Origin of the sequence: Shimia sp. R9_2, assembly GCF_017743735.1 — a bacterium.
GTDB lineage: Bacteria > Pseudomonadota > Alphaproteobacteria > Rhodobacterales > Rhodobacteraceae > Shimia.
The window spans coordinates 112,509-227,424 of the sequence record NZ_JAGHRO010000003.1; the positions used below are offsets into that span (position 1 = coordinate 112,509).

The 114,916-nt window shown below is 59.7% G+C and carries 103 protein-coding genes (2 of these 103 only partly in view); 53 read left to right on the forward strand and 50 right to left on the reverse strand.

Annotated features, from left to right (window positions below; all coding sequences use genetic code 11):
* Window positions 1-168 carry the 3' portion of a helix-turn-helix transcriptional regulator gene (locus J7400_RS09185; protein WP_209062311.1) on the forward strand. It extends 615 nt beyond the left edge of the window, so only the last 168 of its 783 coding nucleotides appear in the window; its start codon lies off the left edge, out of view; its stop codon occupies window positions 166-168.
* Between the two features lie 17 nt (window positions 169-185).
* Here the strand turns inward: J7400_RS09185 and J7400_RS09190 are convergent, their stop codons facing one another.
* The 7 genes from J7400_RS09190 to J7400_RS09220 form a co-directional block, all read right to left on the reverse strand.
* The gene (locus tag J7400_RS09190; RefSeq protein ID WP_209062313.1) at window positions 186-1,763 is read right to left on the reverse strand and encodes a Hint domain-containing protein; all 1,578 of its coding nucleotides are present in this window, start codon (window positions 1,761-1,763) and stop codon (window positions 186-188) included.
* A gap of 234 nt (window positions 1,764-1,997) precedes the next feature.
* Window positions 1,998-2,870, reverse strand: coding sequence for a 3-hydroxyisobutyrate dehydrogenase (gene mmsB / locus J7400_RS09195; RefSeq protein ID WP_209062315.1), 873 nt, complete (start codon window positions 2,868-2,870; stop codon window positions 1,998-2,000).
* Window positions 2,871-2,884: 14 nt separating this feature from the next.
* On the reverse strand, window positions 2,885-3,916 hold the full coding sequence (locus J7400_RS09200; RefSeq protein WP_209062317.1) for an enoyl-CoA hydratase/isomerase family protein: 1,032 nt from the start codon (window positions 3,914-3,916) through the stop codon (window positions 2,885-2,887).
* Between the two features lie 20 nt (window positions 3,917-3,936).
* Window positions 3,937-5,076: an acyl-CoA dehydrogenase family protein gene (locus tag J7400_RS09205; protein ID WP_209062318.1), complete on the reverse strand. Its 1,140-nt coding sequence runs from the start codon at window positions 5,074-5,076 to the stop codon at window positions 3,937-3,939.
* A gap of 226 nt (window positions 5,077-5,302) precedes the next feature.
* Entirely contained in the window at window positions 5,303-7,249 is a 1,947-nt protein-coding gene (locus tag J7400_RS09210) for a diguanylate cyclase (RefSeq protein ID WP_209062328.1), read from the reverse strand.
* A 130-nt stretch (window positions 7,250-7,379) separates the two neighbouring features.
* The gene (locus tag J7400_RS09215) at window positions 7,380-7,799 is read right to left on the reverse strand and encodes a hypothetical protein (protein ID WP_209062330.1); all 420 of its coding nucleotides are present in this window, start codon (window positions 7,797-7,799) and stop codon (window positions 7,380-7,382) included.
* Between the two features lie 77 nt (window positions 7,800-7,876).
* Window positions 7,877-9,376, reverse strand: a complete 1,500-nt coding sequence (locus J7400_RS09220; protein WP_209062332.1) for a CoA-acylating methylmalonate-semialdehyde dehydrogenase — start codon at window positions 9,374-9,376, stop codon at window positions 7,877-7,879.
* Window positions 9,377-9,477: 101 nt separating this feature from the next.
* Between J7400_RS09220 and J7400_RS09225 the strand changes: the two genes are divergently transcribed.
* The 5 genes from J7400_RS09225 to J7400_RS09245 all read left to right on the forward strand — a co-directional run bounded on the left by J7400_RS09225 (window position 9,478) and on the right by J7400_RS09245 (window position 13,738).
* Window positions 9,478-10,374 carry a LysR family transcriptional regulator gene (locus J7400_RS09225; RefSeq protein WP_209062334.1) on the forward strand — a complete coding sequence of 299 codons (897 nt, stop codon included), beginning with the start codon at window positions 9,478-9,480 and terminating at the stop codon, window positions 10,372-10,374.
* A 57-nt stretch (window positions 10,375-10,431) separates the two neighbouring features.
* Window positions 10,432-10,866, forward strand: coding sequence for a CBS domain-containing protein (locus J7400_RS09230; protein ID WP_209062336.1), 435 nt, complete (start codon window positions 10,432-10,434; stop codon window positions 10,864-10,866).
* A gap of 104 nt (window positions 10,867-10,970) precedes the next feature.
* The gene (coaD, locus tag J7400_RS09235; protein WP_209062338.1) at window positions 10,971-11,468 is read left to right on the forward strand and encodes a pantetheine-phosphate adenylyltransferase; all 498 of its coding nucleotides are present in this window, start codon (window positions 10,971-10,973) and stop codon (window positions 11,466-11,468) included.
* Window positions 11,469-11,752: 284 nt separating this feature from the next.
* Window positions 11,753-12,733, forward strand: coding sequence for a DUF808 domain-containing protein (locus tag J7400_RS09240; protein ID WP_209062341.1), 981 nt, complete (start codon window positions 11,753-11,755; stop codon window positions 12,731-12,733).
* 123 nt (window positions 12,734-12,856) lie between these two features.
* Window positions 12,857-13,738 carry a lysophospholipid acyltransferase family protein gene (locus tag J7400_RS09245; protein ID WP_209062343.1) on the forward strand — a complete coding sequence of 294 codons (882 nt, stop codon included), beginning with the start codon at window positions 12,857-12,859 and terminating at the stop codon, window positions 13,736-13,738.
* 24 nt (window positions 13,739-13,762) lie between these two features.
* Here J7400_RS09245 and J7400_RS09250 read toward each other — a convergent pair whose 3' ends face one another.
* On the reverse strand, window positions 13,763-14,509 hold the full coding sequence (locus J7400_RS09250) for a lysophospholipid acyltransferase family protein (protein WP_209062345.1): 747 nt from the start codon (window positions 14,507-14,509) through the stop codon (window positions 13,763-13,765).
* 308 nt (window positions 14,510-14,817) lie between these two features.
* On the opposite strand from J7400_RS09250, the gene J7400_RS09255 reads away from it, so the two are divergent.
* Window positions 14,818-16,353, forward strand: coding sequence for a right-handed parallel beta-helix repeat-containing protein (locus J7400_RS09255; RefSeq protein WP_209062347.1), 1,536 nt, complete (start codon window positions 14,818-14,820; stop codon window positions 16,351-16,353).
* 73 nt (window positions 16,354-16,426) lie between these two features.
* Here the strand turns inward: J7400_RS09255 and tkt are convergent, their stop codons facing one another.
* Window positions 16,427-18,448 (reverse strand): transketolase, encoded by a 2,022-nt coding sequence (gene tkt / locus J7400_RS09260; RefSeq protein WP_209062349.1) that lies wholly within the window; start codon window positions 18,446-18,448, stop codon window positions 16,427-16,429.
* Window positions 18,449-18,729: 281 nt separating this feature from the next.
* On the opposite strand from tkt, the gene J7400_RS09265 reads away from it, so the two are divergent.
* The 3 genes from J7400_RS09265 to J7400_RS09275 are packed head-to-tail and all read left to right on the forward strand — an operon-like array spanning window position 18,730 to window position 20,506.
* Window positions 18,730-19,494 carry a hypothetical protein gene (locus J7400_RS09265; RefSeq protein ID WP_209062351.1) on the forward strand — a complete coding sequence of 255 codons (765 nt, stop codon included), beginning with the start codon at window positions 18,730-18,732 and terminating at the stop codon, window positions 19,492-19,494.
* The gene (locus J7400_RS09270; protein ID WP_209062353.1) at window positions 19,494-19,889 is read left to right on the forward strand and encodes a cell division protein ZapA; all 396 of its coding nucleotides are present in this window, start codon (window positions 19,494-19,496) and stop codon (window positions 19,887-19,889) included. Before J7400_RS09265 ends, J7400_RS09270 begins: the two co-directional genes overlap by 1 nt.
* On the forward strand, window positions 19,886-20,506 hold the full coding sequence (locus J7400_RS09275) for a YiiX/YebB-like N1pC/P60 family cysteine hydrolase (RefSeq protein ID WP_209062355.1): 621 nt from the start codon (window positions 19,886-19,888) through the stop codon (window positions 20,504-20,506). Before J7400_RS09270 ends, J7400_RS09275 begins: the two co-directional genes overlap by 4 nt.
* Before the next feature lie 73 nt (window positions 20,507-20,579).
* Here J7400_RS09275 and grxD read toward each other — a convergent pair whose 3' ends face one another.
* From grxD to J7400_RS09310, 7 genes are all read right to left on the reverse strand, one after another.
* On the reverse strand, window positions 20,580-20,942 hold the full coding sequence (grxD, locus tag J7400_RS09280) for a Grx4 family monothiol glutaredoxin (RefSeq protein WP_209062357.1): 363 nt from the start codon (window positions 20,940-20,942) through the stop codon (window positions 20,580-20,582).
* Between the two features lie 106 nt (window positions 20,943-21,048).
* Window positions 21,049-21,303, reverse strand: coding sequence for a hypothetical protein (locus J7400_RS09285; RefSeq protein ID WP_348540152.1), 255 nt, complete (start codon window positions 21,301-21,303; stop codon window positions 21,049-21,051).
* The gene (locus J7400_RS09290; RefSeq protein WP_209062359.1) at window positions 21,303-21,539 is read right to left on the reverse strand and encodes a BolA/IbaG family iron-sulfur metabolism protein; all 237 of its coding nucleotides are present in this window, start codon (window positions 21,537-21,539) and stop codon (window positions 21,303-21,305) included. The genes J7400_RS09285 and J7400_RS09290 overlap by 1 nt, the downstream gene beginning before the upstream one ends.
* Window positions 21,540-21,617: 78 nt before the next feature.
* On the reverse strand, window positions 21,618-22,073 hold the full coding sequence (locus tag J7400_RS09295; protein WP_209062361.1) for a hypothetical protein: 456 nt from the start codon (window positions 22,071-22,073) through the stop codon (window positions 21,618-21,620).
* A 73-nt stretch (window positions 22,074-22,146) separates the two neighbouring features.
* A complete protein-coding gene (purL, locus tag J7400_RS09300) occupies window positions 22,147-24,306 on the reverse strand; it encodes a phosphoribosylformylglycinamidine synthase subunit PurL (protein ID WP_209062363.1) in 2,160 nt (719 codons plus the stop codon).
* A 221-nt stretch (window positions 24,307-24,527) separates the two neighbouring features.
* A complete protein-coding gene (locus J7400_RS09305) occupies window positions 24,528-26,795 on the reverse strand; it encodes a mechanosensitive ion channel family protein (RefSeq protein ID WP_247738724.1) in 2,268 nt (755 codons plus the stop codon).
* Between the two features lie 362 nt (window positions 26,796-27,157).
* Window positions 27,158-28,063, reverse strand: coding sequence for a LysR family transcriptional regulator (locus J7400_RS09310; RefSeq protein ID WP_209062367.1), 906 nt, complete (start codon window positions 28,061-28,063; stop codon window positions 27,158-27,160).
* Window positions 28,064-28,433: 370 nt separating this feature from the next.
* Here J7400_RS09310 and J7400_RS09315 point away from each other — a divergent pair, with 370 nt between their 5' ends.
* The 11 genes from J7400_RS09315 (at window position 28,434) to J7400_RS09365 (ending at window position 41,901) form a co-directional block, all read left to right on the forward strand.
* Window positions 28,434-30,038, forward strand: a complete 1,605-nt coding sequence (locus tag J7400_RS09315) for an EAL domain-containing protein (protein ID WP_209062369.1) — start codon at window positions 28,434-28,436, stop codon at window positions 30,036-30,038.
* Between the two features lie 225 nt (window positions 30,039-30,263).
* Window positions 30,264-33,680: an indolepyruvate ferredoxin oxidoreductase family protein gene (locus J7400_RS09320; protein WP_209062372.1), complete on the forward strand. Its 3,417-nt coding sequence runs from the start codon at window positions 30,264-30,266 to the stop codon at window positions 33,678-33,680.
* Between the two features lie 156 nt (window positions 33,681-33,836).
* The gene (locus J7400_RS09325; protein ID WP_209062373.1) at window positions 33,837-34,715 is read left to right on the forward strand and encodes a lysophospholipid acyltransferase family protein; all 879 of its coding nucleotides are present in this window, start codon (window positions 33,837-33,839) and stop codon (window positions 34,713-34,715) included.
* 19 nt (window positions 34,716-34,734) lie between these two features.
* Complete coding sequence (gene murI, locus J7400_RS09330) at window positions 34,735-35,547, forward strand: glutamate racemase (RefSeq protein WP_209062375.1); 813 nt, start codon at window positions 34,735-34,737, stop codon at window positions 35,545-35,547.
* Between the two features lie 139 nt (window positions 35,548-35,686).
* Complete coding sequence (gene argC, locus J7400_RS09335) at window positions 35,687-36,715, forward strand: N-acetyl-gamma-glutamyl-phosphate reductase (RefSeq protein WP_209062377.1); 1,029 nt, start codon at window positions 35,687-35,689, stop codon at window positions 36,713-36,715.
* 27 nt (window positions 36,716-36,742) lie between these two features.
* Entirely contained in the window at window positions 36,743-37,192 is a 450-nt protein-coding gene (ccmE, locus tag J7400_RS09340; RefSeq protein ID WP_209062379.1) for a cytochrome c maturation protein CcmE, read from the forward strand.
* 147 nt (window positions 37,193-37,339) lie between these two features.
* Window positions 37,340-37,951 (forward strand): holin-associated N-acetylmuramidase, encoded by a 612-nt coding sequence (locus tag J7400_RS09345; protein WP_209062380.1) that lies wholly within the window; start codon window positions 37,340-37,342, stop codon window positions 37,949-37,951.
* Window positions 37,942-38,529 carry a holin family protein gene (locus J7400_RS09350; RefSeq protein WP_209062382.1) on the forward strand — a complete coding sequence of 196 codons (588 nt, stop codon included), beginning with the start codon at window positions 37,942-37,944 and terminating at the stop codon, window positions 38,527-38,529. Before J7400_RS09345 ends, J7400_RS09350 begins: the two co-directional genes overlap by 10 nt.
* Before the next feature lie 74 nt (window positions 38,530-38,603).
* Window positions 38,604-40,577, forward strand: coding sequence for a heme lyase CcmF/NrfE family subunit (locus J7400_RS09355; protein WP_209062384.1), 1,974 nt, complete (start codon window positions 38,604-38,606; stop codon window positions 40,575-40,577).
* 8 nt (window positions 40,578-40,585) lie between these two features.
* Window positions 40,586-41,059, forward strand: a complete 474-nt coding sequence (locus tag J7400_RS09360; protein WP_209062385.1) for a cytochrome c-type biogenesis protein — start codon at window positions 40,586-40,588, stop codon at window positions 41,057-41,059.
* A gap of 65 nt (window positions 41,060-41,124) precedes the next feature.
* Entirely contained in the window at window positions 41,125-41,901 is a 777-nt protein-coding gene (locus J7400_RS09365; protein ID WP_209062387.1) for an enoyl-CoA hydratase-related protein, read from the forward strand.
* A gap of 53 nt (window positions 41,902-41,954) precedes the next feature.
* Here the strand turns inward: J7400_RS09365 and J7400_RS09370 are convergent, their stop codons facing one another.
* The 4 genes from J7400_RS09370 to gltX form a co-directional block, all read right to left on the reverse strand.
* Window positions 41,955-42,464: a DUF2087 domain-containing protein gene (locus J7400_RS09370; RefSeq protein ID WP_209062388.1), complete on the reverse strand. Its 510-nt coding sequence runs from the start codon at window positions 42,462-42,464 to the stop codon at window positions 41,955-41,957.
* 261 nt (window positions 42,465-42,725) lie between these two features.
* On the reverse strand, window positions 42,726-43,547 hold the full coding sequence (locus J7400_RS09375; protein ID WP_209062390.1) for a calcium-binding protein: 822 nt from the start codon (window positions 43,545-43,547) through the stop codon (window positions 42,726-42,728).
* Between the two features lie 336 nt (window positions 43,548-43,883).
* Window positions 43,884-45,179 carry a citrate synthase gene (gltA, locus tag J7400_RS09380; RefSeq protein WP_209062392.1) on the reverse strand — a complete coding sequence of 432 codons (1,296 nt, stop codon included), beginning with the start codon at window positions 45,177-45,179 and terminating at the stop codon, window positions 43,884-43,886.
* A 100-nt stretch (window positions 45,180-45,279) separates the two neighbouring features.
* Window positions 45,280-46,680, reverse strand: coding sequence for a glutamate--tRNA ligase (gene gltX, locus J7400_RS09385; protein WP_209062395.1), 1,401 nt, complete (start codon window positions 46,678-46,680; stop codon window positions 45,280-45,282).
* Window positions 46,681-46,767: 87 nt separating this feature from the next.
* On the opposite strand from gltX, the gene J7400_RS09390 reads away from it, so the two are divergent.
* The gene (locus tag J7400_RS09390) at window positions 46,768-48,804 is read left to right on the forward strand and encodes a ComEC/Rec2 family competence protein (protein WP_209062396.1); all 2,037 of its coding nucleotides are present in this window, start codon (window positions 46,768-46,770) and stop codon (window positions 48,802-48,804) included.
* Here the strand turns inward: J7400_RS09390 and lexA are convergent.
* The 7 genes from lexA to J7400_RS09425 all read right to left on the reverse strand — a co-directional run bounded on the left by lexA (window position 48,798) and on the right by J7400_RS09425 (window position 54,434).
* Window positions 48,798-49,511 (reverse strand): transcriptional repressor LexA, encoded by a 714-nt coding sequence (gene lexA / locus J7400_RS09395; RefSeq protein ID WP_209062398.1) that lies wholly within the window; start codon window positions 49,509-49,511, stop codon window positions 48,798-48,800. The genes J7400_RS09390 and lexA overlap by 7 nt on opposite strands.
* A gap of 126 nt (window positions 49,512-49,637) precedes the next feature.
* Window positions 49,638-50,813, reverse strand: a complete 1,176-nt coding sequence (glp, locus tag J7400_RS09400) for a gephyrin-like molybdotransferase Glp (protein ID WP_209062401.1) — start codon at window positions 50,811-50,813, stop codon at window positions 49,638-49,640.
* Window positions 50,810-51,298 carry a cyclic pyranopterin monophosphate synthase MoaC gene (gene moaC / locus J7400_RS09405; RefSeq protein WP_209062403.1) on the reverse strand — a complete coding sequence of 163 codons (489 nt, stop codon included), beginning with the start codon at window positions 51,296-51,298 and terminating at the stop codon, window positions 50,810-50,812. Before moaC ends, glp begins: the two co-directional genes overlap by 4 nt.
* Complete coding sequence (gene trpC, locus J7400_RS09410) at window positions 51,298-52,113, reverse strand: indole-3-glycerol phosphate synthase TrpC (protein WP_209062405.1); 816 nt, start codon at window positions 52,111-52,113, stop codon at window positions 51,298-51,300. Before trpC ends, moaC begins: the two co-directional genes overlap by 1 nt.
* Complete coding sequence (locus J7400_RS09415; protein WP_209062407.1) at window positions 52,110-52,775, reverse strand: uracil-DNA glycosylase; 666 nt, start codon at window positions 52,773-52,775, stop codon at window positions 52,110-52,112. The genes trpC and J7400_RS09415 overlap by 4 nt, the downstream gene beginning before the upstream one ends.
* Window positions 52,776-52,824: 49 nt before the next feature.
* Window positions 52,825-53,844, reverse strand: a complete 1,020-nt coding sequence (gene trpD / locus J7400_RS09420; protein ID WP_209062409.1) for an anthranilate phosphoribosyltransferase — start codon at window positions 53,842-53,844, stop codon at window positions 52,825-52,827.
* Window positions 53,841-54,434 (reverse strand): aminodeoxychorismate/anthranilate synthase component II, encoded by a 594-nt coding sequence (locus J7400_RS09425; protein ID WP_209062412.1) that lies wholly within the window; start codon window positions 54,432-54,434, stop codon window positions 53,841-53,843. Before J7400_RS09425 ends, trpD begins: the two co-directional genes overlap by 4 nt.
* Before the next feature lie 145 nt (window positions 54,435-54,579).
* Here J7400_RS09425 and J7400_RS09430 point away from each other — a divergent pair, with 145 nt between their 5' ends.
* Complete coding sequence (locus J7400_RS09430) at window positions 54,580-56,268, forward strand: divergent polysaccharide deacetylase family protein (protein ID WP_209062443.1); 1,689 nt, start codon at window positions 54,580-54,582, stop codon at window positions 56,266-56,268.
* A 161-nt stretch (window positions 56,269-56,429) separates the two neighbouring features.
* Here J7400_RS09430 and J7400_RS09435 read toward each other — a convergent pair whose 3' ends face one another.
* On the reverse strand, window positions 56,430-56,891 hold the full coding sequence (locus tag J7400_RS09435) for an Lrp/AsnC family transcriptional regulator (protein ID WP_209062445.1): 462 nt from the start codon (window positions 56,889-56,891) through the stop codon (window positions 56,430-56,432).
* A 123-nt stretch (window positions 56,892-57,014) separates the two neighbouring features.
* Here J7400_RS09435 and J7400_RS09440 point away from each other — a divergent pair, with 123 nt between their 5' ends.
* Entirely contained in the window at window positions 57,015-57,812 is a 798-nt protein-coding gene (locus J7400_RS09440; protein WP_209062448.1) for a phenylalanine 4-monooxygenase, read from the forward strand.
* Between the two features lie 2 nt (window positions 57,813-57,814).
* On the forward strand, window positions 57,815-58,150 hold the full coding sequence (locus J7400_RS09445) for a 4a-hydroxytetrahydrobiopterin dehydratase (RefSeq protein ID WP_209062451.1): 336 nt from the start codon (window positions 57,815-57,817) through the stop codon (window positions 58,148-58,150).
* A 12-nt stretch (window positions 58,151-58,162) separates the two neighbouring features.
* On the opposite strand, the gene J7400_RS09450 is transcribed toward J7400_RS09445, so the two are convergent.
* Window positions 58,163-58,345 (reverse strand): hypothetical protein, encoded by a 183-nt coding sequence (locus tag J7400_RS09450; RefSeq protein ID WP_209062454.1) that lies wholly within the window; start codon window positions 58,343-58,345, stop codon window positions 58,163-58,165.
* A 170-nt stretch (window positions 58,346-58,515) separates the two neighbouring features.
* Window positions 58,516-59,061 (reverse strand): hypoxanthine phosphoribosyltransferase, encoded by a 546-nt coding sequence (gene hpt, locus J7400_RS09455; RefSeq protein WP_209062457.1) that lies wholly within the window; start codon window positions 59,059-59,061, stop codon window positions 58,516-58,518.
* A gap of 123 nt (window positions 59,062-59,184) precedes the next feature.
* Between hpt and J7400_RS09460 the strand changes: the two genes are divergently transcribed.
* Window positions 59,185-59,640: a type II toxin-antitoxin system RatA family toxin gene (locus tag J7400_RS09460; protein WP_209062459.1), complete on the forward strand. Its 456-nt coding sequence runs from the start codon at window positions 59,185-59,187 to the stop codon at window positions 59,638-59,640.
* Window positions 59,641-59,727: 87 nt separating this feature from the next.
* Here the strand turns inward: J7400_RS09460 and J7400_RS09465 are convergent, their stop codons facing one another.
* The 4 genes from J7400_RS09465 to J7400_RS09480 form a co-directional block, all read right to left on the reverse strand.
* Entirely contained in the window at window positions 59,728-60,915 is a 1,188-nt protein-coding gene (locus J7400_RS09465; RefSeq protein ID WP_209062461.1) for an ammonium transporter, read from the reverse strand.
* A 160-nt stretch (window positions 60,916-61,075) separates the two neighbouring features.
* The gene (locus J7400_RS09470; RefSeq protein WP_209062464.1) at window positions 61,076-61,549 is read right to left on the reverse strand and encodes a CinA family protein; all 474 of its coding nucleotides are present in this window, start codon (window positions 61,547-61,549) and stop codon (window positions 61,076-61,078) included.
* Entirely contained in the window at window positions 61,549-62,031 is a 483-nt protein-coding gene (locus J7400_RS09475) for a phosphatidylglycerophosphatase A (protein WP_209062467.1), read from the reverse strand. Before J7400_RS09475 ends, J7400_RS09470 begins: the two co-directional genes overlap by 1 nt.
* Window positions 62,028-63,209, reverse strand: a complete 1,182-nt coding sequence (locus J7400_RS09480) for a bifunctional 2-C-methyl-D-erythritol 4-phosphate cytidylyltransferase/2-C-methyl-D-erythritol 2,4-cyclodiphosphate synthase (RefSeq protein WP_209062469.1) — start codon at window positions 63,207-63,209, stop codon at window positions 62,028-62,030. The genes J7400_RS09475 and J7400_RS09480 overlap by 4 nt, the downstream gene beginning before the upstream one ends.
* A gap of 159 nt (window positions 63,210-63,368) precedes the next feature.
* Here J7400_RS09480 and dusB point away from each other — a divergent pair, with 159 nt between their 5' ends.
* The 5 genes from dusB (at window position 63,369) to J7400_RS09505 (ending at window position 70,629) form a co-directional block, all read left to right on the forward strand.
* On the forward strand, window positions 63,369-64,382 hold the full coding sequence (gene dusB, locus J7400_RS09485; RefSeq protein WP_348540155.1) for a tRNA dihydrouridine synthase DusB: 1,014 nt from the start codon (window positions 63,369-63,371) through the stop codon (window positions 64,380-64,382).
* The gene (locus J7400_RS09490; RefSeq protein WP_209062475.1) at window positions 64,379-65,464 is read left to right on the forward strand and encodes an ATP-binding protein; all 1,086 of its coding nucleotides are present in this window, start codon (window positions 64,379-64,381) and stop codon (window positions 65,462-65,464) included. The genes dusB and J7400_RS09490 overlap by 4 nt, the downstream gene beginning before the upstream one ends.
* Window positions 65,464-66,828: a response regulator gene (locus J7400_RS09495; RefSeq protein ID WP_209062478.1), complete on the forward strand. Its 1,365-nt coding sequence runs from the start codon at window positions 65,464-65,466 to the stop codon at window positions 66,826-66,828. The genes J7400_RS09490 and J7400_RS09495 overlap by 1 nt, the downstream gene beginning before the upstream one ends.
* Window positions 66,829-66,964: 136 nt before the next feature.
* On the forward strand, window positions 66,965-69,217 hold the full coding sequence (locus J7400_RS09500) for a PAS domain-containing sensor histidine kinase (RefSeq protein ID WP_209062482.1): 2,253 nt from the start codon (window positions 66,965-66,967) through the stop codon (window positions 69,215-69,217).
* A complete protein-coding gene (locus J7400_RS09505) occupies window positions 69,214-70,629 on the forward strand; it encodes a sigma-54 dependent transcriptional regulator (RefSeq protein ID WP_209062485.1) in 1,416 nt (471 codons plus the stop codon). Before J7400_RS09500 ends, J7400_RS09505 begins: the two co-directional genes overlap by 4 nt.
* Window positions 70,630-70,936: 307 nt before the next feature.
* Here the strand turns inward: J7400_RS09505 and J7400_RS09510 are convergent, their stop codons facing one another.
* Window positions 70,937-71,398, reverse strand: a complete 462-nt coding sequence (locus J7400_RS09510) for a hypothetical protein (protein ID WP_209062489.1) — start codon at window positions 71,396-71,398, stop codon at window positions 70,937-70,939.
* A 38-nt stretch (window positions 71,399-71,436) separates the two neighbouring features.
* Window positions 71,437-71,922, reverse strand: a complete 486-nt coding sequence (locus J7400_RS09515) for a hypothetical protein (protein WP_209062492.1) — start codon at window positions 71,920-71,922, stop codon at window positions 71,437-71,439.
* A gap of 130 nt (window positions 71,923-72,052) precedes the next feature.
* On the opposite strand from J7400_RS09515, the gene trkA reads away from it, so the two are divergent.
* The 4 genes from trkA to hflX all read left to right on the forward strand — a co-directional run bounded on the left by trkA (window position 72,053) and on the right by hflX (window position 76,592).
* The gene (trkA, locus tag J7400_RS09520) at window positions 72,053-73,429 is read left to right on the forward strand and encodes a Trk system potassium transporter TrkA (protein WP_209062495.1); all 1,377 of its coding nucleotides are present in this window, start codon (window positions 72,053-72,055) and stop codon (window positions 73,427-73,429) included.
* A 4-nt stretch (window positions 73,430-73,433) separates the two neighbouring features.
* Window positions 73,434-74,954, forward strand: a complete 1,521-nt coding sequence (locus J7400_RS09525) for a TrkH family potassium uptake protein (protein ID WP_209062498.1) — start codon at window positions 73,434-73,436, stop codon at window positions 74,952-74,954.
* 124 nt (window positions 74,955-75,078) lie between these two features.
* Window positions 75,079-75,318 carry an RNA chaperone Hfq gene (hfq, locus tag J7400_RS09530; protein WP_008204623.1) on the forward strand — a complete coding sequence of 80 codons (240 nt, stop codon included), beginning with the start codon at window positions 75,079-75,081 and terminating at the stop codon, window positions 75,316-75,318.
* On the forward strand, window positions 75,318-76,592 hold the full coding sequence (gene hflX, locus J7400_RS09535; protein ID WP_209062502.1) for a GTPase HflX: 1,275 nt from the start codon (window positions 75,318-75,320) through the stop codon (window positions 76,590-76,592). Before hfq ends, hflX begins: the two co-directional genes overlap by 1 nt.
* A gap of 43 nt (window positions 76,593-76,635) precedes the next feature.
* Here hflX and J7400_RS09540 read toward each other — a convergent pair whose 3' ends face one another.
* Entirely contained in the window at window positions 76,636-79,104 is a 2,469-nt protein-coding gene (locus J7400_RS09540) for a penicillin acylase family protein (protein ID WP_209062505.1), read from the reverse strand.
* Between the two features lie 81 nt (window positions 79,105-79,185).
* On the opposite strand from J7400_RS09540, the gene J7400_RS09545 reads away from it, so the two are divergent.
* Entirely contained in the window at window positions 79,186-80,058 is an 873-nt protein-coding gene (locus J7400_RS09545) for an NAD(P)-dependent oxidoreductase (protein WP_209062508.1), read from the forward strand.
* Window positions 80,059-80,271: 213 nt separating this feature from the next.
* Here the strand turns inward: J7400_RS09545 and J7400_RS09550 are convergent, their stop codons facing one another.
* Both J7400_RS09550 and hemB read right to left on the reverse strand, forming a co-directional pair.
* Complete coding sequence (locus tag J7400_RS09550; RefSeq protein ID WP_209062509.1) at window positions 80,272-80,832, reverse strand: YSC84-related protein; 561 nt, start codon at window positions 80,830-80,832, stop codon at window positions 80,272-80,274.
* A gap of 105 nt (window positions 80,833-80,937) precedes the next feature.
* Window positions 80,938-81,933, reverse strand: a complete 996-nt coding sequence (gene hemB, locus J7400_RS09555; protein ID WP_209062512.1) for a porphobilinogen synthase — start codon at window positions 81,931-81,933, stop codon at window positions 80,938-80,940.
* Window positions 81,934-82,040: 107 nt separating this feature from the next.
* Here hemB and J7400_RS09560 point away from each other — a divergent pair, with 107 nt between their 5' ends.
* On the forward strand, window positions 82,041-82,574 hold the full coding sequence (locus J7400_RS09560) for a component of SufBCD complex (RefSeq protein ID WP_348539461.1): 534 nt from the start codon (window positions 82,041-82,043) through the stop codon (window positions 82,572-82,574).
* 38 nt (window positions 82,575-82,612) lie between these two features.
* Window positions 82,613-86,080: a transcription-repair coupling factor gene (gene mfd / locus J7400_RS09565; RefSeq protein WP_209062515.1), complete on the forward strand. Its 3,468-nt coding sequence runs from the start codon at window positions 82,613-82,615 to the stop codon at window positions 86,078-86,080.
* Between the two features lie 163 nt (window positions 86,081-86,243).
* Here the strand turns inward: mfd and J7400_RS09570 are convergent, their stop codons facing one another.
* The 3 genes from J7400_RS09570 to J7400_RS09580 form a co-directional block, all read right to left on the reverse strand.
* Window positions 86,244-87,452 carry a multidrug effflux MFS transporter gene (locus J7400_RS09570; RefSeq protein ID WP_247738725.1) on the reverse strand — a complete coding sequence of 403 codons (1,209 nt, stop codon included), beginning with the start codon at window positions 87,450-87,452 and terminating at the stop codon, window positions 86,244-86,246.
* A gap of 178 nt (window positions 87,453-87,630) precedes the next feature.
* Window positions 87,631-88,272, reverse strand: coding sequence for a DsbA family oxidoreductase (locus tag J7400_RS09575; protein ID WP_209062518.1), 642 nt, complete (start codon window positions 88,270-88,272; stop codon window positions 87,631-87,633).
* Window positions 88,269-89,816 (reverse strand): class I adenylate-forming enzyme family protein, encoded by a 1,548-nt coding sequence (locus J7400_RS09580; RefSeq protein WP_209062520.1) that lies wholly within the window; start codon window positions 89,814-89,816, stop codon window positions 88,269-88,271. The genes J7400_RS09575 and J7400_RS09580 overlap by 4 nt, the downstream gene beginning before the upstream one ends.
* A gap of 86 nt (window positions 89,817-89,902) precedes the next feature.
* Between J7400_RS09580 and J7400_RS09585 the strand changes: the two genes are divergently transcribed.
* Entirely contained in the window at window positions 89,903-90,526 is a 624-nt protein-coding gene (locus J7400_RS09585) for an XRE family transcriptional regulator (protein ID WP_209062522.1), read from the forward strand.
* A gap of 284 nt (window positions 90,527-90,810) precedes the next feature.
* Here the strand turns inward: J7400_RS09585 and J7400_RS09590 are convergent, their stop codons facing one another.
* The 4 genes from J7400_RS09590 to J7400_RS09605 form a co-directional block, all read right to left on the reverse strand.
* Window positions 90,811-91,314 (reverse strand): hypothetical protein, encoded by a 504-nt coding sequence (locus J7400_RS09590; RefSeq protein ID WP_209062524.1) that lies wholly within the window; start codon window positions 91,312-91,314, stop codon window positions 90,811-90,813.
* Window positions 91,315-91,444: 130 nt separating this feature from the next.
* Entirely contained in the window at window positions 91,445-92,122 is a 678-nt protein-coding gene (locus J7400_RS09595; RefSeq protein WP_209062526.1) for a DUF1638 domain-containing protein, read from the reverse strand.
* A gap of 20 nt (window positions 92,123-92,142) precedes the next feature.
* Window positions 92,143-92,835, reverse strand: coding sequence for a class I SAM-dependent methyltransferase (locus J7400_RS09600; protein WP_209062529.1), 693 nt, complete (start codon window positions 92,833-92,835; stop codon window positions 92,143-92,145).
* Between the two features lie 204 nt (window positions 92,836-93,039).
* On the reverse strand, window positions 93,040-93,741 hold the full coding sequence (locus tag J7400_RS09605; protein ID WP_209062531.1) for a B12-binding domain-containing protein: 702 nt from the start codon (window positions 93,739-93,741) through the stop codon (window positions 93,040-93,042).
* A 217-nt stretch (window positions 93,742-93,958) separates the two neighbouring features.
* On the opposite strand from J7400_RS09605, the gene J7400_RS09610 reads away from it, so the two are divergent.
* Both J7400_RS09610 and J7400_RS09615 read left to right on the forward strand, forming a co-directional pair.
* A complete protein-coding gene (locus J7400_RS09610; RefSeq protein ID WP_209062533.1) occupies window positions 93,959-95,044 on the forward strand; it encodes a PA0069 family radical SAM protein in 1,086 nt (361 codons plus the stop codon).
* A gap of 178 nt (window positions 95,045-95,222) precedes the next feature.
* Window positions 95,223-95,930 (forward strand): TIGR02594 family protein, encoded by a 708-nt coding sequence (locus J7400_RS09615; RefSeq protein WP_209062535.1) that lies wholly within the window; start codon window positions 95,223-95,225, stop codon window positions 95,928-95,930.
* Between the two features lie 83 nt (window positions 95,931-96,013).
* Here the strand turns inward: J7400_RS09615 and bmt are convergent, their stop codons facing one another.
* The 3 genes from bmt to J7400_RS09630 all read right to left on the reverse strand — a co-directional run bounded on the left by bmt (window position 96,014) and on the right by J7400_RS09630 (window position 99,502).
* Complete coding sequence (gene bmt / locus J7400_RS09620) at window positions 96,014-97,036, reverse strand: betaine--homocysteine S-methyltransferase (protein WP_209062537.1); 1,023 nt, start codon at window positions 97,034-97,036, stop codon at window positions 96,014-96,016.
* 98 nt (window positions 97,037-97,134) lie between these two features.
* Window positions 97,135-98,916: a phosphatidylglycerol lysyltransferase domain-containing protein gene (locus J7400_RS09625; RefSeq protein ID WP_209062539.1), complete on the reverse strand. Its 1,782-nt coding sequence runs from the start codon at window positions 98,914-98,916 to the stop codon at window positions 97,135-97,137.
* 271 nt (window positions 98,917-99,187) lie between these two features.
* Window positions 99,188-99,502, reverse strand: a complete 315-nt coding sequence (locus J7400_RS09630) for a DUF1476 domain-containing protein (RefSeq protein ID WP_209062542.1) — start codon at window positions 99,500-99,502, stop codon at window positions 99,188-99,190.
* A 156-nt stretch (window positions 99,503-99,658) separates the two neighbouring features.
* Between J7400_RS09630 and purC the strand changes: the two genes are divergently transcribed.
* The 12 genes from purC (at window position 99,659) to J7400_RS09690 (ending at window position 114,158) form a co-directional block, all read left to right on the forward strand.
* Window positions 99,659-100,417 carry a phosphoribosylaminoimidazolesuccinocarboxamide synthase gene (gene purC / locus J7400_RS09635; RefSeq protein WP_209062544.1) on the forward strand — a complete coding sequence of 253 codons (759 nt, stop codon included), beginning with the start codon at window positions 99,659-99,661 and terminating at the stop codon, window positions 100,415-100,417.
* 110 nt (window positions 100,418-100,527) lie between these two features.
* Window positions 100,528-100,758: a phosphoribosylformylglycinamidine synthase subunit PurS gene (gene purS / locus J7400_RS09640; RefSeq protein ID WP_209062546.1), complete on the forward strand. Its 231-nt coding sequence runs from the start codon at window positions 100,528-100,530 to the stop codon at window positions 100,756-100,758.
* Window positions 100,758-101,426, forward strand: coding sequence for a phosphoribosylformylglycinamidine synthase subunit PurQ (gene purQ / locus J7400_RS09645; protein ID WP_209062548.1), 669 nt, complete (start codon window positions 100,758-100,760; stop codon window positions 101,424-101,426). Before purS ends, purQ begins: the two co-directional genes overlap by 1 nt.
* Before the next feature lie 66 nt (window positions 101,427-101,492).
* Window positions 101,493-103,226, forward strand: coding sequence for an ATP-binding protein (locus J7400_RS09650; protein ID WP_209062550.1), 1,734 nt, complete (start codon window positions 101,493-101,495; stop codon window positions 103,224-103,226).
* A 4-nt stretch (window positions 103,227-103,230) separates the two neighbouring features.
* Complete coding sequence (locus tag J7400_RS09655; RefSeq protein ID WP_209062552.1) at window positions 103,231-104,565, forward strand: sigma-54 dependent transcriptional regulator; 1,335 nt, start codon at window positions 103,231-103,233, stop codon at window positions 104,563-104,565.
* 127 nt (window positions 104,566-104,692) lie between these two features.
* Entirely contained in the window at window positions 104,693-105,379 is a 687-nt protein-coding gene (locus J7400_RS09660) for an HAD family phosphatase (RefSeq protein WP_209062554.1), read from the forward strand.
* A 578-nt stretch (window positions 105,380-105,957) separates the two neighbouring features.
* A complete protein-coding gene (locus tag J7400_RS09665; RefSeq protein WP_247738727.1) occupies window positions 105,958-109,326 on the forward strand; it encodes a ribonuclease E/G in 3,369 nt (1,122 codons plus the stop codon).
* 219 nt (window positions 109,327-109,545) lie between these two features.
* Complete coding sequence (locus tag J7400_RS09670) at window positions 109,546-110,679, forward strand: ABC transporter substrate-binding protein (protein WP_209062556.1); 1,134 nt, start codon at window positions 109,546-109,548, stop codon at window positions 110,677-110,679.
* A 142-nt stretch (window positions 110,680-110,821) separates the two neighbouring features.
* Entirely contained in the window at window positions 110,822-111,739 is a 918-nt protein-coding gene (locus J7400_RS09675; protein ID WP_209062558.1) for a branched-chain amino acid ABC transporter permease, read from the forward strand.
* A 1-nt stretch (window position 111,740) separates the two neighbouring features.
* Window positions 111,741-112,724 (forward strand): branched-chain amino acid ABC transporter permease, encoded by a 984-nt coding sequence (locus tag J7400_RS09680; protein ID WP_209062560.1) that lies wholly within the window; start codon window positions 111,741-111,743, stop codon window positions 112,722-112,724.
* The gene (locus tag J7400_RS09685; RefSeq protein WP_209062562.1) at window positions 112,717-113,472 is read left to right on the forward strand and encodes an ABC transporter ATP-binding protein; all 756 of its coding nucleotides are present in this window, start codon (window positions 112,717-112,719) and stop codon (window positions 113,470-113,472) included. Before J7400_RS09680 ends, J7400_RS09685 begins: the two co-directional genes overlap by 8 nt.
* Window positions 113,469-114,158 carry an ABC transporter ATP-binding protein gene (locus J7400_RS09690; protein WP_209062564.1) on the forward strand — a complete coding sequence of 230 codons (690 nt, stop codon included), beginning with the start codon at window positions 113,469-113,471 and terminating at the stop codon, window positions 114,156-114,158. The genes J7400_RS09685 and J7400_RS09690 overlap by 4 nt, the downstream gene beginning before the upstream one ends.
* 189 nt (window positions 114,159-114,347) lie before the next feature.
* On the opposite strand, the gene J7400_RS09695 is transcribed toward J7400_RS09690, so the two are convergent.
* On the reverse strand, window positions 114,348-114,916 hold the 3' portion of the coding sequence (locus tag J7400_RS09695) for a CaiB/BaiF CoA-transferase family protein (protein ID WP_209062566.1). Its footprint extends 544 nt past the window's final position; 569 of the gene's 1,113 nt are visible here — the last part of the coding sequence; its start codon lies off the right edge, out of view; the stop codon is at window positions 114,348-114,350.

Sequence of the window (114,916 nt, forward strand, 5' to 3'; positions counted from 1 at the left end):
ATTTATGAGTTGGGCGGGATGAGGATGTCTTTTTTCTCGACCATCACGCAGTTTGGCTCGACCGAGGACATCGCGTTGTCGGAACTACGCATTGAGATGTTATTTCCGGCGGATGAAGAGACCCGGATGGCGCTGGAGGCGATGGCCACGGGGACTGATGGGCGCTGATTGGTGTTGGGAGGCCGTCAGGCTGCCATCAGCGCGCGGGCCTCGTAGCTGCGCAGGCTCAGGCGGGCAGAAATGTCGCTGAGGGCAATGCCGCGGCGGTTCATCACTGCGCGCAAGGAGCGGTTGGCGATCGGGTCAAAGCTGCGCAGGGTTTGCATGCCGGGTTGAAAGCTCTCGCTCCACTGGCCTTCGGACAGGAGCAGCTCATGCTGGGACATGAGGATGTGGAAATAGGTGACCGGAGATGCGCTCTCGCAGATGGTGACATCACGCCCGTCCACGAGGTCTTTGGCTTTGACCAGAACCTCATCACAGCCAAACAGCAGTTCGGCGCGTGCGCCATAGATCAGCACGCGGTGTTGAGGGGAGACCACCAGATCGCGGTCATTGTCCAGCACACCAGCCCTGATGCGGATCGGCAGGGATTCCGGACGCGGTGGCATTTCGGATTTGCCAATCCAGACAATGGGTTGCAGGCCGGAGTCTAATGTTTCCACCAGCATGCCTGCGCGCAGGTCTTTGACCAGAACATCGCCCGCTGCGGTGCGGATAAGGGTGCCGGGGGTGAAACAGGGCGGGCGCTGTTCGATCTCCACAAGCGCGGTGTCGGTTTCGCCTGCGGAATCCTCAATGGTGTAGTTGAAATAGACGGTTTCATTGTCGGTGTCGGCATCCACGGTGAGGGTGCCATCGGGGTTGAGGGTCACTTCCTGGCCGGTGTCGAGGATCACGCTGTTGGGCAGGCCGGTGCTGGGATCCGCGCTGACCGGAATGCCGTTGATATGGGTGATGGTCAGGGTGGGGCCAGCGGTGGAGTTGTCGTTGTCGAGCACGTCGAGGGTTTTGCTGCCGCCGAATTTGATGGAGACGTCGTCATCCTGCGCCACAATGGCGGTTTGTACCGAGCCGCCTGCGATCAGAAGGTTTGAATCGTAGTTGCTGTCGGTTGCGTCCGCGATGCCGATGACCAGTTCGTTTACCCCGTCCTGAAGAGGGGCCACGAAGGTCAGGGTGACGGTGAAACCGTCCATTTCGGTGTTGAACTGATCGTTGCTGTTGTCGACGTAAATGTTTTCATTGGCGTCGTTGATGTTGCCGATGGAGGCTGAGCCGTCGCCGACGGAGATCTGGGCTTCCACCCCGTTCACCCAGACCCCGATGGCGTCGTTGTAGCTCAGAAATTCAGGGTATTCTTCGGAAGAGAGTACGAAGTCGATGGTGAGCAGTTCTCCGGCGGAGCCGTTGAAATCAATCACCATGTAAGAGGCGTCAAAGGTGTTGGTGCCAGCGGCGGCGTTGAACAGCGCGTTGTTGTTTTCGCCGGTGGTGTTGGTGGAGGTGTTGCCGCGCACATTGGTGTTGGTGGTGCCGCTGTTGTTGGTGAAATCGCGGGCATAACCAGTGGAGAGGATGACCCCGCTATCAGCCGGGGCGACGCCGGGGCTGGTGCTGTCGGCGCCGGTGTAAATGCCGGAGCTGAGCGTGTCTCCGACATACTGTGACGAGACGATGCGGGAGGGATCGCCGAAGATTTCGGCGGCCATGGCATCGGCGGTGGCCGATGTGTTGATGTTCAGCTCCGTTGCGATCGCCATCTGATGCCCCTCTCAGCGGTCTGCTCTTGCGCCGTGCGGTTTTTGTTTCCGTTTTGGCAACAACAGCTATGCGGTCAAAAAAGGCGCAAAAGGGGCAATGGTTGGGAAAGATTAACCAATTTTGGGGGCAGGCACGGGATTTGGTAACCAAGAAACGGCCTGTAAAAATAAGAAAAAGCTGCGCCTTTGGGGGCGCGGCTGTGAACTTTGACTGATCGCTGTGCTGGCGCTTTGTTAACCGCGTCCGCGTTTCTCAAAGCGTGGCAGCATGGCGGAGAAATCGGTGCCAAGGCCGCCTTCCTTCTCCACAAACTGCTCATAAAGCGCGGCGGCGGCCTGACCCATTGGCGTGTCTGCATCCGCGCTTTCAGCGGCCTGTTGGGACAGGCGTAGGTCTTTGAGCATGAGTTCGGAGGCAAAGCCCGGCTGATAGTCGTTGTCGGCCGGGGATTGCGGGCCAACGCCGGGGGCAGGGCAGTAGGCGTTCATGGTCCAGCTGTAACCCGAGGATGTGGAGACCACGTCAAACATGGATTGGCGGTCAAGCCCGAGCTTGTCGGCCAGCGCAAAGGCTTCGCAGGTGGCAATCATGGTCACGCCCAGGATCATGTTGTTGCAGATCTTGGCGGCCTGACCAGCGCCCGCGTCGCCGCAATGCACAGCCTTTTGTCCCATGATGGCAAACAGAGGATCGGCCTTGGCGAAGGCCTCTTTGGAGCCGCCCGCCATAAAGGTCAGGGTGCCGCCTGCGGCGCCGCCAACACCGCCGGACACCGGCGCGTCCACGGGCAGGAGGCAGGCGGCAACGGCGTGGCCCGCGACTGCACGGGCGCTGTCCACATCCACGGTGGAGCAGTCCACAAAGCCTGCACCGGGGGACATCACCGGAATGATCTCCGCCGCCACAGCGCGCAGGATCGCACCGTTGGGCAGCATGGTGATGACCATATCGGCCCCCGCAGCGGCCTCGGCACCGGAAGGGGCCATGGTGACGCCTTCGATGGCGACATCTGCCATGTCAAAGCCTGTGACCTCGTGGCCCGCCTTGGCCAGATTGGCCGCCATGGGGCCGCCCATGTTGCCAAGTCCAATAAATCCGATCTTCATGGCGATTGCCTCCCTTATTCAAACGTCAGCTTATCCGCGCCAAGCGGCAGCACCATATTGGTGACAGCCATGGGCGGGAGCGCTTGCAATGTGTATTTCCATTGCGGATTGCGGTCTTTGTCGATGATTTGTGCGCGGATGCCTTCCAGAAAATCGCCGTGTTCCATGGCGCGGAAGGTGAAGCGGTACTCCTGATCCAGCGCGAAGCGGATTTCAGGCAGGCCGCGCACGCGGTGAATGATCTCAAGCGCCGCGCCCATGGCGATGGGAGAGTTGCGCGAGAGTTTCTTGAGCGCGTCTTTGGCAAAGTCGCTGTCACTGTCTTGCAGTGAGGTGAGAATGTCGCTCAGGCGCTCGCCGCCGAAATGGGCGTTGATCTGATCGCACTGTTGTTTCAGCGGACCGGATGCAATGGGCTGTGCGGCGGCGTCGATCAGCTCCCAATCGCCGGTGTCTTCCAGCCGGGCGATGAGATCTGGCCAGCGGTCTTCTGGGATGTAGTAATCGGCAAAACCTGTGTAGATCGCGTCTGCCGCGCCCAGTCGGGCCGCGGTGAGGCCGAGGTATTCGCCCAGACGCCCCGGAGCCTGCGCCAGAATGAGCGAGCCGCCCACATCAGGGACAAGGCCGATGCCAACCTCAGGCATGGCGATCTGGCTGCTGTCGCCCACAATGCGATGAGAGCCGTGGCAGCCGACGCCGACGCCGCCGCCCATGGTGAAGCCCTGCATGAAGCTGGCCACAGGTTTGGGGAACTCAAACAGTTTGGCGTTCATGCGGTATTCATCGGCCCAGAACGTCTGGCCAAAGCTGAAATCGCCTTTGGTGCCGGTGTCGTAAAGTTCGGCAATGTCGCCGCCCGCGCAGAAGGCTTTGTCGCCTTCCGCATCAATCACGATCATCTTGACCGCATCATCCGCGCGCCATGTGTCCAGCGCGGCCTCAATCGCGCGGCACATGTCATAAGACATCGCATTGAGCGCCTTGGTGCGGGTAAAGGTGATGCGGCCGGTTTGGCCCGCCTTGCGGATGTGGATGTCAGACACGTCTGCGCTCCGTCTTTGGGTTACGCCGCAATCATCTGGCGGGAAATGATCAGACGCATGATTTCATTGGTGCCTTCCAGAATCTGGTGCACGCGCAGGTCGCGCACGATTTTCTCGATGCCATAATCCGCGAGATAGCCGTAGCCGCCGTGCAGTTGCAAACAGCCGTTGGCCACTTCAAAGGCGGCGTCGGTCACCATGAGCTTGGCCATGGCGCAGAATTTGGTGGCCTCGTGGTCGCCGTTGTCGAGCTTCCATGCGGCCTGACGCAGGAAGGTGCGGGCAGCCTGTAGCTTGGTTTCATACTCAGCCAGGCGGAACTGGAGTGCCTGAAACTGGTTGATGGATTTGCCGAAGGCTTTGCGCTCTGACATGTATTGCACGGTCATATCGAGTGCTTTCTGTGCGCCGCCAAGGGCTGAGGCGGAGATATTGAGGCGGCCGCCGTCCAGACCGTTCATCGCGTAGCTGAAGCCTTTGCCTTCCTCGCCGATCAGATTGTCGGCGGGCACTTTGCAATCGTCAAACTGCACCTGAGAGGTTGGCTGGGCAAGCCAGCCCATTTTCTTCTCCAATGCGCCAAAGGACAGGCCTTCGGTGCCGTCTTCAACCACCACGGTGGAGATGCCTTTGGGGCCGTCATCGCCGGTGCGCACCATGCAGACGTAAGCATCGGAATAGGATCCGCCGGAGATGAAGGCTTTGGTGCCATTGAGCACATAGCCTTCGTTGCTGCGCTCCGCGCGGGTTTTGAGGGCGGAGGCGTCAGAGCCTGAGCCGGGTTCTGTGAGGCAATAGGAGAAGACTTTGTTCATGGCGCAGAGTTCGGGCAGCCATTTCTGTTTGGTCTCTTCAGAGCCGAATTTGTCGATCATGCCGCCACACATGTTGTGGATCGACAGGAAGGAGCCAACGGAGGGGCAGGACATGGCGAGGGCTTCAAAAACCAATGTGGCGTCAAGGCGGGAGAGGCCAGAGCCGCCGTAGGCCTCTGACACATAGATGCCGCCCAGACCCAGCTCTGCGATCTGAGGCCAGAGGGCTTTGGGGATGGTGCCTGCGGCTTCCCAGTCTTGGGCAAAAGGCGCGATGTGCTCTTCGCCAAATCCTTTGGCCATATCAAAGATCAGGGTCTGTTCTTCGGTCAGTGCAAAATCCATGTCTCTTCCTCTGGTCACATTCCAGGCGCAGATTGCGCCGGATGCGGTGCTGATGCTGGAAGAGACCGAAGCCGCCAAAAGCTGCGCGCTTCGCGGCCTCCCCTCCGCGAATTGAACAGTTGTTAAATTAACACCGATCCCGATGCATTGCAAAGGAAGAAAGCGGCAAAATACCAAGGATTGCGCGGCGAAAACGCAGAGTGGTTTTGCAGAAATGCAGAGGGTGTCAGCTGGCTTTGGTCCAGCTTTGGCTGTGCAGTTTGACGTGCGCTGCCTCGATGTCACTGTTGGCTTCAGGCGAGGTCAGCCAGTAGTGCAGCCGCGCTTTCTGTGCGGTGGTCAGCGCATCAAAGCCCGCGATCATGCCGGTGCCGCAGGTCTGGGCGTGATCCAGCGCCAGCTGGGCCTGTTGGACCAACTGATGGCAATGGCCTTCGGCATTGGGCTCGGCGGTGGCGTGGCCAAAGCTGGCCTGCAGGCGCAGGTGAACACCCGCGTCGAGGGTGACTTCGTGCAGTTTGATGCGGTGGCGCACGCGCTCGGCAACCTCACGGGCTTTGCTGCCGTTGGCGCAGGGCAGCAGGAACATGAAGGAGGCCTCTTGGTAGCGGCAGATCCGATCGGTTTTGCGCAGCAGTGAATGGCTGAGCAGCTCGGCAACGCTGCGCAGGGTCATGTCGGCGACTTCTTGGCCGTGGGTGGCTGCGATTGCCTGGAACGAGTCGATTTCCAGAACCACAAGAGAGAGGCCATCGTCGCAGCTGTCTTTCTCCTGCCAGGCCAGAAGCAGCTCATCGTCAAAGGCGTGGCGGTCCAAGAGGCCGGTGAGCTGGTCATGGCGCGCGGAGGCCATAGCGTTTTGGTGCAGCTCTGTGAGGTTCTTGCGGGCCTGACGCAGGAATTCTGCGCGGTTGAGTTCGGTGATCACGCGGTGGCCGACCTTCCAGCTGTAGACCGAGATGAAGATCAGAAACGCCGGATTGGCGAGGTAGATGCCGCCAAAGTGGTTGCTGGTGTAGATGTCATGAAGACCAGCGGTCATCGGTAAAAGCCAACCAACGGAGTAGAACCATGCGTCCGGCTGTTTGACTCTGATGGCGCGGGCGCTGGTGGCCAGGATCAACACAAAGGTTGCGAAACAATAGAGGTGCACCAGAGAGATGGCTTCGGTGACCTGCGGCAGGGGGGCCGTGAAGATGAAGGCCGCGCCGAGCATGCCCACCATGCCGATCAGGATCGGGCCTTTCAGATTGCTGAAGCGACGCCACAGCAGGGCCTGATGCATGGCGTAGGTGGTCCAGGCAATGAGCAGGATGTCGGCGATTTCCAGCCGTGTCAGGAAGCTGCGCAGGTTCATGCCAAGGATGATTTCCAGCGTGCCGGTCATGGTGAGCGCGCGCAAAAACAGCGCGAAGCCACCCAACGCCAGGATCAGTGTGGCCGGATCTTTGCGGTAGAGCAGGAACAGGAACAGGTTGAAGATGGAGACAAAGAGCGTGATGCCCATGACCATGCCGTCGCTGAGGCGCAGCATCTGCAGGTAGTTCTGATACGCGCCGGATTGCGCGATATAGGGCGCGCGGAGAATGCCGCCGTAGCTTTGCAGCTCTTTGCGCACATGCACCATGAGGTAGCCGTCGCTAAAGTCTTCGAGGCTGTAGGCGCGCATGGTGTGGGCGGGCACGATGGGGCCGCTGAGGGTGCCATCTTCGCCAAGTTCATGCCAGTTCGCGGGATCATTCGCCGGGATCCAGTAAACCACATAGGCATCGGCCACGCGAGGCAACACGAGGATCAGGTGGTTGTGGGGATCATCCGGCAGGGAGATGCGGCTGAGATAGGTGGCGATGCCGTGGGAGAACGGGTTGGTGTTGGCCTCTGTGAGCGTGTCGCGCCAGTCAGATGGCACGGCGATGGCGTCCAGATTATCTGCTATGAAAGCATCATGGGCCTCTTCCGGTGTCAGGTGTGCGCCAAATTCAAACCACCAATCGCCGTTGAGCATCGCATAAGGCGTTTCGTGAAAGTCACGCTCTGTCAGATCAAAATGCACGCCGGAAACGGCGTTTTGAGCCTGCGCGGGCTGAGGCAGGCTGAACATGAGGACAGAGAGCAGAAACGCCTGAAAGAGGGCTGTGACTGTGGAGAGGTTTGGGAGTGTTGCGCGCGCCATAGGGACTCTTCGTGTGGTGACGAACTGGCGATCACTACTGAGGTGACGGGTTTAACGCCACCTTAAAACGCAGGGGTATGGGCGCTCCAATACGGACAAAATGTCTAAAAATATAAGAGCTGACGGGCGCTTAAACAGCGCGGCTCAACAGCTGGTTGATCGTGTCATATGGCAGGCCAAGGATCGATAGGGCGGGCTGCTCTTTTTCCTGCACCATGGGCACCACGGCTGGGAAAGGCTCCCAGCTGCGCAGCGCGATGCGGGCGAGCTTTTGGCCTGCGGGTGTGGGGGCGAGGTAGACGATCAGGGTCTGGGCGTTGTTGCCGGTGAAGGCGTCGGCCTTTTGGGCCTGAATTTTCATGAGTTCGAGGAAGTCTTCGTCCCATCCGGTGAGATGGGTGAGATCCACCAGCTGCTTCTGGCCGGGGCGGAACTCTGGATGTTGGGCATATTCGGCAAAGGCGGTCAGCGTATCGGACATATTCGCAAAGCCCTCATAGCGCACATAGACCACGCCCAGAGAGGACAGTATTTTGAAAGAGACCGACATTTTTGCCCCGTGTTACGCCAAAAAAAGGGGCAGCAATGCCGCCCCTTTCGGTACATCAACACAGTTTGGATTGTGGATCAATCCATCGCTTTGAAGTTCAGCGCAGCACCGTCCTTGATGCCGGAGAACCAGCGCGAGGTGACCTTTTTGGTCTGGGTGTAGAACTTGAACGCGTCGGGGCCGTATTGGTCCAGATCGCCAAAGCCAGATTTCTTCCAGCCGCCAAAGGAGAAGTAAGACAGCGGAACTGGGATTGGGAAGTTTACGCCAACCATGCCGACGTTCACACGGTTCACGAAGTCGCGGGCCACGTCGCCGTCGCCGGTGTAGATCGCGGTGCCGTTGCCGTATTCATTGTCCATGACCAGCTGCAGCGCGTCCTCATAGTTGTCCTGACGCACCATGGACAGAACCGGGCCAAAGATCTCTTCTTTGTAGATCTCCATGTCCGAGGTCACGTTGTCAAACAGGGTCGGGCCAACAAAGTAACCTTCTTCATAGCCCTGAATGTTCAGGCCACGGCCGTCTGTCAGCAGTGTCGCGCCCTGATCAACACCCGAGGTGATCAGGCCTTCGATGCGGTCTTTGGCCTGAGCGGTGATAACCGGGCCGTAGTCAACATCGTCGCCACCGGTGTATGGGGCCACTTTCAGGCTCTCGATTTTTGGAACCAGACGCTCGACCAGCGCGTCAGCAGTGCCTTTGCCAACTGGAACCGCAACAGAGATCGCCATGCAGCGTTCGCCAGCGGCGCCAAAGCCTGAGCCAACCAGCGCGTCTGCTGCTTTGTCCATGTCCGCGTCGGGCATGATGACCATGTGGTTTTTCGCGCCGCCAAAGCACTGAGCGCGCTTGCCGTTTGCGGCCGCACGACCATAGATGTACTGAGCGATTGGGGTCGAACCCACAAAGCCAACGGCCTGAATGGTTTCGTTGTCGAGGATCGCGTCAACGCACTCTTTGTCGCCGTGAACAACCTGAACCACACCATCGGGCACGCCTGCTTCTTTGAACAGTTCAACCAGACGCATTGCGGTGTTTGGTGTGCGCTCGGAAGGTTTCAGGATGATTGCGTTACCGCAGGAAACAGCGGGTGCCATTTTCCACAGCGGGATCATCGCAGGGAAGTTGAACGGGGTAATGCCCGCAACAACGCCAAGAGGCTGACGGATGGAATACAGGTCGATGCCTGGGCCTGCGTCGCCGACGAACTCGCCTTTGTTCATGGCAGGTGCGCCCATGCAGACTTCGACAACTTCCAGACCACGCTGGATATCGCCTTTGGCGTCGGGCAGGGTCTTACCGTGCTCTTTGGACAGGATTTCTGCCAGCTCGTCCATGTGCTCGTTGATCAGGGCACCGAACTTCATGAACACGCGTGCGCGACGCTGCGGGTTCACCTTGGCCCATTCCTTTTGCGCGACGGCCGCTTTTGCAACAGCTGCGTCCAGTTCAGCTGGGCTTGCCAGTGGCACCTGGCTGATGATTTCGCCAGTGGCCGGGTTACGGGCTTCGGCAAAACGGCCAGACGTGCCTTTCACGTGTTCGCCGTTAATGTAGTGAGTCAACTCTTTCATGGCATCCTCCATTGAACTTTGGCGACACAATAGGCTTGCAAAAATGTGTGGAAAAGAGACAACTGTTCAAAACTGTTTTGCAAAAATACAGAGGGGGCAGGGTGATGGTTCAGTGGGATGACATGCGGGTGTTTCTGGCGGTGGCGCGCGAAGAGAGCCTTTCGGCGGCCGGGCGGCGGCTGCAGGTGGATCCGGCAACGGTGGGGCGGCGTGTGGCGCGGCTTGAGACCGCGTTTGAGGCGCCATTGTTTGTGAAATCGCCAACAGGCTATGCGTTGACCGATGCAGGGCAGCGCCTGATGAGCCACGCGCTTCGGGTGGAGCAGAGCCTTCAGGAAGCCACTGAGGAAATGGTGGGGCAAAGCACGGGGCTGTCTGGGCAGATCCGTATCGGGGCCCCTGACGGGGTGGCCAATTTTCTGTTGCCGCAGGTCTGTGCGCGGATTGCGGAGGATAACCCGGATCTGGATATTCAGATTGTGGCGCTGCCCCGTGTGGTGAGCCTGTCACGCCGTGAGGCCGATCTGGTGGTCGCCGTAAGTGCGCCCACGGCCGGGCGACTGACGGTTCAGAAGATCACCGACTACAAGCTGCATCTGGGGGCGGCGCGCTGGTATCTGCGCAATCATCCCAAGATCAATGAGGTGGCCGATCTCAAGGACCATCTGGTGACCGGCTATATTCCGGACATGATTTTTGACAAGGAGCTCGACTACCTCAGTGAGGTGGGTGTAGAGCGGGTGCGCCTTGCGTCAAACTCGGCCTCGGTGCAGTTCAACTGGGTGCGCACGGGATCGGGCATCGGGGTGGTGCATGACTTTGCCATTCCGTCAGCTCGGGGTGTGGTGAAGATATTGCCGGATCAGATTTCCCTGACCCGGAGCTTTTATCTCATACGGCATGCGGATGATCGGCGGCTGGAGCGGCTCAACCGCTTCTCTGAGGCGCTCTGTGAAGGCATGCGGCAAGAGGTGGCCCATCTGGAAGCGCAAGCTTGACATGCGATTAAGGAGCGGCAACGCTTGACTTACTTATAGTTTATATCGGAGGTCACTATGCTCGTTCATCAGATACTCAAGTCCAAAGGGTCCGAAGGTGTGCTGACGGTAAAGCCTGGAACCTTGGTGTCTGATGCGGCAAAAATCCTTTCCGATAAAGGCATTGGCACGGTGATCGTGTCTGAGGACGGCGTTGTGCCGCTGGGCATTCTGTCTGAGCGCGACATCGTGCGCCAGCTTGCCAAACGCGGGGTGGGCTGTCTGTCTGACAAGATCGACGACTATATGACAACCGAGCTTGTCACCTGTGCCCGCAATGATGATGCGGTGAGCGTGCTTGAGAAGATGACCCAGGGGCGGTTCCGCCACATGCCGGTGATGGAAGACGGCGCGCTGGTGGGGCTTATTTCGCTGGGTGATACGGTCAAGGCGCGCCTCTCAGAACTGGCGATGGAAAAGGACGCATTGGAAGGCATGATCATGGGGCACTGAGGTGCCGCAACGTCTTAGTCCCGCAGAAATACCTATCCTGAAAACAGGTCTTGCAAATGGCCGCGCAATAATGTTGCGTGCGCGCAGGACCACGGGAGGATGCCATGCGCACAGCGCTTTACCCAGGCACGTTTGACCCTATCACTTTGGGTCACATCGATATTATTCGCCGCGCCACACAATTGGTGGACCGGCTGGTGATTGGCGTTGCGATCAACCGCGACAAAGGCCCGCTGTTTTCGCTGGAAGAGCGTGTGGCCATGATCGAGGGGCAATGCGCCAAGCTGGCGGAAGAAACCGGCGTCGAAATTCTGGTGCATCCCTTTGAAAACCTGCTCATTGATTGTGCCAAAGAGGTGGGCGCTCAGATAATCGTGCGCGGCCTGCGGGCGGTCACGGATTTTGAGTATGAATACCAGATGGTTGGCATGAACCGTGCCTTGGATGCGAGCATCGAGACCGTCTTTCTGATGGCCGATTTGAAGCATCAGGCGATTGCCTCAAAGCTGGTGAAAGAGATCGCGCGGCTGGATGGGGATGTGTCCAAATTTGTGCCGCCTGCGGTCAATGAGGCGCTGCTGGACCGGCTCGGCAAGCGGTGAGTTTGTCGGCGGTTTAACCTTTAAATTGATGCGGTTTTGGCTTGCGGTATCGCGGCTGTATCCCGTCGGTATTGCGTCGGTGTCGTTTCGGCTCCGCGAATAAAACGTCTGTGTTAAGCGCAGGGGCGTCGCAACGGGGGCAGGCGCAACACGCGGGGCGCCTCCTGTCTGTGCTGCGCAGGGTTGGCATCTTCGGGTCAGACTTCCCCCTAGGCAAATCTGCACAGATCAGGCATCTAGGATCAAACACCCGATAAGGGAACAGGGCGACAGGAGAGGTGCAGATGGCTGGCGGATTGCTTGCGTTGTTGGATGATGTGGCAGGCATTGCCAAAGTGGCGGCGGCCTCGATTGACGATGTGGCGGCAGGCGCGGCGAAGGCCAGTGCCAAGGCGGCGGGCGCGGTGATCGATGATGCGGCGGTTACACCGAAATACCTGCATGGGTTTGAAGCCAAGCGCGAGCTGCCGATTATCTGGAAAATCGCCAAAGGCTCGATCCGCAACAAGCTGTTGATCCTGCTGCCGGCGGCATTGCTGCTGGCCAATTTTGCCCCCTGGCTGATTTCGCCGCTGTTGATGCTGGGCGGGGCCTACCTTTGTTTTGAAGGCGCTGAAAAAGTGCTGCACGCCTTTGTGCCACATGACACCCATCATGGCGCAGAAGACGAGGCCGAGGGCGATCCGGCGCATCTGGAAGAGAAGAAAGCCGCAGGCGCCATCAAGACGGATTTCATCCTGTCTGCGGAAATCATGACCATCATCCTTTCGGGCATTCCGGAGAGCAATTTCTGGATGGAAGCCTCCACATTGGCGCTGGCCGGGGTGGGCATCACCGTGGCGGTTTATGGTTCTGTGGCGCTGATCGTGAAGATGGATGATGTGGGGCTGGCGATGTATGCGGGCGGTGACTGGTCGCTGACCCGTGCGATTGGCCGCGGGCTGGTGCGTGGCATGCCCTATTTTATGAAACTGCTGACCCTTGTTGGCACGGCAGCGATGCTGTGGGTTGGGGGCTCCATTGTGATCCATGGTCTGGAAGAGCTGGGCTTTGGCTGGCTTGGCCATCATATTCATGATTGGGCCTATGCGGCGGGCCATGCGGTTCCGGCGGCCTATGAGGGTTTTGTGGAATGGACCAGCAAGGCGGCCATGGACGGGGTCTTTGGCCTCGTGCTTGGTGCGGCTTTGATCCCGGTGGCGACCAAAGTGATTGGCCCGATCTGGGGCGCGATCTTTGGCAAAGGCGAAGAGGCCGCGCATTAAGCATGATGCGCGCATTGGCGTAAGATCGCCGATCACGGCGTTTTTTAAACGCGCATTTCAGATTTTTGCGGGTGTGACACTTATTGGATTGGACATACCCGCAAACTAGCCCATACAGAGCAAATGCTTGCACGTCCTGTAAAATACATCTGGCAACATCTGCGCTATATTCCTTTGTGGACCGCGCTGACCTCGTCGAAATGGCGCAGGTATGACAAGCGGGCGCGCAGCCTTGGCAATATGATTGGCTGGGTCATGCGCTGGATCCCGATTGCGCGGCGGCGGTTTGACCGGGAGGTTCTGCGCATCTATCCGGATATGCCGCGGGCAGAGCGGTTGGCCCTGAGCCGGAAGATGGGGCAGAACATGGGGCGGACCCTGTTTGAGGTGTTCCACAACACCGAGTTTCAGGCAGGGCAGGAGCATTTCCACATCTCAGGCCCCGGTCTTGAGATTTTGGAGAAGGCCCGCGCCGAGGGCAAAGGGGCGATCCTTGTGTCTGGCCATTTCGGGCAATGGGAAGCTGTGCGTGCGGTGCTGAAGCATCGCGGTATGGAGACCGCCGGGGTCTATCGGCGTCAGAGCAATCGGCATTATCAGCGGCTCTTGTCACGCGGCATTGAGCAGGGCGGGCGGCCCGCGCTGACCACGGGGCCAAATGGCACCAAGGCGATGGTGCGCCATCTGCGCGCCGGTGGATTTGTGGCGATCCTGCTGGATGAGAAAACCGTGGACGGTGAGATGATGCCGTTTCTGGGGTTTGATGCGCTGACCTCGCTGGCGGCGGCACGGCTGGCGCTCAAATACGATGTGCCGTTTATGCCGGTGTTTGGCACGCGGCGGGACAACAGCTCTGACATTGATGTGGAATTTGAAGCGCCGATTGAGCCCAGCGATCCGCGCACCATGACACAGGCGTTTAACGACAATCTGTCGGCCCGTATTCTGGAAAAGCCGGATCAGTGGTACTGGCTGCTGCGCCGCTGGAAAGACATGCGCCGCTAAGCTGCGGCTGGGGGCGGCGCTTGCTCAGACCTCAGGGGTGGTTTCACCGGTTTGCGCGTCATAGGCACGCGCCATTGCGCCGCGCAGTCGGGCGACCGCAGCGTCGGTGTTCTCATCATTGGCAAAGCTCATCTGATCGAGCACATCGATGTGGACGGTGCCTTTGAACGGGAAGACCTTGCCACGTGGCAGGAGCTTGTCGGAGTGGCTGATCACAAAAGGACGGATGGCGCGGCCGGTTTGCTGGGCGATCAGAACGGCGCCTGCTTTAAACGGTGCAAGCCCCGGCTTGGTGGAACGGGTGCCCTCGACAAAGAGGATCGGGGAGCGGCGCGCGGGCATCTCTGTGATCGCCCCGGTGAGCGAGGAAAGCGCATCACGGCCCTTTTGGCGGTCAATCGTCAAAAGGCCTGCGCCCTCAAAACCACGCTTCAGAAGCGCGGCTTCGCAGAGCTCTTTCTTGGCCCCGAAAGTCACCCATTTTTCGTCGGGGATCACATGCAGCATGGTGAACCCATCCAGATGGCTGCGGTGATTGACCGCGATGATGGAGTTTTCATCAGTGCGCAGCGCCTCGCGGGCGGCGTCTGAGATTTCGACCTTCACATCCAGAAACCACAGCAGCAAGGAGCAGGCACGCGACACCCGGCGCCAGTACCAGCCACGAAAACCTTTTCTGGTGCTGCAGACCGTGGGGGCAAAAGCCAGAAACAGAAAGATGGCTGGGCCGACGGGCAGCAGGAGGATCCGCTTGGCAAGGGTGAGCAGCATGTTGGGGTCCTGAGCTGGGGCCTTGGCCCATTGGCGTTCCGCTGCTGATAGAGGGTTACGATGCGGAAGGATAGGGGGAATGTGGAAACATGTGCACCCGGCGCTTGGACAGATGGCGCGATTCACGTGAGGTTCACAGCTTAAACTTCGAGTAAATGTTGCTTCTCTCTTCTTTGGATTGCCTCTTCTGTCTGGAGCGTCGTTTTAGATACCGGAACCAAGTGGTGTTCGAAATTGCTTCATAGTTGATTTTTATTGATGTCAGACCTCAATATCAGAGTGTTCTTTTGTGAAGTGGGGTATGTGAGATGGCTAGATTGTTGGCTGCCGCCAAGCCAGGGTACTATGAGATAAACAAAAAAACCGTGTGGGTCGACGAGCTGCAAACAGCTTTGAATCGGGCGCAGCCGGGAGATCAGGTCTTGCTTTGGCCCGGTAATTATACTGATCCAGTTGTTTTGCGATCATCAGGCAAGCCTGGCTTGCCAATCACCGTTACGGCCTATGATCCTGGTCAACCGCCGTTGCTTGACGGACAGCGGAAGCCCGAAGATGGGCGTCTCGCGGGAATAGATCCACGGGATGGCGATTTTGCGTTCATCAAGTTGTTTCACGCTGAGCATATTGTTTTGGAACATCTCAAATTTGACCGTTGCTGGCCGTCAGCCATTTATTTTAGGGCGGCTCAGAACATAACCGTTCGGAAATGCGAGGCTGAACGGGGGCGGTTTTTTGTTTATGCGCGACAACTGGCGTATAGAGCCTGTCGTGATATTCTGATTGAACAATGTGTCTGGATACAGGATCCGGAATACGACATGTGGGACGGACGTGTTGATTGGGGACAGGTGAAAGCGTCACCCGGTTATCGCGACTTCAGTCACTTCAATGGAGCATTTTTTGGCAGCTATAACATCGAAGGTGGGCTGACCATTCGCGATTGTGACATTCGACATGCGTTTAATGCCATTCGAATGGATATGGATGATAAGGATGCATCGCTGTTGACATCGGATGATGCCGGCCGCCCTCTGGTGGCGCGCAATCGAGATGTCGCGATCTATCGCAATCAATTTTCCTTCATTCGCGACAACGCTATCGAGCCTGAGACCGGTGCGCAAAACTGGTACATTGTAAACAATGCGTTCTACAATGTTCACGCAGTCTATTCGACCGACCAGGTAAGCATCAGAGACATGCTTATTATCGGCAATCGGGTGCTCAATAATCGTCGCCCGGGCAAACCGGGGCAGCAGAACAATCAAGGTGGCAAGATATTTAAGTTCTTCAAACCTGAACAGAAAACCGAAAAGTCTGCGAAAGAGCGTCACAATCTCTGGTCGTTGTTTAACTCGGTGCAGACGCGGACAGCATATGTAAAAAGGGTAACTACTCGGTATTGGAGAGACCACTACACACTTCTGGGACTCTTCGAAAAAGACTATCCGGAAGATTTGAGCTCTGAGCGAAAAGCGTTTGATAAAGTGGTTTGGGACGACAACATGCTTGTTCATGGCATGGCCTGTACGCAAGAAGGATTTCCAGTTGACTCTCAATTGCCAGAGAAAAACCGCGAGAATTGTGTGGGGGGCTTCGAAAAGGCTTTTGAAATCAAGCCGTTCAAACCTGTTCCCTACGCCCCTCTAGGGGGGTGGAATGGCGATCTACCAAGAGCGGAATGCGTGCCGAAATTGCTGTCTGACCGTATCGAAATTGAACGGCTGGATGGAGACTTGCTGGTTTTTTCGGAGGGTTTTGAAGTGGGCGCACATGATTGTGCTGACTTTGAGCTTAGCGGGTGGCCCTTTGATGAAATGGCTGCATCTGCCAAAGCAAAAGAGTAGCAACACTTAGACCGAAGACCCGTTAAAAAGGCGCCCTTGATGGGGCGCCTTTTCAATAGGTTATGATCCGTTCTTACAGCAGGGCTTTGGCTTTTTCCGCCACATTGGCTGCGGTGATGCCGAACTTTTCAAACAGCTCGCCCGCCGGGGCGGAGGCGCCGAAGCTTGACATGCCGACGAAGTCGGATTTGCCTGCGCGGGCGCGTTCGCCCAGCAGCCACTGATCCCAGCCACCTGCGCGCACAGCCGCCTCTACGCCAACGCGTACAGCTGCGCCGGCTGGAAGCACCTTGCGGCGGTAGGCTTCGTCCTGCTGTGCGAAGAGCTCCATGCAGGGCATGGAGACCACGCGGGTGCCGATGCCTTCCGCTTCCAGAAGCGCCTTGGCTTCCATCGCGGTGGAGACTTCAGAGCCGGTGGCGATCAGGATCACCTGACGTTTGCCCTCGGCCTCGGCCAGCACATAAGCCCCTTTCTCGGTCAGGTTTGCCAGTTTGTGCTCGGTGCGCACGGTTGGCAGGTTCTGACGGGTCAGGGCCATCACGGAAGGGGTCTCTTTGCTGGTCAGCGCGATTTCCCAGGCCTCTGCGGTTTCCACGGAGTCCGCTGGACGGAACACATAGGTGTTCGGGGTCGCACGGCAGATTGCGAGGTGTTCAACCGGCTGGTGGGTTGGGCCATCTTCGCCCACACCGATGGAGTCGTGGGTCATCACGAAGACGGTGGGGATTTTGCTCAGAGCGGCCAGACGCATGGAGGGGCGTGCATAGTCGGTGAAGCAGAAGAAGGTGCCGCCGTAGGGGCGGATGCCGCCGTGCAGCGCCATGCCGTTCATCGCAGCGGCCATGCCGTGCTCACGGATGCCCCAATACACATAACGACCTTTGCGGTTGTCGGTGTCAAACACGCCGAGGTCGCCGGTCTTGGTGTTGTTGGACCCGGTCAGGTCAGCAGAGCCACCCACGGTTTCCGGCATGATCGGGTTGATCGCTGCCAGCGCCATTTCGGAAGATTTCCGGGTGGCGACGGAAGGCTGATCCTCAGAGATCTGCTTTTTCAGCGCTTTCACGGTTGCGGAGAGCTTTTTCGGGGCTTCCAACGCGTAGGCGCGGTTGAAACGGTCCTGCTTCTGCTTGGAGGCCTCAGCAAAGCGGCCTTCCCATGCGGCGCGCTCTTCTGCACCGCGGGCGCCGATGGCTTCCCACTGGGCTTTGATGTCGGCAGGCACTTCGAAAGCCGCACCGGGCCAGCCGTAGACCTCTTTGGCGGCAGCGAGCTGCTCTGCGTCGGTCAGGGCGCCGTGGCCTTTGGAAGTGTCCTGAGCCGCGTGGCCGATTGCGATGTGTGTCTTGCACGCAATCATGGACGGTTTCTTGGTTTTCTTGGCAGTCTCAATGGCGGCGTCGATCGCTTCCGGATCGTGGCCGTCGATTTCCAGCACATGCCAGCCGGAAGCTTTGAAACGCTTGACCTGATCGGTGCGGTCAGAGAGCTCAACAGTGCCATCGATGGTGATGTTGTTGTTGTCCCAGAGCACGATCAGATGGCCGAGGCTGTGGCGGCCCGCAAGGCCGATGGCCTCCTGGGAGATACCTTCCATCAGGCAGCCGTCGCCTGCGATCACATAGGTGTAGTGATCCACCAGCTTGCGGCCGTATTGCGCGCGCTGGATCTCTTCGGCCATGGCAAAGCCCACAGCGTTGGAGATGCCCTGACCAAGCGGGCCGGTGGTGGTTTCCACGGCGTCGATCAGGAAGTTTTCCGGGTGGCCCGCGGTGAGCGCGCCCATCTGGCGGAAGTTCTTCACCTGCTCCAGCGTGACCTGCTTGTCACCCATGAGATAGAGCAGCGAATAGATCAGCATGGAGCCGTGGCCAGCAGACAGGATGAAACGGTCGCGGTCCGGCCAGTTTGGCGCGGCAACGTCAAACTTCATGTGCTTTTCAAACAGCACAGTCGCCACATCCGCCATGCCCATCGGCATGCCAGAGTGACCGGAGTTTGCAGCGGCCACAGCGTCCAGTGTCAGAGCACGAATGGCGGTGGCTTTCATCCAATGTTCAGGGTTCTTTTCACGCAGGGCGGCGATGTCCACGTCTTGCGCTCCTCTGGGTTGGGGTTTTGGTTGCTGGGTCAATAGCAGGATTATGGCCAATAGCAACACGCCACGCCGCCGGAATACCGTTTTTTAAAGGCTTTGCCGGGCTCAGAGCCGCTTTCGGAACCTGACGGGATTTCAGGCCTTGGGGGGGCGCATTTTGCCTGTCCATTGGATAAGATCGCGACATTATGCGCTTGGCGGCGATTCGCGACTGCGATAGCTGTATCGGCGCGATACACGGGTCAATAAGAACCGGACCAGAAAGGACGAGGCAAATGAGTGACATCAGCGAACTTGAAGGCAGGTTGAGCGCTGCGCTGGAGCGGATTGGACGCGGCGTGGATGCGATGCAGGCTGTGGTTGCTGAGCCTGATGAGGGTGAAGATGTTCAAGCCTTGCGGCGGGCGCTGGAAAATGAGGCGCTGGTCACCGCACAAATGGAAGAGCGCGTTCGGGCATTGACCGCGCGCCAATCGGATCTGGAAGCAGAGCTGGCCGCAGAGAAAGAAGCCCGCGCCGCCGCTGAGGATACCGTAAAGATTGCTGAAGCCGCACAGGAAGAGGCTTCTCAGTCGCTGATCGCCGCTGAGGCCCGCGCCGAAGCTGCAGAAACAGCGGCGGCCGCGGCAGCGGATGCAGCCGAAGAGGCGGCAGAGGCTGCGAGCGCGGCACCGAGTGCTGCGGATGCGGGGGGCGTGAGCCCTGAGGTTGAAGCCAACCGGGCCTTGCTTGACGAGCTTGCCAAACGTCTGCGCCGCTTGCGCCAGATGGCGCGGCGTGAGCGCACCACCAATCAGGTGCTGCGTGATCAGGTCGAGAAAGGCGAGATGGTCGATCCATCCGCTGTGAACGAGGCGCTGAAAGCCGATCTGGCGACGCTGACCGCTTTGCGCGAAGCTGAGGTGACCGAAACGGCGCTGATCCTCGCAGAGCTGCGCCCGCTGGTGCAGGGCACCGCGGCGGAAGACGCAGCTGAGGCAGACGAGCCACAGGTGGAAGAGGCGGCTCCGGCCATGGCAGATGAGACAGGAGAAGCTTGATGCCTGAGGTACAGATTGAGATTGGCGGACGGGTTTTTGAGGTCGCCTGCCAGGATGGAGAACAGCATTTCCTGCGCGCAGCGGCGCAGATGCTGGATGAGCAGGCCAAGGTTCTGATTGAACAGGCGGGCCGCATTCCCGAAGCGCGAATGCTCTTGATGGCCGGTCTGATGCTGGCGGATAAGACCGCGGGTCTGGAAGATCAGCTGCGTGAGGCAGAAGCCAAACTGGCGGCACGTGACGAAGAGATCAAAGCGCTGAAAGACGCGCCAGCTCCGGAGCCTGAGCAGGTGGAAGTGCCTGTGATCCCTGAAGCTGTGACCCAAGCCATGGCCGAAATGGCCGCACGCGCAGAAGCGCTGGCTGATCTGGTGGAAGAGAAAGCGGCTGGGTGAGCCGCCCATCCGTGCCGCAACTGGCCCCGGGTGATTTGATTTTCGCCGCTTTGGGCGCGGAGGACAATCTGATCTCTGCGGTGGTGGAAGGCCACCGTGGAGCACGGGTCAACCACGTTGGTATTGTTGTCGCTCAAGACGGGGCGTTGTCGGTTCTGGAGGCAATTGATCCGGCCGTCCGTGTGACCTCGCTGGCGGAGTATTCAGACCGGAGCCTCTGTAGTGAGGCGCGGCCACGGTTGATGTTTGCCAGGCTGCGCGCGCCTTATCGTCCGTTGATCCCGGCGGCGCTGACTTTTGGGCTGTCGCGACTGGGTGTGCCTTATGATCCCTACTACACTAGCAGCCCCGAGGCGCTTTATTGCAGTGAGCTGATCCTTGAGATGTTTCGCCATGCCAACAATGGGGTGGCGGTGTTTCCCAACACGCCATTGAGTTTTCGCGATGTGCAGAGCGGTGCTTTGCTGGAAGACTGGGTGGCGCATTATGCCGAGATCGGCCGCGAGGTGCCGGAAGGGGCTGCGGGCTCCCATCCTGCCGGACTGAGCCGTGATGCGCGGCTGGAGATCTATCACGTGGAAGGCCGCGTGCCGGGCTATGCAAGTGATGAGCGTTGAGGCGGCAGACCTTTCGACAACAAAAAAGCCCCGCCGATTTGGTGGGGCTTTTCAATAAGATATGTCCGGAAGCTTATGCGTTGGCTTCGCGGATTTTGTCGGCGGCGTCTTTGTCGTAGGTCACGCCATTGTCGTCAAACATGGTGTCGAGCTCGCCGGACAGGGTCATCTCGGTGATGATGTCGCAGCCGCCCACGAACTCGCCTTTGACGTAGAGCTGCGGGATGGTTGGCCAGTCGGAGTAATCCTTGATGCCCTGACGCACGTCTTCGTCGGCCAGCACGTTCACGTCGGTGTAGTCCACACCCATGTAGTTCAGCACGCCAGCCACGCGGGAGGAGAAGCCGCACTGGGGCATGTCTTTGGTGCCTTTCATGAAGAGCACCACATCGCTGGCTTTGACGGTTTCGTCGATACGGTCTTTAACGTCGGTCATTTTGATTTCCTTTTGGCGTTGGCCGCGTTCCTGTTGCCTTACATATAGGTCAGGCATTTGCGAGATGCCAATGGGTAGCTTTTGTTTCGCAGGCTTTGACGCGGGGCTATTTCGGGCTGTTGCCGTCTGAGGTGTCCTTTGGGACAAACAGGCGGGCGTATTCCTGCGGGTCTTTGGGGACTTTCCATGTGCGGGTGTCGCCACCGCCAACCCCGGATTGATATTCAGAGCGCAGGTGATGGTAGTCGGGATCTTCCTCGTCCTGCACAAGCGGGCCGCGGTTGCGGCTGAACCATGCGACCAATGCGCCAAGGGCGCAGACCGCAAAGATCAGCCCACCGGCCAGCCCGCTGAGGGGCACTATTCCGGAGCCTTTGTGGTCAGGGCCAGGGCGTGCAACTCTCCCGACGGCCCGTCCATCTTGCCCTTGAGGGCGGCATAGACGGCGCGCTGTTGTTGCACGCGGTTCTTACCGCGGAAGCTTTCGTCAACCACCATGGCGGACATGTGCACACCGTCCGAGCCGCCGACTTGGATTTCGGCATCTGGAAAGGTCTCGCGCAGCAGTTCCTCAATTTGGTGAGCTGTCATTGGCATGGAGGCGTTCCTTTGTCTTGTTCAGAAAAAATGTAGGGCTTGGCCGAATGCTCCGCAAGTCGGTTTCGGCGGAAGCTTTTAAACAAACGGTGCGAGCGATTGCAGAAAGGCGGGCACATCAGCGAGGGCGTCCTGCACCTCCGGCTCCTCAAAGTCGTATATGGACTTTGGATCCTCGGGGCAGAGCGCGGCCACAAGGGCTTCGCGCTGAGCAGCAACGCTGGCGGGCACCGGGATCTGCGCGGCCTGTTGCAGAAGCAGGAGCGCTTCGTGGATCGGGCGCACGACGCGCAGCGCATAGGTCATATGGCCCAGAAGGTCGGGATCTTCGCGCCAGTGCTCTCCGTCAAACAGCTCTTGGGTGACACGCTGGCCAGCCCCGGCACAGGAATAGGCGACGCAGCCGCCAAAGCCGCGCGGGATCAGATCGGCGTGGATCGTGCAGTTGAAACAGCTGTCGGAGAGATTGGGGCAGGGATCGTCTGCGCGTTTGATGAGGGCAAAATCCTCATCCGCATCAAATGGATAAGCCACGCAGCAAAGCGCTGCGCAGCTTGCACAGTCATCCGTGAGGGGCGGAAGCGTGGGGCGCCCGCCCTCCATGAGATCAGGCAACGGCGGCAGCGAAGCTGCTGCGGAAGGTGTCTGACAGTTCGGCCAGCGTGGCTTCAGAGCCGCCGAATTTCACGGTGTCACCGCCAAATTTGCCAACGGTTGTGATGGTGATACCGGCCTTGGAGGCGTTGATCATCAGCGCTTCGGCCTGATCGAAGTTACAGGCCACCAGATAGCGCGCCTGATCCTCGCCAAAGAGGGTTGGGGTGTCGTCCACATCCAGTTGAACACCGACGCCTGCGCCTTCGGCGAGCTCAAAGGCGGCCAGCGCAAGGCCGCCGTCTGCGAGGTCGGTGCAGGCTTTGATCCAGTCGCGGTTTTCGCGGATGAACTCGCCGTGTTTGCGCTCGGCTGCCAGATCCACATGTGGGGCGTCGCCGTCTTCGCGGTTGAAGACTTCGGCAAGCAAGGCCGATTGGCCGAGGTGACCGGTGGTGTCCCCGATCAGCAGGGCCACGTGACCGTCGCGCACTTCGCCGAGGATCGGCTCTTCGTTTGCCGCGATGAGACCAACCGCACCGATGGTGGGGGTTGGCAGGATCGCGGAGCCATCAGTCTCGTTATAGAGGCTGACGTTGCCGGACACGATGGGCATATCCAGCGCGGCCACAGCCTCGCCGATGCCTTTGATTGCGCCCACAAACTGGCCCATGATTTCCGGCTTTTCGGGGTTGCCGAAGTTCAGATTGTCTGTTGTTGCCAAAGGCTTGGCGCCCACAGCTGAGAGGTTGCGGAAGGCTTCGGCCACCGCCTGTTTGCCACCCTCAACCGGGTTGGCTTTCACGTAGCGTGGGGTCACGTCAGAGGTGAAGGCCAGCTTCTTGTCGGTGCCATGCACGCGGATCACGCCGGAACCCATGCCGGGACGCTGTGCGGTGTCACCCATGACGGTGGTGTCATATTGCTCATAGACCCACTGTTTGCCAGCGTAGTTTGGCGAGGAGATCAGCGCCTTAAGACCGTCAATGCCGTCGATCTGCGGCACTTCGGCCAGCTCTTCTGCGGCTGGGGTTTCCACCCATGGGCGGTCATATTCCGGCGCGCGGCCAGACAGCGGAGACAGCGGCAGGTCGGCTTTGACTTCGCCGTTGTGCAGGATCAGGAAGCGGTCTTCTGCGATGGTTTCACCAACGATGGCGAAGTCGAGATCCCATTTCTCAAACACGGCGCGCGCCTCAGCTTCAAGCTCTGGCTTGAGCACCATGAGCATGCGTTCCTGAGACTCAGACAGCATCATTTCATAGGCCGTCATGTTGTCTTCGCGCTGTGGCACGTCTTCGAGGTTGAGCTTCACGCCAAGCTGGCCTTTGTCGCCCATTTCCACGGCGGAGCAGGTGAGGCCTGCGGCGCCCATGTCCTGAATGGAGATCACGGCGCCGGTTTGCATCAGCTCCAGCGTGGCTTCCATCAGGCGTTTTTCGGTGAAGGGGTCGCCAACCTGAACGGTGGGACGCTTTTCTTCGATGGTGTCGTCAAATTCAGCAGAGGCCATGGTTGCGCCGCCGACGCCGTCACGGCCGGTTTTCGCGCCTAGGTACACAACCGGCATGCCGACGCCGGAGGCTGCGGAATAAAAAATGCCGTCGGTCTTGGCGAGACCGGCGGCGAACGCATTCACAAGACAGTTGCCGTTATAGGCCGGGTGGAAGCGCACTTCGCCGCCCACGGTTGGCACGCCGAAACAGTTGCCGTAGCCGCCGACACCTTCGACCACGCCGTTCACAAGCTGTTTGGTCTTGTGGTGGCCGGTTTCACCGAAGGACAGGGAGTTCATCGCCGCGATGGGACGGGCACCCATGGTGAAGACATCGCGCAGAATGCCACCCACGCCGGTTGCCGCGCCCTGATAGGGCTCGATGTAGGACGGGTGGTTATGGCTTTCCATTTTGAAAACAACCGCGTCGCCGTCGCCGATGTCGACGATGCCCGCGTTTTCGCCGGGGCCGCAGATGACCTGAGGGCCATCGGTGGGCAGGGTGCGCAGCCATTTCTTGGAGGATTTGTAAGAGCAGTGCTCGTTCCACATCGCCGAGAAGATGCCCAGCTCGGTGAATGTGGGTTCGCGGCCAATGATCTCTAGGATCAGCTCGTATTCGTCAGGTTTCAGTCCATGGGCTTCGATGAGATCGGTGGTGATGGCCGGTTCCTGCATGGTGCGTGCTTCCCCCAAAAAGTAGCGTTTGAAGGGCTTTTAGGGCAGGCGCGCGCAAAGGGGAAGAGGGTTTGACGTTATCGGTATCATGGCGTGTTTCTGGCGCGACCTGTGCCGCCGCTTTGAGCAGGTGAAATGCGGGTTTGGGCGTACGTCAAAGAAAAGAGCCGCCCCGAAAAGAGGGCGGCTCTTTGTCTGTTTGGTGTGCCTTGGGCAAAGCCTTAGCCGTCTGGGCCTTTGGGCGCGGCGGCGGGGGCTTGTTGCTCCTGCTGCTGGGCGGCGGCGGCCCCTGCGGCGGTGAGCGCGGCTTGCTCTGCTGCGGGCAGCTCTTTGGCGGCCTCGGGCAGGGCAACACGCACCTCGCGGCGGGCAAAATCGATGCCGTTTTCAGCAAAGGCGGATTTGACACGGTTGTAGATCTCTTTGCGGATCATGAACTGCTTGCCCGGCTTGGCCATGAATTTGCCGCGGATGATCATGCCGACATCGTCGATGTCCAGCACGCCCTGAGATTTGAACGGCTGCAGGAAATCATCCTTGTAGAGCTCTTCGGTGAGCATCTCCTGACCGATCTTTTTGAAGATCTTTTTGACCTTATTGGGATCGGTATCAAACGGCACGGTGAATTTGAGCTTCATGATCACCCAGTCACGCGAGTAGTTGGTGAGCTTGGGGATTTCGCCATAAGGGATGGTGTGGACCGGGCCGAGGTGGTGGCGCAGCTGCATGGAGCGGATCGAGATTTTCTCAACCGCGCCCATGGTGCCGTCGATCTCGACATATTCCCCAACGCGGAAGGCGTCATCCACAAGGAAGAATACGCCGGAGACCACGTCTGTCACCAGTTTCTGGGCACCAAAGCCGATGGCCAGACCGGCGATACCGGCACCAGCCAGCAGCGGTGTGATGTCGATGCCGAGGTTGCCGATTGAGAGCAGGCCAAAGATCACGATGATCACGCCCTGTGCGGTCACCAGAAGCAGTGGCAGCACCGTGGAGAGGCGTGTGGCACCGCCGCCGCCCATTTCGTTGTCAGCATCTTCCTGGCTCATGCCAAGCGCGGTCATCTCTGCCGCAAGGCGGCGGTTGATATAAAGGCTGACACCTTCATAGACGACATAGCCGACGATCACGGTCATGGCGAAGCTGAAGAGGTTGTCTGCGATGCCGGCGCGGTCCTGCAGCAGGCTGAGCAGCGACACATTCCATGCGCTGGTGATCAGCGCGAGCACGGCGCCCACGGCAACCACGCGGCCAATGCGCACGTAGCTGCGTTTGGTGGCCATATAGGCCTCCTCGGCGGTGACGCCTTCGCCCTGCATCGGTGGCACAAGGTGACGGACAAGGCCGCGGATGCCGGTGTCGATGACCGGCACCATCAGGAGCCAGAACATGGTGGTGTAATGCGCGCCACCCAGCAGCAGCTTCACCTGCTGCAGGCCGATCAGCGTGGAGACCAGCACCCATGTGAGGCCCGCCACGGCCAGTGCATAATAGGGGTAGATGCGGGCCAGAGCTTCGTCAAATTCGGTGCGGTCGGGGTCATCGCCGCGCATCATCTCGCTCAGGCCTTCGCGTGCGGTCCACGCGATGAAGGCGATGTAGAGATAGACCATGGAGTCGATCCAGAAGCCGATGCGGGTTGTCACAGGCGGAACGCCGTTGGTGGCGTTGAAATCCACCACAAAGATGGTTGCGCCGCCCAGGATCACAACGCCGATGATGTGGCGGTGGATGAAGCGGGCCCAGCGGTCGCTGATGTGCACAAGGCGCAGGTCAGGACGGTTGGGCGCCATCAGGAAGCGGGAGAAGGCTGCTGCGATGCGGGGCATCCAGATCATGTAGCCAATAAACGGCGCCACAAAGGTCACCTGCTGTGGATCCAGCAGGGTGCGGCCCATAATGCGCACAGTGATATAGAAGATCACCAGTCCGAAGATCTCGCGCAGGAAGCGCTTGAACAGGAAGGTCAGGGACTCACGCAGTGTGGCCTCACCCTGTGTGGCTTCGGGGTTGCGGATCTTGATGAGCCAGGTGCGCACGCTGTATTCCACGGCCAGTGCGACGGCCAGGATCAGCGCGACAAGGCCAAAGAGGCCCATGACGCCGCCAACTCCGCCATATGAGGCGGTGAAGTTGGAGAAGGCCTGAAACTGCGACGGCACAAGCACAGGCAGTTTGCGCAGCGCATCAAGCAGCGGCGTGGAGAAGGCGGCCCAAAGCGCGGCACCGCGGTCGATCAGCGATTGCGGTGCTTCGCCAGAAGTGCTGCCGGTGGCGACCGCGTCCAGACGGTCCAGCAGGACAGCGCGCACCTGATCGTCGGACATGCGGGCCACCATCGAGGTGATGGCCTCCGGCGACATCTCGGACGGATCGATTTCCGGAGCTTCGGCGCTGGTTGATGATATTGTGGTGGTTGGCAGCGACTGTGCCTGCGCCACCGCGCTTAATCCAATGCTTAAAAACAGCACGGATGCTATGGACAAAATGAGTTGTCTCATGAGGAACCCTGAAGTGATCAAAAAGTTGTGAACAGCAGATGCGCTTTGTCTGCAGAGGTCAAGGACCGACCTGTAAATGAAAGGTTAATTTCAGAAGGTGAAATCTGAAAGGCACATTACCCGCAAAAAGCGTGTAGAAAATGTGTTGGTAGAAATGATCCCGAAATTGGGTTTGGCCAAAAAAAGGGCCGAGCATGAAAGCTCGGCCTTAGTCCAACAGGGAGGTGAAGATGATGCGCATCTAAGCAATCATCGTCTTCGAGTGTTCAATTAGTAGTCAGTTTATAAACCTTCAAGGTTTTTTATGTCGCAGGTTAATCATTGCTGCTATGCGCAATCTGCATAGCTTAGCGATTTTCCTTATCCCGCAATTGCTTGCGGTGTGAAATGATCTCTTCCTGAACGAAATCACGGAAGGCTGCGATGCGCTTGGATTGGCGCAATTCCTCTGGATAGGCCAAGTATACTGGCACTTCGCTGGATTCCACGTCGTCCAGAATCCGCACCAGATCAGGGAAATCCTGCATCAGATAGTTGGGCAGAACGCCGATCCCGAGATCGTTGCGCACGGCCTGCAGCACGCCATAGTAGTTGTTGACGTAGAGCATCTTGGTCACGTCATTGGCCAGCAGGCTGGTGACAAAGCTTGCCCCGGCGCCGACCTGCTCGGAGTTGACGTTTTGGCAAATCAGGCGGTGCGCGGACAGTTCGCTGAGCGATGTGGGCTCGCCATGTGCCTCAATATATTTGCGCGATGCATAAAGGCGCATGCGCACGCTCATCAGGCGTTTGCGGATCAGATCGGCCTGACTTGGCTCTTTCATGCGGATGGCAACGTCAGCTTCGCGCATGGGCAGGTCGAGCACGCGCTCTTCCAGCATCAGGTCGATGTTAAGATCGGGATATTGTTCGTAGAGCTTGGCCAGACGCGGGGCGAGCCAGAGCGTGCCAAAGCCGATGGCCGTGGTCACGCGCAGTTCGCCAAAGACCTCTTCTTCGCTGTCGCGGATGCGGGCGGCGGCGGCATCAAGGCGTTTGTTCATCGCAGCGGTTGCATCAAACAGCAGCTCGCCCTGCTCGGTCAGGATCAGACCGCGGGCGTGGCGGTGAAACAGGGTGGTGTTCAGAGATTCTTCCAGCGCGCGGATCTGGCGGGACACAGCGGACTGCGACAGGTGCAGCACATCACCGGCGTGCGTCAGGCTGCCGGCATCGGCAACTGCGTGAAAAATCCTGAGTTTGTCCCAATCCATGACGGCTCCATTTTGTTGTTTTGTGTCATGTGGTTAGTTGTCAGTCAAAACATTTCGACCTGTTCGGACCCAACGGAAGCTGCCAGATACGCCGTCAGGCCACTTATGAAAAGCACAGTTTTCCCTTGTTTCATAGCTTTACAGGTGTTTGGTGCGGTTCTTGGGTGCGCAAGTTGGACCACCTGAAAGCTTCGCTGTTGCGAAAACTGCCTAAAATCTCACCTTTTCTTTCGCTATGCGTCTTTTAATTGAAATAAATGTAAGAGGTTACAATTTTAAATACGCCTGTTACGGTGTGCGCATAGCATTTAGTGAATAGATCGACATAAATATCCGATCCTTTTGGTGAGAGGCGTTGAGCCAACTTAACATGCGGTACTTTTCTACGTTACGAGCGCAGTTTGCGCCTCATTTCTGGATCTACATCGGATTTTTTCTGTCGGCGCTGATTACCTGGCCGATACTGGCCCGGCTTGAGGCATTTGAATGGTTTTATGACTACAGCCGCGCGCATGAAGACTGGGATCTTGATGAGCTTGTGATGCTGATCATCAACCTGACGCTTGCTCTGTTGTTCTCGGCTGTTTACCAAGCACGGCGATTGAAGCGGCTGTGGCGCGAGCGGGAAGCCTTGCGCGCGCAGGCGGAGATTTCCGCGCGGTACGACCCGCTCACCGGGGTCTTTAACCGGCGCGCCTTCAAAGAGGTTTTGGAAGAGGCCATTCAGGAGCAAGCAGCAGAGGGCGAGGCAGAAGACGGCGTGCGCTTTCTGGCGCTGTTGGATCTGGACCGGTTCAAGCCTGTCAACGAGCTGCATGGCCATTCGGTTGGGGATGCGACGCTTGTGGCGGTCAAGGAGCGGCTGGTGCGCGAGATCGGCAACGCCGGTGTGGTGGCCCGTTTGGGTAGCGATGAATTTGTGATGCTGTTTGACGCAAGCAATGATGCGCGCAAGGTGGAGCGGGCGACGCAGCGGTTGGTTTATGATTTGGCGCAGCCGATCCAGATTGGTGAGGTGATGGTTCATGTCGGGGTCAGCGCGGGCTTGGTGCAAATCCAATCGAATGACGATGTGACAGAGGTGCTGAGACGGGCGGATAAGGCACTTTTTCAGGCGCGCTCACAGGGGCGTGGACTTTACGCCTGGTATGATGAGACGCAGGATCAGCAATCGCGCAACCGCACGCAGATCACCGCTGATCTGCGCGAGGCGATTGCCAATGGCGACATTAAGACCTGGTATCAACCAATTGTTTGCGCGAATAAAAATAAGGTCAGAGGGCTGGAGATTTTGGCGCGCTGGCAGCATCCCGTGCGCGGGTTTGTGCCGCCCGATGTGTTTGTTGAACTGGCTGAGGATTGCGGGCTGATTGGCGCCATGGGGCAGAGCATTCTGCGCCGCGCCTGTCTGGATGCGCGGGGTTGGGATGAAAGCCTGACCCTGTCGTTCAATGTGTCGGGCCTGCAGTTCAATGACCCCAATCTGATCCCTTCGATCCAAGAGATTCTGGTGGAAACAGGGTTTCCGGCGGGGCGGCTGATCCTTGAGGTGACAGAGCGTTCGGTGATTGATGATTTTGAGGAAGCCGGGCGCAAAATTGGGGAGCTAAAGGACATTGGCGTTTCGATTGCGCTCGATGATTTTGGCACCGGCCATTCCAGTTTGGCCTGTCTGCAGAGGCTGCCTTTTGACGGGCTGAAGATTGATCGCAGCTTTGTGACCGACATTTCCGAGCAGACCCAGAACCAGAGCATTGTGGCAGGCATTGTGACACTGGCGCGGGGGCTGGCGCTTGAGGTGACTGCTGAGGGGATCGAGACCGCTGAGGATCTGGCCTTTGTGCGGGAGTTGGCTTGTGAGAAAGCGCAGGGATTTCTTTTTGCAAAAGCTGTTCCGGCAGAGCATGTTACAGCGCTTTTGCAATCTGACTGGGCGGCGTTTGGGCAGAATGCGGAGACCCCGCAGGGCGTCTGACATTCGCGGGCATTCTGCAGCCGGATCGGTTTCGAAATTTGCCTCCGCGCCGCCCCGCTTGCGCTGTGAAAAATTTTCTTTGATCCAAAGTCGTTGCTTTGCGTACTATCTCTCGTAGGGAAGAAGAAAAGAACGCTTGTTCAAAAAAATGTTTACATAGGTCAGTAATTACGACTTATTATAACGCCTATATTGGAAGAGACCGTCCAGCGAGGGGAGCGCAAGATGAGTATCCAAAAAGTATCCTTAAACGACCGGTTTGACCTGTCCAAAGACAGTGTGATGCTCAATGGCACGCAGGCTTTGGTGCGTTTGATGCTGATGCAAAAGGCGCGTGATGCGGAGGCGGGGCTGAACACGGCCGGGCATGTGACTGGGTATCGGGGCTCGCCGCTTGGGGCGGTCGACAGCCAGATGACCAAGGCTGAGAAGGTGTTGAGGGAGTCTGATGTGCTGTTTCAGGCCGGGCTGAACGAGGATCTGGCGGCCACGGCGCTGTGGGGGAGCCAGCGGGCGGAGCTGCGCGGGGAAGGCAAATTCGACGGGGTTTATGGCCTTTGGTACGGCAAGGGGCCAGGCGTGGACCGCACTGGTGACGTGATGCGCCATGCCAATATGGCGGGCACCTCTAAACACGGCGGCGTGCTGATGGCGATGGGGGATGACCACACGGGCGAGAGCTCGACTGTGTTGCACCAGTCGGAATGGGCGATGGTGGATGCCTATATGCCGGTTGTGTCCCCGGCGGGTGTGCAGGAGATCATGGATTTTGGTCTCTATGGCATTGCCCTAAGCCGCTTTGCCGGAGTCTGGGTTGGCCTAAAGACCATGAAAGACACGATTGAGGCCACCGCTGTGGTGAACGGTGATCCGCATCGTTTGAGCTTTGTGGAGCCTGAATTTGATATGCCTGAGGGCGGGCTGAACATCCGGCTCGCAGACACGCCACACGCGCAGGAAGCGCGGATGATCGACTACAAACGCTTTGCCGCAGAGGCCTTTAGCCGCGCCAACCGTATGGACAAGCGCGTTTGGGGTAAGCCGGGGGCGAAGATCGGCTTTGTTGCGGCGGGCAAGAACTGGCTCGATCTGGTGCATGCGTTGCAGCTTCTGGGCATCAATGAGGAAGAGGCCGCGCGGCTGGGGATCACCACCTATAAGGTGGGGCAGACCTTCCCGATGGATATGACCACTTTTAACGAATGGGCCGAAGGGCTCGATCTGATTGTGGTCGTGGAAGAAAAGCGCAAGCTGATTGAGATCCAGATCAAGGAGGCGATCTTTGATGATCGGCGCGGGCGTCGGGTCTATGGCTGGTACAAAGGCGGTGCGGGACTGATGGGGCGCGAAGAGCTGTTCCCGACACGCGGCGCGCTGGACCCGATCATGATTGCCGAGAAGCTCGGTGAGATCCTGATTGAAGAAGGGCGCGGCACCGATGCGGTGAAGGCCGGGATGAACACGCTGCTGGAGGCAAAGCGCTCTGACAATGCGGAGGATATTGCGGTGCGTACGCCGTGGTTCTGTTCGGGTTGTCCGCACAACACCTCCACCAAAGTGCCGGAGGGCAGCCGCGCCTATGCGGGGATTGGCTGTCACTATATGGTGCAGTGGATGGATCGCGAAACCACCGGCTACACCCATATGGGCGGAGAGGGTGCGAACTGGGTTGGCGAAGCGCCGTTTTCCAAGACCAAACATGTGTTTCAGAACCTTGGGGATGGCACCTATAACCACTCCGGTATTCAAGCGATCCGCGCGGCCATGGCGGCGGGGACCAACATCACCTACAAAATCCTGTTCAACGACGCGGTGGCGATGACCGGCGGGCAGACCAATGAGGGCGATCTGAGCCCGCAGCGGATTGCCAGTGAGCTGCGCGCCATCGGGGTGCAGGATCTGGCTGTGGTCTATGATGAGAAGGAAGAGGTGGATCAGAGCCTGTTCCCAAGCGGTATCAGCTTTCATGAGCGTGCTGACCTTAAGTCGGTTGAGAAGAAGTTTCGCGATATCAGCGGTGTAACGGCGATTGTTTACGTGCAGACCTGCGCCAGTGAAAAGCGTCGGCGCCGCAAACGGGGCGCGTTCCCTGATCCGGATCGGCGGGTGTTCATCAATACCGATGTCTGCGAAGGCTGCGGGGATTGCGGGGTGCAATCCAACTGTATCTCGATTGAGCCGGTGGAAACGGAGCTGGGGCGCAAGCGCAAGATCAACCAATCCAGCTGCAACAAAGATTTCAGCTGTCTCAATGGGTTCTGCCCGTCTTTTGTGACCGTGGAAGGTGCAAAAATTCGCAAGGCGGCGACCACGGCTGTGGATCTGCCGGAGATGCCGACACCAAAGCTCGCGCAGATCAACGGCACCCATAATGTGGTGATCACCGGCGTTGGCGGCACGGGTGTGGTCACCATCGGTGCAATCCTGTCACAGGCAGCGCAGATCGACGGCAAGGCGGCAGCGATGATGGAAATGGCGGGGCTGGCCCAGAAGGGCGGCGCGGTGCATATCCATTGCCGGATTGCTGAAAGCAGCGATGACATCAGCGCGGTGCGTGTGGCCACGGGGGAATGTGATGCGCTGATTGGTGGCGATCTGGTGGTGAGTGCCGGGGCAAAAACCCTTGGTCTGACCAGCACCGGGCGCACCGGGGCCGTGGTGAACAGCCATGAGATCATCACCGGCGATTTCACGCAGAACACCGAGTTCAAATTGCCCAGCGGGCGGCTTGAGGTGGCGCTTCAGGCGCGGCTGCGGGAACAGCTGAGCATGTTTGATGCCTCAGAACTGGCGCGGGTTGTGCTGGGGGATGGGATATTCTCCAACATGATGATTTTCGGCGCGGCCTGGCAGCAGGGCCTTGTGCCGCTGAGCCATGAGGCGATCACGTCTGCGATTGAACTTAATGGTGCAGCGGTTGAGAAAAACCAGCGCGCCTTTGAAGTGGGTCGCTGGGCGGTGCTCTATCCGGAGGATGCAGAGGCTTTGCTGACCCCGAAAGTGGTGCAGATGCCCAAGAGCCTTGAGGAAAAAATCGCCTTCCGTGCGGATCATCTGGTGAAATACCAGAACAAGCGCCTCGCGAAGCGATACCGCAAGCTGGTGGACAGCGTGTCTGACAAACGTCTGAAGGAAGCTGTGGCAAAGGGCTATCATAAGCTGCTGTCTTATAAGGACGAATATGAGGTGGCGCGCCTGCATCTGGAGAGCCGTGCCAAGGCTGAAGAGGTGTTTGAGGGGGACTTCACCATGAAATTCCACCTGTCGCCGCCCACACGGGCCAAGATGGGCGCCAATGGCCGGCCGGAAAAGTCGGAGTTTGGCCCGAAGACTCTGCGTCTCTTTAAGCTGCTTGCGAAGCTTAAAGGCTTGCGCGGCACGCCGCTGGATCTGTTTGGCCGCACGGAAGAGCGCAAGATGGAGCGCGCGCTGGTCAAGCAATATGAAGCGGATATGGCGATGGTGATCGCGGAGCACGGCGAAAACCCGCATGAGGCGGCTGTGGCGCTGGCGGCATTGCCTCTGCAAATCCGCGGCTTTGGTCCGGTGAAGCAGGAAAACGAGGCCAAGGCAGCGAAACGGCGCGAGGAGCTTCTGGCGGCGCTGCGGGATGGCGATGAGATGAAAGCTGCGGCGGAATAGGGTCGCGATCCATCGCTTTAGGAAATGTGACGCCTGCCGCTTTTGCGGTGGGCGTTTTTGTGGCTGCGCCAATTTTCGCAAGGCTCAGGCAAAGGGGTTAAAAAACTGTCGCATATCTGACATATGATGCGCGGACACAGAGACCAGAGAAGACCCATGCCGTCCAAACGCCAAGTTGCCCGTGACATCAGTTATGCTTACTCCGCACAGACCCGCAGCGGTCGTGCGATGATCCGTGTGATGGAGAACGCCACAGGGCGGCTGCGCCTAATCAAGCGCGCCGAGGGTTATGAGACGGAAGTGGCTGCGGGGCGGGATTTCTGGTCGGTGATGCGCGAGCGCTATGGGCTGTCGCTGGATGTGGTGGGCGGGAGCCTCACCAATATTCCCAAAACCGGCCCGCTGATCATGATCGCCAACCACCCTTACGGGATTCTGGACGGGCTGATGATGGGCAATATCCTGAGCCAGACGCGCGGCGATTTCCGGATTCTGGCGCATCAGGTGTTCCGCAAGGCTGAAGACCTCAACCGCGTTATTTTGCCGGTCAGCTTTGATGAGACCAAAGAGGCGGTGAAGCAGAATCTGGAAACCCGCAAGACCGCGCTGAATTACCTGAAAGAGGGCGGGGCCATTGGGATTTTTCCGGGCGGCACGGTCAGCACGGCAGAGACACCTTTTGGCACGCCGCTTGACCCGGGTTGGCGCGGGTTTACTGCACGGATGGTGGCGAAATCGGAGGCCACCGTGGTGCCTGTGTTCTTTGACGGGCACACCAGCCGCCTGTTTCAGATCGCCAGCCACCTGCATTACACGCTGCGCATGGGCTTTCTGATCCGGGAGTTCAAAAAGCGGGTGGATACGCCGGTGCGCGTGGTGATTGGCGAACCAATTGACCGCAATGCGATCAACAGCCGCGCCAAAGACACCAAGGCGCTCATGGACTTTCTGCGAGACAGCACTTATTCTCTTTCTCCCAAGCCCATTGCCAATTTTGGCTATGGATTTGAGTTTGAAGAAAAATACCGCGCCTGATCGCGGATAGAGGTGTGTTGTGGCAGTTGGGATTTTTGACAGTGGTCTGGGCGGTCTGACCGTTTATGACGCGGTGAGCAAGCGCTTGCCGGAGGTGCCGATTGTGTATTTCGGCGATAATGCGCATGCGCCTTACGGGGTGCGCGACGCAGATGACGTGTATGATCTGACCACCAAGGCGGTGGAGCGGATGTGGGAAGCGGGCTGCGATCTGGTGATCCTCGCCTGTAACACCGCAAGCGCGGCCGCGTTGCGCCGTATGCAGGAAAGCTGGGTGCCGACGGACAAGCGGGTGCTGGGCGTTTTTGTGCCGCTGATTGAGGCGTTGACCGAGCGCAGCTGGGGGGACAATTCCCCGCCGCGCGAAGTGGATGTGCAGCATGTGGCGCTGTTTGCGACACCGGCCACCGTGGCAAGCCGCGCGTTTCAGCGCGAGCTGGCGTTTCGCGCGATTGGCGTGGATGTGGAGGCACAGGCCTGTGGCGGCGTGGTCGATGCCATTGAAGATGGCGATATGATCCTGGCCGAGGCGCTGGTGCGCAGCCATGTGGACGCGCTCAAACGCAAGATGCCCGAGCCACAGGCGGCGATTTTGGGCTGTACCCATTACCCGATCATGCATGACACCTTTCAAGATGCTTTGGGCGCAAGGGTAAAAGTGTATAGTCAGGCCAATCTGGTGGCAGAATCACTGGCGGATTATCTGGAGCGGCACCCAACCATGATCGGGACGGGCGAAAAGAATATGTTCCTGACCACAGGCGACGTGCGCAAGGTCTCTGACCGGGCGACGCAGTTTTTGCGACGACGAATTACCTTTGAATCGGCCTGACACCCGATCGTGAAGAGAGCCACATGCGACCTGCGGGCGCAGGCTCTCGCAAAACTCCCGATTTTTGATTATTTACCCCGAAGGTGACGGGGTGGCCGGCTGAACAGCTGTGGCCAACAACAGGAAAGAGGTCTTTGAGATGACCCATAAAATCGCAATTCTTGGCGCCAGTGGCTATACCGGAGCCGAATTGGTGCGTTTGATCGCCACCCATCCGAGCATGGAGATTGTGGCGCTGTCCGCAGATCGTAAGGCAGGCATGGAGATGTCAGCGGTGTTCCCGCATCTGCGCCATCTGGAGTTGCCGATCCTGTGCAAGATCGACGAGATTGATTTTGCCGATGTAGATCTGTGTTTCTGCGCCTTGCCGCATGCGACTTCTCAGAAAGTTATCAAGGCTTTGCCTTCTGACGTTAAGGTTGTCGATCTGAGCGCGGATTTCCGTCTGCGCGACCCAGAGGAATACGCCAAATGGTACGGCGGGCAGCATGATGCGCTCGAAATTCAGCAAGAGGCGGTCTATGGTCTCACCGAATTTTACCGCGAAGAGATCAAGGCGGCGCGGGTTGTGGCCGGGACTGGCTGTAATGCGGCAACCGGACAGTTTGCGCTGCGCCCGCTGATTGAAGCGGGTGTGATTGATCTCGATCAGATTATTCTGGACCTGAAATGTGCAGTATCCGGCGCAGGGCGGTCCTTGAAAGAGAACCTGCTGCATGCGGAGCTGAGCGAAGGCTACCAAGCCTATGCCATTGGCGGCACGCACCGGCATCTGGGCGAGTTCGATCAGGAATTCTCCAAGATTGCGGGGCGCGAGGTGAAGGTACAGTTCACCCCGCATCTGGTGCCTGCAAACCGGGGCATTCTGGCGACGGTGTATGTGCAGGGGGATGCGGCGGAGATCCATGCGACCCTTGCGGCGGCCTATGGTGATGAGCCGTTCATTGAGGTGCTGCCCTTTGGCGAAGCGCCAAGCACGCGCCATGTGCGGGGCTCCAACTTCTGCCATATCGGCGTGACCGGAGACCGGATCGAAGGGCGCGCGATTGTGATTGCGGCGCTGGACAACCTGACCAAAGGGTCCAGCGGGCAGGCGTTGCAAAACGCCAACCTGATGTTGGGAGAAGAGGAAACCGCCGGCCTGATGCTGGCGCCTTGCTTCCCGTAAAATGCGCTGTGGCGCGGGAGACTAAAAATGAAGAGCCTGAAAAAGCAACGTCGGATCCAGGTGATCATCCTGACCTTCGTAGCCATGATCGTATCCACCGCCTTGATCGGCTATGCGATGCGAGATGGGATCAATTTCTTCCGCTCACCTTCTCAGGTGCTTGAAGAGCCTCCCGCGGCCAACGAGGTGTTCCGCATTGGCGGGCTGGTTGAGGATGGTACACTGGTGCGGGCTGACGGCGAAACCGTGCGGTTTTCCGTAACAGACGGCGGCGCGTCGGTGCCTGTGACCTTCACCGGCATCCTGCCGGATCTGTTCAAAGAGAACGAGGGCATGGTGGGCACAGGCTCTTATGTGGACGGTGTGTTTGTGGCGACGGAAATCCTCGCCAAACACGATGAGACCTATATGCCCAAAGAGGTGGTGGACGCGCTGAAAGAGCAGGGCGTATATCAGGAGCCGGAAAGCGAAGGCTGACCGCAGCCCCTTTCAACAGAGATTTGAACCCGCAGGTCTGACGGCTTGCGGGTTTTTCTATGCGCGCAACAGCAGCGTGCGGCGGGCTTGGAGGGGCTTAACGCAGGCGTGCCAGCTTGGCCGTGTCAGGCACAGGAGGGCGACAGAATGTTGAATGTGCAGCAAATCGCGCGGGAGATCGTGGCCCGCGAAGGGGGTTTTGTGGATGATCCGGATGATCCGGGCGGGGCGACCAAATTTGGCGTGACCATCCATACGGCGCGGCGGCTTGGGTTGGACAAAGACGGGGATGGCGATGTGGATGTAGCAGACATTCGTGCGCTCACCCGGGAAGATGTGGAACGGGTTTTTCTGAAACACTACTATGAGGCCCCGGGGATCAGCAGTTTGCCGGAGGTTTTGCAAGCCTCAGTCTTTGACATGTATGTCAATGCAGGCGGCAATGCGGTGAAAATTCTGCAGCGGTTGCTTGTGCAGATGGGACAGCAGGTCACGGTGGACGGGCAGATTGGCCCGCAGACCATCGCCGCCTGTGAGGCTGCTGCTGCCTTGGCCCCACATCATCTTGCCGATGCTTACGGGGTGGCACGGCGGAATTATTATTTCCGGCTGGCGGACCTGCGCCCCAAATCGCGCAAATATGCGCGCACGCGGGCAGGCCATAAGGGGGGGTGGATCAAGCGGGCGGAGGAGTTCATCTCGCCCCGATATCACCTGAGTGCGGAGGAGTTTCAGAAACGGGTGGCGTCATGGGGCTGATTGAACGGGCGCTGTCCTTTGTGTTTGGCGGCGGGCGCAATGTGATTGCGGAGACCGCAGAGGTGTTTCGGGAGAACGCGGAAGCAGGGGCGCAGCGGGCGCAGGACGTGCAGATCGCGGCGATGCAGAGCCATGCGGAAGAGTTCCGGACGGTTGACCGCGGGGTGTTTGACCGGCTGATGGACGGGATCAACCGCGTGCCGCGCCCGGCCATGGCAATCGGCTGTCTGGCGCTGTTTGTGGCGGCCATGGTGGATCCGGTGTGGTTTGCGGCGCGCATGACCGGTATTGCGCTGGTGCCTGATCCGATGTGGTGGCTGTTGGGCGTGATTGTGAGTTTCTACTTTGGCGCGAGGCATCAGGCGAAAGGGCAGGAATTTCAACGCAGTATGTCGCAGAACTTGAAGCAGGTGCCGCAGGTTGTGGAGGCCATTGAGACGTTGGAAAACATCCAGAAACGAGAGGACGATGCAGGCGCGGACGAGCGGGCAGACGCCCGTGCGCCAAAGCAGAGTGCAGAGGGGCCGGAAGGCCTGAAGAACCCTGTCCTAGATGATTGGCGCAAAACGGCAGGCTGAGGGCGCGACAATCTGGACCGAGATTTACGCCGAATTGCATTGGACCCTTGGGGAGGCAGGTCTATATAGACGCCATGATAGTAGAGCTCGGCCATTTCGCACTGATCCTAGCCGCCGTCACCGCCGTGGTGCAGGCAATCGTTCCTCTTGTTGGCGCGCATAAGCGATGGCCCGGTTGGATGGCTGTGGCCGAACCAGCTGCGGGCTTGCAGTTCCTGTTCACAGGCTTCTCTTTTGCGGCGCTAACTTATGCCTTTGTGGTGTCTGATTTCTCCGTGCAGTTGGTGGTGAGCAACTCCCACACGCTGAAGCCCATGCTCTATAAAGTGAGCGGTGTCTGGGGGAACCATGAGGGGTCCATGCTGCTCTGGGTGTTCATCCTGACCATCTTTGGTGCCTGTCTGGCGTGGTTTGGCGGCAATCTGCCCGCAACCCTGCGCGCCCGCGCTTTGGCGGTGCAAGCCTCTGTGGCAGTTGCTTTTTTTGCCTTTATCCTTCTGACGTCTAACCCGTTTTTGCGGATGGATGTGGTGCCGTTTGACGGCGGCGATCTGAATCCGCTTCTGCAGGATGTGGGCCTCGCGCTGCACCCGCCGTTCCTCTATCTGGGCTACGTGGGACTGAGCATGGCGTTCTCCTTTGCGATTGCTGCGTTGCTTGAGGGCCGTGTGGATGCGGCCTGGGGGCGCTGGGTGCGGCCCTGGACGTTGGCGGCTTGGGTGTTTCTGACCATCGGCATCGCGCTTGGCTCCTGGTGGGCCTATTACGAGCTGGGCTGGGGCGGCTTCTGGTTCTGGGATCCGGTGGAAAACGCCTCCTTCATGCCATGGCTTCTGGCGGCGGCGCTGCTGCATTCCGCTATTGTGGTGGAAAAACGTGAATCGCTGAAAAGCTGGACGATCCTGCTCGCGATCATGGCGTTCAGCTTCTCCCTGATCGGGACCTTCATTGTGCGCTCCGGTGTGATCACCTCTGTGCATGCCTTTGCCAATGACCCGGAGCGCGGCGTATTCATTCTGGCCATTCTGGCGGTGTTCACAGGCGGCGGGCTGACCCTGTTTGCGGCGCGGGCCGGGGCGATGGAAGCGAAGGGCGTGTTTGGTGTGGTCAGCCGGGAAACCGCGCTGGTGCTCAACAATATCCTGCTGGCGGTGTCCTGTTTTGTGGTCTTTATCGGCACCATCTGGCCGCTGGTGAGCGAGCTTGCCTTTGCCCGCAAGTTGAGCGTGGGCCCGCCCTTCTTCAATATGGCGTTCACACCTTTCATGGTGTTGCTTGGCGCGATCCTGCCGATTGGCGCGATGCTGCCGTGGAAGCGGGCCAAGCTTGGTAAGGCGATGAAGCCGCTGGTGCCTGCATTGATGCTGGCGATTGCGCTGGCCGGGCTGGTCTGGGCGATGCAGAGCGGACGGTCGCCTCTGGGTCCAGTTGGGCTGTTCCTTGGCGCATGGCTGGTCTTTGGTGCCGCCACGGACCTGCTCTCGCGCACTGGACGGGGCGATCTGAAGGCGCGTTTGGGCCGGATGACGCGGCTGCCACGTGCGGATTGGGGTAAGGCGGTGGCCCATGCGGGGCTTGGCGTGACCATGTTTGGCGTTGCCGGTCTGATGGCCTGGGAGCAGGAAGACATCCGTGTGGCGCAGCTCAATGAGCCATACACCGTCGGCGCGTTTGAGATCACGCTCGAGAATGTGCGTGATGTGGAAGGGCCGAACTATCTGAGCACCATGGCGGATATTCGGGTGCGCAGCGGTGGCCGAGAAATCGCCATGCTGCATCCGGAAAAGCGGGTCTATCCGATTGCGGGGATGCCAACCACCGAGGCGTCGATTGACTATCGTGTGCTGCGGGATGTGTATCTGGCGCTTGGGGATGAACAGCCGGGCGGGGCCTATACGGTGCGCACCTATATCAAGCCCCTGACCAACTGGATCTGGATGGGATCGTTCCTGATGGCGCTTGGCGGCTGTCTAAGCCTGAGCGATCGGCGTTACCGCGTGGCTGCGGGCGCGCGCAAAGCGCCAAGCGGCGGTGTGCCGGCGGAATGAGGTTTGAGATGTTGAACGCCCTACGCAAATTTGGAGCCACCCTGGCAGTGGCGATGCTAGTGGCAGGGCCAAGCGCGGCTGTGCAGCCTGATGAGGTCTTGGCTGATCCCGTTCTGGAAGAGCGGGCGCGGGAAATTTCCAAAGATTTGCGGTGTCTTGTGTGTCGCAATGAAAGCATTGACGAAAGCAACGCCCAGCTGGCGCGTGATCTGCGCCTGTTGGTGCGTGAACGCCTTGTGGCCGGAGACAGCAACGACGGCGTGGTGGATTTTGTGGTGGAGCGCTACGGCGAATATGTGCTGCTGCGGCCACGCACCACCGGCTCCAACCTGGTGCTTTATCTTGCAGGTCCGGCGATGCTGATCATCGCACTTGGCATGGGGCTGGCCTATGCGCGGCGGCGCTCTCAGGCGCGCGCGCCGACCGAACGCAAGCTCAGCGCCGAAGAGGCGGCCCGATTGAAGGAAATCCTTGAAGACTGACGCAAATTCCCCCTTGAGGAACCGCACAATTTAGCGATGAATTGTCCGGGAGAGGGAGAAACTTCATGGATTATCAGACGATCACTTATGCCGTAGAGGACGGCGTGGCCGTGATCACGTTCAATCGGCCTGAGACGTTGAACGCGATGACGCAGCAAATGCGTGCGGAAATCACAGATGCCATCATTGCCGCCGGTGAAACTGCGCGCGTGCTGGTGCTGACCGGCGCGGGGGGCGCGTTCTGTTCCGGACAGGATCTGGGGGACGGTGCAAATGCCGCGCATGTGGATCTGGAGCGCACGCTTCGGGACGAATACATGCCGATGCTGCGCGCGTTGCGCGACCTGTCGATCCCGACCATCAGCGCAGTGAACGGGGCGGCTGCCGGGGCGGGGGCCAATCTGGCGCTGGCGGCGGATGTGGTGATCGCCTCGGAGAGCGCCTATTTCCTGCAGGCCTTCAGCCGGATTGGATTGATGCCGGACGCAGGCGGCACCTATGAGCTGCCGCGTCGTATGGGCACCGCCAAAGCCATGGGTGCCGCGCTCTTTGGCGAGCGCATTTCGGCCACGCAGGCAGATCAATGGGGGATGATCTGGGAAGCGGTGCCGGATGAGGGTTTTGAGGCCCATTGGCAGGCGCGGGCGAAGCATTTGGCGAGTGGCCCGACGCTGGCCTACAAAGAAATCAAACGCGCCATTCAGGAAAGCTCGGCCAACGACTGGACCAAGCAGATGGAGCAGGAAGCCAAGCGGCAGGGCAAGCTTGGCAAGACCCGCGATTTTCAGGAAGGCGTGGTGGCCTTTCTGCAAAAGCGCCCCGCGCAATATGAGGGGCGCTAAAGTCTGTTACCCCACGCCCGCCACAGGTGGAGGCATGGGGAGCGGAGCGGCATTCAGCGCTCTTTGAGACGTCGCATGAGGGCCAGCGCTTCGGGTGTTGGCCTTTGTTCTATGCGGCGGTAGATGCGGCCATCAATGGTGCGCTCGGCCAGTTTGTGGTCGATCAGGGAACGGCGCAGAAGCACGTGATCGTCAAAGGCCAGCCCGTCTTTCAGGACGGTATTGACCTCTTTTTCGCTGAGATCCTGATGGGCGGACAGGCGCGCCCAGAAGGGCCAGAGGCAGAGGCCCTGCACCTTGGTCCATTTGGGCCAGCGAAACATTTTGCCGTTTTCGTCAAACACCCGCAGGGCGCGTTTGAGGGCCAGTTCGTCCAGCGCAGGCGGCGCTTTGGCGGCGGCGTTGCGCAGGTGCTGATGGTTCTGAAATCCGGCGGCCTTGGCCACAAGACCCATCATGGCCGCATGGCCGGGCAGGGCGTCTTGCCCTGCAAGAGAACGGCGCAACTGTTTGGTGAAAGCCGAAACATCGGCCACATATAGCGGGGTCACGTCTTTGGACATGAGCGCATCCTTTTGGCTGGCGTGTGTCCCGAAGGCAAAAGCCCAAGCCGGGGTCGATGGCCGCCCTTGTCGACGACACGCGCAAAAGCATGCTGTCGGCTCATAAAATCGCAGGTTTAGCAAAGTCAGACTGACCGGCGGCGCCTGGGTGAACTGCGTACCCTGACGCCACCCTAGTCATCGCGCCAAACGCATGCAACGGGTTTTGCGCGTGGCAGACCGCAAGAGGTTCCCTGCGGCCTGATGTTTTGATTGGGGCTGTTAGGCTACGGTCAGAACCACATCGGATACGTCCAAGCCTGCCGCATCGCCAGCGATACGTGCCATCACCACACCGTTGGCCAGAACCTGGGTTTCGCCTCCAGTGCGCTCAAGGGTGATGGTCGGTGACGGTTGATCATCTTCATACAGAACGGAAAGAATATCTTCGTTTGCATCAAAATCGGTGATCAGCGGGGCATCTTCGTCAATCCATTGCCCAATTTGAAACAGGTCCACTCCTTCGCCACCGGTTGCGGTATCCCCTTCGCCGAGCAAAAGCACGTCGTTGCCACCGCCGCCGTCCAGCACGTTGGCTTCGTCTTCCGTTGGCTCCTCGAACTCGAGCGGGCCGGAAGCGGCACGATCTCTGTAGACATCGCCAATCTCGATTTCGCGGTTCGAGATGTCGGCGCCTATGAGTACGTCATTGCCCGCGCCACCGTTGAGTGTATCGTTTCCAGAATACCCGCGAAGAGTGTCATTGCCCTCGCCACCGCTCAGGAGGTCGTCGCCTTCGCCCCCAGCTAGAACGTCGTCGTCCAAGTCGCCGCGCAGGGTGTCATCTCCGGTGAAGCCGAACAGGAAATCTCGTCCTTCACCGCCATTGAGCGTGTCATTACCGCCTTCACCCGAGAGGATATCGTGCCCTGACGTGCCCGAAATTGCGTTGTCGCTGTCGTTGCCTTCACGCAGCAAGCCGGTTTCACCCTCATCTTCGCCTTCGGTCACACGAATTGGGGTGTCAGAAACCGCTTCATCACCATCATCGTCGTCGCTGATTAATCCGCCAGCAGCCAGCCCGACGAGAAGAAGGCCAAACATCCACATTCTACTTACTCCATCCAGTACGTTGTGCGCCTAGCAGGCGACAAATTTGCTTTGACTTGGATTGGGCGAGCGACCGCTGTTTCTGAAATCACCAGAAACCGTGAGTTTATCAACCGATTGTTCTGAATATTGCAAAGGGCAGTGGTTGCGACTCAAAATGTTCCAAATCAAATATCTCTAGAAGCATACATTGCACGTTAAACGTGTCAAAACTTTGTCTCGAAATTTAATTTCTCACACCCATAAGGCGATCTCAGTAAGCCGTTGATGCAAAAAGAAAACGCGCCGAAAAGGATCAGCGCGTTTGAAAGTGTCTGGTTGTGCTTTCGCTTAGCGGTTTTCGATGTCCACGTAGCCACGCACGTCTTCGCCGAGGTACAGCTGGCGCGGACGGCCGATTTTGTGGGCTGGATCGGACAGCTGTTCTTTCCACTGGGAGATCCAGCCAACTGTGCGGGACAGGGCAAAGATTGGGGTGAACATGGAAGTCGGGAAGCCCATCGCCTCCAGAATAATGCCGGAGTAGAAGTCCACGTTCGGGAAGAGCTTCTTGTTCTTGAAGTACGGGTCGTTCAGAGCGATGTGCTCGAGCTCTTTGGCGACCTGCAGCAGCGGGTTGTCTTCGACGCCCAGCAGCTCCAGCACTTCGTCGGCGCTTTCTTTCATCACGGTCGCGCGTGGGTCCATGTTTTTGTAAACACGGTGGCCAAAGCCCATCAGACGGAACGGGTCGTTCTTGTCTTTGGCGCGGGCGATGAATTCCGGGATGCGATCCACAGAGCCGATTTCTTTCAGCATTTCCAGGCAGGCCTGGTTTGCGCCGCCATGTGCCGGACCCCAGAGGCAGGCGATGCCCGCTGCGATACAGGCAAATGGGTTTGCACCGGAAGAGGAGGCCAGACGCACGGTGGAGGTCGATGCGTTCTGCTCGTGGTCGGCGTGCAGGGTGAAGATACGGTCCATCGCGCGGGACAGGATCGGGTTCACCTCATAGTCTTCGGCAGGCACAGCAAAGCACATGCGCAGGAAGTTGGAGGCGTAGTCCAGATCGTTGCGTGGGGAAACAAACGGCTGACCGATGGTGTATTTATAGGCCATCGCCGCAATAGTTGGCATCTTTGCGATCAGGCGGTGAGATGCGATCTCGCGCTGGCGCGGATCGTTGATGTCGGTGCTGTCGTGGTAGAAGGCAGACATTGCGCCAACCACACCCACCATGATCGCCATCGGGTGCGCGTCGCGGCGGAAGCCGCGGAAGAAGTTCACCATCTGCTCATGCAGCATGGTGTGATGCGTGATGGTGTTCTCGAATTCTTCCAGCTCGGTTGCGGTTGGCAGGGTGCCATAAAGCAGCAGGTAGCAGACTTCGAGATAGTGGGATTTGCCCGCGAGATCGCCAATCGCATAGCCGCGGTGGGTCAGGATGCCTTCTTCGCCGTCGATATAGGTGATGGTGGATTCACAGGACGCTGTGGAGGTGAAACCTGGGTCATAGGTGAACACACCGGCTTGGCCGTAGAGTTTGCGGATATCCAGCACATCCGGGCCGGAGGTGGGAGAATAGACCGGCAAGTCGTAGGACGCACCATCAATGGTGAGCGTCGCGGTTTTCTGTGTCTCGGACATGGCTGTTTCCCTTCTTATCGAGCCGGGGACACGGAGTGCCCCGGCAGCTTTGTCTTCGCAGCGGATTAAAGTGGCGTAAACGCCACTAAAACCGTCACATTTAATTGGCGACGTCTGAAAGACGCGCGAGTGTTTCCTCGCGTCCCAACACCAGCATCATGTCAAACACGCTGGGGGTCGCAGCGCGGCCAGCCAGCGCAGCCCGAAGAGGGCCGGCCATCTTGCCGAACTTGATTTCCTTGGCTTCTGAAAAGCTGCTCGTTACAGCCTCAAGCCCTTCACGCGTCCAGCTAGCATTTTGCAGCTGCGGCGTCAATTCTTTCAGTATACCACGGGATACTGTATCAAGATTTTTTGATGCCTTTTCCTCAACGTCAAGTGGGCGTGCCGCGAGCGCAAAGTGAGCTTTTTCAAGCAGATCGGGGAAAGTTTTGGCCCGATCCTTCAGGCAGTAGAGCGCGTCCCGTAGTAATACGGTCTGGGCCTCAGACAGCGCGGGCAGGTCTGCTGCGGCGCGATAGGCCACGATTTCTTGCAGCAATGCAGCATCATCAGACACCGCGATGTGCTGGCCACAGATGTTTTCCAGCTTCTTGGTGTCAAAGCGCGCAGGGCTTTTGCCGATGCCATTGAGATCAAACCACTCTTTGGCCTGGGTGTCGGTGAAGAACTCGTCATCGCCGTGGCTCCAGCCCAGACGGGCCAGATAGTTGCGCATGCCAGCAGCCGGATAACCCATCGCCTGATATTCCTGCGCGCCGAGTGCGCCGTGGCGTTTGGAAAGCTTTTTGCCGTCTTGACCATGGATCAGCGGGATATGGGCCCAGACCGGCACGTCCCAGCCCATGGCCTCATAGATCATCATCTGGCGTGCGGCATTGTTGAGGTGGTCATCCCCCCGGATCACATGGGTCACGCCCATATCGTGGTCATCAACAACAACAGCCAGCATGTAAACCGGCGTGCCATCCGAACGTAACAGCACCATGTCATCGAGCTGGTCGTTACGTATGGTCACATCGCCCTGCACCTGATCGCGGATCACGGTGTTGCCCTCGCGCGGGGCTTTGATGCGCACCACATAAGGTGCGTCCGGATGGGTTTCCTCTGCGGCGTCCCGCCAAGGGCTTTGATAAAGCGTGGATTTCCCGGCGGCGCGGGCCTCTTCGCGGAAGGCAGCGATTTCGTCCTGTGTGGCAAAACACTTGTAAGCTTTGCCCTCAGACAGCAGCTGCAGCGCAACTTCGGCGTGGCGGCTTGCGCCCTCAAACTGGCTCACAACCTCGCCGTCGTGATCGAGACCGAGCCAGGACATGCCTTCCAGAATGGCGGCTGTGGCCTCGGGGGTGGAGCGCTCGCGATCGGTGTCTTCGATGCGCAAAAGGAACTTGCCGCCACGGCCACGGGCATAAAGCCAGTTGAACAGCGCCGTGCGCGCGCCACCAATGTGCAAGAAGCCGGTGGGCGAAGGGGCAAAACGGGTGACGACCTGGCCTGTCATAGCGGGCTTAACCTTTCAGTAACCATGTGTGATTTAGCGTTTTGCGCACTGTCTAGCGACACGGCTGGGAGAGGACAAGGCTTGCGCATGGTGACGCCGCTGCGCCAATCCGTTCTGGCACAGCGCGGGCATCTGTTTTGTTGGGTTCCTGTTGGGCTGGCGTTTGGGATTGGCCTGTATTTTGCACGGCCTGTTGAACCGGCGGGCTGGGGGCTTCTTTTGGCGGGCTGCCTTGCCGCCTGTCTGATGGTTCTCACACGACATAAAGAAGCCGATGTGGCGGCAGGGCTTTGGGCGGTTGCGCTGATCTTGGCAGGATTTGCACTGGCCGGGGGGCGGGCGCATCTGGTTGCAGGTCCGGTTCTGGAGTTTCGCTACTATGGGCCGATAGAGGGGCGGGTGGTGGCGATAGACCGCTCCGCCTCAGAAGCGCTGCGGCTCACGTTGGAGGAAGTGCGGCTGTCGCGCGTATCTCCTGAAGAAACACCCCGAAGAGTGCGAATTTCTCTGCATGATGAAGGGTTTGGCGTGACGCCTTTACCTGGAATGTTTGTCGGGACCACAGGGCATCTGTCGCCGCCTTCCGGTCCGGTGGAGCCGGGTGGGTTTGATTTTCAGCGACATGCCTGGTTTCAGAGGATCGGGGCCATTGGCTATACCCGTGTGCCGGTTGTCCGGTTGATCCCGGGGCCGGTTGACGGTGGGATTTATGGCCTGCGGATGCGCCTGTCGGGTGCGGTGCAGGCACGGATGCCGGGGGGCGTTGCGGGGGTCGCAGCGGCGATCACAACCGGGGACCGCTCTGCCATTCCCAAAGAGGTGACAGAGGCCTTGCGCGGCGCCAATCTGGCGCATCTGCTAGCCATTTCCGGGCTGCATATGGGACTGCTCGCCGGATTTGTCTTTGGTGCGATCCGCTTTGGTTTTGCGCTGGTGCCTTATGTGGCGTTGCGGGTGAACGCAAAGAAACTCGCCGCGGTGGGGGCCTGCGTGGCCGCAGCGGGCTATTTGATCCTGTCGGGTGGGAGCGTGTCCACCGAGCGGGCCTTTGTGATGACAGCGGTGGTGCTGGCGGCGGTGTTGCTGGACCGGCGGGCGCTGACTTTGCGGGCGGTGGCTGTGGCGGCGATTGTTGTTTTGGTCTTGCGGCCCGAGGCCTTGCTGGGGCCGGGGTTTCAGATGTCTTTTGCTGCCACTGCCGCGCTGATCGGGGTATTTGGCTGGTTGCGTGAGGCGCGGCTGTCTTATGGCCCGCGCTGGATGTCGCCGGTCTCGGCGGTGTTTATCTCCTCTTTTGTGGCGGGGCTCGCCACCGCGCCGTTTGCCGCGCTGCATTTCAATCACATCGCCCACTATGGCCTGCTGGCCAATGTGTTGTCCGTGCCGGTGATGGGGCTGGCGGTGATGCCTGCCGCGGTGGTAGCGGCGGTGCTCGCGCCTTTGGGGCTGGAGCATCTGCCGCTCTGGGTGATGGGCCAAGGGCTTCAGTGGATTTTGACGGTGGCGGAGTTTGTCAGCGGGTTGGAGGGCGCGCGCGGGGCGGTGAAAAGCGGCCCGCCGGTGGTTTTTCCGTTGGTTTCGCTGGGCGGTGTTATTGTACTGCTGTGGCAGGGACATGCGCGCTGGGGTGGCAGCCTGTTGATTGCGCTGGCTTTTGCGATCTGGAACATGACCCCACGCCCGGATGTGCTGATCTCAGACACTGGTGGATTGGTGGGGGTGCTGACACCTGAGGGGCGCGCGCTGTCCAAAGCCAAAGGGCAGGGCTTCGTGGCACGCAACTGGCTTGAAAATGATGGGGACATGCGCACACAAGTGGCGGCCGCTGCGCTTTGGACTCCAGAGGCTAAACAGACGCCAACGGGGCAGATTCTCCACGTGCAGGGCAAAAGAGGCTTGGCGGCGTTTGAAGGGTGTCAGAGCGGAGACTTTGTTGTCTTTTCAGAAGACTATGGATCGCAGTTGTCGTGTGATTATGTTGATGCAAGCGCGCTGGAAGATACGGGCGCTATGGCGCTGTATTTTGAGGCAGAGGGCCTCAAACGCATAACGGCCCGCGAGATCGCAGGCCGTCGATTGTGGAACGACACGGCAGTGCGCGCCGGAAGGTTTGGCACTCAGTAGGTGCGGATCAGACCTACCAGCTTGCCCTGCACCTTCACCTTGTCTTCGGGATAGACGCGGGTTTCATAGGCCGGGTTGGCGGCCTCAAGCGCGATGGAGCTGCCGTTGTGGTGGAACTTTTTCAGGGTCGCTTCCTGATCTTCGACCAGCGCCACCACGATGTCGCCATTGTCCGCGGTTTTGGTCTCCGCGATGATCACCACATCGCCATCGTTGATGCCCGCATCAATCATGGAGTCGCCTTTGACCTGCAGGGCATAGTGGTTTGAACCAGTCGCCAGCATCTGACCGGGCACCGCCACGTGATGGTCCACATGGCTGATCGCCTCGATCGGCACACCAGCCGCGATTTTGCCCATCACAGGCAGCTCACGAACCGACATCAACGCCGCATCGGGGCTGATGTTGGCGGGCACTGTGGGCGAGGGGTGCGGGCCGTCGATCACCTTGGGGTTAAACCCGGCTGTCGGCGCAGAAGGTGCGCCGCCCATGCTTTCAGGCAGCTTCACAATTTCGATGGCACGCGCGCGATGGGCGAGACGGCGGATAAAGCCGCGTTCTTCCAGTGCGGTGATCAGCCGGTGAATGCCGGATTTGGAGCGCAGATCGAGCGCATCCTTCATTTCGTCAAAGCTGGGCGGCACCCCGTCGCGTTGCAGACGGGTGTGAATGAACTCCAGCAGGTCCAGTTGCTTCTTGGTTAACATGCTCGACGACCCCCTTTTACAAAGTGTCTTAAGCTTGTTCTACGCATGTTCTTGTTTTGTGTCAAAACTTTTTGAGAACATAGCGGAAACACATCCTGAAAAGACACGACTGATCAGGCGGTTATGTCAGAGCGGGAGGTAGGATACCTCTGTTCCGGCGGGCAGTTCCGGGCTGTTTGGCTGGCAAATCAGCAGGGCGTTTGCGTCAGACAGAATGGAAAGCAGCGAGCTGTCTTGGTTATCAAAGGTCACAAGGCCGCGTGGGCTGACATGGGCGCGCATGTAATGTTCGCGGGGGCCATTGGCCGGAGCGGGGGCTGCGAGCGTTGTGGTCTGATGCGGTGAGGGGGCTTGGCCAAGGCCGAGCATGGCGCGGATCACCGGAAGCACAAAGACATGGCCGCAGACCATGGCGGAGACCGGATTGCCCGGCAGACCGATCATCATAGCACCGTTGGCCATGGTGCCTGCCATCAGCGGTTTGCCCGGACGCATGGCAATCTTGTAGAAGCTGCGCTCCATGCCCAGATCCTGCGCTACTTTGCCGACCAGATCATGATCGCCCACAGAGGCGCCGCCAATGGTGATCAGAAGATCGGCATCATCAACCAAGGCGAAGGCTGCTTTGAGAGAGGCTTCGGTGTCCCGCGCTATGGGCAGAAGACGCGCTTCGGCACCCGCGTCGCGCAGCATGGCCTGAAGGCCGAAACTGTTGGAGGCGATGATCTGATCGGGGCCGGGTGTTTCGCCCGGCATCACCAGCTCGTCACCAGTGGAGAGGATCGCCACTTTGGGGCGGCGAGTCACGGGCACGGAGGCGATGTTCATCGACGCCATGAGCGCGATGTCAGAGGGACGCAGCACGCGGGGCGCGTCGATGGTTTGCCCAACTTTGAAATCGCCACCTAAGGGGCGGATGTGAAACCCTTTGTCGAGGTTTTCAGACAGGGTGATTGTGTCGCCGTCGCGGGTGACATCCTCCTGAATGATCACGCGCGTGACGCCCTCAGGCACAGGCGCGCCGGTGAAAATCCGTACGGCTTCGCCCGCGCTCACCTTGCCATCAAAGGCGTGGCCTGCAGCGGCCTCTCCGATCACCTCATACTGCGCGCCGGGCGCAACCCCTTCGGCGGTCACACCGTAGCCGTCCATCGCGGAGGCGGAAAACGGCGGCTGGTCACGTCTGGCCGAGACAGGTGAAGCCAGCACGCGGCCATTGGCCTCTGACAGCGGGACAAGCTCGCTGTTCAGGGTTGGGGTGAGGGCAAACAGATTGGAGAGCGCTTCGCTGACAGAAATCATTTCGCTTCGTAACGTCCTGATTTTCCGCCGTCTTTCAGGATGACGCGGATGCCGCCGATCTCCATCTCTTTGTCCACGGCTTTGGACATGTCGTAGACCGTAAGTGCGGCAACATTCACCGCGGTGAGGGCTTCCATCTCCACACCGGTTTGTCCGGTGGTCTTTACCGTGGCTTCAATGCGCACGCCGGGAAGATCGGCATCCGGTGTCAGCTCCACAGCGACTTTGGTGATCGGCAGCGGGTGGCACAGCGGGATCAGGTCGGCGCATTTCTTGGCGCCCATGATGCCTGCAAGGCGGGCAACGCCAAGCACGTCGCCTTTCTTGGCGCGGCCTTCGGCGATGATGTCATAGGTGGCAGGTGCCATCTTTACCCAGCCCTCAGCCGTCGCAATGCGGGAGGTCACAGCCTTTTCTGAGACGTCCACCATATGGGCGTCGCCTTTGCCGTCGAAATGGGTGAGGCCAGAGCTGTGGTTGCTCATCACATGCCTCCCATGGCGTTGAGCGGGTTGGCCAAAAGCGTGCGGGTGGCGCTGGCGACATCGTCCTGACGCATCAGGCTCTCGCCGATCAGGAATGTGCGCGCGCCATAGCGTGCCATGTCGGCCAGTTCGGCAGGGGTGTTAAGCCCGCTTTCACAGACGATCAGGCGGTCTTCGGGCACCAGCTTGGAGAGGTGGCGCGTGGTGTCGAGCGTGGTCTCAAAGGTTTTGAGATTGCGGTTGTTGATGCCCATCAGCGGGGATTTGAGCTGGCTTGCGCGCTCAAGCTCTTCGGCGTCATGCACTTCGAGCAGGACATCCATGCCCCACTCAAACGCACAGGCCTCAAGCTCTTGCGCCTGACTGTCGGTCACCGAAGCCAGGATGATCAGAATGCAGTCCGCCCCCAGCGCGCGGGCTTCGGCCACCTGATAGGTGTCATACATGAAGTCCTTGCGCAGCGCGGGCAGGTTGGTGGCTGCACGCGCTTCGGTCAGGAAGGATTTCTGCCCCTGAAAGCTCGGTGTGTCGGTCAGCACCGAGAGGCAGGTCGCGCCGCCGTCCTCATAGGCTTTGGCCAGCACTGGCGGATTGAAGTCTTCGCGGATCAGACCCTTAGAGGGTGACGCTTTTTTGACTTCGGCAATCAGGCCGTAGCCTGAGCGGCTGGCCTTGTGCAGCGCGTCGGAAAAGCCGCGTGTCGGGCTGGCTTCGCGTGCTTCGGCTTCGACGGCTTCCAGCGGCTTGGCGGCTTTGTCGGCTGCCACTTCCTCGAGTTTGTAGGCCTTGATTTTGTCCAGTACGGTCTCGGTCATGCGTGCGTCCAGTCTATTGGCGGCTCGCCGCGCTGCGTGAGCCATGTGTTTATTGTCGAAAACGGGCGGGAGCCAAAGAAGCCGCGGCGGGCGGACAGGGGCGAGGGGTGCGCCGTTTCGATCATCAGATGTTGGGCGCCATCTTTAGGCGCTTGGATGTGAGGTGCAAGGGCCTGAGCCTGTTTTCCCCATAAGACAAAAGCACATGGATGGCAGGAGACCTCTTTGAGCACCTGATGAGCGAGGGTTTGAAAGCCGAGTGCCTTATGCCCGTTGGCTTCACCAGCAGGCACCGTAAGCACTGTGTTGAGCAGCAGGACACCTTGGCTGGTCCAATGGCGCAGATCGCCGGTCAGGGGGGCAGCGCCGATATCGGCGATCATCTCTTTGTAGATGTTGTTGAGCGAGCGTGGCAGCGGGCGCACGTCCGGCTCCACAGAGAAGGCCAAGCCGTGGGCATGACCGGGCGTGGGGTAGGGATCCTGCCCGAGAATGACCACACGCACCTGATCCGGGCGCAGGGCCTCAAGCGCGGCAAAACGCTGGTCGGCTGGAGGCAGGATGTCGCGCGGCTCTTCGGCGATGGTTTGCGCGATGCGCGGCCAGTCGGCCTCAAAGAAAGGCAGATGCGCCCAGGCGGAAGGGATGGGGGTGTCCATCATTCTGTCTCCCGCATGGGCGTTGGTGTTGTCTGTCTTTGCACAGCGCGGATCACGCGGCAGAGGTGACTTTGGCCAATGCGGCGACCTTGCCTTTGGCTGCGCCGCTGTCGATGCTTTCGCGTGCTTTTTCAACGCCTTCTTTCAGGTCGCCCGCTGCGTCTGCCACCACAAGCGCGGCTGCCGAATTCAGTAAGACCGCATCGCGATACGCACTTTGCGCGCCATCCAGAAGGGCGCGGAAGGCGTTGGCGTTGTCCTCGGGCGTGCCGCCTACGATGGCCTCAAACGGGTGCACGGGCAGACCGGCATCTTCAGGGTGCAACTCAACGTCTTTGACGGTGCCATCGGTCTCAAGTGCGGAAACCCAGCTTACGCCGGTGATGGTCAGCTCATCGGTGCCGTCAGAGCCATGCACCAACCAAGCGCGCTCGCTGCCCAATTGGCCAAGTGTTTCGGCCATGGGGCGAATGAGGTCGCGGGTAAATGCACCGGTCAGCTGGCGTTTGACGCCTGCTGGGTTGGTCAGCGGGCCGAGGATGTTGAAGATCGTGCGGGTGCCAAGCTCTGCGCGGGTGGGCATCACATGGGCAATCGCCGGGTGATGCATCGGCGCCATCATGAAGGCGATGCCGCAGCTTTCCAGCGCCTTTTCAACCACTTCCGGCCCAACCATCACGTTGATGCCCATTTGGGTTTGAACATCCGCAGTGCCGGATTTGGAGCTGAGGTTGCGGTTGCCGTGTTTGGCAACGGGCACGCCAGCCCCAGCCACAACGAAGGCCGTGGCGGTGGAGATGTTGAGCGTGTGCTTGCCGTCGCCCCCGGTGCCAACGATGTCGATGGCGCCCGCAGGCGCGTTCACGGCGTTGCACTTGGCGCGCATCACGGCGGCGGCGGCGGCATATTCATCGACCGTTTCGCCACGGGTGCGCAGCGCCATTAGCAGGCCGCCCATCTGGCTTGGTGTTGCCTCGCCCTCAAACAGCAGGGAGAAAGCGGCCTCGGCCTCGTCGCGCGACAGCGGACGATCCGCGGCCGCGCCGATCAGCGTCTTGATATCATGGCTCATGCGGCGGCCCCTTTCGGGGAGGGCATCATGTCCAGGAAGTTCTTGAGCATGGCGTGGCCGTGTTCAGAGGCAATGGACTCCGGATGGAACTGTACGCCCTGAATCGGCAGCTCTTTGTGCTGCAGACCCATGATGGTGCCATCCTCAAGTTCTGCCGTGATTTCAAGGCTGTCGGGGAAGGTTTCGCGATCCACCACCAGCGAGTGATAGCGGGTGGCCTCAAAGGGGCTGGGCAGACCCGCGAACACACCTTTGCCGGTGTGCTTCATGGTGCCCATCTTACCATGCACGATCTCATGACAACGCACGACGTTGCCGCCAAAGGCCTGACCGATGGTCTGATGGCCCAGACACACGCCCATAAGCGGTGTGCGGGTTTCCGCTGCGGCTTCGGTCAGGGCAAGGCAAATGCCCGCCTGATCCGGATCACAGGGGCCGGGAGACAGCAAAATACCGGCCGGGTTCATCCCCATGGCGTCCTGTACCGTCAGCGCGTCGTTTCGCCAGACCTGCACATCGGCGCCCAACTCGCCCAGATAATGCACAAGGTTGTAGGTGAAACTGTCGTAATTATCGATCAGAAGCAGCATTTTGTCGGTTCTTATCCTAAAGATGCGAAAGGGGTGGAGGCGAAGGGCCTGCTCGCGGTATACATGCTCAGGCTTGGCGCAGAGGGTCAAGAGGGGCACAGGCAGGTTCGCCCCGTAAATTTGGAACAAATGAGGGCAGAGAACTATGTTGCGCGGATTTTTGGCTGGTGTGTTCTGGGGCGTCATCCTCATTGGGGGGGTGCTTGCGGCGGCGTCTTTGCTGTCTCCTTTGCCTGCAACGGTGCGCCCGCAGACAACGGCGGTGACCCCGCAGGAAACCCAGGAAGGGCTTGCACAAAGCAGCACGTTGGATGCGGCCTCACAAACCGATGCGGAGGTTGATGCCGTGCCGGGGGCGGCTGTGCCGGAGGTCGAGGCTGATGATGCGGTGCCGCTGGGGATCACTGATTCTGCACCAAAGCCTGAGCCGGAGGATCTGGAGGCGGAACTGGCCGCGCCACAGGAGATTGCAGACAGCGGAGCGGTTGAAATTGAAGGAGAAACTTCGGTTTTGCCGACACCGCAGGCGCAGACCCCAACCGCGCCTGAGGCGGAAACGGCGCTGTCGATTTCAACAAATCCGGCTCAGCCTGCGGCACCAGCGCCTCTGTCTGGTGAAGCCTTTGTCACGCCGCTTGCCCCTGAGGTGACCGAGGAGGCTGAGACTGCAGAAGCTGTTGAGACTGAAGCGCCAGTGCAAGAGATCGTGATTGAGGATCCTGCGGTGGAAGAGGAGGCGGTTGCGCAAGCCGCGCCTGAGGAGGCAGTCGAAGAGACTGGCGCAGATGTGGTGGCAGATGCGGCTCCTGTTGAGGAGGTGGTGATCGAAGAACCTGCGCTGGAGGCCGCGCCTGAGGGCGAGGCGGCGGAAGGCGAAACCGATGTGATCATCGCCGAGGATGCGCCGGAAGGCGCTGATAACGCTGAAGAAACACCGCTGGTCTCTGAAGCGGTGCCCAGCCCTGAGGCCGAAGACCTGACGCCAAATGCAGAGGCGGGGGAGACCCCTGTGGATGAGGCGGCGACGGCATCGCTGCTCAAACCGGCGGGCAATCTGAATGAGGCCTTCCCTCAGTTGAAATCTGCGCGGCTGCCCTCGGTTGGGGATGCGGCGACGGAAGAGGTTGTGATTGCGGATGCTGCGGCCGTCACGCCGGTGGCACGCCCAGTGGTGTCCAACGCGGAAGGCTTTGAAAACGCAGAGAATAAACCAGTGATGTCGGTCGTTCTGGTGGACACTGGCGAGCATGAATTTGATATGGAGGCGCTTGAGAGCTTCCCCTATCCGCTGAGCATTGCCGTGAGCACGCTGGACCCGCAAGTCACTGAAAAGGCGGCGGACTACCGTTTGCGGGGCTTTGAGGTGCTGGCCATGGTGGATATGCCTGCGGAGGCAACCGCCTCTGACGTGGAGCAGGCGATGCAGGCACATCTGTCCGTCTCTGATACGTTTGTGGGTGTGATGGAAGGTCTGAGCGACGGGCTGCAAGGCAGCAAGGTTGTGAGCGATCAGGTAGCGCAGGCGCTGCTGGGCAGTGGCCATGGATTACTGATGCTTTCCAATGGGTTGAACACGGCACAGAAGCTCGCCGCCAAAGAAGGCGTGCCTTCCACCAGCGTGTTCCGCGACTTTGACGATGCCGGGCAGACAGCGGTGGTGATGCGCCGTTTTCTGGACAACGCGGCCTTTAAGGCAGCGCAGGAAGACGGTGTTGTGATGGTGGGGCGGCTGCGGGATGAAACCATCTCCGCGCTGCTGTTGTGGGCGCTGCAGGATCGCGCGGGCACCGTGGCAATGGCCCCGATTTCGGCGAGCTTTGACACCATCAACTGAGATCAGAGCGGGGCGGCGCGACTCAAAGGTTAACGCGCTATTGGAGCCCTGATTTCACGTCGGTATCGCGTCGGTATCCCTACGGTATTGCATAGGTGCAATTTTCAGCGCGTGTCCCATAAACGGGGCGCGCGCTGTTGCGTTGGATATGGCAACAAATTTCAGGCCTCAACCGGCAGGCTACCTGCGGTTTTCATCTGGCGCAGAATGAAATTGGTTGTGGTGGTGCGCACCACGCCCAGACGCAGAATGCGCTTCATGATGAACTGCTCCAACGCCTCCGGATCACGGGCCACAACTTTCAGCACAAAGTCGAAGTCTCCGGTGATGGAGGCGCATTCCAGCACCTGATCGCTCTGCGCGACAAAATCGTTGAACACTTTGATGGTCTCTTCGCTGTGGTCGATCAGCGAAATCTGCACATAGGCAAAGGCGTTCAACCCGAGCTTCTTGCCATCCAGAATGGCGGCATAACGCAGGATGTAGCCTTCCTCCTCCAGCCGCTTCACGCGCCGCCAGCAGGGAGAGGGCGAAAGACCCACGGAGTCAGAAAGATCCTGTGTGCTGGCGCGGCCGTCACGCTGCAGGACCTTGAGGATGAGCCGTTCAAAGCTGTCGAGCATATTTTGCCTCATTAAATCGAGATTCGGGTGAAATCTGTCTGAAATCTCTTTTGCAGCCAAAAGATGGAAAAACTCTTGTTCAGATTCAGAGCTAACATGGTTTCAGGAGGAGGAGCGTTTAAAATGCCGAAAAGCACCAAATATGTGGCCAAAGAGCCGGATGCGACCGGACGGATTCATTACACCGCTGCGGAGGATGCGGTGTGGCGGGATCTGGTGGCGCAGCAACAACCCCATGTGGAGACACTGGCGGCGGAGCCGTTTCTGGCCGGCCAGCGCAAGCTGAACCTGCCCAAGGATCGCGTGCCGCAATGCGTGGAGGTGTCAGAGGTTCTGCGCGCGCATACCGGCTGGCAGGTGGCCCCTGTGCCAGCGCTGATCGGGTTTGGGCGGTTTTTCAAAATGCTCTCGGAAAAGACCTTTCCGGCGGCGTCTTTCATTCGGGACCGCGAGAGTTTTGACTATATCGAGGAGCCGGACATCTTCCATGAAATCTACGGACATACGCCACTGCTCACGGACGCGCGCTTTGCCCGGTTTTCTCAGAAGATTGGTGAGACGGGGCTGACCTGTGCGGCGGCAGACTATTCCTGGCTGATCCGGCTTTACTGGTTCACGGTGGAGTTTGGCTTGATCCGCGAAGGGGGAGAGATCAAGGCGCTGGGATCGGGGCTTGCGTCCTCGCCCGGGGAGCTGGCGCATTCGGTGCAAGAGCCAAGCGTGATCCGCAAGCCGTTTGATGTGATCGACATTCTGCGCACGCCGTACCGGATCGACATCAACCAGCCGATCTATTTTGTGCTCGACACGGTGGAGCAGCTTCTGGAGGCGGCGGAGCGAGATCTGTTGGCCGATATCAAAACGGCACAGGCGCTTGGGTTGCATGACCCTGTGTTCCCGCCAAAGCCGGAGGCCGCGTGATCATGGAGGATTTGACAGCTGGTTCCTGTGCGGCTTGTGACGGCTGGGTGCCACCTTTGAGTGATGCGGAGATTGAGGCGCTCAAGGCCAAGCTGCATCCGGACTGGGTGATGGGCGCTGATGGCAAAAGCCTTGTGCGGACACTGAAGTTCAAGGCCTACGCGAAGGCGGTCTATGCGGCCAATATGGCGGCGTTTCTCAGCGACAAAGAGGGGCATCATGCGGATGTGCGCTTTGGCTGGGGCTATTGTGAAATCACCTATACCTCCCATGAGCTGGACAGGCTTTCGGAGAATGATTTCATCTGCGCAGCCAAATTGGATGCGCTGCTGGCCTGACGATGTGGCGCGCTAGAACTTCACCGTTGTGCGCGCCTTGGGATCAAGCGTGAGCGCGTCGGGCCAGCCGACAAAACGCTCGATCAGCACAAGGACGATGCAGATAATGATCACGCCAAACACCAGCTTGACCCGCTTTTCAGAAGGCGGGTTGCGCGCCCATTGGCTCATGCGGATCAAATGGCGAAAGTTCATCTTTGGGGCCACCGCTGGATTTGGATATTTGTGGAATGAGAATGCCTGAGGTTTTGCGCCCACTCAATGGGCACGATCCATGTTTGGCGTTCTGCAGCCTAGAAAGAGTGGCGTTGGGGGCGCAGCGCGTCATTGCTGCGCCCCCGTGATTGGTGCCTCTGTGAGAGGGGTCAGCTCTCTTCGGTGAAGCGTACTTTGCCGATGAAGGGCAGGTTGCGGTTGCGTTGGGCGTAGTCGATGCCATAGCCCACGACAAATTCATCAGGAATTGAAAAGCCGATCCAATCAGCTGCGATGTCCGCTTCGCGGCGGCTCGGTTTGTCCAGAAGCGCGATGGTTTTGATCTTGGCCGGGTTGCGGGCCTTCAGCAGGTGCATCACGTGGGTGAGCGTGTGGCCGGTGTCGACGATGTCTTCGACCACCAGCACGTCACGGCCTTCAATCTCGCCGCGCAAGTCTTTGAAAATGCGTACTTCCCTGCTGCTTTCCATGGCGTTGCCATAAGAGGAGGCCTCAAGGAAATCGACCTCGACCGGCAGTTCCAGCTCGCGCACCAGATCGGCGATGAACACAAAAGAGCCGCGCAGAAGGCCCACCACAATCAGCTTATCGGTGCCCGCATATTCCGCTTGGATTTCGCGCGACAGATCTTCGATCCGGGCGGCAATCGACTTGGCTGAGATCATTTGATCAATGACATATGGACGCTCTGACATGAGACCCTCTTGATTTTACGCCCGCAGAGTGGATATGAGCGCGGGCAGCACAGTGCATAGCGGGGACGCGAAACACTGTCACGCTAAAATGGCACGTTACTTTGGACAGCTTTACGGAACCACATGCCCACGCACTCTGAGACTCGCACGCTGCCCTATTCAGCCCAACAAATGTATGACCTTGTGGCCGATGTGGCGGCTTATCCGCAGTTTTTGCCCTGGTGTGCGGCGGCGCGGGTGCGCTCGACCACGCCGATTGAGACCGCGCATGGCGCGGGCGTGGAGATGCTGGCGGATCTGGTGATCTCGTTCAAAGTGTTTCGGGAGCGGTTTGGCAGCCGTGTGGGGCTTTATCCTGAGACCAAGCACATCGACACGGAGTATCTGGACGGGCCGTTCAAATACATGAAATCCACCTGGGATTTTGCGGATGTGGACGGCGGGGTCGAGGTGAAGTTCTTTGTGGATTTCGAGTTCAAGAACATCATTTTGCAAAAGGCGATTGGCCTTGTGTTTTATGAGGCGATGAACCGGATTGTGGCGGCGTTTGAGGCGCGGGCGAAAGCGCTTTACGGCTGAGGGCCACTATATTCTGAAATCGTTGGGGCAATAAAAAGGGCGGCCTGAAGTGGCGGCCGCCCGAGACTTGTGTGCTCTGATCTGGTGTCAGGAGGCGGTGTCGTAGGCGCGCTCGCCGTGGACTTCGAGATCCAGACCGTTGACTTCGGTTTCCTCATCCACGCGCAGCGGGGTGATGAAGCTCACGACTTTCACCAGCACCACGGTCACAACCAGTGTGAAGAGGCCGACAACGGCGAGGCTGCCAAGCTGGGCGACCCATGTGCCCTGACCAAAGACGGCGATCATGATGGTACCGAAGATGCCGCCGACGCCGTGGACCGCGAAGACGTCCAGCGTGTCGTCGATGTTGAGCATGTTGCGCACGACATTCACGGCTTCCTGACAGAGGATGCCTGCGATGGCGCCGATGATCAGTGCTTCCACCGGGCCGACGAAGCCGGAGGCCGGGGTGATTGAGGCGAGGCCAGCGATGGTGCCGGTGACAAGACCCACGAGGGAGGCTTTGCCGTATTTGATGCGTTCCCAGAGTGCCCATGTGAGCGAGGCGGTGGCTGCGGAGATGTGGGTGACGGTGAGCGCCATGGCTGCGCCGCCGTCAGCGGCGAGCTGGCTGCCGCCGTTAAAGCCGAACCAGCCGACCCAGAGCATGGCCGCGCCGATCATCACCATCCATGGGGCGTGCGGCGGGGTGGTGCGGTGGCGACGTGCGCCGAGCATGACCGCGATGATGAGGGCTGCGAGGCCTGCGGTTTCATGCACCACAATGCCGCCGGCAAAGTCGCGCACGCCGATTTCGCCGAAGATGCCGCCGTCAGCCATCATGCCGCCGCCCCAGATCCAGTGCACCACAGGCGCGTAGCACAGAAGCATCCAGAGACCGGAGAACAGAAGGACAAAGCCAAAGCCGATGCGCTCCACATAAGCGCCGACGATCAGCGCCGGGGTGATGATGGCAAAGGTCATCTGGAAAGCAAAGAACAGCACTTCGGGCAGGGTGCCAGACAGGCTGTCGGCGGTGACGCCTGCGAGGAACATTTTGCCAAGCCCGCCCCAAACCGAGCTTGCGCCGCCGTCATTGCCAAAGGCGATGGAATAGCCGAAGGCCAGCCACAGAACGCTCATTAAACAGGCAATCGCGTAGGTTTGCATAAAAACGCTGAGCACGTTGCGCGCGCGCACAAGGCCCCCGTAAAACAAGGCCAGACCTGGCAATGTCATGAACAGGACCAGGGCTGTCGCCACAATGATCCATGCGGTGTCCGCTCCGTTCATAATTTCTTTCCTCTTTGTCCCTGAGTGGTGATTTCAGGTCAAAAAGCGGAAAACCTGCTTATGACAAAGTCTGAATATGATGCGGAGCGCCTTAAAATGGGGCGTTTTGCAATGTGATTAAAATATGGGCGGAAAATGCAGCTGTTTGTGCAAATGCGCGTCAGTTTGCGCAGCATGCCTTAAAAAGAAGCGATAACGCATGATTCCGCGCCTCTTTGCGCACATTTTCGCGGCCCAATGCGCCAAACTCGATGGTCTCGGTTTTGCATCCTGTTGCGGAGGCGATGCCAAAACAGACGCGGCCTTCGGGTTTGAACTCGGAGCCGCCGGGACCGGCGATGCCGGTGATTGACACGGCGAGATCCGCCGCAGAGTGCGCCAGCGCCCCAAGGGCCATTTCGCGCGCGACCTCCTCAGACACGGCGCCAACCGCATCGAGCGTGGCTTGCGCCACGCCCAGCATCTCGACCTTGGCCTGATTGGTGTAGGTCACAAAGCCGCGCTCAAAAGTGGCGGAAGAGCCGGGAATGTCGGTCAGCGCGGCCGCGACCATGCCGCCGGTGCAGCTTTCGGCGGTGGCGATGCGCAGGTCGGCGGCGCGGCAGGCCGCAAGCAGAGCGGCGACATCCACCATCACATCAGCACCACATGAAAGAGCGCGGCGGTCACAAGCGTGGCCACACCGGCAAAGACACCGGCCCAGAGGTCGTCAAGCATCACGCCCACAGGATCATGGCGGCGGTCGGCGCGGCCCACGAGCCAGGGTTTGCGGATGTCAAACAGGCGGAAGAAGAAAAACGCCGCAATCGGGCCGGGCCAGACCATGGACATGTCGCGTGTTGCAAAGGCGATGGCCGGGAAGAGCAGGGCGATCCACATGCCTGCGACCTCGTCAATCACAATCTCTGAAGGGTCGTCGCCCGGTCTGTCGGCCAATTCGCGGTGGCAGGCCCAGAAACCAGCGATGATGGAGATCACAGTCAGCAGGATCAGCAGCCAGAGGCCGACATAACGCTCGGCGGCCCAGCCGATCAGCAGCGCGGCCAGAGAGCCCCATGTGCCGGGGGCAAAGGGCAGGCGGCCAACGCCGAAGAATGTTGCGATCATCGTGCTCATGGTTTCACCAGCGTTGCGGTGGCAATGGCCGCAATCCCTTCTTCGCGGCCTGTGAAGCCGAGTTTCTCACTTGTTGTGGCTTTGATGGAGACGCGGGTTTCCTCCATGCCCATGATCTCTGCCATGCGGGCAATCATGGCGGGGGCGAGTGGCCCGACTTTGGGGCGTTCGCAGATCAGGGTGCAATCGACATTGGAGATGGTGAAGCCCTTGGAGGCTGCGAGATCGACCGCATGTTTCAGGAAGACCGCGCTGTCCATATCTTTCCATTCCGCCTCAGATGGCGGGAAGTGGCGGCCAATGTCCCCTTCGGCCAATGCGCCGTAGATCGCATCTGTGACCGCATGCATGCCGACGTCGGCGTCTGAGTGGCCTTTGAGGGCTTTGTGGTGCGGGATGCGGACGCCGCAGAGGATGACGTGGTCGCCCTCTTCAAATGCGTGTACATCATATCCGTTGCCCAGTCTGATATCGGGAAGACTATTCATGTCGCCTCTCAGGTGCTGCTCCAGACGGGCAAAATCGTCTGGTGTGGTGATTTTCAGGTTGCGCTCATTGCCCGGCACGATGGCGACGTCAAGCCCGGCGGCGCGGGCGACCTCCACATCATCAGCCGCTCCGCCCGGATGGGTGTGATGGGCCGCGAGAATTGCCTCATAGGCGAAACCCTGAGGCGTCTGCGCGCGAAACAGGCCTTCGCGGTCCTGCGTGCCAGTCACAAGCCCGTCTTCGCCGCGCCAGAGTGCATCTGTGACGGCGAGCGCGGGGGCTGCGCCGGAGGCACCGGAGGTCAGGGCGGCAATCACAGAGGAGATGGTGGCGGCATCAATGCCCGCGCGCGCCACATCGTGGATCAGAACATGGGTGATGCCGCGCCCGCTGAGGGCTTCAAGCCCAGCCAGCACCGAGGCGTCCCGCGTTGCGCCGCCGTGAACCTGTGTGACCGAGAGTTCGGCGGTAAATTGCGTGTCGTCGGGGTGGGTCACCAAAACCACCTCGTCTACCTCCGGGTGTGTTAGAAAAGCGGTGAGCGTCCATTCAGCGACGCTTTTTCCGGCAACCTGCCGCCACTGCTTGGGGATTTCACCTCCCGCACGGGTACCGCGACCGGCGGCAACAACCACTGCGGCAGTGCGGGGCGGGGTATCGGCGGGGCTATTGAAAGAGGCATTTGTCATGCCCACTGTGTAGAACCTGCAAGTCAGAGTGGCAATTGACCCTTAGCGATTGCTTAATTTTTAAGCATATGCAATTTGCTGCCGAAAAAATCACCACCCCTTCATTGAGTTTGACCAATGGGTCAGATACGCCGAAGGCACTGCACAAGGATTAGGCACGTGACCGTTCAAGTCGCACATCTCTCTTTGACACCGCCCGTTTTTCTGGCGCCGTTGGCCGGGATCACCGATCGCCCGTATCGGGATCTGGTGAGCCAGTTTGGTGCCGGGCTGGTGGTGAGCGAAATGGTGGCAAGCCAGGAAATGGTGCAGGCCAAACCCGGTGTGCGTGAGCGTGCGGAGTTGGGATTTGGTGATGCGATCACCTCGGTGCAGCTTGCAGGGCGTGAGGCGCATTGGATGGCGGAGGCCTCGCGTCAAGTCGAGGCCAATGGCGCGACGCTGATTGACATCAATATGGGCTGCCCGGCGAAGAAAGTGACCAGCGCCAGTGGCGCGGGGGCCAGCGGCTCCGCTTTGATGAAAGATCTCGACCACGCGCTGACGCTGATTGAGGCCGTGGTGGGCGCTGTGGACATTCCGGTGACGCTGAAGACGCGGCTGGGGTGGGACGACAATATGCTCAATGCGCCGGAGCTCGCCAAACGGGCGGAGGATGCGGGCGTTCAGATGCTGACCATCCACGGGCGCACGCGCTGTCAGTTTTACAAAGGGTCTGCGGACTGGGCGGCGATCCGGGGTGTGAAGGACGTGGTGTCGATCCCGGTGATTGCCAATGGCGACATTGTGGACGCGGAGAGCGCAAAGGCGGCGATGGCGGCTTCCGGTGCAGACGGCGTGATGGTGGGGCGCGGGGCGCAGGGCAAACCCTGGCTGCTGGCCCAGATTGCGGCGGAGATTTTTGGCACAGAGGCGCCCGAGGTGCCCACCGGCACAGCTCTGGTGGAGCTGGTGCAGGGGCATTATGCGGCGATGCTGTCCTTTTACGGCACCGATCTTGGCCTGCGCGTCGCACGCAAACATTTGGGTTGGTACATGGACACCGTGGGCACCGAGGCGGGCTTGCGCCGCCGGGTGCAGACCAGCCGGGACATTGATGAAGTGATGGCGTTGCTTGCGGAGGCTTTGATGCCGAGCGGTGATGATGCGCCCAACAACAAAGAGGCCGCATGAGCGCGCATAACCCCATATGGAACTCGCTGCCCGTGCCGGGGCTGGTGGTGGACGCGGATGACAAGATCCTGCGCATCAACCCGGCGGCGGAAACTTTTCTGAACGCCTCGGCCAAATCGATGGTCGGGCAGCCCATCTGGGACAAGGTGATGATTGACGCCCCGCTTGAGGAGGCGTTTCAGCGCGCAAGGGAACATGGCACGCCCCTGTTTGTGAATGACGCGGATCTGGGCACCGGCAATGCGCCACCTGTGCAGTGCAACCTGCAGATTGCGCCGTTGGCGGATGCGCCGGGCGAAATGCTGTTTCTGATTTCCAGCCGTGAGCTGGCCGGACGCATGACCCGCAGCAACGGTGTGAAATCATCGGCCAAATCCGCCATCGGCATGGCCGAGATGCTGGCCCATGAGATCAAGAACCCGCTGGCGGGGATCACCGGTGCGGCGCAGCTTTTGTCGATGAACCTGAGCACGGAAGATCTGGAGCTGACCGATCTGATCGTGGAGGAAAGCCGCCGGATCGTGAAGCTGCTGGAGCAGGTGGAGCAGTTTGGCAACCTGTCGCTGCCGCAGAAGAAGCCGGTCAATATCCACGATGTTCTGGACCGCGCGCGGCGCTCTGCCTTGGTGAGCTATGGCGCGCATATGGAGATTGTGGAGGATTACGACCCCTCCCTGCCACCGGCCGAGGGCGACGCGGATCAGCTCCTGCAGGTGGTGTTGAATCTGCTGAAGAATGCCTCTGAAGCTGCTGGAGATTCAGGGAAAATCCGCATTCGCACCTATTATGAGCATTCCTTCCGGATGCGACGTGCGGATGGCACAGGCCAACCGCTGCCGCTGCAGATTGAGGTCATTGATGATGGCCCCGGCCTGCCGCAGCATCTGGAGGGCGACGTGTTTGATCCTTTCGTTTCCGGACGGGAGAACGGCACGGGGCTTGGCCTCGCGCTGGTGAGCAAAATCATTTCGGATCATGGCGGTCTGATCACAGTGGACAGCGTGCCGGGGCGCACGGTGTTCAAGCTGTCGCTGCCACGGGCGAGCAAAGAAACTCTCAAGAAATATGAGGAGAGCCTCTGATGGATGGCACGGTTCTGGTCGCAGATGACGATCGCACAATCCGCACAGTATTGACGCAAGCGCTGACGCGGGCGGGCTGTAAGGTGCATGCCACCTCCTCGCTGACCACGCTGATGCGCTGGGTCGGCGAAGGCAAAGGCGATGTGGTGATCACCGATGTGATGATGCCGGATGGCAATGGCCTTGAGATGCTGCCCAAGATTTCCGAGGATCGCCCGGGCCTGCCGGTGATCGTGATCTCCGCTCAGAACACCATCATGACGGCGATTCAGGCTGCGGAAGCGGAGGCCTATGACTATCTGCCCAAACCGTTTGACCTGCCTGATCTGATGAAGCGCACCGGCAAGGCACTGGAGCAGAAGCGCCGTGCGCCTGCCGCACCTGCGGTGGAGGAAGACCGGCCTGACGAGCTGCCGCTGGTGGGGCGTACCCCTGCAATGCAGGCGCTTTACCGGCTTGTGGCGCGGGTGATGAACACCGATCTGCCGGTGCTGATTTCAGGTGAAAGTGGCACGGGTAAATCCCTGATTGCAAAAGAGATTCACGACTTCTCTGATCGGCGCAATCTGCCGTTTGTGGTGGTCAATGCCGCGGATCTGAGCGATCTGGAAGGCCCCGCGCGTGTGCTGGCCAAAGCCAAGGGCGGCACGATCCTGTTTGATGAGATCGGCGACATCGAAGATGAGGTGCAGGCCCGCATTGTACGGATGATTGACACCCCGGGCGATCAGAACCCGCGCTTTATGGCGACCAGTCAGGTTAACCTGAACACTGCCATGGAGAACGGCACCGTGCGGCAGGATCTCTACTATCGCCTCAATGGTGCGGCGATCCATGTGCCGGCACTGCGGGAGCGGGTGGATGACATTCCTCTGCTGGTGGAGCACTTCCTGCACCGCGCAGAGCGCGAAGGCGCGCCGATGCGGGTGTTCTCAGAGGATGCGATGGAAATGTTTCGCACCTACAGCTGGCCAGGCAACGTGCGCCAGTTGGAAAATGCGGTGCGCCGCCTTGTGTTGACCGCGCAGGCGGAAGAGGTGATAAAGACCGAAGCGGAAATGGTGCTGGGCGCCGCGCCGCAGGCAGGCCCGCTGATGGGCGGTGAGGACAATGAAAAGCTCTCAGCCAGCGTGGCGCGCCACCTGCGCCGTTACTTTGATTTGCATGGAAATATGCTGCCCCCGGCAGGGCTCTATGCGCGGATTCTGCGCGAGATTGAGCTGCCTCTGATCGAAATCGCGCTGGATGCAACAGGCGGAAATCAGGCGAAATGTGCTGATTTGTTGGGGATAAATCGGAATACTTTGCGTAAAAAGATCACTGATCTGGATATTCACGTGACACGCCGCCGCAAATTGATGTAAAAAGGCCACATAAATGTGGTGCCAGAGCCGCAGTCGTCAAAAAACGGCACGTCTCATAGAATGCACCACCTGATATGGCGGTGGGGCGCGCAAGCGCCACCAAATCAATTGGGGAAGTCGGGTGTCGAGCCGGACAATGACGAGTCACTGGGCGCGTTTTCAGCGCCTGCGCAGTCAAAGGCGTGTCCAGAATGCCGCAGCTTTCGGGCTGGTGGTGCTGGCTCCGGCGCTGGCTTTGGCGACCTATCTGGCGCTTGGTCCGTTTGGGCTTGGCGCCTCATCAAGCACATTGCGTGCGATTTTTCTTGCCGATTTTGCCTATGTTCTGATCGTGGCCGCGCTGGTGCTGCAGAATGTGGTGCGCGCGATTTCCTCGCGCCGTGCCCGCTCTGCCGGATCGCGCCTGCATCTGAGGCTGACCGGGGCGTTTGCCGTGCTGGCTGTGGTGCCTGCGGTGACGGTGGCGGTGTTTGCCGGGCTGACGCTGAACATTGGCCTTGAGGGCTGGTTCAGCGAGCGCGTGCGGCAGGTGGTGGGCAATTCGCTGTCAGCAGCGCAGGCCTATGAAGAAGAGCATATTGAGGCGCTCAAAGAAGACGCGGGCGCGCTGGCAGAGTTTCTCAACAACCGGCGGCGCGCGACCTTCTTTATGGATGCGGGTGAGCTTCGGGTTTTGTTGGCCGCTGGGCAGGTGCAGATTCAGCGCGGTCTGAAAGAAGCCTTTGTGATCGATGGCACAGGCGAGCTGCGCGCGCGGGGTGAGCGCTCCTACCTGTTTGACTTTGAAAAACCCACCGAGGCGGAGATGGCTGAGACCGTGGAGGATGGCTATGTCATCATCCGTGATCTGGACAACAATGAGATGCGCGCGCTGGTGCGGCTTGAGGCCTTTGTGGATCGCTATCTCTATATCAGCCGCGAGGTGGATGCGGAGATTTTCCAGCTGCTCGATGACACGCAGGCCAGTGCGCGGCTGTATTCGCAGCTGGAGAGCGAGCGTGGGCAGCGGCTGTTTGAGTTTGGTCTGATCTACCTCGGATTTGCGCTGATTCTGGTGCTGGCGGCGATCTGGATGGGCATGTGGATGGCGGAACGGCTGTCGCGTCCGGTTGGGCGCCTGATGCAGGCGGCACAGCGCGTCGGGGCGGGCGATCTGGATGTCAAAGTGCGCGAGGAAGAAGGCGATGATGAGATCGCCATGCTGGGGCGCTACTTCAACCAGATGACCGGCCAGCTGAAGGTGCAGCGCGAGACGCTGCTGGACAACACGCGCCAGATTGACCGTCGCCGCCGCATGTTTGACAGCGTGCTGACCTCGGTAACGTCCGGTGTTGTCGGGCTGACGGCCGAGGGCAAGGTCTCCTTCGTGAACCGCTCCGCAGAACGGCTTTTGGCCTGGGCCGATGACCATCAGGCCATGCCTCTGGCGGTGGCGGTGCCGGAGTTTGGTTCGGTGCTTGAAGAGCTGACTTCAGGCGGCAAGGAAGTGGCGCAGGAAGAGGTCAAGGTGGTTCGCGGCGGGCGGCTGGAGCATCTCTTGGTGCGCATGTCCACGCGGCGGCGCGACGATGGCACGCTTGAGGGCTATGTGGTGGCCTTTGACGATGTGACCAATCTGGTGACGGCACAGCGGACGGCAGCCTGGGGCGACGTGGCACGCCGCATTGCCCATGAGATCAAGAACCCGCTGACCCCGATCCAGCTGTCGGCTGAACGTATCCGCCGCAAGTTTGCCAGCCGTCTGGGCGAGGACAGCGATACACTTGAACAGATGACTGATGTGATTGTGCGTCAAACCAATGACTTGCGCCGGATTGTGGATGAGTTCTCCAAATTTGCACGGATGCCGGAGCCGGATCGCAAGGCTGCTGATCTGGTGGAGCTGGTGCAGGCGGCGGTGCTGTTGCAGGAAACCGGCCAGCCGGATGTGCGGTTTGTGCGCGACATCTGCAAAGGGCCGATGACCGTGGATCTGGACGCCACGATGATCTCACAGGCGCTGACCAATCTGATCAAGAATGCCGGTGAAGCGATTGAAACCTATCAGGAAAAGCATCCTGAAGAGGTCATCTCCCCGGAAATTCGGGTGAGTTTGAAAATTGAAGAAGAGCACGCGGTGCTGCGGATTGCAGACAATGGCATTGGCCTGCCTGCCGATCGTGCTCGACTGTTTGAGCCTTATGTCACCACGCGTGACAAGGGCACGGGGCTGGGTCTCCCCATTGTGAAAAAGATCATTGAAGAGCATGGCGGGCAGCTGTCGCTGCTGGATGCGCCGGTGTTTGAACCGTCTTATCATGTTGGTGCAATGGCAGAGATCAAACTGCCTTTGGCCCCTTTGGGCGCTGCACCTGCTGAGGACATCAAAAAGAGCGAGCGAGTATTATGAGTGACATTCTGATCGTTGACGATGAGCGCGACATTCGGGAACTGATTTCGGACATCCTGAAAGACGAGGGGTTTTCGACGCGGCTGGCGGGCAACTCGGATGAGGCGATGGCGCAGGTGACCAGCGAGCAACCGGCGCTGATGATCCTCGATATCTGGCTGAAGGACAGCAATATGGATGGCATCGACATCCTTAAGGCTGTGAAAAACGACTATCCGGAAGTGCCGGTGGTGATCATTTCGGGCCACGGCAATATCGAGATTGCGGTCGCGGCGATCAAACAGGGCGCGTATGACTTCATCGAAAAGCCGTTTAACATCGATCAGTTGCTGGTGGTGATCAAACGGGCGATGGAGACCAGCCGTCTGCGTCGTGAGAACACCGAGCTGAAACGCCAGGATGGCAAGCCGGCTGATTTGATCGGTGACAGCGCGGCCTATCGCGCGATGGTGTCGCAGCTGGATAAGGTCACGCGCTCCAACGGGCGGGTGATGCTGACCGGACCTGCGGGTGTCGGCAAAGATGTGGCGGCGCGCTATATCCACGCCAATTCCAACCGCGCCAGCGCGCCGTTTGTCACCGTCTCCTGCGCGGGGATGGATCCGGACCGGGTGGAAGAGATCCTCTTTGGCCGCGAAAGTGCCGAGCGCGGCATCGAGACCGGGCTGCTGGAGCAGGCCAACGGCGGGATTGTATATTTTGACGAGGTGGCGGATATGCCGCTGGCGGCCCAGAGCAAGATCCTGCGGGTGCTGGTTGATCAGCAATTCACCCGCGTGGGCGGCTCAAAGAAGGTGCGCGTGGATCTGCGGGTGATTTCCTCGACCAATCAGGATCTGACGCAGGCGATTGCAGAGGGCACGTTCCGTGAGGAACTCTATCACCGCCTGAATGTTGTGCCGATTGCGGTGCCGTCGCTGGAAGAGCGGCGCGAAGACATCCCTGCGCTGGCGAGCTATTTCCTCGGACAGTTGCATGAGAGCCAAGGCCTGCCGCTGCGCGAGCTGAGTGCGGATGCGATTGCGCTGATGCAGACCATGGTGTGGCCGGGCAATGTGCGCCAGCTCAAGAACCTGATTGAGCGGGTGCTGATCCTTGGGGACGGGCAGGGGCCGATTGAAAGCCGTGAGCTGCCCGGTGAAACAGATACGCCTGCGGAAGATGGCCGCGTGGTGCTGTCTGGCACTCTGGCGACGCTGCCGCTGCGCGAGGCGCGTGAGGCGTTTGAGCGGGAGTATCTGCTGACCCAGATCAACCGCTTTGGCGGCAATATCAGCCGCACCGCGAGCTTTGTCGGCATGGAGCGCAGCGCGCTGCACCGCAAGCTAAAATCGCTGGGGGTTGTGACCTCCAACAAGGCAGGCGCGCGTGTGGCGCATGTGCCTGAAGAGGAAAGCGAAGCGGCTGAGTAAAGCCGCACCGCAGAGGGGCAAAGACAAAACGCGCGGGGCAGAAGCTCCGCGCGTTTGTTTTTGATCGCTTGTTCGCGCTTCTCCCATGCGGTCGAACACGAACAGCGATTTGTTTGCCTTAGATAAAAGGTAACCAACTTTAGAGCCTCGTCCTGAAAATCTGCAACGCTTGGTCTCTACCAACGCACGGGAGGCGAAGCCGACCAGCCCCCGACCCTCCCCAAGGGAGGGGGCTTCACCCCCACCCAGGGTCGGGGGCTGGTCTATGTGACCCGCTATAGTCGTTGCAGATTTGTTGGGCGATGATCTAGCCGCTGGATTTGCTTGAGATCGGCTTACTCAGGTCGATCAGCACGCGGCCGCCATCTTCGGTGCGCAGACCGCAGATGCTGGGGCTCAGCTCCGGGGCGACCTCGATCTTGGCATAGTGGTTTTCACCAAGCTGCTCGTCCTTGCAGTAAGGGATCTGAACTTTCTCATAGCCTTTCTCGGCCATGCAGCTGCGCACAGCAGAATGGCGGGCGCCTTCGTTGATGTCATATTGCTCTGGCCGTTGGCCAACAATGCGCCCGTTGCCGTCATAGATCGGCCACCAGTCGGTGACGATGCGGGGCGGATAAGCGGCTGCGGCGGCGCTGTTGCACTGACCGCGGTCGATGTTCAGTTCTGATTTGGTGACGCCTTCTTTGTAGTAGGTGCCAAACTGGGTGCAGCCGCTGAGAACAACAAAGAGCGAGGCTGCAAGCGCGGGGTATTTTACGAAGAACACAATGAACCTTTACTGTATTTTTGTTAGATTGTTTGGGGTTAGATGGGTTTGCTGAGATCAATCAGGGCAACGCCGCCGCCCTTGGCGCGCAGAGCGCAGATGTTGGTTGCCGGGACAGGGGCTCCGGGAATGGCCGCATATTGGCGCCCGGCGAGTTGATCCTCGGTGCAGATCGGGTGGGTCACGGGTGTATATCCCTTCAGCGTCATGCAGTCGGCGCGATGCTCGGCCCGCATACCGGCGTTGGCATCCTGAACCTGAACGTGGCTGCCGCCCCAATAGCCGGGGTAGCCACCCCAGTAGCCGCCGGCGTAGCCGCCATAGCCGCCGTGGTAGCCGGAATAGACCGATGTGGTGAAGGTGGCTGCAGGAAAGAGTTTGTTGGCTTCTACAGAACAGGCCGTGTCATCATATGCAGCGGTTTCGCGGGTGACCCCGGATTTGGCGTAGCCTGAGTAAGAGGTCGGGGCGCAGCTTGCCAAGACCGATGTAAGAGCCGCAAATATAACAACAGTTTGCCGCATCTTCTTATCTCACTTCATAATTTAGTTTGCGCCCTAAGAAGAAACCCAAACGGGACTGGCGTCAATGCTTGCAATTGACCTGATTGGCGCTCTCTGGCATGTCGGACAGACAAACCCTTGAGGGAAGCATATGAAGGTCATTATCTGTGGGGCCGGTCAGGTCGGATGGCAGATTGCTCGCCATTTGTCCGGTGAAAACAACGATGTCACCGTTGTGGACAACAACCCCGAATTGGTGCGCCGCGCCACGGACACGCTGGATGTGCAGGGGATCGCGGGGTTTGCGAGCTATCCTGATGTGCTGGACCGTGCGGGCGCGCGCGATGCGGATATGCTGATTGCGGCCACCTATTCTGACGAGGTCAATATGGTGACCTGTCAGGTGGCGCATTCGGTGTTTTCCGTTCCGCGCAAGATCGCCCGACTGCGCAGCCAGTCTTATCTGGATGTGCTTTATTCCGATCTTTACCGGCGTGATCACATGCCGATTGACGTGGTGATCTCGCCCGAGCTTGAGGTGGCGGATGCGGCGCTCAAGCGGCTGACGGCGCCCAATGCCTTTGACACGGAGACCTTCCTGGAAGGCAAGGTGCAGATGCTGGGGCTGGTGCTGGATGAAGATTGTCCGGTGGTGAACACGCCATTGCGGCAGTTGACCGATCTGTTCTCCACGCTGAATGCGGTGGTTGTGGGCGTGCGCCGTCATGGCACGCTGTTTGCGCCAGAGCCGGGTGATCAGCTGTTTGTGGGTGATGAAATTTATGTCTTCAGCTTTGTTGAGGACGTGAGCCGCACCATGGAAGTATTTGGCAAGGTTCAGAAAAAGCAAGAGCGCGCAGTGATTGTCGGCGGCGGCAACGTTGGCCTGATGGTTGCGCAGCGTCTGGAGAAGAGCGCGCACCGTATCCGCACAAAGATCATCGAAAAGGACCGCCGCGTGGCGGAGCGCGCCGCCGAAGCGCTGGAGCGCACGATTGTTCTGAACGGGGATGGTCTGGACGCTGCCCTGCTGGCAGAGGCGGGCGCGGACCGTGCGGACGCCATTCTGGCAGTCACCGATGATGACAAGACCAATATGCTGGCCTCTGTGCGCTCCAAATCGGCGGGCTGCCCGCTGGCGATTGCGCTGATCAATGACCCGACGCTTGCGCCTTTGATGCCGCCTTTGGGCATTGATGCCTTTATCAACCCGCGCGCCACCACGGTGAGCTCGATCCTGCGCCATATCCGACACGGGCGGGTGCGTGAGGTTTACTCAGTTGGCGATACCGAGGCGGAGATCATTGAGGCCGAAGTGCTGTCGACCTCGCCCATCGCAGGGCAGCAGGTGCGCGATGTGGCTTTCCCGGAAGGCGTGCTGATTGGCGCGATCCAGAAGGGCAAAGAAGTTGTGAAACCCAAAGGCGGCACGCGCATCAATGAAGGGGACGTGATTGTGCTGTTCTCCCTGTCGGCGGATGTGCCGGGGGTGGAGCAGCTGTTGCAGGTCTCCATCGACTTCTTCTGAGCCGATGACGCTGCGCCTGTCTCAAATCCCGCTGTTTGTGCAGATGGTCCTGATTTCGGGGCTACTGATGTATGTGCCTGCGGCGGTGGCATTGGTGCAGAACGACCATTTTGTGTCGCGCAGCTTTTTCTATTCCGGCACGATGGTGCTGTCTGTCTGTACGCTGATCGCGATTGCGGTGCATGGTACGCGGGGGCGCACGCGCACGGTGGACAACCTCAAAGCGCTGTTTTTGGCGCTTGCGCTGTTACCGGCAGTGCTGGCGTTGCCGATGTATGAAACACTTGGTGTGGTGCCCTATGTGGATGTTTATTTCGAGATGGTCAGCAGCCTGACCACCACCGGGATGACCACCTATGAGCCAGCCAGCATGCTGACGGATGCGGTGCATCTGTGGCGCGGGATGGTGGGCTGGCTTGGCGGGCTGTTGATGTGGGTGGCGGCGGCGGCGGTTCTGGCACCGTTGAGCCTTGGCGGGTTTGAAGTGACGGCCATGGGGGAACCCGGCCAGCTTGATACCGGCCAGACCCATATGCAGCAGGCGCGCCCGATGAAGCGCTGGAGTCGTGCGGCGCAAGCGCTGTTGCCGATATATGTTGGTCTGACCGGCGCGCTGTGGATCATGCTGGTGGTGCTGGGGGATCGCCCGATTGTCGGGCTGATGAATGCCATGGCGACGCTTTCGACCAGCGGGATCACCACCGGCGTGGGGGTGCAGAACAGCAATTCCGGCGTTGCGGGGGAGATGATCATCTTCCTGTTCCTGCTGTTTGCCCTGTCGCGCAGCACCTTCAGCTCTGACACAGGGGCGGTGCGGCGCAACAGTCTGCTCGAAGATCCGGAGCTGCGACTGGGGTTTCTGATCGTGATGGTGGTGGCGGTGATGCTGTTCATGCGGCACTGGTTTGGGGCGCTGAGCGAAGAAGATGTGAGCGATCCGCTGGCCGGTCTGAAAGCCGCCTGGGGCGGGATTTTCACGGTGATGAGCTTTCTGACCACCACCGGGTTTGAAAGCTCGGAATGGCATGTGGCGCGGGACTGGAGCGGATTGCAGACGCCGGGTCTGATCCTTCTGGCGCTGGCCATGGTGGGCGGCGGCGTGGCGACCACGGCGGGGGGCGTGAAGTTGCTGCGGGTCTATGCGCTTTACGTGCAGGGGCTGGGTGAGATGGAGCGGCTGGTGCATCCCAATGTGGTGCTGGGGCGCAAACGGGCAGGCGCGCGCGGGTTGAGACGGCGCGGGGCGGTGATCGCCTGGGTGTTTTTCATGCTGTTTGCTCTGTCGCTTGCCGCCGTGACCCTGCTGCTGGCGCTTGCCGGAAACAGCTTTGAAGAGGCGCTTATTCTGGCGGTCTCCGCGCTCACAACGGCGGGGCCGTTGACGCAGGTGGCCGGAGAATTCCCGATTGCGATTTCATCGCTGGGGCCGGTGGAAAAGCTTATTCTTTGTGCAGCTATGATTGCCGGACGGCTGGAAGCGCTGGCGGTTATCGCCCTGATTTCTCCGGACTTGTGGCAGAAATGATGCGGTTGACCCTGTAGCGGTTTAAAAAGGCGTCATTTTAGGCTGGTAAGTCCAGAATGTGCGCTCCATACTCGCGACTGCATACCTATCCCGATGCACAAACAAGAACAAAGGCAAGCACGACATGGCTTCGGATCGACAGAATCTCCAAGATGCATTTTTGAACCACGTCCGGAAAACCAAAGTTCCGGTGACCATTTTTCTGATCAACGGTGTGAAACTGCAGGGTGTGATCACCTGGTTTGACAACTTCTGTGTGCTGCTGCGCCGCGATGGTCAGAGCCAGTTGGTCTACAAACATGCGATCTCGACAATCATGCCGGCGCAGCCGATTTCTCTGTATGAAGGTGAAGACGCCTCTTGATGGAGCATGACACGCAGGTCACCCGCGCTTGGGTCCTGCATCCCGATATCACTGGCGCTGATCAGCGGCGCGAGGCCTCTTTCGCGTTGGAAGAGGCCATTTCGCTTGCAGCGGCTTTGCCGGAACTGGAGGTGGTGGGCTCAAACGTCGTGCGCCTGCCCAAAGCCCAGCCCGGCAAGCTGTTTGGCAGCGGTAAGATCGAAGAACTGAAGGCGCTGTTTAAGGCCAATGAGGTGGAGCTTGTCCTGATTGACGGGCCGGTCACCCCTGTGCAGCAGCGCAATCTGGAAAAAGAGTGGAAGGTCAAACTGCTGGACCGGACCGGGCTGATCCTTGAGATCTTCTCGGATCGGGCGCGCACCCGTGAGGGTGTGCTGCAGGTTGAGATGGCCGCGCTGTCTTATCAGCGGACACGTCTGGTGCGGGCCTGGACCCACTTGGAACGTCAGCGAGGCGGGCTTGGCTTTGTGGGCGGCCCCGGTGAAACCCAGATCGAGGCGGACCGTCGCGCGATTGACGACCAGTTGGTGCGGCTGCGCCGCCAGCTGGCGAAGGTTGTGAAAACTCGCGAGCTGCACCGGAAGGCGCGCGCCAAGGTGCCGTTTCCGATTGTCGCGCTGGTGGGCTATACCAACGCCGGAAAATCCACGCTTTTCAATCGTGTAACTGGTGCAGATGTGATGGCGAAAGACATGCTTTTTGCCACGCTCGACCCGACCATGCGCGCGGTGGAGCTGCCCAACAACGGCCCCGAAGTGATCCTTTCGGACACGGTGGGCTTCATCAGTGATCTGCCAACGCAGCTTGTGGCGGCCTTTCGGGCAACGCTGGAAGAGGTGCTGGCGGCTGATCTGGTGCTGCATGTGCGCGACATTGCGCATCCGGAAACGGAGCATCAGGCCGAAGATGTGCGCACCATCCTTGAGACCCTCGGGCTCAATGAAGAGACGCCGCAGATCGAGGTCTGGAACAAGATTGACCTGCTGAGTGCGGATGATCGCGATGCGATGGTCGCCAAGGCGGAGCGCGAAGAGGATATCTTTGCGGTGTCCGCTGTGAGCGGACAGGGTCTTGATGAGATGTTTGCGGCGATCCAGCAGGCTTTGGCCAGCGAGAAGAGCCGCGAAACGCTGAAGCTCAGCTTTGCGGCGGGCAAGGCACGGGCGTGGCTCTTTAAAGAGGGCATCGTGGAGGAAGAAGCCCAGACGGACGAGGGCTTTGAGATCACCGTGCTGTGGAGCGCCAAGCAACGGGCGCAGTTTGAAAGCCTCTGATAGAGGCCTTAAGAACCCATCCTAAGATATTGATGGCGCAGGGTTACTGCGCCATCGGTTCAATCCGCGTCACGCCAACAGCGGCGGCGCGGGCCAGCTCTTCATCCAATGACATTGGAATATATTCGCCCCGCCGCCACAGCTGGGCCATGTCGTCATAAAAGCGCGACAGGAAGTGGCCGGACTGGCCGGTGGAGATCACAAAAACCGAGCTGTCAGGATCGGCGAAGTCATAGACGCCGCGGTAGCCTGCGGCGTGGACGTTGTGGTACGGGTTTTCGCCGGTGCCGCTGGTTTTGCCGCGCTGAAGTGTGTTGTCGCCCCCAGAGGTGGATTGGCGGATGTTCACAAAGAAGCGCAGGATCGGCACCTCGCCAAGCGCCTGATGGTCATGGGTGGCCTGATGGACATCGCCCCAGCGCAGAGATTCAAGCTGTGGACCATAGCGTTCTTCAATGGTGATGAGCGCGTCATCCAGCGCAAGTCTGGCCATGTCGGCGCAGGTTTCCTGAGGGACGCTTTGGCGCACGTCACACCATGCTGCGGCGCCGTCGATGTTGCGGAAGACACGTTCGATAAAGAGTGGCTCCACATGGGTGTACTCATCTGCCAGCGGGCCAAGATCGTCGCGGATCAGGCGCTCCTGTAGCGCGCGCACCCATGCGGCATAGATCAGCGGCTCCGGCAGGTGTTCGTTCATTTCGCCATTCCATTCAGACAACAGCGTAAGCGCGCGCTGGCGCTGGCGTTCGCGGCTGCCTTCGGGGGCGGCCTCGCCGGTGTACCAGAGTTCTGCGCCAATCAGCGGCAGGATCGAGCGGGCGGAGAAGCTGACGGTGTCGAGCTGGGCCTCGATAAAGCTGTCGCGGGTGTGGACGCGGCGGCCCTGCATCAGGCGCTGCCAGCGTTGGATGCGCTGACTGTCGCCCCAGATATAGGAGATATGCTGGGGGAAGGGGCGGTCGATGAATTTGTTGTTGGTGTTGCCGACGATGCCGCCAACGGGTTCCACAAAAGACGGGTTGTTAGCCGCATCAAACACGCCCTGCCAGCGGTTTTCGGCAAGCGCCCCCAGGGACGGCAGACGCCCGCGGCTTTGGTGCGCGCTGTCCCTGCGCGGGACGGCACCGATGAGGGCCATGCCGATGTTGTCTTTGTCAGCCAGCGTGAGCGTGAGGCCGGGGGCGACGTGCTGTTTGGTGACCTCAATGGCGCGCTCGACAGAGTCGGCATACATCAGGTCCAGAAGTGCAGTTGTAGAGCGGTCTTTCGGGCTAAGCGCGGTCCAGCGCAGGGCGGCCACATGGCCCGGAGGCGTGATGGCGGCGAGGTTGAAATCCGTGCCAGGCAGGACGGGTCCGTTTTCTGTCCAGCGCAGGGTCAGGGTGACGGGGCTGTGATCTTTGATGGTGATGATCGACTTGCGGGTTTCAAAGGTTTTGAAGCCGTCCGGTGTGCGGTAGCGCTCCGGGTCGCTGGGGTCGAGCTCTTCGATGTAGAGGTCCTGATCATCCACATAGGCGGCGGTGATGCCCCAGCCCAAAGCCTCGCTGCGGCCGGAAAGCACGACAGGAATGCCCGGGATTGTCGCGCCGATGACGCCGCCGCTTTGTAGCTCCAGCCGGGCGAGATACCAGATCGACGGCGCGGTCAGGCCGAGGTGCGGATCATTGGCCAGAAGGGTACCGCCGGAGGCGCTGCGGGTGGGCGCGGCGGCCCAGGCGTTGGAGGCCCCTGACAGCGCGGGGATCTTGAAAGGCGAGAGCGGATGGGCGGGCAAAGGCTTGCTCGCGGCATAGCGCGGAGCACCCGGAACAAGACTGGCATATTCTGGCAACGCGGCGACACCGGTGCCCGGCGCGTCTGGAAGAATGTCCACCAAGCGATTGATATCATTGAGTGCTAGAGAGGTGCGCGCGCGCAGAACTTCAGATTGCATCTGACCCGTGAGCTGCAGGGCCATGAGCTTTTGCAGGGCGATGGTGTCGGCAGGCTGCCACGGGGAGAAGGCCTGTTTGAAGAGGAAAAGCTCCGGTGCGCCGCGGCCCAGAGCGGAGCGGTTGACCTCGTCAATGCGCGCGTTCACGCCACGGGCGTAGGCTTGCAGAGCGGCCAGCACCTCCAGATCCTGCGCGGAGACCGATTGCTGGGCCGCGCCCGCGATGTCGAGCCGGCGCATGAGCTTGTCGATTTCCAGCGTGCGGGTGCCGAAGACCTCAGACAGCCGCCCCTGAGCCGTGCGGCGCATGGTGAGCATCTGCCAGAGGCGGTCCTGCGCATGGGCATAGCCCAGGCCAAAGAACACATCCTCGTCGGTTTCCCCGAAAATATGCGGCACATTTGCGTTGTTGCGCACAATCTCCAGTGGTGCGGAGACACCAGCCGCGGCAAAGGTCTTGTCGTAGTCCGGCAAGCTGCGGGAGGCGAGGAAATAGATCAGCATCACGCCGAGCACGGTGAGAATCACCAAGCCGCTGGCAATGCGCAAAAGCCATCTGAAAAATGCCGCCATGGGTCTGCCTCTTATAGTCCTTGCCTTCTGCTTGCGCAGGCGAGACAAGTATTACGACGAATGAAAGCAAGGGGAAAGCCGATGGCAAAAGTTGCGTTTTTGGGCTTGGGAGTGATGGGGTATCCGATGGCCGGATATCTGGTGAAAGAGGGCCATGAGGTGACGGTTTACAACCGCACCACCGCCAAGGTTGAGGCCTGGGCCAAGGAATATGGGGCCGGGTTCGCGGCGACCCCGCTTGAGGCCGTTGCCGGTGCAGAATTTGTGATGTGCTGTGTGGGCAATGATGACGATCTGCGCTCTGTTTGCCTTGGCGATGACGGTGCTTTTGCAGGCATGTCAGAGGGCAGCACTTTTGTGGATCACACCACGGTTTCGGCCAAAGTGACGGCAGAGCTTTACGCAGCGGGCAAAGCGCAGGGCATTGCTTTTGTCGATGCGCCTGTGTCTGGCGGTCAGGCGGGCGCTGAGAACGGCATTCTGTCGATCATGTGTGGCGGCGATCAGGCGGCCTATGATGTGGCGGAGCCGATCATGCGGGCCTATGGGCGCTCGATCAAACGTTTGGGCGAAAGCGGGTCCGGGCAGCTGACCAAGATGGTCAATCAGATCTGTATTGCCGGTCTGGTGCAGGGGCTGTCTGAAGGGCTGCATTTTGCGGAGAAAGCCGGGCTTGATGGCCGTGCTGTGGTTGATGTGATCGCGGGTGGCGCGGCGGGCAGCTGGCAGATGCAGAACCGCTATGAGACCATGATTGACGATGAGTTTGATCACGGTTTTGCGGTGGACTGGATGCGCAAGGATCTGGGCATTGTGCTCTCCACTGGCGATGAGATCGGCGCAAGCCTGCCGGTGACGGCGCTGGTCGATCAGTTCTACAAAGACGTGCAGAAACTGGGCGGCGGGCGTTGGGATACCTCCAGCCTGATCAAGCGCCTGCGCGCGCTGGATTGATTTTCTGAGCGCTTAGATCATGGTTCAACCAATTTGCAATGACTGCAGTGGGTCACATAGACCGGCCCCCTCCCATGGGGAGGGTCGGGGGCTGGTCGGCTTCGCCGCCTGCGAGCTGGTGGAAACCAAGCGATTCAGATTTTTAGGACGATGCTTCAGAAACAAAAAAAGCGCAGGCGGTGGCCCGCGCTTTTTCTTTTTAAAATAAACCGCTTACGGGATGATGCGGTTGTATTTGATGCCTTCCAGAGTGGCACCGATTTTCAGGCCTGCCTGGCCAAAGATCACGGCGATCACCGGCGCGAGCAGGTTGGTGGTTTCGGCACTCAGGTTGCCGCCTTCGTTGGCGACCACATATTGTGCGCCTGCGCCTGCGGCCCAACCGTTGGAGCTGCGGAAATCTGCGAGCGCGCCGTCGGTCATGAAGAACAGCACATGGGCGTGCTGCTGGGCACCGATTTGCAGACCCACGCTGCCCTTGGTGGCCGAGTAGTAATCCACGGTCACGTCGTTGACGCGCAGGGCGCCACGGCCGTAGCCGCCGCCAAAGCCAAATCCGGCCTCGGTGACCAGCGGCATCACCAGAATACCGGCGGCTTTGTCGCGCAGGTCGGTGGTGTTCGGATATTCGGAATAGAGGTAGCTGAGAGTTGCATCCGCGCGGGCGTCAATTTCGCTTGCGCCATTGGAGCCAACACCGTTGCCACATGCAGCGGTGACGCCAGCGGCTGCAAGGCCGGTGAGGGCGAAGCCGCGTCGGGTGAGATTGGTCATGGTCTTTGCCTGTGTTTGTTGAAGTCTGCTCAGTTCACCGGTTTTGATCCGGCTTTCCGGCAGTATAGACGGCCTGAAGGCCTATGTCACTAGATCTGCAAAGCTCTACCCGATTTTGCGGGCCACTTCGGGGGCAAAATAGGTCAAAATCCCGTCACATCCGGCACGTTTGAAGGCCATCAGGCTCTCCACCATGGCGCGGTCCCCGTCGATCCAGCCGTTTTGCGCGGCGGCCTGGATCATCGCGTATTCACCGGACACCTGATAGGCGAAGGTGGGCACGCCAAAGCTGTCTTTCACGCGGCGGCAGATGTCGAGATATGGCATGCCGGGCTTCACCATGACCATATCGGCGCCTTCATCGAGATCGCGGGCCACAAGGCGCAGGGCTTCGTCTGAGTTGGCCGGGTCCATCTGATAGGTGGTTTTGTCACCTTTGAGCGCACCGGACGCGCCCACCGCATCGCGGAACGGGCCGTAAAAGGCGGAGGCATATTTGGCGGCATAGCTCATCAACATGACATTGTGGTGCCCGCCTGCCTCAAGGGCGGTGCGGATCGCGCCGATGCGGCCATCCATCATGTCAGAAGGGCCAATGATGTCTGCACCGGCCTCTGCCTGAGAGAGCGCCTGCTTCACCAGCGCCTCCACGGTGGCGTCGTTGACGATCTCGCCATCCACCACAAAACCGTCATGGCCGTGGATGTTGTAGGGATCCAGCGCAACGTCGGTCATCACGGCGATTTCCGGCACGGCGGCCTTGATCGCGCGGGTGGCGCGGTTGGAGAGGTTTTCAGGGTTCCAGGCCTCGGCGCAGTCTTCGGTTTTGAGCGCAGGATCGGTGTAGGGAAAGAGGCAGATCACCGGGATGCCCAGATCAGCCGCTTCGCGCGCGGCCTCGACAATCTTGTCCACCGAGCGCCGCATCACGCCGGGCATGGAGGGCACAGGCTCCTCGACGCCTTCGCCGTCGCGCACAAACACCGGCCAGATCAGATCATCCACCGTGAGCGTATTTTCGCGCACGAGGCCACGGACGGCCGCAGATTGGCGGGTGCGCCGCAGGCGGGCGGTCGGAAAGGCAGCGGGGGAAGTGGGCATGATCGGCTCCATGTGTTGCTGCCCCGTAGGTGCCACGGAAATTCCGCCATCTCAAGGCTAGGAATTGCCGCAGTGGCAGGGTATGTCGTTTAAAAATTTAAAGGGCAGTGAAAACTTTGGACCTGAGCCAAACCGTATTAGAACTCATCGACTTCCGAAGCTTTTCGAACCTGTGGTTCTGGATTGCATTGGCGGTGTTTTGGTCCTCTGCCAGCCACTGGGTGCTGGGTGTTCCGTGGGATCTGGTCCTGCGCGCCAAGCGCAAGGGCGGGCAGTTTGAGGAAGATTTTCACGCGCTGGTGCAGATCAATATCAACCGCATTCTGCATATGGTGGATGTCGCCGGCATGTGGCTGGTGGGGATTGTGAGCTTTGTACTCACCGGATTGGCGGTTTTGGGTTTTGGCTACGCGATTGAGTTTGCGCAGGCGGTCTTCTTGATTGCGCTGCCCATGAGCCTTGTGTTTGCGATGAGCGTGCGCGCCTCGCGGCATATCAAGCGCGATGATCTGAACGGTGATACGCTGCGTAAACGGCTGACGCGGCACCGTTTCTGGGTGCAGCTGGTCGGGATGATCTCGATTTTTGTGACCTCTCTGTGGGGCATGTATCAGAACTTGTTGGTGTCGCCTCTGGGATAAGGCCGGGGCGTAACCCTTTGAAAATGAAGGCGTGAGTGATGAAAGACGCGCAGCACATCTCTGTGGGTGGGGCGCCGGAAGGCTTTGATGCCCAGCTCATTTTGAATGAGGTGGCCAAAAGTGGCGGCCCGGTGATCCATGTGGCACGCGATGACAAGCGCATGGCGGCGACCCGTGCCGCGCTGAGTTTCTTTAAGCCCGACATGCCGGTGATTGTCTTTCCGGGCTGGGACTGTCTGCCCTATGACCGGGTGTCGCCCAACGCTGATATCTCGGCGACCCGCATGGCGACGCTGGCAGGACTGGTGCATGGCATGCCGGAGCAGTTTGTGCTACTCACGACGCTCAATGCGGTGACGCAGCGCTTGCCTGCGCGCAATATCCTGAAAGAGGCGGCCTTCCGGGCGCAGGTGAATGCGCGTGTGGATGAGGAAGCGCTGCGTAACTTCCTCGTGCGTATGGGATTTTCCCAAGCGCCCACGGTGATGGAGCCGGGCGACTATGCCATTCGGGGCGGCATCATCGACATTTATCCCCCCGGCGACAGCGGCCCGGTGCGGCTGGATTTCTTTGGCGATGTGCTGGATGGAGCGCGGCGGTTTGATCCGGCCACTCAACGGACCACAGAGACATTAGATGCGATTGAGCTTGCGCCGGTGAGTGAGGTCATTCTGGATGAGGCGGCGATCACGCGCTTCCGGCAGAATTACCGCATCGAGTTTGGTGCGGCGGGCACCGATGATCCGCTTTATGAGGCGATCAGCGCAGGGCGCAAACATCAGGGTGTGGAGCACTGGCTGCCGTTCTTTCATGAAGAGCTGGAAACGCTATTTGACTATCTGCCCAATGCGTCAATTTCCGTGGATGATCAGACAGATGCGGCGCGTCTTGCTCGTTGGGAAGCGATTGCCGATCAATATGAAACCCGCCAGCACGCGATGACGCAGAAGGCGCGGCTGGATACGGTCTATAAGCCAGTGCCGCCGGGGCTGCTTTATCTGGATGATAAGGCCTGGGATCAGGCGGTCGCGGGGCGGCGGATGCTGCATTTTGCGGCGCTGCCACAGGCGTCGGGGCCGGGCACGATTGATGCGGGCGGGCGCATAGGACGCAATTTCTCACCGGAGCGGCAACAGGAAAGCCTGAGCCTTTTCGGGGCTTTGGCGGATCATATTCGCAAGAAATTGCCGGATGGGCCTGTGGTGGTGGCGAGCTATTCCGAGGGCGCGCGGGAGCGTCTGAGCGGCCTCATTGAGGATGAGGGACTTGCGGAAACCATTCCGGTGACGGATGCCAGCCGGATCGGCAAAACGGGGCTTTATCTGGCGGTCTGGGCGCTGGAGCACGGGTTTGAGACCCCCGGTCTGACGGTGATTTCCGAGCAGGATGTGCTAGGGGATCGCCTGATCCGCGCGCCGCGCAAGAAAAAGCGCGCCGAGAACTTCCTGACGGAGACCCAATCGCTGAGCCCCGGGGATCTTGTGGTGCATGTGGACCACGGGATCGGGCGTTATCACGGGCTTGAGGTGGTGACGGCGGCTGGGGCGGCGCATGAATGCATCCTGCTGGAATATGCCGAGAGCGCAAAGCTTTACCTGCCGGTCGAAAACATCGAGCTGCTGTCGAAATACGGCCATGACGAGGGCTTGCTGGATCGGCTGGGTGGTGGCGCTTGGCAGGCCAAGAAAGCCAAGCTGAAAGAGCGCATCCGCGAGATGGCGGATCGGTTGATCCGGGTGGCGGCAGAGCGCGAGCTGCGCTCAGCGCCTGTGCTGGAGGCGCAGCATCATGCCTGGGAGGAATTCTCCGCGCGCTTTCCTTATCAGGAGACCGATGATCAGCTGCGCGCGATTGGCGATGTAATTGACGATCTCTCCTCGGGTCGGCCCATGGACCGGTTGGTCTGTGGCGATGTGGGCTTTGGCAAAACCGAGGTGGCGATGCGTGCGGCCTTTGTGGCGGCGATGTCGGGCCAGCAGGTGGCTGTGATTGCACCAACCACGCTTTTGGCGCGTCAGCACGCCAAGGGATTTGCAGAGCGTTTCCGTGGATTTCCTCTGGAAGTCAGAGCCTTGTCGCGGTTTGTTTCGGCAAAGGAAGCGGAGAAAACCCGCGATGGTATGGCCCGTGGGACGGTGGATATTGTTGTCGGCACCCATGCGTTGCTGGCCAAAAACACGCGGTTTCAGAACCTTGGGCTGCTGATCATCGACGAGGAACAGCACTTTGGTGTGGCGCATAAAGAGCGGTTGAAACAGATGCGCAGCGATGTGCATGTGCTGACGCTGACGGCGACGCCTATTCCGCGGACGTTGCAGCTGAGCCTGTCAGGCGTGCGGGATCTTTCGATCATCGGCACGCCGCCGGTGGACCGTCTGGCGATCCGCACCTATGTGAGCAGCTTTGATGCGGTGACCGTGCGTGAGGCGCTGTTGCGGGAGCATTATCGCGGCGGACAGAGCTTCTATGTGGTGCCGCGGGTGAGCGATTTGCCGGAGATCGAGGAATTCCTGCGCGATCATGTGCCTGAGGTGAGCTTTGTCACCGCTCATGGGCAGATGGCGGCGGGTGAGCTCGACGACCGGATGAACGCCTTTTATGACGGCAAATATGATGTGCTTCTGGCCACCACAATTGTGGAAAGCGGGCTGGATATTCCGACGGCCAACACAATGATTGTGCATCGCGCCGATATGTTTGGCCTCGCGCAGCTTTACCAGATCCGGGGACGGGTCGGGCGCTCCAAAACACGCGCCTATGCCTATCTGACCACCAAACCACGCGCGAAGCTGACCCCGGCGGCAGAGAAACGCCTGCGGGTGCTTGGCTCACTGGATACGCTGGGAGCGGGCTTCACGCTGGCCTCGCAAGATCTGGACATTCGCGGCGCGGGGAACCTGCTGGGCGAAGAGCAATCCGGGCAGATGCGGGATGTGGGCTATGAGCTCTATCAGTCGATGCTTGAGGAGGCGATTGCCAAGATCAAGGCCGGGGAGCTGGAAGGGCTGTCTGACGGGGATGACCAATGGGCGCCACAGATCAATCTGGGTGTGCCGGTACTTATCCCCGAAAACTACGTGCCGGATCTGGATGTGCGCCTTGGGCTCTATCGCCGCCTGAGCGGACTGCAGGGCAAGGTGGAGCTTGAGGGCTTTGCCGCCGAGCTGATTGACCGGTTTGGGAAATTGCCTAAAGAGGTCAACACCTTGCTGCTCATTGTTCGCATAAAGGAGATGTGCAAGAAGGCTGGAATTGCCAAGCTTGATGGCGGGCCAAAAGGCGCGACCATTCAGTTCCACAATGACAAATTTGCCTCCCCGCAGGGGTTGGTGGAGTTTATTCAGGATCAGAAGGGTCTCGCCAAGGTCAAAGACAACAAGATTGTTGTGCGGCGTGATTGGACCAAGTCCTCTGACAAGATCAAAGGGGCTTTTGCGATTGCCCGTGATCTGGCCCAGAAGGTTGTGAACGAGAAGAAGCGCGCCAAGGCCAAGGCCGCGAAGTAGGCGGCTGGCGGGGGCGGCTGTGGTGGCAACAAGAGACGCTGTCTCTGCCACCGCAGATGGTGCTGAGCGCTGCCCGTTCGCCGCTGAGCGCGGCTCACCCCCGGGATATTTTCCGAATGAGAACGCGGGCTTGTGTGCGCTCAAGCCGCCGCTGCACCTTGCCTTAGGCCAGCGCTTCCTGACGGCGCATGTGCAGCATCATGGCGAAGCTGATCACCGCAAAGACAAAGAGCGCGAGGGCCATCGGGAACGGGGTGCCGTCAAAAGCCAAACCAACCGGGGTGGCGAGCAGGCCGCCCAGAATGGTGGAGATCGCGCCCATGACAGAGGCAGCGGTGCCAGCCATATGGCCAAGCGGCTCCATTGCCATGGCATTGAGATTGCCGATGGTCATGCCGATGGAAAAGAACAGTCCGGTTTGCCAGATCACGAAGGCGATGAACTGAACGCCAATGTCTGGTGAGGCGCTGGCGGCGATCATCACGAGGGCAAAGACCGCCTGTGCGGCGATGGCAACGGTGACCAGATAGCGCATACCAAGCACCATCACGAGCTTTGCGTTCAACAGGCTGGCGGTGCCAGAGAACAGCGCCACTGCGGCGAACCAGAGCGGGAATTGATCCGCGCGATCAAAGGTTTGCTCATAGATTGGTTGCACAGAGCTGATCATGGCAAAAAGCCCGGCGAAGATCAGAGATTGCACCAGCATGGAGGTGCGCACCGCGGGGATGGCCCACATTTCCCGCACCCCTGCCATCAGTTTGGCAAAGCTGAAGGGGCGGCGGTTTTCCGGTGCGAGGGATTCCGGCAGGCGGGTGCCGATCCAGATCATGGAAATTACCGAAAAAACAATGAAGGCCACAAAGATGCCGCGCCAGGAGGAGAAATCAATGATCACCATGCCAAGGGCCGGGGCAAAGGCGGGCACCAGTGTGAAAATCATCATGGCAAAAGACATGATGCGGGCCATTTCGCGCCCGGCAAACAGATCCCGCACTATTGCCATGGTGGCGATGCGCGGACCGGAGGCACCGATCCCTTGAAAGAAGCGGGCGGCGAGCACCCATTCCAATGTGGCGCTTTGCCAGCCGATGAAGGCGCAGATCGAGAACAGGATGGCACCGACAATCACCACGGGTTTGCGGCCAAAGCGGTCTGACAGCGGGCCGGTGAAAAAGGTGCCAAGCCCCATGCCCATCACAAAGGAGGTGATGATCAATGTGGCGCGGGAGGGTGCATCGGGGCTAAGCTCGCTGGCGATTTCAGGCAGCGCGGGCAGCATCGCGTCAATCGAGAAAGCAATGGTGGAGAACATCATGGCGCACAGCGCGATGAATTCGACCTGCGTCATGGGCAGGGAGTCTTTGGTCATGACGGTCTCCGGTGCTTTCCCTTGATGCGGGCGCGCTTTCGGCAGGCGCTGTGCGTCTCTGCGGAGCGGGTCCACACCAGTTGGGCGTTGTGCTTGGCTTGACGGCGGCACAGATGGGCCGCGCGCAGAGCAGAGCTTAGCGCGGCCCCCGAAGGGTCACAAGATCAAAAATGAACGGTTATTCAGCGGCGGTCTGGGCCTTCAGATCCGCAATCACCTTCAGCCAGAGATCGGCAGGCTGGGCGCCCGGAACCGCGTGCTGGTTGGCCACAATGAAGGTTGGCACCGAGTTCACACCCATTTTGCGGCTGTGGGCATCGCGGGCGCGGATGTCATCGACATCGGCGTCAGAGTCGAGCAATTTGCGCACCATGGCAGCGTCCATGCCGGCGCTGTCGGCGATGTCTGCCAGCACGTCGGTGTCGCCAATGTCGCGGCCTTCGTTGAAGTAGGCGGCAAAGAGCGCATCCACCACTGCGTTCTGTTTCTGCTCGATCCCGGCCCAGTGGATCAGACGGTGGGCGTTGATGGTGTTGGGGGTGCGCTTCATCGCGGCGAAGTCGATGTCGAGCCCTTCTTCGCGGGCGTGGCGTTCGATTTCGCCATAGACGCGCACGGCATTTTCCTTGCCGCCAAATTTGGTTTCCAGATATTCGCGGCGGTCCATGCCTTCGTCAGGCATGTCCGGGTTGAGCTGGAAAGGGTGCCATTCGATCACGAAGGGATGGTCTTCGACCTCTGCGAGCGCTTTCTCAAGACGGGTTTTGCCGATGAAGCACCAGGGGCAGATCGGGTCAGAGATGATGTCGAGTTTGATCATGGTGTGGCCTTGAGGGTTTGCGTTTCAAAATCTGCGCGCAGGGCGCGGCGGTTGAGCTTGCCGTTTGCATTGGTGGGCAGGACCGGCAGGCGGATGTAGAGCCTTGGCTGCTTGTAGCGCGCCAGGCGGGCGGCCGCAAAGGCTTTCAGATCCGCCTCCACGAGATCGTGATCAGCGGTATAGAAGGCGGCAATGACGCGGGTGTCGGCTTTGATCTCGACATCGGTGACGGCCAATGTGGCGATGTCCGGATGGTTGAGGAGCGCGGCTTCGACCTCCAGCGGGGAGACGCGGAAGCCGCCAGCATTCATCATATCGTCGGCACGGCCCATATAGGTGATGTGACCCTGCGCATCCATCGCCCCGAGATCGCCGGTGAGAAACCACTCGCCGTCAAAGCGCGCGGAGGTGGCGTCGGGCGCGTCAAAATAGCCAAGCATCAGGCCTGGGTCGGATCTGTGGATCGCGATGACACCGGGGGTTCCGAGCGGTGCGGGTGTGCCGTCCGCAAGGATCGCAACCCGGCGTCCGGTCTGGGGCTGGCCCAAGGTTTTCGCCGGTGCCAGGGCTTCCGGGCTGGCGGAGATGAAAGTGGAGCACTCAGACATGCCAAAGGCTTCGTAGAGTTTGGTGCCGGTGGCGACATTCCAGCCTTTCCGCAGCGGCTCGGACAGTTTTTCGCCCGCACAGAGGCCGTGGCGCAGGGTGGGAAGCGCCGGGGGCGCGGGCGCGTCCAGCATCTTGCGATAGACCCCCGGCGCGGCGGCAAAGAGGGTCGCCTGATGCTGACGCAGAAGGTCTGGCAGGGCGGCGGGGGCGGTGTCTGGGGCTGGGATGAGGGCGGTGGCGCCAATGGTCCAGGGATCCATGAGGCCGGTGCCCAATGTGAAGGTCCAGTTGAACGCGCCTGCATGTAGCAGACGGTCCTCTGGTTGCAGGCCGTACCAGCCGTCAAACATCATCTGACGCGCCCAGATGGCGCGATGCGCATGCTGCACGGCGCGGGGCTGGCCGGAGGTGCCGGAGGTGTAAATGACATAGGCGGGACGGTTGGGGTCGCCTAGAGAAAACTCCGCAGGTGGGAGGTTGCGCATCTCCAAAAGGTCTTGCGTTGTCAGTGTTTTGGACGTGGGAGCTGAGGCGGTTGGCACGGCCGGATCATGCAGAATAGCGGCCGGTTTCAGTGTGGCGATCATGCGCGCGACCTCAGGCTCCGTGAGCTGGGTTGAGGTGGGCACGGGGATCAGATCGACAGCAATGGCGGCGAGGTAGGCAATGGGGAAATCCACGGTATTGCCCAGACGCATCAGCACATGGTCGCCGGGTGTGAGACCTGCGTTCAGAAGTCCGGTGGCGGTGCCGAGAATGGCGGATTTCAGCTCGCTGTAGCGCCAGATTTGTACGCCGGTTGCCGAGATCACTTCGAGGGCGGGCTTGTCTGCCAGCTTGTCGGCCAGCCGCAGCACATGGGCGGCCATATTGAAGGCCTGCGGGCAGGGTGGCGGCGGGCCTTGGTCAAAAAGTGAGGTGGTCAGCGTGGTCATGCAGATTGGGTACGCAGGCAGGGACGGGAGCGCAAGCGCGACGTGGCGGTTGCAGAGCTTGGGGCAGGCGCGCTAGAAGCGCTGGCATGACAGAAAAAGACCCCAAATCGCTCATCCGCATCGCCCGTGAGAACGGGGAGCAGGATCATGTGGAACCGCTTGACCTGGGCCAACGTGTGCGGGACCTGCGCAAGGCGCGCAAATGGACGCTGGAGCAGGCCGCCAATCAGGCGGGGTTGGCGCGCTCGACCTTGTCAAAGATCGAGAACGGGCAGATGTCGCCGACTTATGATGCGGTGAAGAAGCTGGCTGTGGGGTTGGAAATCTCGGTGCCGCAGCTGTTCACCGCGCCGCAGAAAGGGCAGATCACGGGCCGCATGTCGGTGGTGAAATCCGGCGAAGGCGCGCATCAGGTCACTGCGACCTATGAGCACGAGTTGCTGGCCGAAGGGCTGCGCAAGAAGGCCATGCTGCCTTATCGGGCGCGGGTGCGCGCCCGCTCCATGGAGGAGTTTGACGGCTGGGTGCGCCATGACGGGGAAGAGTTCCTCTATGTGCTGACCGGGGTGATCACGCTTTACACCGAGTATTATGAACCGGTGGAGATGCGCCGGGGCGACAGCGCCTACTATGATGGCGCGATGGGTCATAATGTGGTCTCGGTGAGCGATGAGGATGCCACCATTCTTTGGGTGACCTCGCTGGTGTGAGCTGCTCGCGTCTTTGGGTTGGAGCGCAAAGGCGAAAGGCTCACCAGAGCAAAACCGCTTTGCGCCTGATCCATCCCTGTCTGATCACACACTGACCTCTCTGCTTTCGGCCTCAAGACAAATAGCTGTCTCCCCGCCCATGGCGGGGCCCCTCGGTGATTTATCTTGCGCCCGTGCAGCAGACAGGCCGTGCGGAATTCAGACGGGGTGGCTCCGGAGCAAAGCTTTTGGCGCAGGCAGACGCAAGAAGCGATCCGCTTACCTCAGATAAGACGCAAATGACTTCAGCAGGCGGCTTTGACGTTAAGGGTTTGATCATCACCGCCAAGCGAGAAGGTGGCGGATTTGTTGTAGGCCGCGTCAAATCCTGTCCAGTCGCAGGCCCTGTCTTTGTCCAGAAGGGCTTTGGCGTAGTTGATGCGGGCCTGCAGTGTCAAGGTGGGGGCGGCTTTGCACAGGCGCTGGCGGATGGCGTCGATCGTGCAGACATGCAGCGTGCCATCTGCGCCTTTGTAGGGATTGGCGCCGTAGATGATGCGCATGGTTTTCATGTCCAAACCAAGCCGTTTGGCCTCGCGCTTGAGCTCTGACTCGGTCACGCCGTTGATGGGCGTGCGACCGGCATAGGTGTATGTGAACAGCAGCGGCGTGAGGGGGCCGGTGTTGCCGACCTCCACATCGTTGAGTTCGGTATAGGCCACGTCATAGTCGCCCAGTCTGGTGACCTGTGAGCTGCGCCCAGAGCCGGTGGTTTCACAGCCTGCCAATGCACAGAGCAGTGCGGCCATGACAGCCTGTCGTGACCCAAAGATTTGAAGATGCGCCCAATTCATCATGCGCGCCCTTTTAGAGGGGTGTCGCGCAAATGGCAACTTTTCTTCTATATTTCAGATGCGTAGGCGGTACCGCTCATGTGGTTTAAGTGAGTTTTTTGCTCTGGTTTTGCAGCGCAGTTTCCAGATCGCCATAGCCCGTGAAGCGGCGCTCAAAGGCGAGGCCCAGCCGATCCGCGCAGTCTTTGGCCTTTTCGGTCAGCGCGGGATCATCGGTTTGGGCCTGATAGACCAGCTTTTCATAATTGCTAAAATACATGTCCCGCAGCTCCGGATGGCGGTCCAAACCCATGGGTTTGATGACAAAGGCCTCAAACTGGCGCACCAGAAAATCGGTGAGATAGAAGGCGGTGAATTCATCCTCAGCGAGTTCGGCAAAGCGGTCGTTGCCCTCAAAGAAGCTGTAGCAATGGGGGCCTGCGATCATCTCCACCCCTAGCTCTTCGCAGGTCTGGGCCAGCCCGCCGCCGGTGCCGCAATCGGCGTAGACCACAAAGATCTGATCATGGGTGTCGCGGTGTTTGGCCACGGCGTCGCGCACCGCGGGGGCGATTTTTTCGGGGTGCACATGGTAGATTGCGGGCAGGCAGGTGAGATCCATGTGAGACCAGTTGTTGCGTTTGATCAGATCGAGGATTTCACGCGCCAGCGCGCCGCAGGCCAGCAGCAGAACGCGACCGGTTGCGCCGGTGGGGGCGAGGCCGGTTTCTGTGAGGGTGCTGTCGTCGGGAAGCGGACTTGGCGATGTTACTGGCTGGGTCATGGGCTTGGTCGCGGGTTGGGTCAGGGTTTGGTCAGTTTGACGGCGAAGCGGCCGGGCAGCAGCGGGCTTGGGCCGTAAGCGGTGAGGATGTCGCAGCGCCAGCCGATGTTTTCCAGGGCGGATTTGGTGGCCTGTGGTGCGCGGCGGGTTTGATGGTGTGTGACCCAGTCGATGCGGTCAGCGACCTGGGTTTCAATGCGGCGGGTCAGGCGCGCGCCGCCCACGGTAACTTCGACCCGCACGGCCCAGTCTTCGCCACTTTGGCGGGTCGCCTGAGGCAGGCAACGGTGGCCGATGAGATCAGCGATGAGCCGCCCGCCGGAGGGCAGGGCCTCAAAGGCGGATTGGGCGAGCGGCAAGAGTGTGTCGTGGCCGGTTTCCGGATCAATGTAGCTGAGCACTTCGCCCAGGCAGGTGATCGCCGTGGTGCCTGCGGGGATGTCGACGCTGGCGGCGTTGCCTTTGGTGACGTCAAGTCCGCGGCTGCGCGCCAGATCGACAAAGGCGGGGGAGAGATCGATGCCTGCACCGGTAAGTCCGCGCGCCTGTGCGGCCGCAAGCCAGGTGCCGTCGCCACAGCCCACATCAAAGAGCTGCGCGGGTGCCGGGCCGCCGGAGATCTCTGCCGCCAGCCAGTCAAAGGCTTCGGCAAAGGTTGCGGTGTGGCCTTCGGCATGAATGCGGGCGAGATCGGGAGAATAGAGACCGGACATGCGCGCACCTTATCGCATTTTGCGTTTGAGACTAATCACTTGTTCGCGGCGTATCTTGGGGATCAGCGGCAAAAAATGATGGTGAGGTTTTGAGTGGGGCGCACAGGCAAAAACAGGCAAAACCTGGCGCATGTTACAAAAAGGCCCGCCTGATAAGGGCGGGCCAAGTCCGCTTCCGCGGAAGGGGAGTGTGACTTGGCTGTGTTAGCCGGCAGACATCTGGTTGTGCTTGCGCGAAACGAAGTCTTTTGCCATTTCCACGGCCACAGCAGCGTCGCGGCAGTAGCCGTCTGCGCCAATGGCTTTGCCGAACTCTTCGTTCAGTGGCGCGCCGCCAACCAGAACGATGTATTCGTCACGCAGGCCTTGCTCGACCATCGAATCGATCACGACCTTCATGTAAGGCATGGTGGTGGTGAGCAGCGCAGACATGCCGAGGATGTCTGGTTTGTGCTCTTCCAGAGCTTCGATGTAGTTTTCGACCGGGTTGTTGATGCCCAGATCCACAACTTCAAAGCCTGCGCCTTCCATCATCATGGAAACGAGGTTTTTGCCGATGTCGTGGATGTCGCCTTTGACCGTGCCGATCACCATGGAGCCCATGCGTGGGGCGCCGGTTTCTGCCAGCAGCGGTTTCAGGATGGCCATGCCGCCTTTCATGGCGTTGGCCGCCAGCAGCACTTCTGGCACAAACAGGATACCGTCGCGGAAGTCTGCGCCCACGATGGTCATGCCGCCCACGAGGGCTTCTGTCAGGATGCGGTAGGGGGCCCAGCCGCGCTCCAGAAGAATGTTCACACCTTCTTCGATTTCCTCTTTGAGACCATCGTAGAGGTCGTCAAACATCTGCTGGACAAGTTCCTCGTCGTCCAGCTCGGACAGGATGATGTCTTCTTCTTCTGACATGCGCGTTCTCCCATACCTTGGCGTGGCCCTCATTGGGGCGCCGGTTGCTCTCTGATTTTCAGGTGTCGTTCTTTTTGCTGCGACAGACTGTCTGATTAACGACATAGCCAAAGCCTCGTGCGACGTGTAGCGGCAAAATTGGCATGTGCGATGAAAGTTTTTCATCCAGATCATGGGGTTTGTTGTGTGTGTTCACTTTTTGTTCTAAATTGAGGGCATGTCCCAGGATGAGATGCCCAAAATCGACCCGAAGCGGCGGCGCGCCCGTGGTGCGCTGAGCAATCACGCTAGCCGATATGAGCCGGTGCGCGAAGAGGTGACCGATGGGTGGGACATCGAAGAAGAGCGGCGCAGCTTTGTCACTGAGGTGAGTGAGGAGAGCCCGCGCAGCGTGATCACGCGCAACCAATCCCCGGATATTTCCTTTGACCGGTCGCTCAATCCGTATCGCGGCTGTGAGCATGGCTGTGTCTATTGTTTTGCGCGGCCCACACATGCCTATCTGGGGCTGTCGCCGGGGCTGGATTTTGAAAGCAAGCTGGTGGCGCGGCCAAAGGCGGCGGAGGTTCTGGAGCGGGAGCTCTCCAAGAAATCCTATAGAGCAGAGGTGATGGCGATCGGGACCAACACCGATCCTTATCAGCCGATAGAGCGGCGCTACCGGATCATGCGGGCGACGTTGGAGGTGTTGGAGCGGTTCAATCATCCGGTGGCGATTGTCACCAAAGGCACATTGATTGAACGCGACATCGATATACTGGCGCGCATGGCAGAGAAAGGCCTGGCGCAGGTCGGGATTTCGCTGACCACCATGGATGCGGGGTTGTCGCGTGCGATGGAGCCGCGTTGTCCAGTGCCAGCGCGGCGGGTGGAGATGATCCGCAAGTTGAGCGCGGCGGGGGTGCCGGTGCGGGTGATGCTGGCGCCGGTGGTGCCGGGGTTGAGTGACCATGAGGTAGAGGCGTTGTTGACGGCAGGGGGCGAAGCCGGGGCCAAGGCGGCGAGCTGGGTGATGCTGCGTCTGCCGCGCGAGGTGGCACCTTTGTTTGAGGAATGGCTCAAAGAGGCGTTCCCGCAGCGGGCGGCGAAGGTCATGGCGCGGGTGCGGGAGATGCACGGCGGCGAGGTCTACGCGGCAGATTGGGGTAAGCGTATGCGCGGCGAGGGCGTCTATGCGGAGATGGTGGCGCAGCGGTTTGAGGCAGCGCGCAAACGGTTGGGGCTGGCCAGTGATCTGCCTGCGTTGAGAACGGATTTGTTTGCGGTGCCTCTGGCGCGCGACGGACAGCTCGCCTTGTTTTAAACGGCGTTTCAGGCACTTGCTCGGCAGTCCTCATGGGCACTGCACAACAGAGGCGTTCGGGCAGGATAAAGCCGACGGGCGCGGGGCTGGTTCAGAAAATGCGCGTTTTGTGGTAGGATGGCGGCAGGGCACGCGGTTGTGCCGATTGATTTAGTGATAGGTTAAAGGGAGTATTTCAATGACTCCACGTGATTGGATTAAGGTTCAGAAGCGTTTGATTTTGCTGGGGTTTAACCCAGGTCCGGTGGACGGCATCCGGGGACGGATGACCATCGGGGCAATCAAGAATTTTCAGCAGTCCAAAGGGCTTGTGCCGGATGGCATTGTCGGGCCGCTGACCTATGAGGCGCTGTTTGGTGAGGCCACGGGCGGCACGGTGCCAAGCTTTGACTCGCTGCCGTGGTTTGATGAGGCCAACCGGCTGATGGGCACACGCGAAGTGGCCGGGCCGGGCAACAACCCTGTGATTATGGATATGGCGGCGGATCTGGACATTGACTACGCCGGAGATGACGTGCCGTGGTGTGGGTTGTTTGTGGCCCATTGTATCGGCTCGACCATGCCTGCCGAAGCCCTGCCCAACAACCCGCTGGGCGCGCGCAAATGGATGAGCTTTGGTGAGGAATGTGAGCCTCAGCTTGGCGCGGTGATTGTGTTCTGGCGCGAGAGTCGGGCGTCGTGGAAAGGCCATGTGGGCTTTTATGCGGGCGAGGATGCGACCCATGTGCATTGCCTTGGCGGCAATCAGAGCAATGCGGTGAACATTCGCCGCTTTCCACGAAGCCGTGTGCTTGGCGCGCGTTGGCCGCTGACCGGTCCGTCACAAAGCGGCGTGACCCTGCAGGGCGGCTCTGGTGTGCAGGACACGGATGGCGACGAATCCTGATACGGCGTCTTGTTTGTGAAAGCGAGCGAAACAAAAAAGCCCGGCGCAGGCCGGGCTTTTGAATTTCGATGTGATGGCAGGCCTTAGGCGCTGCGACGACGGCGGCTGCGGCGCTCACGTGCCGGTGCCTCGGCGTCATCACCGGTGCCATCGGTTGCGGATGAAAAGCCGCCGAGCAATTCGGTCACCTGCTCCAGCGACGGGCGGGCCCCGCGTGGGCGGGTTTCCAGCGCTCTGCGCATGGCGTTGAGGTGCTCTGGCATGGTGCCGCAGCAGCCGCCAATGATGGTTGCGCCACAGTCGCGCGCCATCACGGCATATTCCGCCATCAGCTCTGGTGTGCCGTCATAGTGGATGTGGCCGTCGTGGTATTTCGGGATGCCCGCGTTGCCCTTGGCGATGATCGGGGTTTCGGTGCCCTGTGCAGAGAACCCCAGCACGGTGCGCAAAAGGTCTGCTGCGCCGACGCCGCAGTTTGCCCCAAAGCCGATGGGCGCATTTGGCAGGCCATTGACCATCTGCACCATATCCGCGGAGGTCATCCCCATCATGGTGCGACCAGCGGTGTCAAAGCTCATGGTGCCACACCAGGGCATATCCGCCAGCGCAAAAGCTTCGGCAGCGGCCTTATACTCTTCAGGGGCGGAAATGGTTTCCAGCCAGAGCACATCTGCGCCGCCTTCTTTCAGGCCTTCGACTTGCTCGTGAAACATCTCCACTGCGTCTGCGTGGCTGAGGGAGCCGACTGGTTCCATGATGTCGCCGGTCGGGCCAACGGAGCCTGCCACGATCACCGGGCGGTTGGCGGCATCTGCGACCTCGCGGCCAATCTCTGCGGCGAGACGGTTCAGCTCGCGCACACGGCCCTGGGCGTCATGCAGTTTCAGGCGGGAGGCGTTGCCACCAAAGGAGTTGGTCAGAAAGATGTCTGAGCCGTTGTCCACCGCGAGGCTGTAGAGCTTCTTGATGTTCTGCGGGTGGGTCGCGTTCCAGAGTTCTGGCGCGTCCCCGGAGCTGAGGCCCATGTTGAACAGGTTGGTGCCGGTGGCGCCGTCGGCCATCAGCCAGTCGCGTTTCTCGAGAAGTCTGGACAGGGCGTTTGTCATCTGTGCCTCCTATCGGCGCGTCGATCACGCGCGCGTGTTGTGTTCAGCGCATGTGCCATGGCACTGACATGAGCACAACTTCATTTGCTGCAAGAAAATTATGAGGCGCGTTGCATAACCGGCTGCGAGATCGGCGCAAGTGGTTGATTTGCAGGCATACAGGCAATCGGCGTGGCCGGAGCGCTGCGCAGGTTGACCGCGCGGATCATGTCCAGCGTGGCCACACAAAGCTGCATCGGGCCGGGGGCTGCCATAAAGAGCGGCTGCCAGCGCGGGGCAAAACAGGCTTTGAACTGACGCAGACCCGCGCCGCCGCCATGTTTGAAATGTTTGGTGCGCAGGAAGCGCTCAAGCCGGGTACGGCCGGTTGCCAGCGCCGGAGCGGCGGCGAGAGAGAGGCTGTCAACGTTCAGCTCGGCGGCGGCTTCGATGGCGGTCTGCACAAGCAGGTGCATGGTGCCGTCCGGCGCGTCAGGCAGCACACGCATGAGATCCAGACACCACTCATGGGCGGTGGCGTGGAAGCTGACAAAGCCCACGAGGCGGGCCTCTTGATAAGCGAGGAAGACCTTTTGGTGGCCCACATAGAGGTCATCAAAGCGGCCCATGGTCAGACCGCGCGGCACGCCGTTGCGCGCTTCCCATGCGGCAGAGACGCGGGCCATATCGGTCAGCGGCAGCCGGGTGCGGGAGGCAGAGACGGTGACGCCGGCTTTCTCGGCCTGACGCAGCTTGCGGCGCAGCTGGCGATAGGTTGAGCCATCGGTGCTGTGGTCTGCGGGGCGCAGGATGGCCTCATCAGAGACATGCATCACAGCCCAGCCAGCGGCGCGAGCGCGCACGGCCTGGCGGGCGGAGATTTTGTATTTGCAGGCGATGCGGTTTTGCGCGCGCGCGGCCTGGCGCAGGGGGCGGGCCAATGTGTTGGCGTCACCTTCGATGGGGTCAAACAGAGCCACAAGGGTCTGGCCGGTGCGCACGGTGCCATAGCGGCCCGCATCACAAGACAAGAGCGCACCGCCGTTTTGACGGATCACGCCCAGCTCGGCGCGGCTGATCGGGGAGAGCGGGGCGTCCTCCAGCGGCTGGAAGGCGCGCATGTGACGCGGGGCGCGGGCAGGGCGCGGGCGCAGCAGGTGACGCATGAAGATCAGACCGGCGATCATCGCAGGCAGCGCGTAGTAAATTGCACGAAACGCCAGAACAGCGCCCAGCAGGGCGGGCTCCGGTTGATGTGGCAGCAGGGCCAGCAAGGTGAGCTCAAAGGGGCCAACACCGCCGGGGGTGCCGGAGAAAATCGCCGCGCCCAGAGCAATCAGGAAGACCGGCATGAGGGTTGCAAAACCGATGGTGATCTCAGGCGGCAGCAGGACATAGAGGGCCAGACCGGCAAACACTGTGTCGAGCAGGCAGAGGCACAGCAGGCTGAACATGGCCGAAACCGTGGGCAGGCTGAACATGCGGCCCTGACGGGCCAGAACCGGAAACACAAAGGCCACAACCGCAAGCCCCATCGCCACGGTCAGGATGCAATAGGGCATCAGGGGCGGGATATGCGGGGTTGGCAGGGTCAGTGCGGCGAGCGCGATGGTCACGGCCAAAGCCGCCATAAAGGTGACGGTGACAAAGGCCGTGATGCGCGCGGAGTCTTTCAGCGACAGATCCGGGGTCATGCGCCAGCGCACAAAGGCACCAACAACAGCGCCTGCGCCGAGGGTTTGGCCCAAACCAATCGCAGTGGCGCCAATGGCCATGGTCTCGGTTGAGGCGCGCTGCATCTGGAAGTGACGCTGAGCGATCACATCATAGCGCGCCACGGCGAGAAAACTGACGATGGTGGCGCCAATCGCGAGCGCCCATTGTAGCGTTGACACGCCCATGACCGCCGCCCAGAGCGCGGAAAGGTCCAAACCATTGAGTTGCCTTGCAAGAATCAAGCAACAGGCTGCGCCGAGTGCAAAAGGCCAGATGTGCCGCAGCACTTTCCCAACAGCTGAAAAACGCGTCATCGTAAAGTTTCCCGCCCCAAAATTATAAATCCACCTACCCAGCGCTACAGGAAAGAGGGTTTCTGCGGGCTTAACGTCTTCAATTGGACATAAAAAAACGCGCAGGTTGTCCTGCGCGCCTTGCGTGCTCTGATACGGTGTATCAGGCTTCGTTCATCAACTCTTCTTGCGCTTTGGCAAGGCATTCGCGGCGTTTGGCGCGGATCGCGGCCTCATCAACGATGCCTTTCAGGTCAGCGGCGACTTTGCGGATCACGTCGTCATGACCGGCTTCTTCGAAGTCTGCACGGATCACAGTGAGCGCATAGGCTTCGGCGTCTTCGCCAAATTTGTCCTGCAGATCAGCTGCCCAGAGCCCCAAAAGCTTGTTGGCGCGGGCCTCTGCCTTGAATTTGATTTCTTCATCGTGTGCGAATTTGGCCTCAAAGGCGGCTTCACGATCATCAAATGTGGTCATGGATGACTTTCCCTATAAGTCTCAACTGATGCACAGATTATATGCGCATCGCGCGAGATAAGCGCAAGAGCACTTGGCACGCTTGCGACAATCCACCCCTTCCAGTATGAGGGCGGCTGAATCCGGGACTCATTCTCGGAAAAAGAGGGTCTAGCGATGGCACGCGGCAAAAAAATCTACGAAGGCAAAGCAAAAATCCTGTTTGAAGGGCCTGAGCCGGGCACGATTGTGCAATACTTCAAAGACGATGCCACCGCGTTCAACGCTGAAAAGAAAGACGTGATTGACGGCAAAGGCGTGCTGAACAACCGTCTGAGCGAGTATTTCATGACCGGTCTGGGCCAGATTGGCGTGCCAACCCACTTTATGAAGCGCCTCAATATGCGTGAGCAGCTGGTGCGCAACTGTGAGATCATCCCGCTGGAAGTGATCGTGCGCAATTTTGCCGCAGGTTCCATGAGCAAGCGTCTGGGCATCGAGGAAGGCACGCAGCTGCCGCGCCCGATTGTGGAATATTGCTTCAAGGACGACAGCCTTGGCGATCCGCTGGTGAGCGAAGAGCACATCGCGGCTTTCGGATGGGCCAGCCAGCAGGACATGGACGACATTCTGGGCCTTGCGCTGCGGGTGAATGATTACCTCAGCGGCGTGATGTATGGCGTCGGCATCCGTCTGGTGGATTTCAAGATCGAGATTGGCCGTGTTTACGAAGGGGATTTCCAGCGCCTTGTGGTGGCTGATGAGATCAGCCCGGACAGCTGCCGCCTGTGGGACATCGAGACCGGGCGCAAGCTCGACAAAGACGTGTTCCGCCGTGATCTGGGCAATCTGACCGATGCCTATGCGGAAGTCGCACGCCGTCTGGGTGTGATGCCCAAGGGCACCGGACCGCAAAAGCCGACTTTGGTGAACTGAGATCCCAAGCTGAGGCGCCTGCGTCCGGTTGCGGGCGCCGGACATGAGAAATTTCGGCAGGATGAAACGGGAAAGGCCCGTGATGATCTGCCCCACAGGAGAGACCGCTAATGAAAGCCCGCGTATACGTCATGTTGAAAAACGGTGTTCTGGACCCGCAAGGCGAGGCCGTGCGCCACGCGCTTGGCAGCCTTGGGTTTGATGGCGTGGATGGTGTGCGTCAGGGCAAGGTGATCGAGCTGGATCTGGCGGAAGGCACCACCGAGGCCACCGTGAACGAGATGTGCGAAAAGCTGCTCGCCAACACGGTGATCGAAAGCTACCGGGTGGAGATGGGCTGATGAAAGCGGCGGTCATTGTTTTTCCGGGCTCCAACTGTGACCGCGATCTCGCGGTGGCGTTTGAGCAGGCCGGTGCCGATGTCACCATGGTGTGGCACAAGGACACCGCATTGCCCGAGGGCATCGACATCGTGGGGGTGCCGGGCGGCTTTAGCTTTGGTGACTACCTGCGCTGTGGCGCGATTGCGGCCAACTCTCCGATTTGCCAATCCCTGATCCAGCACGCCGAGCGCGGCGGCTATGCGCTTGGGGTGTGCAACGGCTTTCAAATCCTGACCGAAACCGGCCTGCTGCCGGGGGCGCTGCGTCGCAATGCCGGGCTGAAATACATCTGCCGCACGGTTGGTCTGAAAGTGGCCTCCGCGGACACGGCTTTCACATCCGGTTACAGCAAAGGCGACGTGGTGAACGTGCCGATTGCCCACCACGATGGCAATTATTTCGTGACAGATGAAAAGCTTGCGGAACTTCAGGCCGAAGACCGCATTGCCTTCACCTATACCGACAACCCGAATGGCTCGGTTGCGGATATTGCAGGTGTGGTCAGCAAGAACCGGCGCGTGCTTGGCATGATGCCGCACCCGGAGCGGGCGGCGGATATCGGCCATGGCGGCACCGACGGGGTGGCAATGTTCCGCGCGTTGGCGGATCAGTTCATGCTTGCCTGACTTGAGGCTAAGAGTTGAGCAGCGTAATGTTGAGCAATGACGCTGCCGACTTCTCGATCATATGACATGGCGCCTGCCACCCCCAGCGGGTGGCGCGCGCGTTTTGCTCTGATCATTATTGTTGTGGTTGCGGCAGCCACGATCTGGATCACCAACAGCTTCCTGACAGACCGATTTACGGAAAACACGCGCAACCGTGCGGAGCTGCGTCTTGCGCTCTATTCCGGCAACTTGCTGAGTGAGCTGCGCCGCAACGCGATTGTGCCGCAGCTTTTGGCAAAAGACCCTGAGCTGATTGGCGCTTTGGAATCGCAGGATTTTTCCAGCTCGACCGCGCGCCTGATCAGCTTTGTTGACGAGATTGGCGCGGCGTCGCTTTTGCTCTTGGATGAAAGCGGGCGCACGGTGGCGGCCACAGATCGCACGCGGCTTGGCACGCTCTATCGTGATCAGCAGTTTTTCATCAATGCGCTGCGCTCCAACGCAACCCTGTTCACCACCGCCCGTGAAGAGACCGGGGCCTATCGTTTCATCTATTCGCGCCGGTTGGAAAGCCAGGGGGAGACCCTGGGTGTGATTGCCGTAGAGGTTGATCTGCACAAGTTTGAGCGGGCCTGGGCCGGGATTTCCGATGCGGTGCTGGTGACTGACAGCGAAGGCGTGATCATTCTTGCCAGCGAGCCGCGTTGGCGTGGTGCGACCGAGGAAGAAGCGCTGGCGCGTCAGCCCGCGCTTGGGGCGATTGAACGCGCCATCAAAGTGACCTCTGATTGGACGCAGGTGCCGGCGGATGCCTATCTGCAGGGGGAAGCGGTGATGCGCATGGGCGCGCGCATTCCGTTCCGGGGCTGGCAAATGGCGAGCTTCACCACCTATGCCAGCGTGCGGGAAAAGGTGAATGCGGTTCTTGCGCTGGAGATCATGGGCTTTGCGATCCTGCTGGCCGTGGCGTTTTATGTGCTGGGGCGCAAAAGCGCCTCTCGCATGGTGTTTTTCCAGCGCGAAAGCGTGGAGCTGCGTCGGTTGAACCAGCGTTTGCAGCGCGAGATTGCCGAGCGTGAACGCATGCAGTTGAGCCTTGAAGTGGCCGAGCAAAGCCTCGCGCAGAGCTCCAAACTGGCCGCGCTTGGCGAAATGTCAGCGGCAGTGAGCCATGAGCTGAACCAGCCGCTGGCGGCGATGAAGACCTATCTGGCGGGCGCGCGGCTTTTGGTGCAGCGCAATCGCCCGGAAGAGGCGCTGACCTCGTTTCAGCGGATTGACGATCTGATTTCCCGGATGGGGTCGATCACCAAGCAGCTGAAATCCTATGCCCGCAAAGGCGGGGACGAGCTGCATGCGGTGGATATGGGGGACGCCGTGGCCTCCGCCCTGTCGATGATGGAGCCGCAGTTGCGCCAGCGTCAGGTGCAGATCAGCAAGATTGTGCCCTCAGAAACTGTGAAGGTGATGGGCGACCGGGTGCGGATCGAGCAGGTGATGATCAACCTTTTGCGCAATGCGCTGGACGCGACGGAGTCGGTCTCTGATCCTGAAATCGAGGTGCTTTTGGCGGTTGGAGAAACAGCGACGCTGACAGTGCGTGACAACGGGCCGGGGATCGAAGACCTCGATAGCCTGTTTGAGCCGTTCTTCACCACCAAGCAACCGGGAGACGGTGTCGGGCTGGGTCTCGCGATCTCTTCGGGCATCGTGAATGACCTTGGCGGGCGGCTTACAGCGCGCAATGGCGAGACACGGGGGGCTGTATTTGAAGTGCAACTCCCTATCTTAAATGAAGATATAGAAGCAGCGGAGTGAACGCGTGGCTCAAGGAATGAAAATCGCAATCGTGGATGATGAACAGGACATGCGCCAGTCCATTAGCCAATGGTTGGCTCTGTCCGGCTATGACACGGAGACCTATGGCAGTGCAGAAGATGCGCTGAAGTCTCTGGGGGCGGATTACCCCGGGATTGTGATCAGCGACATCAAGATGCCCGGCATGGACGGGATGCAGTTCCTTAAGAAGCTGATGGGCACGGACAGTGCGCTGCCGGTGATTATGATCACCGGGCATGGGGATGTGCCGATGGCTGTGGAAGCCATGCGGGTGGGGGCATTTGACTTCCTTGAGAAACCCTTTAATCCCGATCGCATGACCCAACTGGCCAAGAAGGCCACCAATGCGCGTCGTCTGACTTTGGATGCGCGCGCGCTGCGTCGTGAGCTGAGCGATGGCGAGCAGATCATGGGCAAGCTGATTGGCGCAAGCCCGGTGATGACCCGTCTGAAAGAGGATATCCTCGATCTTGGGCTGGCCGATGGCCATGTGCTGATTGACGGGGAAACCGGCACCGGCAAAACGCTGGTCGCCCATGCGCTGCACGCCGTGGGCAGCCGCGGCGGGCGCAAATTTGTGCTGGTGAGCTGTGGCGCCTTTGAGGAAGAAGCGCTGGCGAAACGCCTGTTTGGGCCGATGAACCCGGAAGACAGCCAGTTGCCCGCCGTCGAGGAAGCGCGCGGCGGCACGCTGGTGCTGGAAGATATTGAGAGCCTGAGCGACAGTCTGCAGGCAAAATTGCTCAATGTTATCAATGAACAGGGCACGCCAGCTGAGACGCGGATTATTGCGATCTGCAATATGCAGGAGCAGGACCGCACCTGCGAAGATGCGCTGCGCCCGGATCTGTTTTACCGTCTGGCTGCGTTGCGGATCACCGTGCCGCCATTGCGTCAGCGCGGCGAAGACATCCTGTCGCTGTTCACGCGTCTGTCGGAGCAGTTCAGCGAGGAATATGGCTGTGATGCGCCCAAAGTCAGTGCGCAGGAGGCGGCGCAACTGCTTCAGGCCCCATGGCCGGGCAACGTGCGACAACTGATCAATCTGGCGGAACGTGCGGTGCTGCAGAGCCGTCGTGGTGGCGGCACCATTGCGTCACTTCTGATGAACGATCACGAGGAAATGCAGCCGGTGGTGACCACCGAGGGCAAGCCGCTGAAGGAATACGTCGAAGCCTTTGAGCGCATGTTGATTGACAACACCATGCGTCGCCATCGCGGCTCGATCGCGGGCGTGATGGAAGAGCTGTGCCTGCCGCGCCGGACGTTGAACGAGAAGATGGCCAAATATGGCCTGCAGCGGGCGGATTATCTCTAGGGATCATTACACGCCGTTAGGAATTTTGAACGCCACATGACCGAAGAGGGATTGTGGCGTTTTCATTTATTTGCAATGGGTTGCGCAGCGCAACTTCACGTATTTCCTGCCTCAAAGGTGATTTCAAATGACCGAGATTCTGTCACGCCCTGCCGCGTTCTTTTTTGATATGGACGGGCTGCTTTTGGACACAGAGCGCATGTTTATGCAGGCGTTTGTGACTTTGACCTCGGAAATCGGCATTGCGGCAGAGCGCGCAGAGGCGTTTTTTGCCACATTGGTTGGCTCCTCCAGTGCACACACCACGGCGAGATTGGTGGAGTTCTTGCCTGAGGGGATTGATTTTGCAGAGTTTGATCAAGCTTGGCGGAGTTTGCACCGGAAAAATGCGCGCGCTGGATTGCCAGTGAAAGCGCATGCGCGCGAGATCTTGACGGCCATTCGCGCCACGCAAATCCCTGTGGCTGTGGTGACATCCACCCATGCGGAAACGTCACACCATCATTTGGAGCAAGCGGGGTTGCTGCCGTTTTTTGAGACCGTCTGTGCCGGGGATGAGGTGGCCGCGAACAAACCCGACCCTGCGCCTTATCTGGAAGCGGCGCGGCGGCTTGGTGTGGCGGCCATCGATTGCGTGGCCTTTGAAGACAGCGATATGGGGACAACGGCAGCGGTGCGGGCAGGGTGTTACACCTTTCAGGTGCCTGATGTGCGTCCCGCTGACCAGCCACTGCCAAATCTTGGGCAAGTGATTGTGCCAGACCTCGGAGAAGCGGCGCGACGTATCTCTGTGTTGCAACACGCCTTAGCATAAGCATTGAGTCGGCGCGCAGCGGCTTGTGGATAACTCGGGTGCCGGAGGTTCGATTTGCGCGGCTCAAGGGGTTAATAAGGGCTTAAGGCTGCGTGTTCCAGTGCCGCGAAAATATACGGAATTTCAAGGAATTTAGAGCAAAGCGCCGGGATATCCACAGCGTGGCGCGATTGGCCATTGTAATCTGGTCGGGCTTGGTCTTATGTAGTTTGACGGCAGGTGAATTTTTCATCGCCGCATGAGTTTCGCTGTTTGGCGCGTTTCAAACGGTCCGCAAAGCCCAAGAGGCACGGGATCGGCGCATCAGACAGACCGATTGGATCTGGAGACAGATCAATAGAGATGCCCGCACCGCTGTTGCGGAGGGCTTAGAACAGGCGCAGACGCGGCAATCATTGCCCGCTGTGTCGGAGAAGAAACGCGATGAAGCGCGCGATTGATTTGAGAGACCGAGTGGGGGCCGCAAGCGGCACCATCGGCGGCGCGCATCCCCTCGCTCTGACAAGACACCCCCTGCAACGTTACTGGCCTGATCCTCCGGGAGGGTCACGGCGCTTGTGTGGGTGCATACGGAAAACATGGCTAAGAAAATGCTCATCGATGCCACCCACGCGGAGGAAACCCGCGTCGTGGTGGTTGACGGAAACAAGGTTGAGGAGTTCGACTTTGAATCCGAAAACAAGCGGCAGCTCGCCGGCAACATCTATCTTGCAAAAGTAACACGGGTTGAGCCGTCGCTTCAGGCGGCTTTTGTGGACTATGGCGGAAACCGTCATGGCTTCCTTGCGTTCTCGGAAATCCATCCTGACTACTACCAGATTCCTGTGGCGGACCGTGAGGCGCTGCTGGAAGAAGAGCGCGCCTATGCTGAGGCGATGAAAGCGCGCGATGAGGATGAGGAAAAGCCGAAGTCCCGTTCGCGTTCGCGCAGCCGTTCCCGCCGCAAGAAAGGCGAGGATCAGGTTTCAGGAGAAGCACAGACCACAGAGATCAACGAGGCCTCTGTTGAGGCGGAAACGCCTGTAGAGGCCGCCGCAGAGGCCCCCATGGCGGAGATTTCCGGCATGGAGACTATAGATCTGGTGGAAGATGCTGGCGATGATCCTGAAGAGGGTCTGTCTCCTATGGAGCTGGTGGAGGACACACCGGTTGAGGAGCCGACAGAGGCGTCTGATGCGGCAGAGGATGCGGGCGCAGATGCGCCTGCGGAAGAAGCTGAAGCAAGTGATGCGGCTGAAGACGCAACTGCAGAAGACGCTGAGGCGGCTGCCGAGGACGCGGCTGAGGAAGAGGTTTCTGAGGACGTAGCGGAAGAGACTGCTGAAACGTCTGAGAACGAGAGCGCAGAAGCGGCAGAAACTGACGAGACAGAAGCAGACGAGGCTGGCAAAGACAGCGGTGGCAAGACCATGGCTGCCAACACCGAAGGCGAAGACGCCGTTGTTTCTAAAGATCCTGAAACAGGTGAGGAAACCGAGACAGAAGCCAGCACCGGTGAAGACGCGGCTGAAGATGTCCCTGTTGCTGACGCAGAGGCAGAAGATGCTGCTGTTGAGGCCGTTGAAGCCGACGCTGTAGAGGCTGAGGCGCCTGAGGCCGAAGTGGCTGAGGCTGAGACCGTTGATGCGGATGCAGCTGAAGAGGTTGCTGCGGAAGACACTCCAGCGGAAGAAAACGCTGATGAGGCTCCGGCTGAAGAGGCTGCCGCAGAAAGCTCTGAAGAGTCTGCTGAGGCGGACGCGCCAGAGGCGGCTGCTGAAGAGGCATCTGACGCGGAAACCGCTGATGAAACTGCGGAAGAGGCTGAAGCAGAGGGCGATGAGTCTTCCGATGAGGATGACGACGAGGACAGCGAAGACAACGGCAAGAAAAACGGCCGTCGTCGCTCCCGCCGTCGCGGCAAGCGCTCTGATGCGGCCGAAAAAGACGAGAACATCGAATCCGTTGCGGATGACGATGACAGCGATGACATTCGCCCTCCACGCAAGCCACGCCCTCGTCGCTACAAGATCCAGGAAGTGATCAAAGTGCGCCAGATCATGCTGGTGCAAGTGGTGAAAGAAGAGCGCGGCAACAAAGGCGCGGCGCTGACGACCTATCTGTCGCTGGCGGGCCGGTATTGCGTGCTGATGCCAAACACCGCGCGTGGTGGTGGCATTTCGCGCAAGATCACCAACGCCGCAGACCGCAAGAAGCTGAAAGAGATCGCGAGCGAGATCGACGTGCCACAGGGCGCGGGCCTGATCGTGCGCACGGCAGGTGCGAAACGCACCAAGAGCGAGATCAAGCGTGACTATGAATATCTGCAGCGCCTTTGGGAGCAGATCCGCGAGCTGACGCTGAAATCCATTGCGCCTGCGAAAATCTATGAAGAAGGCGACCTGATCAAACGTTCGATCCGCGATTTGTATTCGCGTGAGATCGACGAGGTTCTGGTGGAAGGTGAGCGCGGCTATCGCATCGCCAAGGACTTCATGAAAATGATCATGCCGTCCCACGCCAAGAACGTGAAACAGTATCAGGATGCGCTGCCGTTGTTTGCGCGCTATCAGGTGGAAAGCTACCTGTCGGGTATGTTCAACCCGACAGTGCAGCTGAAATCTGGCGGTTATATCGTGATTGGTGTCACGGAAGCGCTGGTGGCGATTGACGTGAACTCCGGCCGGGCTACCAAAGAAGGCTCGATTGAAGAGACCGCGCTGAAGACCAACCTTGAGGCCGCGGAAGAAGTGGCACGTCAGCTGCGTTTGCGCGATCTCGCCGGTCTGATCGTGATCGACTTCATCGACATGGATGAGCGCAAGAACAACACTGCGGTTGAGAAGCGTCTGAAAGACAAGCTGAAAACCGACCGTGCGCGCATTCAGGTGGGCCGTATCTCGGGCTTCGGTCTTTTGGAGATGTCCCGTCAGCGTCTGCGTCCGGGTATGATCGAGGCGACGACACAGCCGTGTCCGCATTGTCATGGCACAGGTTTGATCCGCTCTGATGACAACCTCGCGCTGTCGATCCTGCGTCAGCTGGAAGAAGAGGGCACCCGTGGCCGCTCTCGCGAAGTGCTGGTGAAAGCGCCGGTGGCGATTGCCAACTATCTGATGAACCAGAAGCGTGAGCATATCGCGCAAATCGAAGCGCGCTATGGCCTGTCCGTGCGTGTGGAAGGTGATCCTGCGCTGGTGTCTCCGGACTTCACCATCGAGAAGTTCAAGACCGCGACCCGTGTGGTGCCTGAGCCAAGCGCGCCGGTTGTCTCTGCTGATATGTCCATCATGGACGCGATTGACGAAGCTGAGGTTGAAGAGGCCGAAGAGGCGACCACTGCCGCTGAGGGGGGCGCCCCAGAGGATGGGGAGGCGAAACCGAAGAAGCGCCGCCGTCGTCGTCGCCGTCGTCGTGGCGGGTCTGACAACGCGGATGGTGACGCGAACGGCAACGACAACGCGTCGGACGAAAACGCAGAGGCCTCTGACAACGCGGATGCTGAGGCGAAAACCTACGAAGCGCCTGCAGAGGATGCAGAGGCGGAAGAGAAGCCCAAGAAGCGCTCTCGTAATCGTCGCAGCCGTTCCCGTGGCAAGAAGGCAGATGCAGAGACCAACGCAGACGTCGAAGCGTCAACTAAGGAGGCATCCGCTGAGGAAGCTGCGCCGGTAGAAACTGAGACTGAGGCTGTGGTCGAGGCGGACGCGGCAGAGGTTGAAGCGCCAGAATCTGAGGCTGTTGAGGCCGTCGAAGAGGCGCCAGCACCTGCTGAAGAGCCCGCTGAGGAAGCAGCTCCTGTGGTTGAAGAGACGGCGGAACCAGTTGTCGAAACAGTTGTGGAAGAGGTGGCAGAAGAGCCTGCGCCGGAGGCCACACCTGAGCCTGAGCCAGCGGTGGCGGAGGTGGCTCCAGAGCCTGCCGCACCACCCAAGCCAAAGCGACGTGGTTGGTGGTCACGAGGCTGATAATTGAGAGACGCCGGGGTTCGCCCCGGCGTTTTCTTTTTGGATTGCGCTTTGACTTCATGTGAGCTTTGATCGCCAACGTGCTGAATTGACGTGTGAAACCTCTTTTTTAGGCTTCGATATTTCAAGCTTGAAAAAAATTTCGTCTGCTTATTGACGGAAAGGGGGCTGAGCGCTCAAGGTTTGGTAACAGGATAAAAAGCGATAGGGAGCGAAGCGATGTTTTTAAGGACGGCGGTTTTGGCCGCGTCGACGGCCCTTTTGGGCGCCATGGCGCAGGCAGATGTGAAGGTTGGGATGATCACCACTTTGTCCGGTGGCGGTGCCGGGCTTGGTATTGATGTGCGCGACGGATTTATGCTGGCGGTCAAGCAGGCCGGGCGCGATGATCTGGAAGTTGTCATCGAGGATGACCAGCGCAAGCCGGATGTGGCGGTGCAGTTGGCCGACAAGATGATCCAGTCCGAGAAGGTCGATGTGTTGACCGGGATTATCTGGTCCAACCTCGCCATGGCCGTGGTGCCAGCCGCAACGGCGCAGGGCAAATTCTACCTCTCGCCAAATGCGGGCCCATCCCCATTGGCGGGCAAGGGCTGTCATCCGAACTACTTCAATGTGGCCTGGCAGAATGACAACCTACATGAGGCGGCCGGGGCCTACGCCAATGATGCGGGCCTGAAAAACAGCTTCATCCTTGCGCCGAACTATCCGGCGGGCAAAGACGCGCTGACCGGTTACAAACGCATGTTTGGCGGAGAGCTGGCAGGCGAGCTTTACACCAAGCTGGGCCAGACGGATTATGCGGCAGAGATTGCGCAGATCCGGGCGAGCGGCGCGGACAGCGTGTATTTCTTCCTGCCGGGCGGCATGGGGATTTCCTTCTTGAAGCAATATGCCGCGAGCGGCGTGGATCTGCCATTGGTGGGCCCTGCGTTCAGCTTTGATCAGGGCATTCTGCAAGCGGTGGGTGACGCGGCATTGGGTGTGAAGAACACCAGCCAGTGGAACAAGGACATCGACAATGCGGCCAACGCGGCCTTTGTGGAGACCTTCCAGGCAGAATATGGCCGTCTGCCATCGCTTTATGCAAGCCAGGGCTTTGACACGGCGAACCTGTTGATCTCGGCCATGGGCAAGGCGGATGTGGCGGATGCGGATGCCTTCCGCGCGGCGCTGAAAGCGGCGGAGTTTGACTCTGTGCGTGGGGATTTTGCCTTTGGCGACAACCACCATCCGATCCAGGACATTTATGTGCGCGAAGTGATCAAAGAGGGGGATGTTTTCACCAATAAGATCATCGCGACCGGCCTGTCTGATCATGCCGATGCCTATGCGGCAGAGTGTAAGATGTAAGAGACTTCGGGGAAGGCTTGCGAGCCTTCCCCAATGATGTTCCAAGCGCAGGCAATGGATGCGCTTTGGTGGGTAACTTTCTGATAGATATGACTTTCTGCCATGGGCAGAGCTGCGCTTAGGACCGGCGCGGGGTGGGGCAATGACAACTCTTCTATTCATAGAACAGCTGCTGAACGGGCTTCAGTTTGGCGTGATGCTGTTTCTGATGAGCGCCGGTTTGACGCTGGTGTTTGGCGTCATGGGGCTGATCAATCTGGCGCATGGCTCGCTCTATATGATCGGGGCTTTTGCAGCGGCAGCGGTGGCTGCGGCGACAGGATCTTTTCTGCTCGCGCTTATGGCTTCGCTGGCGGCGGCGGCCTTGGCGGGGGCGTTGATCGAGCTGACGATTATCCGGCGGCTTTATGATCGGGACCATCTGGATCAGGTGCTGGCGACCTTTGCGCTGATCCTGATTTTCTCGGAAGGTACGCGCTGGCTGTTTGGGTCTTTCCCGTTGTTTCTGGATGTGCCTGCAGCGCTTTCGGGGCCGGTCACCTTACCCGGCGGCATTCAGTATCCGGCCTATCGTTTGACCATCATTTTGGTGGGACTGGCCGTGGCGGTGGGCATGTTTGCCCTGATCAACCGCACGCGGGTGGGCATTCGCATTCGGGCAGGTGAGGCGGATCGGGAGATGATCGCCGCACTTGGGGTGGATATTGCCAAGCTTTACACCTTTGTTTTTGCCCTCGGCGCGGCTTTGGCGGGATTTGCCGGTGCGCTTGTGGGCGCGATCCAGTCGGTGCAGGTGGGCATGGGGGAGCCTGTGCTGATCCTGGCCTTTGTGGTGATCGTGATTGGCGGCATCGGCTCGATCAAAGGGGCTTTTGTGGGCGCGTTGCTGGTGGGTTTGACCGACACATTGGGGCGCTTTTTGCTGCCGCAGATGTTTGCCCTGATCTTGGAGCCATCGGCGGCGGTATCTGTTGGCTCAGCTTTGGCGTCGATGCTGATTTACATCCTGATGGCCGGTGTTTTGATCTTCCGCCCGCGCGGACTTTACGGGGTGGCATGAGATGACGCGAGAAACCTGGACAAACCTCGCTGCTTTGGCCGTTTTGGCGGGGGTGCCGCTGTGGGCTTATGTGGCGGATGAGCCGTTTATCATCACGCTGGCGACACGTGCGGCGATTTTTGCGCTGGCAGGTGTGGGGCTGAACCTCGCGCTGGGGCTGGGTGGATTGGTGAGCCTTGGCCATGCGGCGTTTTTTGGGATCGGCGGCTACGCCATGGGCATATTGGCAAGCCATGCGCAGGCCTATGCGCCGTTGGCCGAATGGCCGTTCCTGATTGAGGGCACAAAGTCCATGCCGGTGATCTGGCTGGTGGCGGTGGTTGCAAGCGCGCTGGCGGCGCTGGCCATCGGGGCGCTGAGCCTGCGTACCTCTGGCGTGTATTTCATCATGATCACCTTGGCCTTTGGGCAGATGATCTATTACTTCGCGATCAGCTGGCCTGCTTATGGCGGCGAGGACGGGCTGTCGATCTATGTGCGTAACGGGTTTCCGGGGCTGAATACACTCGATCCGATCCAGTTCTTTGGTCTGTGTTTTGCGGTGCTCTGTGCGGTGCTGGTGCTGATGTGGCTGGTGCAGAACTCCGCCTTCGGGCTGGCGTTGAGCGCGGCACGGCAGAATGAGACGCGGGTGCTGTCGGTGGGCATGGTGCCGTACCGTCTGCGGTTGGTGGCCTTTGTGATTTCCGGGGCGATCACGGGATTGGCGGGGGCGCTGTTTGCCGATCTGAACCGCTTTGTCAGCCCCACGATGCTGAGCTGGCAGATGTCTGGTGAGATCATGATTTTCATCATCATTGGCGGGGTAGGTCGGCTGTTTGGACCGGTGATCGGCGCGATGGTGTTTATCCTGCTGGAGCATACCTTGGGCGGGCTGTCAGAGTTCTGGCATGTCTATCTTGGCGCGCTGCTTTTGGGCATCGTGCTCTTTGCCAAAGGCGGCGTGATTGGCGCGATTGCGGGGCGGGAGAAAGCACATGACTGAGGTGGTGCTGCGAACGGAGCGGCTTTTCAAAAGTTTCGGAGCCTTGAAGGCCACAAATGGTGTGTCGCTGGATTTGCGCAAAGGGGAGATCCATGCGCTGATCGGCCCGAATGGCGCGGGGAAATCCACGTTGATTCAGCAGATCACGGGGCATTTGGCGTCGGATAGTGGCGCTGTGGAGCTGATGGGCACGCCGTTGACCGGGCTTGGACCAGCGCAAAGGGCACAGCTGGGACTGGGGCGGACGTTTCAGATCAGCGCGCTGGCGATGGAGCACACGGTTTTGCAAAATGTGGTGCTTGGTGCGCTGGGGCAGCGTGGCACTGTGATGCGGTTTTTTGCGCCGGTGATGAAGGACAAATCTCTGCTGGCAGCGGCACATGAGGCGCTGGCGCAGGTCGGCTTGTCTGACTTTGCCAGCACGCGCACGGCGGACCTGAGCCACGGGCAGCGGCGGCAGTTGGAGGTGGCTGTTGCGCTGACGCTGAAACCAAAGGTGTTTTTGATGGATGAGCCAATGGCGGGGCTGGGGCTGGAAGGGGCGCAGCAGATGATTGCGCTGCTGACCGAGTTGCGAAAGGCTGCGCCGATCCTGCTGATTGAGCATGATATGGATGCGGTTTTTGCGCTTGCAGATCGGATCAGCGTGTTGGTTTACGGGGAGATTATCGCCACAGGCACGCCGGAGGAAATCAAGGTGAACCCGGAAATCCGGCGCGCCTATCTGGGGGATGAGGTGCCAGCATGAGCTTGTTGAGTGTACAGAATGTTGCGGCGTTTTACGGGCCAAGTCAGGCGCTGTTTGATGTGTCCCTTGATGTGGCCGAAGGTGAAGTCATTGCGCTGATGGGGCGCAATGGCATGGGCAAAAGCACCACGGTGAAGGTGATCTGCCGGATGCTGGCGCATTCTGCTGGACAGGTCAGCTTTGCGGATCAGGACATCGGCGCTTTGCCGTCACATAAGGCGGCGCGGCTCGGCATCGGCTTGGTGCCGGAGGGGCGGCGCTGTTTTGCAAATTTGTCGGTGCATGAGAACCTGATCGCCGCTGCGCGCAAAGGTGCCTGGGATTTTGCCGCGGTCTGCGCGCTGTTTCCGCGACTGGAAGAACGGCGCGATCAGCTCGCCGCCTCGCTGTCTGGCGGCGAGCAGCAGATGCTGGCCATTGGGCGCGCGCTGATGACCAACCCCAAGCTGCTCATTCTGGATGAGGCCACCGAAGGGCTTGCCCCGGTGATCCGTCAGGAAATCTGGGCGGCGATTGCCAAGCTCAAGGCGGAAACCGGCATGGCGATCATTGCGATCGACAAGTCGCTGCGCGAGCTGGGGCAGGTGGCAGACCGGGCGGTGATCCTAGAAAAGGGGCGCACGGTCTGGAGTGGTGGGTTCTCAGATTTGGGGCCTGAGGAGACGGACCGCTATCTGGGCGTCTAAAACTTCGTCCAACAAATTTGCAACGCCTGAAATGAGCTCCATAGACCAGCCCCGACCCTGGGTGGGGGAGAAGCCCCCTCCCGTCAAACCAAAGGTTTGCCTTCGGCAAAACGGGGAGGGTCGGGGGCTGGTCGGCTTCGCCTCTCAAGGGAGTGGCGAGACCGGCTGAGTCAGATTTTGAGGCTCCGCTTAGGGTTTTACCTTTGGAAGCGTGGGCGCGGATTTGTCCAGCGCGAGTTCTGCATCTGAGAAGGTCCAAGGGCCGCGCACGCCTTTGACGCCGTCGGCCTCAATCACCATGCCGCGCGCTTGGATTTGAGGATCGTTGAGCGTGTCGGCCACCGCGTTGATCGGGCCTGCGGGCACGGTCGCTGCTTCAAGCGCTGAGAGCAGGTCGATAGCGGACCATTTGGCGGTTTCGGCCTCGATTTCAGCGGTGAGCGCGTCACGGTTCGCGACCCGCAGCTGGTTGGTGGCATAGGCCGGATTGTCGCCAAGGTCGCCTCGGCTGAGCACACCACAAAGGCGCTGAAACTGCCCGTCGTTGCCCACGGCAATGATGATGTGGCCGTCGGAAGTTGGCGCCACCTGATAAGGCGAGATATTGGGGTGGGCGTTGCCCTTGCGCGTGGGGCTTTCGCCGGTGGCAAGGTAATTCATCGCCTGATTGGCCAGCAGCGCGGTGGCACAATCCAGCAGAGACATGTCGATATGTTGGCCGCGCCCGGTGGTGTGGCGCTGCTCGACGGCGGCGAGAA

Coding starts and splice junctions, on each gene's coding strand:
- J7400_RS09190 (WP_209062313.1), bottom strand. CDS start 1,763: ATGGCGATCGCAACGGAGCTGAACATCAACACATCGGCCACCGCCGAT.
- mmsB (WP_209062315.1), bottom strand. CDS start 2,870: ATGAAGATCGGATTTATTGGACTTGGCAACATGGGCGGCCCCATGGCG.
- J7400_RS09205 (WP_209062318.1), bottom strand. CDS start 5,076: ATGGATTTTGCACTGACCGAAGAACAGACCCTGATCTTTGATATGGCC.
- J7400_RS09210 (WP_209062328.1), bottom strand. CDS start 7,249: ATGGCGCGCGCAACACTCCCAAACCTCTCCACAGTCACAGCCCTCTTT.
- J7400_RS09215 (WP_209062330.1), bottom strand. CDS start 7,799: ATGTCGGTCTCTTTCAAAATACTGTCCTCTCTGGGCGTGGTCTATGTG.
- J7400_RS09220 (WP_209062332.1), bottom strand. CDS start 9,376: ATGAAAGAGTTGACTCACTACATTAACGGCGAACACGTGAAAGGCACG.
- J7400_RS09230 (WP_209062336.1), top strand. CDS start 10,432: ATGCTCGTTCATCAGATACTCAAGTCCAAAGGGTCCGAAGGTGTGCTG.
- coaD (WP_209062338.1), top strand. CDS start 10,971: ATGCGCACAGCGCTTTACCCAGGCACGTTTGACCCTATCACTTTGGGT.
- J7400_RS09240 (WP_209062341.1), top strand. CDS start 11,753: ATGGCTGGCGGATTGCTTGCGTTGTTGGATGATGTGGCAGGCATTGCC.
- J7400_RS09245 (WP_209062343.1), top strand. CDS start 12,857: ATGCTTGCACGTCCTGTAAAATACATCTGGCAACATCTGCGCTATATT.
- J7400_RS09250 (WP_209062345.1), bottom strand. CDS start 14,509: ATGCTGCTCACCCTTGCCAAGCGGATCCTCCTGCTGCCCGTCGGCCCA.
- J7400_RS09255 (WP_209062347.1), top strand. CDS start 14,818: ATGGCTAGATTGTTGGCTGCCGCCAAGCCAGGGTACTATGAGATAAAC.
- J7400_RS09265 (WP_209062351.1), top strand. CDS start 18,730: ATGAGTGACATCAGCGAACTTGAAGGCAGGTTGAGCGCTGCGCTGGAG.
- J7400_RS09270 (WP_209062353.1), top strand. CDS start 19,494: ATGCCTGAGGTACAGATTGAGATTGGCGGACGGGTTTTTGAGGTCGCC.
- grxD (WP_209062357.1), bottom strand. CDS start 20,942: ATGACCGACGTTAAAGACCGTATCGACGAAACCGTCAAAGCCAGCGAT.
- J7400_RS09290 (WP_209062359.1), bottom strand. CDS start 21,539: ATGCCAATGACAGCTCACCAAATTGAGGAACTGCTGCGCGAGACCTTT.
- purL (WP_209062363.1), bottom strand. CDS start 24,306: ATGCAGGAACCGGCCATCACCACCGATCTCATCGAAGCCCATGGACTG.
- J7400_RS09310 (WP_209062367.1), bottom strand. CDS start 28,063: ATGGATTGGGACAAACTCAGGATTTTTCACGCAGTTGCCGATGCCGGC.
- J7400_RS09315 (WP_209062369.1), top strand. CDS start 28,434: ATGCGGTACTTTTCTACGTTACGAGCGCAGTTTGCGCCTCATTTCTGG.
- J7400_RS09320 (WP_209062372.1), top strand. CDS start 30,264: ATGAGTATCCAAAAAGTATCCTTAAACGACCGGTTTGACCTGTCCAAA.
- J7400_RS09325 (WP_209062373.1), top strand. CDS start 33,837: ATGCCGTCCAAACGCCAAGTTGCCCGTGACATCAGTTATGCTTACTCC.
- argC (WP_209062377.1), top strand. CDS start 35,687: ATGACCCATAAAATCGCAATTCTTGGCGCCAGTGGCTATACCGGAGCC.
- ccmE (WP_209062379.1), top strand. CDS start 36,743: ATGAAGAGCCTGAAAAAGCAACGTCGGATCCAGGTGATCATCCTGACC.
- J7400_RS09345 (WP_209062380.1), top strand. CDS start 37,340: ATGTTGAATGTGCAGCAAATCGCGCGGGAGATCGTGGCCCGCGAAGGG.
- J7400_RS09350 (WP_209062382.1), top strand. CDS start 37,942: ATGGGGCTGATTGAACGGGCGCTGTCCTTTGTGTTTGGCGGCGGGCGC.
- J7400_RS09355 (WP_209062384.1), top strand. CDS start 38,604: ATGATAGTAGAGCTCGGCCATTTCGCACTGATCCTAGCCGCCGTCACC.
- J7400_RS09360 (WP_209062385.1), top strand. CDS start 40,586: ATGTTGAACGCCCTACGCAAATTTGGAGCCACCCTGGCAGTGGCGATG.
- J7400_RS09365 (WP_209062387.1), top strand. CDS start 41,125: ATGGATTATCAGACGATCACTTATGCCGTAGAGGACGGCGTGGCCGTG.
- J7400_RS09370 (WP_209062388.1), bottom strand. CDS start 42,464: ATGTCCAAAGACGTGACCCCGCTATATGTGGCCGATGTTTCGGCTTTC.
- J7400_RS09375 (WP_209062390.1), bottom strand. CDS start 43,547: ATGTTTGGCCTTCTTCTCGTCGGGCTGGCTGCTGGCGGATTAATCAGC.
- gltA (WP_209062392.1), bottom strand. CDS start 45,179: ATGTCCGAGACACAGAAAACCGCGACGCTCACCATTGATGGTGCGTCC.
- gltX (WP_209062395.1), bottom strand. CDS start 46,680: ATGACAGGCCAGGTCGTCACCCGTTTTGCCCCTTCGCCCACCGGCTTC.
- J7400_RS09390 (WP_209062396.1), top strand. CDS start 46,768: ATGGTGACGCCGCTGCGCCAATCCGTTCTGGCACAGCGCGGGCATCTG.
- lexA (WP_209062398.1), bottom strand. CDS start 49,511: ATGTTAACCAAGAAGCAACTGGACCTGCTGGAGTTCATTCACACCCGT.
- glp (WP_209062401.1), bottom strand. CDS start 50,813: ATGATTTCTGTCAGCGAAGCGCTCTCCAATCTGTTTGCCCTCACCCCA.
- moaC (WP_209062403.1), bottom strand. CDS start 51,298: ATGAGCAACCACAGCTCTGGCCTCACCCATTTCGACGGCAAAGGCGAC.
- trpC (WP_209062405.1), bottom strand. CDS start 52,113: ATGACCGAGACCGTACTGGACAAAATCAAGGCCTACAAACTCGAGGAA.
- J7400_RS09415 (WP_209062407.1), bottom strand. CDS start 52,775: ATGATGGACACCCCCATCCCTTCCGCCTGGGCGCATCTGCCTTTCTTT.
- trpD (WP_209062409.1), bottom strand. CDS start 53,844: ATGAGCCATGATATCAAGACGCTGATCGGCGCGGCCGCGGATCGTCCG.
- J7400_RS09425 (WP_209062412.1), bottom strand. CDS start 54,434: ATGCTGCTTCTGATCGATAATTACGACAGTTTCACCTACAACCTTGTG.
- J7400_RS09430 (WP_209062443.1), top strand. CDS start 54,580: ATGTTGCGCGGATTTTTGGCTGGTGTGTTCTGGGGCGTCATCCTCATT.
- J7400_RS09435 (WP_209062445.1), bottom strand. CDS start 56,891: ATGCTCGACAGCTTTGAACGGCTCATCCTCAAGGTCCTGCAGCGTGAC.
- J7400_RS09440 (WP_209062448.1), top strand. CDS start 57,015: ATGCCGAAAAGCACCAAATATGTGGCCAAAGAGCCGGATGCGACCGGA.
- J7400_RS09445 (WP_209062451.1), top strand. CDS start 57,815: ATGGAGGATTTGACAGCTGGTTCCTGTGCGGCTTGTGACGGCTGGGTG.
- J7400_RS09450 (WP_209062454.1), bottom strand. CDS start 58,345: ATGAACTTTCGCCATTTGATCCGCATGAGCCAATGGGCGCGCAACCCG.
- hpt (WP_209062457.1), bottom strand. CDS start 59,061: ATGTCAGAGCGTCCATATGTCATTGATCAAATGATCTCAGCCAAGTCG.
- J7400_RS09460 (WP_209062459.1), top strand. CDS start 59,185: ATGCCCACGCACTCTGAGACTCGCACGCTGCCCTATTCAGCCCAACAA.
- J7400_RS09465 (WP_209062461.1), bottom strand. CDS start 60,915: ATGAACGGAGCGGACACCGCATGGATCATTGTGGCGACAGCCCTGGTC.
- J7400_RS09470 (WP_209062464.1), bottom strand. CDS start 61,549: ATGGTGGATGTCGCCGCTCTGCTTGCGGCCTGCCGCGCCGCCGACCTG.
- J7400_RS09475 (WP_209062467.1), bottom strand. CDS start 62,031: ATGAGCACGATGATCGCAACATTCTTCGGCGTTGGCCGCCTGCCCTTT.
- J7400_RS09480 (WP_209062469.1), bottom strand. CDS start 63,209: ATGACAAATGCCTCTTTCAATAGCCCCGCCGATACCCCGCCCCGCACT.
- J7400_RS09490 (WP_209062475.1), top strand. CDS start 64,379: ATGAGCGCGCATAACCCCATATGGAACTCGCTGCCCGTGCCGGGGCTG.
- J7400_RS09495 (WP_209062478.1), top strand. CDS start 65,464: ATGGATGGCACGGTTCTGGTCGCAGATGACGATCGCACAATCCGCACA.
- J7400_RS09500 (WP_209062482.1), top strand. CDS start 66,965: ATGACGAGTCACTGGGCGCGTTTTCAGCGCCTGCGCAGTCAAAGGCGT.
- J7400_RS09505 (WP_209062485.1), top strand. CDS start 69,214: ATGAGTGACATTCTGATCGTTGACGATGAGCGCGACATTCGGGAACTG.
- J7400_RS09515 (WP_209062492.1), bottom strand. CDS start 71,922: ATGCGGCAAACTGTTGTTATATTTGCGGCTCTTACATCGGTCTTGGCA.
- trkA (WP_209062495.1), top strand. CDS start 72,053: ATGAAGGTCATTATCTGTGGGGCCGGTCAGGTCGGATGGCAGATTGCT.
- J7400_RS09525 (WP_209062498.1), top strand. CDS start 73,434: ATGACGCTGCGCCTGTCTCAAATCCCGCTGTTTGTGCAGATGGTCCTG.
- hfq (WP_008204623.1), top strand. CDS start 75,079: ATGGCTTCGGATCGACAGAATCTCCAAGATGCATTTTTGAACCACGTC.
- hflX (WP_209062502.1), top strand. CDS start 75,318: ATGGAGCATGACACGCAGGTCACCCGCGCTTGGGTCCTGCATCCCGAT.
- J7400_RS09540 (WP_209062505.1), bottom strand. CDS start 79,104: ATGGCGGCATTTTTCAGATGGCTTTTGCGCATTGCCAGCGGCTTGGTG.
- J7400_RS09545 (WP_209062508.1), top strand. CDS start 79,186: ATGGCAAAAGTTGCGTTTTTGGGCTTGGGAGTGATGGGGTATCCGATG.
- J7400_RS09550 (WP_209062509.1), bottom strand. CDS start 80,832: ATGACCAATCTCACCCGACGCGGCTTCGCCCTCACCGGCCTTGCAGCC.
- hemB (WP_209062512.1), bottom strand. CDS start 81,933: ATGCCCACTTCCCCCGCTGCCTTTCCGACCGCCCGCCTGCGGCGCACC.
- mfd (WP_209062515.1), top strand. CDS start 82,613: ATGAAAGACGCGCAGCACATCTCTGTGGGTGGGGCGCCGGAAGGCTTT.
- J7400_RS09570 (WP_247738725.1), bottom strand. CDS start 87,452: ATGACCAAAGACTCCCTGCCCATGACGCAGGTCGAATTCATCGCGCTG.
- J7400_RS09575 (WP_209062518.1), bottom strand. CDS start 88,272: ATGATCAAACTCGACATCATCTCTGACCCGATCTGCCCCTGGTGCTTC.
- J7400_RS09580 (WP_209062520.1), bottom strand. CDS start 89,816: ATGACCACGCTGACCACCTCACTTTTTGACCAAGGCCCGCCGCCACCC.
- J7400_RS09585 (WP_209062522.1), top strand. CDS start 89,903: ATGACAGAAAAAGACCCCAAATCGCTCATCCGCATCGCCCGTGAGAAC.
- J7400_RS09590 (WP_209062524.1), bottom strand. CDS start 91,314: ATGGCCGCACTGCTCTGTGCATTGGCAGGCTGTGAAACCACCGGCTCT.
- J7400_RS09595 (WP_209062526.1), bottom strand. CDS start 92,122: ATGACCCAGCCAGTAACATCGCCAAGTCCGCTTCCCGACGACAGCACC.
- J7400_RS09600 (WP_209062529.1), bottom strand. CDS start 92,835: ATGTCCGGTCTCTATTCTCCCGATCTCGCCCGCATTCATGCCGAAGGC.
- J7400_RS09605 (WP_209062531.1), bottom strand. CDS start 93,741: ATGTCAGAAGAAGAAGACATCATCCTGTCCGAGCTGGACGACGAGGAA.
- J7400_RS09610 (WP_209062533.1), top strand. CDS start 93,959: ATGTCCCAGGATGAGATGCCCAAAATCGACCCGAAGCGGCGGCGCGCC.
- J7400_RS09615 (WP_209062535.1), top strand. CDS start 95,223: ATGACTCCACGTGATTGGATTAAGGTTCAGAAGCGTTTGATTTTGCTG.
- bmt (WP_209062537.1), bottom strand. CDS start 97,036: ATGACAAACGCCCTGTCCAGACTTCTCGAGAAACGCGACTGGCTGATG.
- J7400_RS09625 (WP_209062539.1), bottom strand. CDS start 98,916: ATGGGCGTGTCAACGCTACAATGGGCGCTCGCGATTGGCGCCACCATC.
- J7400_RS09630 (WP_209062542.1), bottom strand. CDS start 99,502: ATGACCACATTTGATGATCGTGAAGCCGCCTTTGAGGCCAAATTCGCA.
- purC (WP_209062544.1), top strand. CDS start 99,659: ATGGCACGCGGCAAAAAAATCTACGAAGGCAAAGCAAAAATCCTGTTT.
- purS (WP_209062546.1), top strand. CDS start 100,528: ATGAAAGCCCGCGTATACGTCATGTTGAAAAACGGTGTTCTGGACCCG.
- purQ (WP_209062548.1), top strand. CDS start 100,758: ATGAAAGCGGCGGTCATTGTTTTTCCGGGCTCCAACTGTGACCGCGAT.
- J7400_RS09650 (WP_209062550.1), top strand. CDS start 101,493: ATGGCGCCTGCCACCCCCAGCGGGTGGCGCGCGCGTTTTGCTCTGATC.
- J7400_RS09660 (WP_209062554.1), top strand. CDS start 104,693: ATGACCGAGATTCTGTCACGCCCTGCCGCGTTCTTTTTTGATATGGAC.
- J7400_RS09665 (WP_247738727.1), top strand. CDS start 105,958: ATGGCTAAGAAAATGCTCATCGATGCCACCCACGCGGAGGAAACCCGC.
- J7400_RS09670 (WP_209062556.1), top strand. CDS start 109,546: ATGTTTTTAAGGACGGCGGTTTTGGCCGCGTCGACGGCCCTTTTGGGC.
- J7400_RS09675 (WP_209062558.1), top strand. CDS start 110,822: ATGACAACTCTTCTATTCATAGAACAGCTGCTGAACGGGCTTCAGTTT.
- J7400_RS09680 (WP_209062560.1), top strand. CDS start 111,741: ATGACGCGAGAAACCTGGACAAACCTCGCTGCTTTGGCCGTTTTGGCG.
- J7400_RS09685 (WP_209062562.1), top strand. CDS start 112,717: ATGACTGAGGTGGTGCTGCGAACGGAGCGGCTTTTCAAAAGTTTCGGA.
- J7400_RS09690 (WP_209062564.1), top strand. CDS start 113,469: ATGAGCTTGTTGAGTGTACAGAATGTTGCGGCGTTTTACGGGCCAAGT.